This is a genomic window from Amycolatopsis sp. NPDC049691, from assembly GCF_040675005.1.
GTDB lineage: Bacteria > Actinomycetota > Actinomycetes > Mycobacteriales > Pseudonocardiaceae > Amycolatopsis.
The window spans coordinates 65,938-177,729 of the sequence record NZ_JBFANX010000009.1 but is presented as its reverse complement, the minus strand read 5'-3'; the positions used below and the strand labels follow the sequence as shown (position 1 = coordinate 177,729).

At 71.2% G+C, this 111,792-nt stretch carries 101 protein-coding genes, 2 tRNA genes and 2 pseudogenes (2 of these 105 cut by a window edge); 42 read left to right on the top strand and 63 right to left on the bottom strand.

Annotation, left to right across the window (positions count from 1 at the left end):
• A pseudogene (locus AB0J40_RS22090) lies at nt 1–820 on the bottom strand (alkaline phosphatase D family protein); its annotated part reaches 46 nt to the left of the window's first position; the annotation flags it as partial.
• 89 nt (nt 821–909) lie between these two features.
• Here AB0J40_RS22090 and AB0J40_RS22085 point away from each other — a divergent pair.
• Complete coding sequence (locus AB0J40_RS22085) at nt 910–3,267, top strand: penicillin acylase family protein (protein WP_364455944.1); 2,358 nt, start codon at nt 910–912, stop codon at nt 3,265–3,267.
• Between the two features lie 22 nt (nt 3,268–3,289).
• On the opposite strand, the gene AB0J40_RS22080 is transcribed toward AB0J40_RS22085, so the two are convergent.
• Nucleotides 3,290–3,859, bottom strand: a complete 570-nt coding sequence (locus AB0J40_RS22080; protein WP_364455943.1) for a TetR family transcriptional regulator — start codon at nt 3,857–3,859, stop codon at nt 3,290–3,292.
• Between the two features lie 86 nt (nt 3,860–3,945).
• On the opposite strand from AB0J40_RS22080, the gene AB0J40_RS22075 reads away from it, so the two are divergent.
• Nucleotides 3,946–4,842 (top strand): SDR family oxidoreductase, encoded by an 897-nt coding sequence (locus tag AB0J40_RS22075; protein ID WP_364455941.1) that lies wholly within the window; start codon nt 3,946–3,948, stop codon nt 4,840–4,842.
• A gap of 4 nt (nt 4,843–4,846) precedes the next feature.
• On the opposite strand, the gene AB0J40_RS22070 is transcribed toward AB0J40_RS22075, so the two are convergent.
• Both AB0J40_RS22070 and AB0J40_RS22065 read right to left on the bottom strand, forming a co-directional pair.
• Entirely contained in the window at nt 4,847–5,206 is a 360-nt protein-coding gene (locus AB0J40_RS22070; protein ID WP_364456287.1) for a DUF4233 domain-containing protein, read from the bottom strand.
• A gap of 50 nt (nt 5,207–5,256) precedes the next feature.
• Entirely contained in the window at nt 5,257–6,912 is a 1,656-nt protein-coding gene (locus tag AB0J40_RS22065) for a folylpolyglutamate synthase/dihydrofolate synthase family protein (RefSeq protein WP_364455939.1), read from the bottom strand.
• Nucleotides 6,913–6,984: 72 nt separating this feature from the next.
• Between AB0J40_RS22065 and AB0J40_RS22060 the strand changes: the two genes are divergently transcribed.
• Nucleotides 6,985–7,620 (top strand): class I SAM-dependent methyltransferase, encoded by a 636-nt coding sequence (locus AB0J40_RS22060; protein WP_364455937.1) that lies wholly within the window; start codon nt 6,985–6,987, stop codon nt 7,618–7,620.
• A gap of 76 nt (nt 7,621–7,696) precedes the next feature.
• Nucleotides 7,697–8,557, top strand: coding sequence for an SGNH/GDSL hydrolase family protein (locus AB0J40_RS22055; RefSeq protein WP_364456285.1), 861 nt, complete (start codon nt 7,697–7,699; stop codon nt 8,555–8,557).
• Here AB0J40_RS22055 and AB0J40_RS22050 read toward each other — a convergent pair.
• Nucleotides 8,541–9,317, bottom strand: coding sequence for an alpha/beta hydrolase (locus AB0J40_RS22050; RefSeq protein ID WP_364455936.1), 777 nt, complete (start codon nt 9,315–9,317; stop codon nt 8,541–8,543). The two genes, AB0J40_RS22055 and AB0J40_RS22050, sit on opposite strands and share 17 nt — an antisense overlap.
• A gap of 3 nt (nt 9,318–9,320) precedes the next feature.
• The gene (locus AB0J40_RS22045) at nt 9,321–10,082 is read right to left on the bottom strand and encodes an alpha/beta hydrolase (protein ID WP_364455934.1); all 762 of its coding nucleotides are present in this window, start codon (nt 10,080–10,082) and stop codon (nt 9,321–9,323) included.
• 88 nt (nt 10,083–10,170) lie between these two features.
• On the opposite strand from AB0J40_RS22045, the gene AB0J40_RS22040 reads away from it, so the two are divergent.
• Nucleotides 10,171–11,055: a LysR family transcriptional regulator gene (locus tag AB0J40_RS22040; protein ID WP_364455932.1), complete on the top strand. Its 885-nt coding sequence runs from the start codon at nt 10,171–10,173 to the stop codon at nt 11,053–11,055.
• 56 nt (nt 11,056–11,111) lie between these two features.
• Nucleotides 11,112–12,110: a hypothetical protein gene (locus AB0J40_RS22035; protein ID WP_364455930.1), complete on the top strand. Its 999-nt coding sequence runs from the start codon at nt 11,112–11,114 to the stop codon at nt 12,108–12,110.
• Nucleotides 12,111–12,393: 283 nt separating this feature from the next.
• On the opposite strand, the gene AB0J40_RS22030 is transcribed toward AB0J40_RS22035, so the two are convergent.
• Nucleotides 12,394–15,015: a valine--tRNA ligase gene (locus AB0J40_RS22030; protein ID WP_364455928.1), complete on the bottom strand. Its 2,622-nt coding sequence runs from the start codon at nt 15,013–15,015 to the stop codon at nt 12,394–12,396.
• 57 nt (nt 15,016–15,072) lie between these two features.
• Here AB0J40_RS22030 and AB0J40_RS22025 point away from each other — a divergent pair, with 57 nt between their 5' ends.
• From AB0J40_RS22025 to AB0J40_RS22005, 5 genes are all read left to right on the top strand, one after another.
• The gene (locus AB0J40_RS22025) at nt 15,073–15,375 is read left to right on the top strand and encodes a hypothetical protein (RefSeq protein WP_364455926.1); all 303 of its coding nucleotides are present in this window, start codon (nt 15,073–15,075) and stop codon (nt 15,373–15,375) included.
• 49 nt (nt 15,376–15,424) lie between these two features.
• Entirely contained in the window at nt 15,425–16,432 is a 1,008-nt protein-coding gene (locus tag AB0J40_RS22020) for a hypothetical protein (protein ID WP_364455925.1), read from the top strand.
• A 73-nt stretch (nt 16,433–16,505) separates the two neighbouring features.
• The gene (locus AB0J40_RS22015; protein ID WP_364455923.1) at nt 16,506–16,943 is read left to right on the top strand and encodes a MarR family transcriptional regulator; all 438 of its coding nucleotides are present in this window, start codon (nt 16,506–16,508) and stop codon (nt 16,941–16,943) included.
• Between the two features lie 65 nt (nt 16,944–17,008).
• Nucleotides 17,009–18,310, top strand: a complete 1,302-nt coding sequence (locus tag AB0J40_RS22010; protein WP_364455922.1) for an MFS transporter — start codon at nt 17,009–17,011, stop codon at nt 18,308–18,310.
• A gap of 43 nt (nt 18,311–18,353) precedes the next feature.
• Complete coding sequence (locus AB0J40_RS22005) at nt 18,354–20,660, top strand: FdhF/YdeP family oxidoreductase (protein ID WP_364455920.1); 2,307 nt, start codon at nt 18,354–18,356, stop codon at nt 20,658–20,660.
• On the opposite strand, the gene AB0J40_RS22000 is transcribed toward AB0J40_RS22005, so the two are convergent.
• From AB0J40_RS22000 to AB0J40_RS21980, 5 genes are all read right to left on the bottom strand, one after another.
• Nucleotides 20,651–21,913: an MFS transporter gene (locus AB0J40_RS22000; protein ID WP_364455918.1), complete on the bottom strand. Its 1,263-nt coding sequence runs from the start codon at nt 21,911–21,913 to the stop codon at nt 20,651–20,653. The genes AB0J40_RS22005 and AB0J40_RS22000 overlap by 10 nt on opposite strands.
• Nucleotides 21,914–22,000: 87 nt before the next feature.
• Entirely contained in the window at nt 22,001–22,576 is a 576-nt protein-coding gene (locus AB0J40_RS21995) for a hypothetical protein (protein WP_364455916.1), read from the bottom strand.
• A 273-nt stretch (nt 22,577–22,849) separates the two neighbouring features.
• Nucleotides 22,850–24,253: an LCP family protein gene (locus AB0J40_RS21990; RefSeq protein ID WP_364455915.1), complete on the bottom strand. Its 1,404-nt coding sequence runs from the start codon at nt 24,251–24,253 to the stop codon at nt 22,850–22,852.
• Nucleotides 24,254–24,311: 58 nt separating this feature from the next.
• Nucleotides 24,312–24,440 carry a hypothetical protein gene (locus AB0J40_RS21985; RefSeq protein ID WP_277875454.1) on the bottom strand — a complete coding sequence of 43 codons (129 nt, stop codon included), beginning with the start codon at nt 24,438–24,440 and terminating at the stop codon, nt 24,312–24,314.
• Nucleotides 24,437–25,792, bottom strand: coding sequence for an OFA family MFS transporter (locus AB0J40_RS21980; protein ID WP_364455913.1), 1,356 nt, complete (start codon nt 25,790–25,792; stop codon nt 24,437–24,439). The genes AB0J40_RS21985 and AB0J40_RS21980 overlap by 4 nt, the downstream gene beginning before the upstream one ends.
• Nucleotides 25,793–25,896: 104 nt before the next feature.
• Here AB0J40_RS21980 and fdhD point away from each other — a divergent pair, with 104 nt between their 5' ends.
• Complete coding sequence (gene fdhD / locus AB0J40_RS21975) at nt 25,897–26,721, top strand: formate dehydrogenase accessory sulfurtransferase FdhD (RefSeq protein WP_364455911.1); 825 nt, start codon at nt 25,897–25,899, stop codon at nt 26,719–26,721.
• Here the strand turns inward: fdhD and AB0J40_RS21970 are convergent.
• Nucleotides 26,718–28,154, bottom strand: coding sequence for a carotenoid oxygenase family protein (locus AB0J40_RS21970; protein ID WP_364455909.1), 1,437 nt, complete (start codon nt 28,152–28,154; stop codon nt 26,718–26,720). The genes fdhD and AB0J40_RS21970 overlap by 4 nt on opposite strands.
• A gap of 72 nt (nt 28,155–28,226) precedes the next feature.
• Here AB0J40_RS21970 and AB0J40_RS21965 point away from each other — a divergent pair, with 72 nt between their 5' ends.
• Nucleotides 28,227–28,934, top strand: coding sequence for a TetR/AcrR family transcriptional regulator (locus tag AB0J40_RS21965; RefSeq protein WP_364455907.1), 708 nt, complete (start codon nt 28,227–28,229; stop codon nt 28,932–28,934).
• Between the two features lie 118 nt (nt 28,935–29,052).
• On the top strand, nt 29,053–29,985 hold the full coding sequence (locus AB0J40_RS21960) for an alpha/beta hydrolase-fold protein (RefSeq protein ID WP_364456283.1): 933 nt from the start codon (nt 29,053–29,055) through the stop codon (nt 29,983–29,985).
• 9 nt (nt 29,986–29,994) lie between these two features.
• Here the strand turns inward: AB0J40_RS21960 and AB0J40_RS21955 are convergent, their stop codons facing one another.
• The 7 genes from AB0J40_RS21955 to AB0J40_RS21925 form a co-directional block, all read right to left on the bottom strand.
• On the bottom strand, nt 29,995–30,915 hold the full coding sequence (locus tag AB0J40_RS21955) for an anti-sigma factor RsbA family regulatory protein (protein WP_364455905.1): 921 nt from the start codon (nt 30,913–30,915) through the stop codon (nt 29,995–29,997).
• Nucleotides 30,916–30,957: 42 nt separating this feature from the next.
• Nucleotides 30,958–31,365, bottom strand: a complete 408-nt coding sequence (locus AB0J40_RS21950) for a hypothetical protein (protein ID WP_364455903.1) — start codon at nt 31,363–31,365, stop codon at nt 30,958–30,960.
• A gap of 50 nt (nt 31,366–31,415) precedes the next feature.
• Nucleotides 31,416–32,711: an ATP-dependent Clp protease ATP-binding subunit ClpX gene (gene clpX / locus AB0J40_RS21945; protein WP_364455901.1), complete on the bottom strand. Its 1,296-nt coding sequence runs from the start codon at nt 32,709–32,711 to the stop codon at nt 31,416–31,418.
• Nucleotides 32,712–32,942: 231 nt separating this feature from the next.
• Nucleotides 32,943–33,596 (bottom strand): ATP-dependent Clp protease proteolytic subunit, encoded by a 654-nt coding sequence (locus tag AB0J40_RS21940; RefSeq protein WP_364455899.1) that lies wholly within the window; start codon nt 33,594–33,596, stop codon nt 32,943–32,945.
• Between the two features lie 26 nt (nt 33,597–33,622).
• Nucleotides 33,623–34,228 carry an ATP-dependent Clp protease proteolytic subunit gene (locus AB0J40_RS21935; RefSeq protein WP_364455898.1) on the bottom strand — a complete coding sequence of 202 codons (606 nt, stop codon included), beginning with the start codon at nt 34,226–34,228 and terminating at the stop codon, nt 33,623–33,625.
• 138 nt (nt 34,229–34,366) lie between these two features.
• Nucleotides 34,367–35,758 carry a trigger factor gene (gene tig / locus AB0J40_RS21930; RefSeq protein ID WP_364455896.1) on the bottom strand — a complete coding sequence of 464 codons (1,392 nt, stop codon included), beginning with the start codon at nt 35,756–35,758 and terminating at the stop codon, nt 34,367–34,369.
• Nucleotides 35,759–35,890: 132 nt separating this feature from the next.
• A complete protein-coding gene (locus tag AB0J40_RS21925) occupies nt 35,891–36,478 on the bottom strand; it encodes a TetR family transcriptional regulator (protein WP_364455894.1) in 588 nt (195 codons plus the stop codon).
• A 138-nt stretch (nt 36,479–36,616) separates the two neighbouring features.
• Here AB0J40_RS21925 and AB0J40_RS21920 point away from each other — a divergent pair, with 138 nt between their 5' ends.
• Nucleotides 36,617–38,707, top strand: a complete 2,091-nt coding sequence (locus tag AB0J40_RS21920) for a fatty acid desaturase (protein WP_364455892.1) — start codon at nt 36,617–36,619, stop codon at nt 38,705–38,707.
• A 20-nt stretch (nt 38,708–38,727) separates the two neighbouring features.
• Here AB0J40_RS21920 and AB0J40_RS21915 read toward each other — a convergent pair whose 3' ends face one another.
• A complete protein-coding gene (locus tag AB0J40_RS21915) occupies nt 38,728–39,285 on the bottom strand; it encodes a hypothetical protein (RefSeq protein WP_364455890.1) in 558 nt (185 codons plus the stop codon).
• Between the two features lie 181 nt (nt 39,286–39,466).
• Between AB0J40_RS21915 and AB0J40_RS21910 the strand changes: the two genes are divergently transcribed.
• The 3 genes from AB0J40_RS21910 (at nt 39,467) to AB0J40_RS21900 (ending at nt 43,534) form a co-directional block, all read left to right on the top strand.
• Entirely contained in the window at nt 39,467–41,002 is a 1,536-nt protein-coding gene (locus tag AB0J40_RS21910) for an ATP-binding protein (RefSeq protein WP_364455888.1), read from the top strand.
• Between the two features lie 4 nt (nt 41,003–41,006).
• Nucleotides 41,007–42,878 carry a glycosyltransferase family 39 protein gene (locus tag AB0J40_RS21905; protein ID WP_364455886.1) on the top strand — a complete coding sequence of 624 codons (1,872 nt, stop codon included), beginning with the start codon at nt 41,007–41,009 and terminating at the stop codon, nt 42,876–42,878.
• Nucleotides 42,879–42,979: 101 nt separating this feature from the next.
• Nucleotides 42,980–43,534, top strand: a complete 555-nt coding sequence (locus AB0J40_RS21900) for a GNAT family N-acetyltransferase (RefSeq protein ID WP_364455884.1) — start codon at nt 42,980–42,982, stop codon at nt 43,532–43,534.
• Here the strand turns inward: AB0J40_RS21900 and AB0J40_RS21895 are convergent.
• Together AB0J40_RS21895 and AB0J40_RS21890 are read right to left on the bottom strand one after the other, a co-directional pair.
• Nucleotides 43,520–44,641, bottom strand: coding sequence for a hypothetical protein (locus tag AB0J40_RS21895; RefSeq protein ID WP_364455882.1), 1,122 nt, complete (start codon nt 44,639–44,641; stop codon nt 43,520–43,522). The genes AB0J40_RS21900 and AB0J40_RS21895 overlap by 15 nt on opposite strands.
• A complete protein-coding gene (locus AB0J40_RS21890) occupies nt 44,638–45,693 on the bottom strand; it encodes a helix-turn-helix transcriptional regulator (protein WP_364455880.1) in 1,056 nt (351 codons plus the stop codon). The genes AB0J40_RS21895 and AB0J40_RS21890 overlap by 4 nt, the downstream gene beginning before the upstream one ends.
• 235 nt (nt 45,694–45,928) lie before the next feature.
• Between AB0J40_RS21890 and AB0J40_RS21885 the strand changes: the two genes are divergently transcribed.
• The 4 genes from AB0J40_RS21885 (at nt 45,929) to AB0J40_RS21870 (ending at nt 48,200) form a co-directional block, all read left to right on the top strand.
• A complete protein-coding gene (locus AB0J40_RS21885; RefSeq protein WP_364455878.1) occupies nt 45,929–46,546 on the top strand; it encodes a hypothetical protein in 618 nt (205 codons plus the stop codon).
• A 22-nt stretch (nt 46,547–46,568) separates the two neighbouring features.
• Nucleotides 46,569–47,231 (top strand): Crp/Fnr family transcriptional regulator, encoded by a 663-nt coding sequence (locus AB0J40_RS21880; RefSeq protein WP_364455877.1) that lies wholly within the window; start codon nt 46,569–46,571, stop codon nt 47,229–47,231.
• An 82-nt stretch (nt 47,232–47,313) separates the two neighbouring features.
• Nucleotides 47,314–47,586 (top strand): hypothetical protein, encoded by a 273-nt coding sequence (locus tag AB0J40_RS21875; RefSeq protein ID WP_364455875.1) that lies wholly within the window; start codon nt 47,314–47,316, stop codon nt 47,584–47,586.
• The gene (locus tag AB0J40_RS21870; protein ID WP_364455873.1) at nt 47,583–48,200 is read left to right on the top strand and encodes a hypothetical protein; all 618 of its coding nucleotides are present in this window, start codon (nt 47,583–47,585) and stop codon (nt 48,198–48,200) included. Before AB0J40_RS21875 ends, AB0J40_RS21870 begins: the two co-directional genes overlap by 4 nt.
• On the opposite strand, the gene AB0J40_RS21865 is transcribed toward AB0J40_RS21870, so the two are convergent.
• The 4 genes from AB0J40_RS21865 to AB0J40_RS21850 are packed head-to-tail and all read right to left on the bottom strand — an operon-like array spanning nt 48,197 to nt 51,848.
• On the bottom strand, nt 48,197–49,234 hold the full coding sequence (locus AB0J40_RS21865; RefSeq protein ID WP_364455871.1) for a thiamine-phosphate kinase: 1,038 nt from the start codon (nt 49,232–49,234) through the stop codon (nt 48,197–48,199). The genes AB0J40_RS21870 and AB0J40_RS21865 overlap by 4 nt on opposite strands.
• Nucleotides 49,218–49,811, bottom strand: coding sequence for a dCTP deaminase (gene dcd / locus AB0J40_RS21860; RefSeq protein WP_364455870.1), 594 nt, complete (start codon nt 49,809–49,811; stop codon nt 49,218–49,220). The genes AB0J40_RS21865 and dcd overlap by 17 nt, the downstream gene beginning before the upstream one ends.
• Nucleotides 49,808–50,557: a hypothetical protein gene (locus AB0J40_RS21855; protein WP_364455868.1), complete on the bottom strand. Its 750-nt coding sequence runs from the start codon at nt 50,555–50,557 to the stop codon at nt 49,808–49,810. The genes dcd and AB0J40_RS21855 overlap by 4 nt, the downstream gene beginning before the upstream one ends.
• 13 nt (nt 50,558–50,570) lie before the next feature.
• Nucleotides 50,571–51,848 carry a helix-turn-helix domain-containing protein gene (locus AB0J40_RS21850; protein ID WP_364455866.1) on the bottom strand — a complete coding sequence of 426 codons (1,278 nt, stop codon included), beginning with the start codon at nt 51,846–51,848 and terminating at the stop codon, nt 50,571–50,573.
• Nucleotides 51,849–52,127: 279 nt separating this feature from the next.
• Between AB0J40_RS21850 and AB0J40_RS21845 the strand changes: the two genes are divergently transcribed.
• The gene (locus AB0J40_RS21845) at nt 52,128–52,451 is read left to right on the top strand and encodes a hypothetical protein (protein ID WP_364455864.1); all 324 of its coding nucleotides are present in this window, start codon (nt 52,128–52,130) and stop codon (nt 52,449–52,451) included.
• Nucleotides 52,448–53,014 (top strand): hypothetical protein, encoded by a 567-nt coding sequence (locus AB0J40_RS21840; RefSeq protein ID WP_364455862.1) that lies wholly within the window; start codon nt 52,448–52,450, stop codon nt 53,012–53,014. The genes AB0J40_RS21845 and AB0J40_RS21840 overlap by 4 nt, the downstream gene beginning before the upstream one ends.
• 45 nt (nt 53,015–53,059) lie before the next feature.
• Here the strand turns inward: AB0J40_RS21840 and AB0J40_RS21835 are convergent, their stop codons facing one another.
• The gene (locus AB0J40_RS21835; RefSeq protein ID WP_364455860.1) at nt 53,060–53,281 is read right to left on the bottom strand and encodes a hypothetical protein; all 222 of its coding nucleotides are present in this window, start codon (nt 53,279–53,281) and stop codon (nt 53,060–53,062) included.
• Nucleotides 53,282–53,364: 83 nt separating this feature from the next.
• Nucleotides 53,365–53,618 (bottom strand): annotated as a pseudogene (locus AB0J40_RS21830) (XRE family transcriptional regulator); the annotation flags it as partial.
• A gap of 79 nt (nt 53,619–53,697) precedes the next feature.
• On the opposite strand from AB0J40_RS21830, the gene AB0J40_RS21825 reads away from it, so the two are divergent.
• The gene (locus AB0J40_RS21825; RefSeq protein WP_364455858.1) at nt 53,698–54,954 is read left to right on the top strand and encodes a bifunctional glycosyltransferase family 2/GtrA family protein; all 1,257 of its coding nucleotides are present in this window, start codon (nt 53,698–53,700) and stop codon (nt 54,952–54,954) included.
• Nucleotides 54,954–56,795: a glycosyltransferase family 39 protein gene (locus tag AB0J40_RS21820; RefSeq protein WP_364455856.1), complete on the top strand. Its 1,842-nt coding sequence runs from the start codon at nt 54,954–54,956 to the stop codon at nt 56,793–56,795. Before AB0J40_RS21825 ends, AB0J40_RS21820 begins: the two co-directional genes overlap by 1 nt.
• 36 nt (nt 56,796–56,831) lie before the next feature.
• Here AB0J40_RS21820 and AB0J40_RS21815 read toward each other — a convergent pair whose 3' ends face one another.
• Both AB0J40_RS21815 and AB0J40_RS21810 read right to left on the bottom strand, forming a co-directional pair.
• Nucleotides 56,832–57,389, bottom strand: coding sequence for a hypothetical protein (locus AB0J40_RS21815; RefSeq protein WP_364455854.1), 558 nt, complete (start codon nt 57,387–57,389; stop codon nt 56,832–56,834).
• Between the two features lie 50 nt (nt 57,390–57,439).
• Nucleotides 57,440–57,862, bottom strand: a complete 423-nt coding sequence (locus tag AB0J40_RS21810; protein WP_364455852.1) for a nuclear transport factor 2 family protein — start codon at nt 57,860–57,862, stop codon at nt 57,440–57,442.
• Nucleotides 57,863–57,946: 84 nt separating this feature from the next.
• Here AB0J40_RS21810 and AB0J40_RS21805 point away from each other — a divergent pair, with 84 nt between their 5' ends.
• A complete protein-coding gene (locus AB0J40_RS21805) occupies nt 57,947–58,702 on the top strand; it encodes a hypothetical protein (RefSeq protein ID WP_364455851.1) in 756 nt (251 codons plus the stop codon).
• Here the strand turns inward: AB0J40_RS21805 and AB0J40_RS21800 are convergent.
• On the bottom strand, nt 58,681–59,406 hold the full coding sequence (locus AB0J40_RS21800) for an AfsR/SARP family transcriptional regulator (protein WP_364455849.1): 726 nt from the start codon (nt 59,404–59,406) through the stop codon (nt 58,681–58,683). The two genes, AB0J40_RS21805 and AB0J40_RS21800, sit on opposite strands and share 22 nt — an antisense overlap.
• A gap of 201 nt (nt 59,407–59,607) precedes the next feature.
• Between AB0J40_RS21800 and AB0J40_RS21795 the strand changes: the two genes are divergently transcribed.
• From AB0J40_RS21795 to AB0J40_RS21785, 3 genes are all read left to right on the top strand, one after another.
• The gene (locus AB0J40_RS21795; RefSeq protein WP_364455848.1) at nt 59,608–60,318 is read left to right on the top strand and encodes a serine/threonine protein phosphatase; all 711 of its coding nucleotides are present in this window, start codon (nt 59,608–59,610) and stop codon (nt 60,316–60,318) included.
• A gap of 108 nt (nt 60,319–60,426) precedes the next feature.
• A complete protein-coding gene (locus tag AB0J40_RS21790; protein ID WP_364455846.1) occupies nt 60,427–62,376 on the top strand; it encodes a hypothetical protein in 1,950 nt (649 codons plus the stop codon).
• Nucleotides 62,377–62,385: 9 nt separating this feature from the next.
• On the top strand, nt 62,386–63,921 hold the full coding sequence (locus tag AB0J40_RS21785; RefSeq protein WP_364455844.1) for an ABC transporter substrate-binding protein: 1,536 nt from the start codon (nt 62,386–62,388) through the stop codon (nt 63,919–63,921).
• Here the strand turns inward: AB0J40_RS21785 and AB0J40_RS21780 are convergent.
• Genes AB0J40_RS21780 through AB0J40_RS21770 form a run of 3 tightly spaced genes read right to left on the bottom strand, consistent with a single transcriptional unit; the run spans nt 63,918 to nt 65,031 of the window.
• A complete protein-coding gene (locus AB0J40_RS21780) occupies nt 63,918–64,400 on the bottom strand; it encodes a DUF2127 domain-containing protein (protein ID WP_364455842.1) in 483 nt (160 codons plus the stop codon). The two genes, AB0J40_RS21785 and AB0J40_RS21780, sit on opposite strands and share 4 nt — an antisense overlap.
• 26 nt (nt 64,401–64,426) lie before the next feature.
• A complete protein-coding gene (locus tag AB0J40_RS21775) occupies nt 64,427–64,843 on the bottom strand; it encodes a hypothetical protein (RefSeq protein WP_364455840.1) in 417 nt (138 codons plus the stop codon).
• The gene (locus AB0J40_RS21770) at nt 64,837–65,031 is read right to left on the bottom strand and encodes a zinc finger protein (RefSeq protein ID WP_364455838.1); all 195 of its coding nucleotides are present in this window, start codon (nt 65,029–65,031) and stop codon (nt 64,837–64,839) included. The genes AB0J40_RS21775 and AB0J40_RS21770 overlap by 7 nt, the downstream gene beginning before the upstream one ends.
• Nucleotides 65,032–65,109: 78 nt before the next feature.
• On the opposite strand from AB0J40_RS21770, the gene AB0J40_RS21765 reads away from it, so the two are divergent.
• Together AB0J40_RS21765 and AB0J40_RS21760 are read left to right on the top strand one after the other, a co-directional pair.
• Nucleotides 65,110–65,943, top strand: coding sequence for a helix-turn-helix transcriptional regulator (locus AB0J40_RS21765; RefSeq protein WP_364455836.1), 834 nt, complete (start codon nt 65,110–65,112; stop codon nt 65,941–65,943).
• A 13-nt stretch (nt 65,944–65,956) separates the two neighbouring features.
• A complete protein-coding gene (locus AB0J40_RS21760; RefSeq protein ID WP_364455834.1) occupies nt 65,957–66,121 on the top strand; it encodes a DUF397 domain-containing protein in 165 nt (54 codons plus the stop codon).
• Here AB0J40_RS21760 and AB0J40_RS21755 read toward each other — a convergent pair.
• Entirely contained in the window at nt 66,095–66,685 is a 591-nt protein-coding gene (locus AB0J40_RS21755) for a TetR/AcrR family transcriptional regulator (RefSeq protein ID WP_364455832.1), read from the bottom strand. The genes AB0J40_RS21760 and AB0J40_RS21755 overlap by 27 nt on opposite strands.
• A gap of 126 nt (nt 66,686–66,811) precedes the next feature.
• On the opposite strand from AB0J40_RS21755, the gene AB0J40_RS21750 reads away from it, so the two are divergent.
• A complete protein-coding gene (locus tag AB0J40_RS21750; protein WP_364455830.1) occupies nt 66,812–68,170 on the top strand; it encodes an MFS transporter in 1,359 nt (452 codons plus the stop codon).
• A gap of 48 nt (nt 68,171–68,218) precedes the next feature.
• Here AB0J40_RS21750 and AB0J40_RS21745 read toward each other — a convergent pair whose 3' ends face one another.
• The 5 genes from AB0J40_RS21745 to AB0J40_RS21725 all read right to left on the bottom strand — a co-directional run bounded on the left by AB0J40_RS21745 (nt 68,219) and on the right by AB0J40_RS21725 (nt 75,423).
• Nucleotides 68,219–70,549 carry a GH92 family glycosyl hydrolase gene (locus AB0J40_RS21745; RefSeq protein WP_364455828.1) on the bottom strand — a complete coding sequence of 777 codons (2,331 nt, stop codon included), beginning with the start codon at nt 70,547–70,549 and terminating at the stop codon, nt 68,219–68,221.
• A gap of 127 nt (nt 70,550–70,676) precedes the next feature.
• Nucleotides 70,677–72,125 (bottom strand): amidohydrolase family protein, encoded by a 1,449-nt coding sequence (locus AB0J40_RS21740; protein WP_364455827.1) that lies wholly within the window; start codon nt 72,123–72,125, stop codon nt 70,677–70,679.
• A gap of 222 nt (nt 72,126–72,347) precedes the next feature.
• The gene (locus AB0J40_RS21735; protein ID WP_364455825.1) at nt 72,348–73,901 is read right to left on the bottom strand and encodes an ABC transporter permease; all 1,554 of its coding nucleotides are present in this window, start codon (nt 73,899–73,901) and stop codon (nt 72,348–72,350) included.
• Entirely contained in the window at nt 73,898–74,806 is a 909-nt protein-coding gene (locus AB0J40_RS21730) for an ABC transporter ATP-binding protein (RefSeq protein WP_364455823.1), read from the bottom strand. Before AB0J40_RS21730 ends, AB0J40_RS21735 begins: the two co-directional genes overlap by 4 nt.
• A 2-nt stretch (nt 74,807–74,808) precedes the next feature.
• Entirely contained in the window at nt 74,809–75,423 is a 615-nt protein-coding gene (locus AB0J40_RS21725) for a TetR family transcriptional regulator (protein WP_364455821.1), read from the bottom strand.
• A 236-nt stretch (nt 75,424–75,659) separates the two neighbouring features.
• On the opposite strand from AB0J40_RS21725, the gene AB0J40_RS21720 reads away from it, so the two are divergent.
• Nucleotides 75,660–78,893: a S8 family serine peptidase gene (locus AB0J40_RS21720; protein ID WP_364455819.1), complete on the top strand. Its 3,234-nt coding sequence runs from the start codon at nt 75,660–75,662 to the stop codon at nt 78,891–78,893.
• 71 nt (nt 78,894–78,964) lie between these two features.
• On the opposite strand, the gene AB0J40_RS21715 is transcribed toward AB0J40_RS21720, so the two are convergent.
• Nucleotides 78,965–79,729, bottom strand: a complete 765-nt coding sequence (locus tag AB0J40_RS21715; protein ID WP_364455817.1) for a hypothetical protein — start codon at nt 79,727–79,729, stop codon at nt 78,965–78,967.
• Nucleotides 79,726–80,304 (bottom strand): hypothetical protein, encoded by a 579-nt coding sequence (locus AB0J40_RS21710; protein WP_364455816.1) that lies wholly within the window; start codon nt 80,302–80,304, stop codon nt 79,726–79,728. Before AB0J40_RS21710 ends, AB0J40_RS21715 begins: the two co-directional genes overlap by 4 nt.
• Before the next feature lie 349 nt (nt 80,305–80,653).
• On the opposite strand from AB0J40_RS21710, the gene AB0J40_RS21705 reads away from it, so the two are divergent.
• On the top strand, nt 80,654–82,048 hold the full coding sequence (locus tag AB0J40_RS21705) for a discoidin domain-containing protein (protein ID WP_364455814.1): 1,395 nt from the start codon (nt 80,654–80,656) through the stop codon (nt 82,046–82,048).
• Here AB0J40_RS21705 and AB0J40_RS21700 read toward each other — a convergent pair.
• Entirely contained in the window at nt 82,036–83,199 is a 1,164-nt protein-coding gene (locus tag AB0J40_RS21700) for an ROK family transcriptional regulator (protein ID WP_364455812.1), read from the bottom strand. The genes AB0J40_RS21705 and AB0J40_RS21700 overlap by 13 nt on opposite strands.
• A 97-nt stretch (nt 83,200–83,296) precedes the next feature.
• Between AB0J40_RS21700 and xylA the strand changes: the two genes are divergently transcribed.
• Together xylA and AB0J40_RS21690 are read left to right on the top strand one after the other, a co-directional pair.
• Complete coding sequence (xylA, locus tag AB0J40_RS21695) at nt 83,297–84,445, top strand: xylose isomerase (protein ID WP_364455810.1); 1,149 nt, start codon at nt 83,297–83,299, stop codon at nt 84,443–84,445.
• Nucleotides 84,446–84,461: 16 nt separating this feature from the next.
• On the top strand, nt 84,462–84,851 hold the full coding sequence (locus tag AB0J40_RS21690; RefSeq protein ID WP_364455809.1) for a VOC family protein: 390 nt from the start codon (nt 84,462–84,464) through the stop codon (nt 84,849–84,851).
• Nucleotides 84,852–84,892: 41 nt separating this feature from the next.
• Here the strand turns inward: AB0J40_RS21690 and AB0J40_RS21685 are convergent, their stop codons facing one another.
• The 11 genes from AB0J40_RS21685 to AB0J40_RS21635 form a co-directional block, all read right to left on the bottom strand.
• Nucleotides 84,893–88,765 carry a carbohydrate-binding protein gene (locus tag AB0J40_RS21685; protein ID WP_364455808.1) on the bottom strand — a complete coding sequence of 1,291 codons (3,873 nt, stop codon included), beginning with the start codon at nt 88,763–88,765 and terminating at the stop codon, nt 84,893–84,895.
• A 103-nt stretch (nt 88,766–88,868) separates the two neighbouring features.
• Nucleotides 88,869–89,870, bottom strand: coding sequence for a sugar phosphate isomerase/epimerase family protein (locus AB0J40_RS21680; protein ID WP_364455807.1), 1,002 nt, complete (start codon nt 89,868–89,870; stop codon nt 88,869–88,871).
• A 21-nt stretch (nt 89,871–89,891) separates the two neighbouring features.
• Nucleotides 89,892–91,259 carry a nucleotide pyrophosphatase/phosphodiesterase family protein gene (locus AB0J40_RS21675; RefSeq protein ID WP_364455806.1) on the bottom strand — a complete coding sequence of 456 codons (1,368 nt, stop codon included), beginning with the start codon at nt 91,257–91,259 and terminating at the stop codon, nt 89,892–89,894.
• Entirely contained in the window at nt 91,256–92,386 is a 1,131-nt protein-coding gene (gene eboE / locus AB0J40_RS21670; RefSeq protein WP_364455805.1) for a metabolite traffic protein EboE, read from the bottom strand. The genes AB0J40_RS21675 and eboE overlap by 4 nt, the downstream gene beginning before the upstream one ends.
• A complete protein-coding gene (locus AB0J40_RS21665) occupies nt 92,383–93,234 on the bottom strand; it encodes a TatD family hydrolase (RefSeq protein ID WP_364455804.1) in 852 nt (283 codons plus the stop codon). The genes eboE and AB0J40_RS21665 overlap by 4 nt, the downstream gene beginning before the upstream one ends.
• A complete protein-coding gene (locus AB0J40_RS21660) occupies nt 93,234–93,779 on the bottom strand; it encodes an EboA domain-containing protein (protein WP_364455803.1) in 546 nt (181 codons plus the stop codon). The genes AB0J40_RS21665 and AB0J40_RS21660 overlap by 1 nt, the downstream gene beginning before the upstream one ends.
• Nucleotides 93,776–94,597, bottom strand: a complete 822-nt coding sequence (locus AB0J40_RS21655) for a sugar phosphate isomerase/epimerase family protein (RefSeq protein ID WP_364455802.1) — start codon at nt 94,595–94,597, stop codon at nt 93,776–93,778. The genes AB0J40_RS21660 and AB0J40_RS21655 overlap by 4 nt, the downstream gene beginning before the upstream one ends.
• Entirely contained in the window at nt 94,594–95,421 is an 828-nt protein-coding gene (locus AB0J40_RS21650) for an SCO3242 family prenyltransferase (RefSeq protein WP_364456281.1), read from the bottom strand. Before AB0J40_RS21650 ends, AB0J40_RS21655 begins: the two co-directional genes overlap by 4 nt.
• Nucleotides 95,418–96,527: an inositol-3-phosphate synthase gene (locus tag AB0J40_RS21645; protein ID WP_364455801.1), complete on the bottom strand. Its 1,110-nt coding sequence runs from the start codon at nt 96,525–96,527 to the stop codon at nt 95,418–95,420. The genes AB0J40_RS21650 and AB0J40_RS21645 overlap by 4 nt, the downstream gene beginning before the upstream one ends.
• 141 nt (nt 96,528–96,668) lie before the next feature.
• Complete coding sequence (locus AB0J40_RS21640; RefSeq protein WP_364455800.1) at nt 96,669–97,940, bottom strand: ROK family transcriptional regulator; 1,272 nt, start codon at nt 97,938–97,940, stop codon at nt 96,669–96,671.
• A gap of 245 nt (nt 97,941–98,185) precedes the next feature.
• Nucleotides 98,186–98,647, bottom strand: a complete 462-nt coding sequence (locus AB0J40_RS21635; RefSeq protein ID WP_364455799.1) for a MarR family transcriptional regulator — start codon at nt 98,645–98,647, stop codon at nt 98,186–98,188.
• A gap of 136 nt (nt 98,648–98,783) precedes the next feature.
• Between AB0J40_RS21635 and AB0J40_RS21630 the strand changes: the two genes are divergently transcribed.
• Both AB0J40_RS21630 and AB0J40_RS21625 read left to right on the top strand, forming a co-directional pair.
• Nucleotides 98,784–99,968, top strand: coding sequence for an MFS transporter (locus tag AB0J40_RS21630; RefSeq protein ID WP_364455798.1), 1,185 nt, complete (start codon nt 98,784–98,786; stop codon nt 99,966–99,968).
• Between the two features lie 23 nt (nt 99,969–99,991).
• The gene (locus AB0J40_RS21625; RefSeq protein WP_364455797.1) at nt 99,992–100,825 is read left to right on the top strand and encodes an aldo/keto reductase; all 834 of its coding nucleotides are present in this window, start codon (nt 99,992–99,994) and stop codon (nt 100,823–100,825) included.
• A gap of 50 nt (nt 100,826–100,875) precedes the next feature.
• Here AB0J40_RS21625 and AB0J40_RS21620 read toward each other — a convergent pair whose 3' ends face one another.
• Both AB0J40_RS21620 and AB0J40_RS21615 read right to left on the bottom strand, forming a co-directional pair.
• Nucleotides 100,876–101,715: an SAM-dependent methyltransferase gene (locus tag AB0J40_RS21620; RefSeq protein ID WP_364455796.1), complete on the bottom strand. Its 840-nt coding sequence runs from the start codon at nt 101,713–101,715 to the stop codon at nt 100,876–100,878.
• A gap of 138 nt (nt 101,716–101,853) precedes the next feature.
• Nucleotides 101,854–102,948: a hypothetical protein gene (locus tag AB0J40_RS21615; RefSeq protein ID WP_364455795.1), complete on the bottom strand. Its 1,095-nt coding sequence runs from the start codon at nt 102,946–102,948 to the stop codon at nt 101,854–101,856.
• A gap of 214 nt (nt 102,949–103,162) precedes the next feature.
• On the opposite strand from AB0J40_RS21615, the gene AB0J40_RS21610 reads away from it, so the two are divergent.
• Nucleotides 103,163–103,513: a hypothetical protein gene (locus AB0J40_RS21610; RefSeq protein WP_364455793.1), complete on the top strand. Its 351-nt coding sequence runs from the start codon at nt 103,163–103,165 to the stop codon at nt 103,511–103,513.
• Between the two features lie 58 nt (nt 103,514–103,571).
• Here the strand turns inward: AB0J40_RS21610 and AB0J40_RS21605 are convergent, their stop codons facing one another.
• The 3 genes from AB0J40_RS21605 to AB0J40_RS21595 form a co-directional block, all read right to left on the bottom strand.
• On the bottom strand, nt 103,572–103,736 hold the full coding sequence (locus AB0J40_RS21605) for a hypothetical protein (protein WP_364455792.1): 165 nt from the start codon (nt 103,734–103,736) through the stop codon (nt 103,572–103,574).
• A 123-nt stretch (nt 103,737–103,859) separates the two neighbouring features.
• Nucleotides 103,860–104,402: a type 1 glutamine amidotransferase domain-containing protein gene (locus AB0J40_RS21600; protein WP_364455790.1), complete on the bottom strand. Its 543-nt coding sequence runs from the start codon at nt 104,400–104,402 to the stop codon at nt 103,860–103,862.
• Nucleotides 104,403–104,477: 75 nt separating this feature from the next.
• Nucleotides 104,478–106,094 (bottom strand): SpoIIE family protein phosphatase, encoded by a 1,617-nt coding sequence (locus tag AB0J40_RS21595; protein ID WP_364455788.1) that lies wholly within the window; start codon nt 106,092–106,094, stop codon nt 104,478–104,480.
• Nucleotides 106,095–106,233: 139 nt separating this feature from the next.
• On the opposite strand from AB0J40_RS21595, the gene AB0J40_RS21590 reads away from it, so the two are divergent.
• A complete protein-coding gene (locus AB0J40_RS21590) occupies nt 106,234–110,898 on the top strand; it encodes a HAMP domain-containing protein (protein ID WP_364456280.1) in 4,665 nt (1,554 codons plus the stop codon).
• Here the strand turns inward: AB0J40_RS21590 and AB0J40_RS21585 are convergent.
• Nucleotides 110,850–110,923: transfer RNA gene (locus AB0J40_RS21585), tRNA-Gly, on the bottom strand. The two genes, AB0J40_RS21590 and AB0J40_RS21585, sit on opposite strands and share 49 nt — an antisense overlap.
• 79 nt (nt 110,924–111,002) lie before the next feature.
• Here AB0J40_RS21585 and AB0J40_RS21580 point away from each other — a divergent pair.
• Nucleotides 111,003–111,076 (top strand) — tRNA-Pro (locus AB0J40_RS21580).
• A 169-nt stretch (nt 111,077–111,245) separates the two neighbouring features.
• On the opposite strand, the gene AB0J40_RS21575 is transcribed toward AB0J40_RS21580, so the two are convergent.
• Nucleotides 111,246–111,653: a hypothetical protein gene (locus AB0J40_RS21575; protein ID WP_364455787.1), complete on the bottom strand. Its 408-nt coding sequence runs from the start codon at nt 111,651–111,653 to the stop codon at nt 111,246–111,248.
• A 3-nt stretch (nt 111,654–111,656) separates the two neighbouring features.
• Nucleotides 111,657–111,792, bottom strand: partial view of a hypothetical protein gene (locus AB0J40_RS21570; protein ID WP_364455785.1) — the 3' portion only. It continues 296 nt past the right edge of the window; 136 of the gene's 432 nt are visible here — the last part of the coding sequence; its start codon lies off the right edge, out of view — the gene reads right to left on this strand; it ends in the stop codon at nt 111,657–111,659.

The window sequence follows — 111,792 nt, the reverse complement described above, 5'->3', positions numbered from 1 at the left end:
GTGGCGTCCCGCGGGTCCACCGTCAGGTCGCCGCTGCCGCCGTCGATGTTCAGCTCGCCGAAGTGCTGGAAGCCGTCGATCGGGGCCGTGTTCGCCGCCGGCGGGGCGTGGACGAACACCGCCTCCGGGCCGAACGTCGGGTCGAGGGCGTTCGGCCCGAACGCGCCCGCGTTCAGCGGCCCGGACACGAACTCCCAGAACGGGTCGAAGTCCTGGAACGCCGCCCGGTCTGGGGAATAGTGGTGCGCCGCCGTGTAGCGGTCAGCCAGACGACGTTGCGGACGCGGCGGCGCTGGATCTCCCGCAGCACCCACGCCAGCTCCGTCTCGCGGCCGCCCGGGGTGCCCGGCAGGTTGTTCGCCACCGCCTCGATCGCCGTGCCGTCCGGGACGACCAGGCCCAGCGGCATGTCCGCCTGGACGATCTTCCACGTCGCCGTGCTGCGGCCGAGCGCGTCGGCCAGCCGGCGGGCCTGCGCGTCGCCGAGGATGTAGCCCGGCTTCGTCTGGTCGGCTGTGTTGGCGTTGCGGTAGGTCCGCACGTCCAGCACGAAGTCGAGGGTCTCGGCGACCTTCGACTCCTCCGGCGTGACGACGTTGCGCCAGGTCCGGCCGCCGGGCAGGGGTGACCGTTTCCGTCAGGGGCCGTCGGAGTACACCGTGTCGCCGCTGTGCAGGAACAGGTCCGGGCGGCGGGCCGCCATCGCCGAGAAGATCGTCATGCCGCCCAGGTCCGGGTTGATGCCCCAGTTCTGGCCGACGACGTCGCCCGACCACACGATCCGGGTGTCGCGGCGGCCCACCGGCGCGGTGGCGCCGGTTTGCGCGCGGGTGAACGAATCCCCGGGTTTTCCCCCATGTCCGCGCGCCGTCGCCATCGGTAGCGTGGCGATCACGACAAGGGGGTCAGATGAGACCATTCAGGAAAACCCTGGCGGTTCTGACAGCGGCACTCACCATCACCACACTGGGGACCGGCATCGCGTCGGCGGCCGAGGAAAGCGGCGGGAAAGCCGTCCTCCGCTACACCGAGCACGGCATCCCGCACATCGTCGCGAAGGACTTCGCCGGCCTCGGCTACGGGTACGGCTACGCGGCGGCGACCGACAACATCTGCGAGCTCGCGAACATCTACCTCACGGTGAGCGCGCAGCGGTCGAAGTACCTCGGTCCGGACGGCGGCGGCTACCCGTCGCTGTCGGAAGCCGAGAGCAACCTGCACAGCGACCTGTTCTTCCAGCGGCTCAACGACTCGGGCGTCGTCGACCGGCTGGCCGCGCAGCCCGCGCCGCAGGGGCCGCGGCCGGAGGTCCGGCAGATCGTTTCGGGGTACGTCAACGGGTTCAACGCCTACCTCGCCCGCACCGGCCGGTCCGGGATCTCCGACCCGGCCTGCCGCGGCGCCGCGTGGGTCCGGCCGATCACCGAACAGGACTTCTACCGGCACTTCTACGCCATCGCGATCACCGGCGGCCAGGGCGTGGTGACCGAAAGCCTGTTCGCCGCACCGCCTTCCGGCGCGACACCGGCGCCGGGCACGGCCGGGCAGCTCTCCGACCAGGTCGAGAAGGCGCTGAGCGGCAGCGGGCTGGGCAGCAACGGCATCGCGATCGGAGCGGACTCCACCGCGGCCGGTCAGGGCAGTGTCCTGCTCGGCAACCCGCACTACCCGTGGCAGGCGGGCCGCCGGTTCTGGCAGAGCCAGCTGACCATCCCGGGCCGGTTCGACGTCGCCGGCGCGAGCCTGCTGGGCATGCCGTTCGTCCAGATCGGGCACACCGCCGACGCGGCCTGGACGCACACGGTGTCCACCCCGGTCACGTTCGGCCTCTTCGAGGTGCCGCTGACGCCGGGCGACCCCACGACGTACCTCGTCGACGGCAAGGCGGAGAAGATGACGTCCCGGGACGTCACGGTCCAGGTGCGCCAGGCCGACGGCTCGCTCAAGCCGGTCCGCCAGACCTTCTGGTCGACGCGGTACGGGCCCGTGATGAAGGACTTCCAGGGCGTGCCGCTGCCGTGGACGGCGAAGTCGGCGTACGCGGTGCGAGACGCCAACGCGACGAACCTGCGCGGCCTCAACACGTGGTTCGAGCTGGACCAGGCCCGCAGCACGGGCGACATCGTGCGGGCGCTGAGCCGCACGCAGGGCGTCCCGTGGGTCAACACCATCGCCACCGACCGGGCCGGCAACGCGCTCTACGCCGACATCCAGGTCGTCCCGCACGTCACCGACGAGCTGGCGAAGACGTGCAGCACCCCGCTGGGGCAGGGCACCTTCGAGCAGGTCGGACTGGCCATTTTGGACGGTTCGAAGTCGTCGTGCCGGTGGGGTTCCGACCCCGGCGCGATCGAGCCGGGCATCTTCGCGCCGTCGCGGCTGCCGCAGCAGCAAAGCCGTGACTACGAGCTGAACGCCAACGACAGCGCCTGGCTGGCGAACGCGAAAGCACCCATCACGGGGTACCCGCACATCGTCGGGGACATCGGCACCGAACGTTCGCCGCGCACGCGGGAAGCGTTGCTCACGGCCGAAAAGGGCGGTTTCACGACGGACTCGATGAAGAAGATGCTCTTCACCGACCACAGCCTGTTCGCCGACCTGACGGCCGCGGACCTGGCGAAGCTGTGCGCGTCCTTCCCGGGCGGGCAGGCACCGTCGTCCGCCGGCCCGGTGCCGGTCGGGCCCGCCTGCGACGCGCTGGCGAAGTGGGACCACACGTACTCGCTCGACAGCCGGGGTTCGCTGCTGTTCCAGCGGTTCGCGGCGCGGCTCGGGAACGTGGACCGGTTCACCGTGCCGTTCGACCCGAAGGCGCCGCTGACCACGCCGAACACGCTGAACGTCGGTTCTGCGGACGTGCAGAAGGCGTTCGGGGACGCGCTCGTGGAACTGCGCACGGCCGGGCTCGCCCCGGACGCGCGGCTGCGGAACGGCCAAGCGGTGACGCGGGGCGGCGAGCGCATCCCGATCCACGGAGCCCAGGGCTTCCTCGGCGTGCTCAACGTGATGACGCCGGTGTGGGACCCGGCGCACGGGAACGTCGAGGTGGCGCACGGGTCGAGCTACCTCCAGGTGGTCGGGTTCCGCGGCGGCGCGTGCCCGGACTCCTCGACGTTGCTGACGTATTCGCAGTCGGCGAACCCGGCGTCGCCGTACTTCAGCGACCAGACGAAGCTCTACAGCCGGGGTGAATGGGTGAAGGAACGCTTCTGCGAAGCCGACATCCTGCGCTCCCCCGCGCTGCGAGTGGTCGTCCTGCGCTGACGCTCCCGGCGGAGGCGGGCGCTCAGCCGCCCGTCTCCGCCGCCAACGCGCGCAGGTCGGCGAAGGCCTCGTCGAGGTGCTCGTCCAGGCTGCGGTCCGCTTCCTCGATCCAGGCTCCGGCCGCGTGGTGGAAGGTCGCCCAGCCGACGTGGGCGGCCAGCGCGGCGAGCCGGTCGGCGACACCCCGGGCGCGCAGTGCCGCCGCCAGCGCGTCGCTCATCGCCGCGGCCTTGGCCAGGTCGCGTTCGCGCAGCGCCGGGGTCGCCGCGATGACCGCGAGCCGCGGTTCGGCGAACGACCGGTTGCCCTCGACGATCCGCCCGGCTTTCCGGAACGCGCGGAGCAGGATTTCGAGCGGCGGCAGCCCGTCGGGCGCTTCAGCCACCGAAGCCGTCAGGTCCGCGCGCAGGGTGGCTTCACCGTCGAAGAGCACTTCGCGCTTGTCCGGGAAGTGCCGGAAGAACGTGCGTTCGGTGACGCCGGCGCGAGCCGCGATCTCGGCGGTGGTGGTCCGGTCGAAGCCCCGCTCGGCGTACAGCTCCAGCGCCGCCTGCTGAAGGCGGCGGCGCGCTTCTTCTCCGCTGCGTGGCACGCCGTCAGCTTACCCGTAGCGACAGTGACTGACACTACGAGGTACAGTTCGTAGCGTCAGTCACTGTCACTACGCGGGAGAGTCCCATGCACGTCTTCGTCACCGGCGGGTCCGGCCAGACCGGCCCCGCCGTCGTCACCGAGCTGATCACGGCCGGGCACACCGTCACCGGCCTGGCCCGGTCGGACGCGGCCGCCGCCCGGCTCCAGCAGCTCGGCGCCACCCCGCACCCCGGCTCGCTCGACGACCTCGACAGCCTGCGCACCGGCGCCGAAGCCGCCGACGCCGTCCTGCACATGGCGTTCGGCGGCGACTTCACCGATCTCGACGACATGACCCGCCGCGACCGGACGGCGATCGAGGCGCTCGGCGAAGTCCTGGCGGGTTCGGGCAAGCCGTTCGTCAGCACGTCCGGCACGCTGGTCATGCCCGCGGGCCGCGAGAGCACCGAGCGGGACGAACCCGACGCGGCCGGGCTCGCCGCGTTCCGGATCGCGGGCGAGCGGGCCTGCCTGGGCTTCGCCGAGCGCGGCGTGCGGGCGAGCGTCGTCCGGCTCGCGCCGACCGTCCACGGCCCCGGCGACCGCGGTTTCCTCGCCTGGCTCGTGGACACCGCACGCAAGACCGGGCAGTCCGCCTACGTCGGCGACGGCGGCAACCGGTGGCCCGCCGTGCACCGGCTCGACGCGGCGGTCGTGTTCCGCTCGGCCCTGGAGCAGGCGCCGGCCGGCAGCGTGCTGCACGCGACGGCCGAGAACGTCCGCTTCGGGGACATCGCGGAGACGATCGGGCGCGGTCTGGGTCTACCCGTCGTCTCCCTGACGCCGGAGGAAGCCGCCGGGCACTTCGTCAGCCCGTTCATCGCGAAGGCGTACGGCGTCGACGCGCCCGTCTCGAGTGCGGCCACGCGGGAACTGCTTGGCTGGTCACCCCGCCACCCGACGCTGCTGGAGGACGTGGCGGACGGCGACTACCTGGCGTAGGAGGTCAGGGCTGGGGCTGCTGCTGGCTCGCCAGGGTGCCGGCCGCCATGCGGCGGGCGACGTCCTTGCGCAGCCACAGCAGCCACAGCCAGACCGCGAGGAAGAGCACACCCAGCACGGCGATCGCGGGCAGCCAGAACACCAGCGCGATCAGCACCACCTGCAGGCCCAGGATGACCGGCACCGCCCACGGGCGCTTGACGAACCCGCAGGTCACGATAAGCAGGACGGCCACCGCGATGACCGTCCAGCCGGTGCCCGTGCTGATCCCGCCGCCGAGCTTGTCGACCACCGGCAAGGCGAGGGCGACCGTGATCGCCTCCATGATCAGGGTCCCCGACATCACGCCGCGGAAGCCCTTCATCGGGTCCTTCGGCTTGGGCGTCTCGTTCTCGTTCTCGTTCTCGTTCGAGGTCACGCCGGCTCCTTCCCGAACAGGGTGCGCGCCTCGCCGACGGTGACCACCGAGCCGGTGACGAGGACGCCGCCGCCGGACAGCGGCTCTTCGGGGTCGTCGCTGGTCTCCACCAGCGCGATCGCCGTCTCGATCGCCGTCTCCAGGTCGGTTTCGGCGACCACGCGCTCCTCGCCGAAGATCGAGATCGCCAGCTGGTTCAGCTCTTCCAGGGGCATCGCGCGCGGCGACGAGTTGCGCGTCACGACGATGTCGGACACCACCGGCTCCAGCGCGTCGAGGATGCCGTGCGCGTCCTTCTCGGCCATCACGCCGACCACCGCGACCAGGCGGCGGAAGGCGAACTCCTCGGCCACCGTCGCGGCCAGCGCGCGGGCGCCGTGCGGGTTGTGCGCCGCGTCGAGCATGACCGCCGGTGCGGCGCGGACCCGCTCGAGCCGTCCCGGCGTCTCGACCTCCGCGAACGCCTCGCGGACGGCCTCGACGACCAGCTGCTTGTCCTTGCCCGCGCCGAAGAACGCCTCGACCGCGGCCAGCGCCAGTGCCGCGTTCGCGGCCTGGTGGGCGCCGTGCAGCGGCAGGAAGATCTCGTCGTACACACCGCCGAGGCCCTGCAGCTTGAGCAGCTGCCCGCCGACGGCGATCTCGCGCTCCAGCACGCCGAACTCGCTGCCCGCGCGCGCGACCGCCGCGTCGACCTCGACGGCGCGGGCCAGCAGCACCTTCAGCACCTCGGGGTCCTGCTCGGCGATGACCGCGACCGAGCCGGGCTTGATGATGCCCGCCTTCTCCTTCGCCGCGCTGACCGCGTCGGGGCCCAGGTACTCGACGTGGTCGAGGCCGATCGGCGTGATGACCGCGACGTCGGCGTCCGCGACGTTCGTGGCGTCCCAGGCGCCGCCCAGGCCGGCTTCGAGCACGGCGGCCTCCACCGGCGCGTCGGCGAACGCGGCGAACGCCATCCCGGTGAGGATCTCGAACTTGCTCATTTCGACGCCGTCCGCCGCGGCACCGTCCACCATGGACACGTACGGCGCGATGTCGTGCCACAGCTCGGCGTAGCGCGCGGCGGAGATCGGCTGCCCGTCGAGCGCGATCCGCTCGGTGACCAGCTGCAGGTGCGGGCTCGTGTAGCGGCCGACGCGCAGGCCCATCCGGGTCAGCAGGGCGTCGATCATCCGGGCCGTGGAGCCCTTGCCGTTCGTGCCGGCGACGTGCAGCACCGGGTAGCCCTTGTTCGGCTCGCCCAGCAGCTGCGTCAGCGCGGAGATCCGGGTCAGCGACGGCTCGATCTTCGTCTCCGGCCAGCGCTGGTTCAGCTCGGCCTCGACGGCCAGCAGCTCGCGCCGCGCCTCGGGCCCGTCCGGGTCGCCGTACACCGCGGCTTCGCCCTGGTCGTCGAGTTCGTGCAGCTCGGCGTCCTCGGGCACGGTCAGGTCCGGCACCGGCCCGGTGGCGAGGTTGTCGCCGAGCTGGCCGACCCCGCCGATGCCGCCGCGCGCGCCGCCGCCCGCTTCGAACGCGGTGTCGCGGACGTCCAGCTCCGGGTCGTGGTCGTCGGACTCCTCGTACCCCGACGCCCCCAGTTCGTCGACGCCCGCGAAGCTGTCGAGATCCGACAGGTCCGGCTTGCGACCTGTCTCATCCTGCGGCACTGAATCTCCTCCGGCCTGGGGTTTCGGCTTGCCGTACGAGTCTACGTGCGGGCGCGGTGGCACTCTCGACGCATGCCGTTCAACCACAACGACCACTACCACCCGCTGCTGCTGGACCACCTGCCGCCGGGTCCGGGGATCGCGCTGGACGTCGGGTGCGGCACCGGCCGGTTCGCGCGGCGGCTGGCCGCGACCGGCATGGCGGTGGAGGCGGTCGACGTCTCCGCGGCGATGGTCGAGGCGGCGGCGGGGCTCGGTTCGCCGGGGCCGGGCGAGATCGTCTACCGGCGGGCCGACGTCACCACCGATCCGCTGCCCGAGGCGCACTACGACTACATCTCCTGCCTGGCGTCCCTGCACCACATGCCGTTCGAGACGCTCGCGAAGCTGCGTCGCGCGCTGGTGCCGGGCGGGGTGCTCGTGGTGCTCGCCCTGGCGCGGCCGAGCACGCCGGCGGACTGGGCACGGGCGATCGCGGCGGTGCCGGTCAACGCGCTCGCCCGGCTGGTCGTGTACGCGGGCGAGCGGCTGAACGGCGGCCCCGAGGACGGCCCGAAGGCCCCGGTGGTCGACGACTTCCCGACGCTGGCCGAGGTGCGCCGCGAGGCGGCCCGGCTGCTGCCCGGGAGCACCGTCCGTCCGCTGTTCTTCTGGCGCACGTTGATCACTTACCGTGAGCACGGCGACGGTGACCCGACTGCCGGGTGAAGTTCATCTTCGTCGCGGACCGGTACTCGCTAGATGTGGAGGCAGCGTGTCCACCAGCGAGAACGGGGTCTTCTTCATGCGCATCACCCGGCTGCTCACCGCCGTCGTCTCGGCAGCCATCCTGCTGCCCGCGTCGGCCACCGCCGCCTCCGCGGCGAGCATCGGCAGCTACGTCGCCCTCGGCGACTCCTACACCTCCGGGCCGTTCATCCCGACGCAGCGGCTCGATCCGCTGGGCTGCGGGCGGTCCACGGCGAACTACCCGTCGGTGCTGGCCGCGGCGCTGCACGCGGACCGGTTCACCGACGTGAGCTGCGCCGGCGCGGACACCACGAACATGACCCGGCCGCAGGGCGTGCCGTTCAACGGCACCAACGCGCCGCAGCTGGGCGCGCTGCGGATCGACACCGACCTGGTCACGCTCGGCATCGGCGGCAACGACTACGGCGTGTTCGGCAGCCTGACCTCGACGTGCCCGGGCCTGCGGGCGAGCGACCCGACGGGCAACCCCTGCGAAGAGCACTTCAAGGGCTCGGTCACCTCGGCGATCGACAACATCGGGCCGCGGGTGGAGGCGGTGCTCGCCGCGATCCACGAGCGTTCGCCGAAGGCGCGGGTCCTGCTGGTCGGCTACCCGCGGATCGCGCCGGACAAGGGCTACTGCCCGGACGTGCTGCCGTTCGCCGACGGCGACTACGCGTGGCTGAACGGCGTCGAGGAGAAGCTGAACTCGACGCTGTCCGACGCCGCGGACGCGGACGGCGCGACGGAGTTCGTCGACACGTTCGGCCCCTCCCGCGGCCACGACGCGTGCGCGCGCGGCGGCTCGGCGTGGATCAACGGGAAGGACCAGAACGTCTTCGAGGCGGCCGCCTACCACCCGCTGAAGGCGGGGATGGCGGGCGTGGCGGCGATCGTGCTCAAGGCGTTGCGCTGAGGAACTCCAGCACCAACCGGGCGAACTCGTCCGGCAGCTCGGCCGGGGCACCGTGCCCCGCGTCGATCTCGGCGGCGCGCGCGTCCGGGATCGCGGTGACCAGCTCGCGCTGCTGTTCCGCCGTGACCAGCCGGTCGTGCGCGCTGCCGAGAACCAGGACTTCCGCGGCGATCTTCCCCAGGACCGGGCGAAGGTCGACGGTCCGGTCGGTCTCGATCTGGCGGGCCGTCCCGGGCTGGATCGCCGCTTCGAGCGTCTTGACGAGCTGCTCGTTGCTTTCGGCGGTGGCCTGCTCCCAGTAGCGCGGGCCGAACGCCATCAGCGGGAGCATGCGGGCGAAGGTCCCGGTCTCGAGCAGGTCCAGCCAGTAGCGGAACTCGGCGTCCTGCCGGGTGTCGGTCGCGGGCCAGGCGGCGTGCAGGACGGCTTTCCGGACGCGGTCCGGGCGGGTGCCGGCGAGGTGCGCCGCGACCACGGCGCCGAGGGAGTGGCCGACGACGTCGGCCGCTTTCACACCGGCGTGGTCCAGCACGGCTTCGGCCTGGGCGGCGAGGGCTTCGACGGTGATCGGGCCGCCATCGTCGACGGTCAGGCCCGAGCCGGGGAAGTCGGGGGCCAGGACGGTTCGGCCTCGTGCTTCGGCGGTCAGCGGTCCCCACTGTTCGCGGGAGGCGGCGGTGCCGTGCAGCAGGAGCAGCGCGGGGCCGTCGCCGGTCCGGTCGTAGTGGACGACGGCGTCTTCGAGCGTCACTTCGGGCATGGTTCAGGCGATCTCTCGGAGGGCGGCGGTGAACGCGCGCGGGTCTTCCTGGTGCGGGATGTGGCCGCAGCCCTCGATGATCCGCACTCGCGCGCCGGGCGTCTCCGCCGCGCACTCGCGCGAAACTTCGACGGGGATCTGGGTGTCCAGTTCGCCGTGCAGGTAGGTGATCGGCACCTTCAGGTCCTTCAGCCGGGGCCGCGGGTCGTAGGTGGTGATCTCGGTGAAGTGCGCGTCGATGTAGACGCCGGAGTCGAGCAGCTGGCGGATGGTCCAGTCGACCAGCGCGGGCGAGGCCTTCGGGCCGAACCAGCCCGGCACCCAGCCGGAGACGGTGCCGAAGCGGTCGTCGACGAGCTTGGTCAGGAGGTCCCGCACGGTTTCGCGCATGCCGGTGCTGGGCCAGTACCCCGGGCTGTCGACGGCGACTGCGTGGTGCACGAGTTCGGGCCGGGCGAGGGCGAGTTCGGTGGCGAAGACGCCGCCGATGCTGGAGCCGACGACGGTCGGTGCCACTTCCAGCGTCTCGATCACCGCGGCGAGGTCTTTGACGACCCCGGCGATGGAGTTGCCCTCGAGGGGCCGGTCCGAGCGGCCGCAACCGCGCCAGTCGAGCGTGATGACGCGGTGGTCGCGCACCAGATCGGGCAGGCAGGCCTGCCAGACGCGGCCGCTGGCGCCCCAGCCGTGCAGGAGCAGCAGGGCCGGGCCGGTGCCGGCGTCCTCGTAGTAGAGCCGGGTGTCGTTCACTGTCGTGTAAGGCATGTCTCGAGCTTGGTGCGCTTCCGCGCGGTCATCGATGGGCAATCCGCTCGTACACTCATCACGAAAGCTGATGAATGGGGTGGGGCCGGTGGACCTGCGGCAGCTGAGGTACTTCGTGGCGGTGGCGGAGGAGCTGCACTTCGGCCGCGCGGCGGAGCGGCTGCACATCGTCCAGCCGGCGGTGAGCCAGCAGGTGCGCCGGCTGGAGCGTTCGCTGGGGGTGGCGCTGTTCCTCCGCACGACGCGGTCGGTGGTCCTGTCGGAGGCCGGGCAGCGGTTCCTGCCGCACGCGCGGGCGGTGCTGTCGGCGGCCGACCGGGCGGCGGACTCGGTGGCGGAGTTCCGCGACCTCCGGCTGCTGCGGCTCGGCACGAGCGAAGGTCTAGGTGATCGGCTGGACCTCTTGCTGGGTTCCTTCGCGCGGCTGGCTCCTTCGGTTTCCTTGGAGCTGGTGCACGCGCCCACTGCTCAGCGGCTCGAGCGGGTTCGTGACGGTTCTCTGGATGCCACGATCGTTCGGGGTTCTTGGCCTTCGTCCGGGCTCGACTTCACTCCTTTGTGGATGGATGAGGTTTGGGTGGCGTTGCCTGCTTCTCATCCCTTGGCTGCTTCCACCGAGGTTACTTTTGCTTCGCTGGCTTCGCTTCCGGTTCGGTTGAGCCCGCCTTCGCGGAACCGGCCGTTGTTCGACCTGGTGGTGTCGTGTTGCCGTTCGGCGGGGTTCGAGCCGGTACTGGGCCGCGATTTCACGACGGCTCAGGACACGCTGGGGACGCTGGGGTTCGGCCGTCCACACTGGACGGTGTTCTACCGGGCGCATGCCAATTTGCTGCCGGTGCCGGGGGTGGTGTTCCGGCCGCTGCGGGACCCGACGCCACGGATGCAGACGTATTTGGCGACGCCGTCGGAGCGGCGAGTGACACCGGAGGTGGTGTCGTTGATCGAAGCGGCGCGAACCATCGAGGCCGGCTGAGCAGTATCGCGGCGCGTTGTCCGGGTCCCGGGTCGTCGGTGCGCCATCATGTCCGGGTGGCCGACGCCGAGCCGAGCAGCAAGCCTGCCGAGAAAGAACAAAAGCCGCCCGAGGGCTTGTCCCAGTTCATCGGCAAGGTGCTCGACCAACTGAGCCTGAGCGCCTGGATGCCGGCCGCCATGCTCGTCGGCTGCGGCGCGGTGCTGCTCCAGCTCCGCAGCCAGGGGAACTTCGACTTGGGTGCCGCGGTGGTCGGGTTGACCGCGAAACCGCTGGGCATCCTCGTCGTCCTGCTGTTCGCACTCGTCTTGGCGGCCCTGGTCAGCCAGGCGTTCTCGTTCTCGGCGATCCGGTTCTTCGAGGGCTACTGGAAGGGCCCGCTCGTGTGGCTGGGCATCTACCGGCTGCTGGTCCGGCGCAAGAGAAAGAAGTGGGCGAAGGTCACGGAGAAGCTCAAGCGGCAGACCAATCTGGCGTTCGAGACAGCCAGGAAGGAAATGCTCGACACGGAAGCATATGATCTTGCGTTCGTCCGCTTGGTCGAAAACGCCTTCCGTATGGAGGACCCACCCGATACGCCCGAACAGCGGGCAGCGGAGTCGTTCGAGTGGCGACGGGTTCTGCCTCCTGATGTCGTGAGCAGGGAGTCCCGGCTCGCTCAGGCGCAGGCTGACTTCCCGGAGCCGCACCGGATCCTGCCCACCAGGCTCGGCAACATCCTGCGCGCGACCGAAGATCGCATCAACCGAGGTCAGGACGACACCCAGGACCTCGTGCTCCGGCGCGGCGACGACATCCCGGCCCGGCTCCGAACGCACCACGACCAGTTCCGCACCCGGCTCGACATGTACTGCACGCTGATCTTCGTCCACCTCGGGCTTGCGGGGCTCACCCTCGCGTTGCTGGTTCCCGCCCGGAACTCGTTGCTGGGCACCGCCGTGACCACCGCCGTTTTCCTGGCGCTGGCCGCCGCGAGTTATTCGGCCGCGGTCGCGAGTGCACGTGGCTACTGCACGACTCTCAAGGTGATCTTCTCAGCGCCCGCTTCCCGATGACGGCTCCATCGGCAGCCGGTGCTTGGGACAGACCGGGGTGCCGACCGAACGAGCCGTTTTGCCGCAGCCGGGCACCGTGCACCGATACCGCTTCATCCGCAGCTCGGAGTCCCCCGGGAGCCGGTCGTCGACCACCATCAGACTTTCCCCCGCGTACCGCGCGTGTCAACGAACCTGCGGGAGTCAACGGTTGTCGAGCGCTCTGCCACTCTTGGCAGCTTCCCACCTCGTTACGACAAAGCCCGGCACTCCGCGAGGGAGCACCGGGCCTTGGTCGTCGACCTCAGGAAGCCGGCAGGGCCGCCAGCCGGGCCGTGATGCGGTCGATGTCCGCCACCGCCGTCTCGCGGCGGGTCTTGATCTTGTCCACCACCTGCTCCGGGGCCTTCGCGATGAACGCCTCGTTGCCCAGCTTCCCCTCCGTCTGGGTCAGCTCCTTCCGCGCCGCCGCCAGGTCCTTCTCCAGCCGCTTGCGCTCGGCCGCCACGTCGACCGTGCCCGACAGGTCCAGCTCCACCGTCACCACGCCGTCGGCCAGGGCCACCTCCAGCGACGCGCTGGCCGCGAACTCGGGAGACGGCTCTGTCAACCGGACCAGCGAACGGACCGCCGATTCGTGGCCGCCGGTGTAGCCCGCCAAGCGGGCCGCCACCTTCTGGCCCGGCTTCAGGCCCTGGTCCGCGCGGAAGCGGCGGATCTCCGTCACCAGCTTCTGGACGTCCGCGATCCGGGCGTCGGCCACCGCATCGGCGTAACCCTCGAACGCGACCGGCCAGGAGGCGATCACCAGCGACTCACCGCCGGTCAGCGCCGTCCAGAGCTTCTCCGTGATGAACGGGATGAACGGGTGCAGCAGCCTCAGCACCGTGTCCAGCACGTGGCCCAGCACCGCCCGGGTGGCGGAGACCCGCGAGTCATCCCCTTGGTACAGCTGGACCTTCGCCAGCTCCAGGTACCAGTCGCACAGCTCGTTCCACGTGAACTGGTAGAGCGCGCCCGCCACCTTCGCGAACTGGAAGTCCTCGAACAGGCCGTCCACTTCGGACACCAGGGCGCCCAGGCGGCCGAGGATCCAGCGGTCGGCCTCGGTCAGCTCTGAAGAAGAAGGAAGCGGCGAAGCGACCGAAGCCCCGTTCATCATCGCGAACTTGGTGGCGTTCCAGAGCTTCGTGCAGAAGTTGCGGGAGCCCGCCGCCCACTCGTCGGCCAGTGCCATGTCCGCGCCCGGGTTCGCGCCGCGGGCCAGGGTGAACCTCGTCGCGTCCGCGCCGTACGCGTCCATCCACTCCAGCGGGTCGATCACGTTGCCGCGCGACTTCGACATCTTCTTGCCCTGAGCGTCGCGGATCAGGCCGTGCAGGTACACGTGGTCGAAGGGCTGCGACCCCTTCATCTGGTGGACGCCGAACATCATCATCCGGACGACCCAGAAGAACAGGATGTCGTAGCCGGTCGACAGGACGCTCGTCGGGTAGAACTTCGCCAGGTCTTCCGTGGCGGAAGGCCAGCCCAGCGTCGACATCGGCCACAGGCCCGACGAGAACCACGTGTCCAGCACGTCCGGGTCCTGCGTCCAGCCCTCACCGGACGGCGGCTGCTCGTCCGGGCCGACGCACACGACTTCGCCGTCCGGGCCGTACCAGACCGGGATGCGGTGACCCCACCACAGCTGGCGCGAAATCGTCCAGTCGTGCATGTTGTCGACCCAGTCGAAGTACCGCTTGCCCAGCTCCGGCGGGTGGATCTTGGTGCGGCCGTCGCGGACCGCGTCGCCGGCCAGCTTGGCCAGCTCCTCGACCTTGACCCACCACTGCAGCGACAGCCGCGGCTCGACGACCGTGTCACAGCGCGAGCAGTGCCCGACCGCGTGCACGTACGGCCGCTTCTCCGCGACGATCCGGCCCAGCTCCCGCAGCGCCGCGACCACCGCCGGCCGCGCCTCGAACCGGTCGAGCCCCTGGAACGGGCCGGAAACCGTGATCTCGGCGCGCTCGTTCATCACCGTGAGCATCGGCAGGTCGTGGCGGCGGCCGATCTCGAAGTCGTTCGGGTCGTGCGCCGGGGTGACCTTCACCGCACCGGTGCCGAACTCCGGGTCGACGTGCTTGTCCGCCACGATCGGGATGCGGCGGCCGGTCAGCGGCAGCTCGACCTCGGTGCCGACCAGGTGGGCGTACCGCTCGTCGTCCGGGTGGACGGCGACCGCGGTGTCGCCCAGCATCGTCTCCGCGCGGGTCGTCGCCACCACGATCGCGTTGTCGCCGTCGCCGTAGCGGATCGAGACGAGCTCACCGTCGTCGTCGTTGTGGTCGACCTCGATGTCCGACAGCGCGGTCTGGCAGCGCGGGCACCAGTTGATGATCCGCTCGGCGCGGTAGATCAGGCCTTCGTCGTAGAAGTTCTTGAACACCGTCTGGACGGCCTTGGACAGGTTCTCGTCCATGGTGAACCGCTCGCGCGACCAGTCGACGCCGTCGCCGAGGCGCTTCATCTGGCCGAGGATCTTGCCGCCGTACTCGGCCTTCCACTCCCAGACGCGCTCGACGAACTTCTCCCGGCCCAGGTCGTGGCGCGAAAGGCCCTCGCCGGCCAGCTGGCGCTCGACGACGTTCTGCGTCGCGATGCCCGCGTGGTCCATGCCCGGCAGCCACAGCACCTCGTAGCCCTGCATGCGACGGCGGCGGCTCATCGCGTCCATCAGGGTGTGGTTGAGCGCGTGGCCCATGTGCAGCGAACCGGTGACGTTCGGCGGCGGCAGTACGATCGAGAACGGCGGCTTCCCCGACGAGGCGTCGGCCGTGAAGTACCCGGCCGCTACCCAGCGGTCGTACATCGGTGCTTCCTCGGCGGCCGGGTCCCAGGCACCCGGAAGGTCGGTGGTCTGCTGCGGAGCGTTCTCGGTCACAATGGACAAGTCTACGAACCCGTCACGGCGGGTCACCCAGGGGGAAGGCACTCTCCGATGGCACAGCCTCAGCAGCCCCAGGATCCGGACGACCGGCGCCTGGAGACGCACCCCGACCTGATGAACCCGGACTGGCAGAAGTACGCCGAACGGGACGCCTGGCTGGGCGCGAAGAAGGACCTCAAGAAGCGCCGCAAACGCGAGCGCCGCGCGGGCGGCTTCCAGCAGCCCGGGCACAGCCGGTGGCCGGGCGTGCTCGCGCTGCTGCTGGTCGTGGCCCTGGTCGCGGCGGCCGTCATCGTGCACCAGATCCAGGGCGTCGGCGTCAACGAGGACCCGTTCCTGTTCTTCGGCTCGTAACGCCCGGCCCCCGCCGTCGATGATCAGGCATCGACCTTGGGGGAAGCACGTGGACGACGACAACCTGCTCGACTCGCACCCGGACCTGATGGACCCGGAGTGGCGCAAGCACGCGCAGACGGACGCCTGGCTCGGCGCCAAGAAGGACCGGAAGCAGTTCCGCAGGCAGCAGCAGCGCGGCGCGCGGAAACCCCGGCGCCGCTGGTGGATCTTCGCCGTGTTCGTGCTGATCCTCGCCGTGACCACGGCAGCGATCGTGTACGTCGGCCACCGGTCGGCCCCGGCCCGGGACGCCGTCCCGGAGATCCCCGACCCGACGAGCGTGCCGGACTACGCCCACGTCGACCTCGCCCGGCCGTACGCCGACACCCCGGCCCAGAACTGGCCGAAGGGCCTCGACGGCATCACCTCGCCCGCCGCGGCGCCGGTCGGCGCCTTCAAGGCCGAAGCGGTCTCGGACGCCTACGCGAAGGTCCGGCAGGCGATCACCGCCGCGCACTTCGACCCCGCGGTGCTGTTCTCGCACGACCCGAAGGCCTACCTCGCGCTCTTCGCCCCGGACCAGCGCGAACAGCTGGCGCCGCGGCTGGCCGAGAAGCCGGCGAAGGACAAGGCGGGCTTCGACTCCTACCTGACCGAGATCGCCGACGGCTACCACCTCCTCGACGCGGGCCCCCGCACGTTCGGCACGCTCACCGCGCGTGCCGGCGACAAGCCCGGCGAGCTGGCCGTCGACGCGAAGTACGTCGTCGCCTACGCCTTCGACAACGTCCACCCCGAGACGCTGATGAGCCCGAACGAGATCGTCAGCTTCCTGCGCGTCGACGAGACCTACGTCGTCGCCACCGGTTCGCGCGTCGCGAAGAGCAGCCAGGGACTGTGGATCGACGGCGGGCAGAGCGCGACCTCGTCGGTCGGCTGCGCGGCCGCCCGGGAGGGCTTCCTGGCGCCCGGCTACGCGAACCCGCCGACCGGGCCGTCGGCCGGCGAAGACCACAACGCGCCGGGCTACTACGACCCGAAGTACCCGGTCCCGACCATCGACGACTGCCACTGACCCACCCGCACTCCCGGCAGGGGGTGCGTCACATCCGGATGCACAGCCTGGACTGTACAGTTAACCTGTGTGCATGGGCGAAGTACCCGCACACGTGGCCGAAAGCGCCGGCTGGCTCCGCGGCGTCGTCGCGCAGCTGCACCGGCGGCTGCGGCAGGTCGACAACGCCGGGATCCTGACGCCGTCGCAGTCCGCCGTGCTCAACCGGCTGCACCGCGAAGGTCCGGCCACGCAGGGTGAGCTGGCCGCCGCCGAGCACGTGCGGCAGCAGTCGATGGCCGCCACCCTCGGGGTCCTCGACGAGCTCGGCTACCTCGCCCGCACCCCCGACCCGGCCGACCGGCGCCGCGTGGTGATCAGCCTGTCCGAGAGCGGCCGCGACACCGTGCGCGGCATCCTCCAGCACCGCGAGGAGTGGCTCGCCCAGGCGCTGGCCGACGCCCTGTCCCCCGCCGAGCTGGAGACCGTCACGCGCGCGCTGCCGCTCTTGCAACGCGTGGCCCAGCACTAGAAGGAGTCCTCACGACCACCCTCACCGCTCCCGCGAAGTTCGGCGCCCGCCTGGTTTCCCCGCTGGTGGCCGGCGCGGTGCTCAACCCCATCAACTCCACGCTCATCGCCGTCGCGCTCGTGCCGATCGGGCAGAGCTTCGGCGCCGGTCCCGGCCAGACCGCGTGGCTGATCTCGGCGCTCTACCTGGCCACCGCGGTCGGGCAGCCGGTGGTCGGCCTGCTCGTCGACCGCTACGGCGCCCGCCGCGTCCTGCTCGGCGGCGCGACACTGGTGATCATCGCCGGGATCGCCGGCCTGCTCCCGATCTCCGTCGGCTGGCTGACCGGGGTGCGGGTCGTGCTCGGCCTGGGCACGTGCGCCGGGTTCCCGGCCGCGATGGCCGTGCTGCGCCACCACGCGGAAGCCACCGGTCAGGGCGTACCCGCCCGCGTGCTGGCGCTGCTGTCGATGTCCGCGCAGACGGTGATGGTGATCGGCCCGACCCTCGGCGGCGTGCTGATCGCCCTGTTCGGCTGGCCGGCGATCTTCGCCGTGAACATCCCGCTCGCCGGGCTGTCGCTGGTGCTGGCGCTGCTGTGGGTGCCGAAGAGCGACCGCGGCGAGCGCACCGCGAAGCGGATCGACGTCCTGGGCATCGCGCTGTTCTCGGCGACGCTGCTGGCGCTGCTGTTCTTCCTGATGGACCCCGGCACCGACAGCTGGGTGCTCGCCCTCGTCGCGGCCTTCGGCACCGCGTTCGCGCTGGTCGAGCTGCGCCGCGACAACCCGTTCCTCGACCTGCGGATGCTCGCCGCCAATCGGGCGATCCTGCGCACCTACCTGCGCCAGGCGCTGAGCTTCATGGCCATCTACGCGATCATGTTCGGCTACGTCCAGTGGCTGGAGACGACGCGGCAGCTGTCCGAGGAGGCCGCCGGGCTGATGCTGCTGCCGATGTCGGGCACGGCCGTGTGCGCGGCGGCGTTTTCGGGACGCGCGTCCGGGATCCGCGGGCGGCTGATCACGGTCGCGGTGGCCCTGGTCGGCGGCTCGGCGCTGCTGCTGCTCGTCCACGACGGCACGTGGGTGGGCGCGCTGCTGGCGCTGGCGGCGTTGTTCGGGCTGGCCCAGGGCCTGACGAGCGTCGCGAACCAGACGACGCTCTACCGCGAAGCACCGGCCGAGCAGATGGGCACGGCGAGCGGCCTGTTCCGCACGGCGCAGTACTTCGGCGCGATCGTCGCCTCGACGCTCATCGCGCTTTGCTACGGGCCGCACGCGGACTCGGCCGGCCTGCACCGGCTGGCGTTCGCGCTCGTCGCCGTCAGCGTGCTCCTGCTCGTCGTCACCGTCGCCGACCGGGGTTTGCGCGCCGCCGAAGCGTGACCCCCGTTCGCGTTCGGCGATCATCGAGGCGCACGATGAACGCATGACCCGTGAAGCGCCGGTGCAGGACGTGGACGAGAACCGCCTCGAGGTGGGCAAGCCGAAGGGCTGGGCGGCCGGGATACCGGGCGTGGCCGTGTCGCTCGCGCGCAGCGTCGAGCAGATGGGCACCGGCCGGACGGTCAAGGCGCTGCGGCTGCTGAACCAGCGCGAAGGCTTCGACTGCCCCGGCTGCGCGTGGCCGGAGCCGCGCGAGGTCGACGGCGAGAAGCGCAAGCTGGCCGAGTTCTGCGAGAACGGCGCCAAGGCCGTCGCCGAGGAAGCCACGAAACGACGGGTGGACCGCGAGTTCTTCGCGCAGCACCCGATTCAGGAGCTTCGAGCCAAGACCGACTACTGGCTCGGCCAGCAGGGCCGGATCACCGAGCCGTTCGTGCTGCGCGAAGGCGCGACGCACTACGAGCCGATCTCTTGGGACGACGCCTTCGAGCTCGTCGCCGGCGAGCTGAAGGCGCTGACCGACCCGAACGAGGCGATCTTCTACACCTCGGGCCGCACCAGCAACGAGGCCGCGTTCCTCTACCAGCTGCTCGTGCGCTCCTTCGGCACCAACAACCTGCCGGACTGCTCCAACATGTGCCACGAGTCCTCGGGCGCGGCGCTGGCCGCGACGACCGGCGTCGGCAAGGGCTCGGTGAGCCTCGCCGACATCCACAAGGCCGACCTCATCGTCGTCGTCGGGCAGAACCCGGGCACCAACCACCCGCGGATGCTCTCGGCGCTCGAAGAGGCCAAGGGGAACGGCGCGAAGATCATCGCCGTCAACCCGCTGCCCGAAGCCGGGCTGATGCGGTTCAAGAACCCGCAGAACGTCCGCGGCGTCGTCGGCAAGGGCACCCCGCTGGCCGACGAGTTCGCGCAGATCCGCCTCGGCGGCGACCTCGCGCTGTTCCAGGCCGTCGGGCACCTGCTGCTGGCCTGGGACGAGGAAGCGCCGGGCGCGATCGTCGACCGCGACTTCGTCGAGCGGGTCACCGAGGGCTTCGACGACTACGCCAAGCACCTGCGCGAGATCGACTGGACCGCCGTCGAGCGCGCCACCGGGCTGCCGCGCGAGCAGATCGAGCGCGTCGCGCGGATGATCGCCTCCTCCGAGCGCACGATCTACTGCTGGGCGATGGGCCTGACGCAGCACAAGCACGCCGTCCCGACCATTTCGGAGATCGCGAACCTCGCGTTGATGCGCGGGATGATCGGCAAGCCGGGCGCGGGCCTGTGCCCGGTGCGCGGGCACTCGAACGTCCAGGGCGACCGGACCATGGGCATCTGGGAGAAGATGCCGCAGTCCTTCATGGACGCGTTGGCAACCGAGTTCGGCATCGACGTCCCGCGCGAGCACGGCTTCGACACCGTCGACGCGATCCGGGCGATGCGCGACGGCCGCGGCAAGGTGTTCTTCGCCGTGGGCGGCAACTTCGCGTCCGCGACACCCGACACCGAGGCGACCGAGAAGGCGCTGGAGTCGTGCTCGCTGACCGTGCACGTCTCGACGAAGCTGAACCGGTCGCACGTCGTGCACGGCCGCACCGCGCTGGTCCTGCCGACGCTCGGCCGCACCGAGCGGGACGTCCAGGCGAGCGGCGAGCAGTTCGTCACGGTCGAGGACTCGATGTCGCAGGTGCACCCCTCGCGCGGGCGCCTGAAGCCGGCGAGCGAGCACCTGCTGTCGGAGGTCGCCATCGTCTGCCGGCTGGGCGAGGCGCTGTTCGGGGCCGGGCACGCCGTGCCGTGGCGGACGTTCGAGACCGACTACGACCTGATCCGCGACCGCATCTCCCGGGTCGTGCCGGGCTGCCAGGACTACAACCGCCGCGTCCGCGAGCCGGACGGGTTCGTGCTGCCGCACGCGCCGCGCGATTCGCGGGAGTTCACCGGGACGGCCAACGGCAAGGCCAACTTCACGGTGTCGGCGCTGGAGTACCCGGCCGTGCCCGAGGGCCGGCTGCTGCTGCAGACCATGCGCAGCCACGACCAGTACAACACCACGATCTACGGCCTGTCCGACCGCTACCGCGGCATCGAGAACGCCCGCCGGGTGGTCCTGGTGAACCCGGCCGACATCGCGGCGCTCGGCCTGACCGACGGCGCGCTGGTGGACCTGGTCTCGGAGTGGCGCGACGGCGACCGCCGCGCGCCGTCGTTCCGCGTGGTGGCCTACCCGACGGCCCGCGGCTGCGCGGCGGCGTACTTCCCGGAGGCCAACGCGCTGGTGCCGCTGGACTCGGTCGCGGAGAAGTCGAACACGCCGGTGTCGAAGGCGATCGTGGTGCGCCTGGAAGCTCAGGCCTGACGAGCCGGCCGCGCCGCGGCCGCGGGAAGGTCCCGGCCCGCCCGCACCGGGCCGGCGACCACGATCACCGTCGCCGCCACGAGCACCGCCATCACCGCCCACACCGCCGTACGCGGTCCGGCCAGCGACCCCAGCGCACCGGCGAGCAGGGCACCGACGGCGCTCGAGCCGTTCGCCAGCAGGCTGCTCGTCGCGACGACCCGGCCGCGCACGCCCGACGGCGGGTACGTCTGCCGGAAGCCCGCGGCGAGCACGTTCGCGGCCACCACGGCCGCGCCGACGGCGACTCCGCCTGCCGCGGCGAAGGCCAGGCCAGGGCCGGGCTCGGTCAGGGGAATCAGCAAGCCGAACGGAGTCAACCCGAGCAGGCAGGCCAGCAGGCCGCGTGCGCTGCCCCAGCGCCGCGCGAGCCGGACGGCGAGGGCCGCCCCCAGCACCCCGCCCGCTCCCGGTGCCGCCACCAGCACGCCCACCGCGCCCGGCGGGACGCCCACCTCGTTCACGAAGAAGACGACCTGGATCGCCTGGTAGCCGGTCAGCGCGATGTTGGCGACCGCGCTGAACACCGCCAGCGAACGCAGGTACCGGTCGTGCGCCACCCACCGCAGCCCGTCGGCGATCTCCCGGCGCAGGGTGCCCGGCCGCCGCCGGGCCGGCCGGGGTGGTTCCCGCGCGGAGATCGCCGCCAGGCACCCCGCGGACACCAGGAACGTCACCGCGTCGACGACCAGGCCGGCCACCGCGCCCGCCCACTGGGCGAGCGCACCCGCCAGGCTCCGGCCGGCGAGCTGCGCGACCGACTCGCTGCCCTGCAGCTTCGCGTTCCCCTCCGGCAGGTCCGCCGGGGCGACGAGGACCGGGAGGTAAACCCGGTAGGCCGTGCTGAACAGCACACCGCTCGCCCCGGTCAGCAGCGCGACCACGACCAGCTGCGCCACGGTCAGCACGCCCAGCCCGGCCGCGACCGGCACGCTGACGAGCGCCGCGGCCGAAACGACGTCGCAACTCAGCAGCACGGGCCGGCGCGGGAGCCGGTCGACCCACGCCCCCGCCGGCAGGCCGAGCAGCAGCCACGGCACCCAGGACGCGGCCGCGAGCACGCCCACGGTGAACGGCCCGGCGTGCGTCACCAGCACCGCCACCAGAGGCAGCGCGACGGTCGTGACGTTGCTGCCCAGCTTGCTGGTCGTCTCGCCCGCCCACAGCAGGCGGAAGTCCCGGTGCCGCCACAGCCCGCCACGTCGTCCGGCCACCCGGCCCCCTCCCGATCTTCCGGGAGGATGCCTCGTGCCGCGCGGGCCTGTCAGCGAGTTTCGCGGCCGGCGCAACGCCGGCGGGGCTCAGCCCTTGTAGTCGCGCAGCAGGGTGTTGGTCATGTCGGTGACCACCGCCTGGACGTTGTCGAGGGTCGCCGGCGGGATCAGGGCCGCTTCCGTGCCGCCGTCGGCGATCGCCATGCTCAGCACGACGTTGCCGGTGCGGACCGCGGCCCACTGCTCGGAGACCCCCGCCTCGTCGCCGACGCCCGTGACCAGCCGGACGCCCGAGTGGTCGCCGAGCGCGTCGGTCAGCAGCTGGCTCGCCTTGGTCGCGCCGTCGTCGGCGTCCGGGTCGGTGAACCGCACGACGGCGATCGTCACGAGCCGGTAGTCCTGCATGTTGGGCTTGCCGCCGCCGAGATCGCGGGCGAAGAGGCGCTTGCAGCTGGTGAGGTCGTTGCCCTCGGTCGAGCGGTCCTGGGGGACGACCTTCGCGTCGGCGGTCTTCACCGAGGAGGCCGGGACTTCGACGGTTCCGGGGGCGAGCTGGTTGTGCGCGTTCGGCCCGGGCAGCTTGCAGGCGTCGATCGATTCGGGGTAGTGCGCCGCGGTGGATGCCGACTGGCACCCGGCACACAGAACGGCGGAAGCGAGCACCGGAAGGAGCCACCCTCCGCGGGCAACGCTGCTACGCATAGGTTCCGGACTTTCCGTATTTCTCGAAATTGACTTTCCGGGTCGTCACCGGTCCGGTGATCTTTTCCGGTCCGTCGCGCGGGACTGCCGCCGACGGTCATCGCACCCTGCCTCACCAGGCAGGGTGCGTCAAGACCAGTCACCCGCGTGGTCCGCCGTGGTCCGGTCGGCGGAAAACGCCTTCGCCTCGTTTCGCGGAAATCCTTCCCGATTTTTCGCCGTTCGTGGCGGAAATCAATTCACGCAGACGACGCCGTCGGACGTGATCGGCTCGTCGCCGCCGGCCGGGGCGCCGCCACCGCCGGTCGTGCCCGGTCCGGAGTAGACCGTCCCGAGCACGACCTCGATGTGGCCCGGCGGCACCGCCGCGGACTCCTGCGTCGCCAGCCCGCCCAGCAGCCGCGCGACCTCCGCACCCGGCTTCGCGAGGTCCGCGCCGAAGCGGACCAGGGACGTCCGGCGCGCGCCGGAGTTCCCGGTCGTGCCCTTGGCGAAGCCGTGGTCGCCCAGGAACCCGGACACGCGGGCCGCGAGCCCGCCCTTGGGGCTCGCGTTGGTGACGTCGACGGTGACCGGCGCGGCCGGCGTCGAAGCCGGCGGCGGGGACCCGACCAGGCTCGCCGCGAAGGCCTTCACGGCGGCCGGGTCGACCTGCACCGCCGTGGCGCGCGGGTTGTCGCTGTCGTACCGGTAGTCGCGGTTGACGACCGGGATCGTCTCGAACCGGATCCCGCCGCCGCTGACCCCGCGCATCTGCGCGACGAAGTCGAGCAGGTTCCACGAGTCGTCGAGCACCACCGACCGCTTGACGGCGTCGATGAGGTCGGACAGCTTCCCGGGGTTGGTCAGCGTCCCGGCCGACAGCACCTGCCGGGCCAGCCCGGCGAGGAACACCTGCTGCCGCCGGACGCGGGCGAAGTCGGTGCCCGGGAGCCCGTCGCGCTGCCGGACGAAGGCCAGCGCCTCGGCGCCCTGGACCCGCTGCGGCCCGGCCGGGAAGTCCGCGCCGGAGTTCTTGTCCTTCGTGGCTTCCTTGAGGCAGACGTCGACGCCGCCGACCGCCTTGCTGATCTCGTAGAAGCTGAACAGGTTGACCTCGGCGTAGTGGTCGATCTTGACGCCGGTGAGGTCCTCGACCGCCTGCCGCGTCCCGCGCCGGCCGGCGGTGAGCGCGGCCTTGTTGATCTTGGCCTTGTCGGTCTCCCCCGCGTCGCGCTGCCGCTTGGCTTCGGCGGCCTTCGCGCGCCCGAAGGCGGCGTTGATCTTGCCCTTCCCGCCCGGCATCGAGACGTAGCTGTCGCGCGGGATGGAGAACGCTTTCACGTCGTGGGTCCCGTTGGGGATCCGCAGCACGATCAGGGTGTCGGTGAGGTCGTCGCCGTTGGCACCGGCCCGCAGCTCGCGCAGGACTTCCGGGGGAAGCGGGTTCTCCTGCTGGTCGGTCCGGGAGTCCCGGCCGACGAGCAGGATGTCGAGCGACCCGTCGGCGGGCTGCTCGCCGGGCGCCGTGCCGTCGTCGCCGATCACGCTGTCACGCGTGACGTCGTCGAGGGCGTGGAGGTTCGCGTACCCGTACGCGGTCCCGCACAGGACCGTGAAGGCGAGCCCGGCGACGGCGATCTTCCCCAGTAGGTGCACGCCCTACCGACGCCGCCGGGCCGCCCTCCGCTGCACGGGTGAGGCAGGTCACACGGGCTCAGCCGAAGAGCTGCACCAGCTTCAGGAACAGTTGGTACACGCCGTAGGCGAAGGGCAGGACCACCCACGCCCACGCCAGCACGATCAGCGGCACCCGGTTGGGCTTGGTCGCCGGCTCGGTCATCACGCCTCACTCCTCACGGCCGTGCCCGCGGCGACGGGCTCGTGGTACTTCTCCTTGACCGGGCGGACCAGCTCGTTGGCCACGAAGCCGACCACGAGCAGGCCGATCATGATGTAGAACGACGTCGTGTAGAGGTCGGGGCCGGACTTGCCGGCCGCCTTCTCGCTGTCGGCGATCCGGTTGACGATCAGCGGGCCGAGCACGCCGGCCACCGACCACGCCGTGAGCAGCCTGCCGTGGATCGCGCCGACCTGGTAGGTGCCGAAGAGGTCCTTCAGGTACGCCGGGACGGTCGCGAACCCGCCGCCGTAGAAGGACAGGATCACCATGGCGCACAGGATGAACACGAGCTTCGACGAGTTCTGCGTCAGCGCGATCACCAGGTACAGCACCGCGCCGACGCCGAGGTAGGTGCGGTAGATGTTCTTGCGCCCCACCAGGTCCGAAGTGGACGACCAGACGAACCGGCCGAGCATGTTGCACAGCGACAGCAGCGCGACGAATCCGGCCGCCGCGGCCGTGCCGACCGGCGTCGACGTGCTCTTGAAGAAGTCCACGATCATCGGCGACGCCTTCTCCAGGATGCCGATGCCCGCGGTGACGTTGAAGCAGAGCACGACCCACAGGCACCAGAACTGCGGCGTCTTGATGGCGTTGGCCGCCGAGACGTTCGCCGTGCTGATCATCGCCCGGCCGTGGTCGGTCCTGGGCTCCCAGCCCGCCGGCTTCCAGTCGTCGGCGGGCACCCGCACGAGCAGCCAGCCCATCGACATGAACACCGCGTAGACGATGCCGTGGACCAGGAACGCCGTCGCGATGGTGCCCGCGGTGGGCGCGGTGCCGAGCATCGACGACGACCACGGCGAGGCGATCAGCGCGCCGCCGCCGAAGCCCATGATCGCGATGCCGGTGGCCATGCCCGGCCGGTCCGGGAACCACTTGATGAGCGTGGACACCGGCGAGATGTAGCCGATGCCGAGCCCGATGCCGCCGATTCCGCCGTAGCCGACGACCACCAGCCAGAACTGGCCGGTCGCGACGCCGAGGGCGGAGATGAGGAACCCGCTGGCGAAGCAGCACATCGACACGAACATCGCCCAGCGCGGGCCGTTCTTCTCGACGAGGGTCCCGCCGAACGCGGCGGACAGGCCGAGCATGACGATGCCCAGCTGGAACGGCAGCGAGCTCTGCGTCCCGTTGAGGTGCATCGTCTTCTCGAGCGGGGTCTTGAAGACGCTCCACGCGTAGGCCTGCCCGATCGACAGGTGTACCGAAAGGGCCGCCGGCGGCACCAGCCAGCGCGTCCAGCCTGGGGGTGCCACGATCCGGGAACGGTCCAGGAAGCCGAGAGCCATCGGAACCCTCTCCTAGAGTGGGGATGATGGTGGGAATGTATTACTAAATACCCGGTGTTGCACCATGCGGGTGTCAAACTTTCCGGCGGCGAAGGGTGTGGGTCATGGGCAGGGTGACCGTGCGCAGGCCGGTGCGGCGGATCTCCGCGACCGGCGACCGCCGGCGCCCCGACGCGCTGGCCGCCGAAGAACCCCTGGAGCTGCGCGTCGGCGGCAAAGCGCTGGCCGTCACGATGCGCACGCCGGGGCACGACGTCGAGCTGGCCCACGGCTTCCTGCTGTCCGAAGGGGTGATCGGCGGCCGGGAGGACATCGCCGTCGCCCGCTACTGCGACGGCGTCGACGACCAGGGCCGCAACACCTACAACGTCCTCGACATCGCGCTGGCCGACGGCGTGCCGCCGCCGGACACCGGGGTCGAGCGCAACTTTTACACGACGTCCTCGTGCGGGGTCTGCGGCAAGGCGGCGCTCGACGCCGTGAAGCTGCGCACCCGCTTCTCCCCCGCCTCGGCCGCCTTCGCGGTGAAGAGCGAAACGCTGTCCGCGCTGCCCGACGCGTTGCGCGCCCGCCAGAAGGTGTTCGCCAGCACCGGCGGCCTGCACGCGGCGGCGCTGTTCACCCCGGACGGCTCGCTCGCCGTCGTCCGCGAGGACGTCGGACGGCACAACGCAGTGGACAAGGTGCTGGGCTGGGCGGTGCTGGAAGGTCACGTGCCGGCGCCCGGACACGGCCTGCTCGTGTCCGGGCGCGCGTCGTTCGAACTGGTGCAGAAGGCCGCGATGGCGGGGATCGGGTTGCTGGCCGCGGTGTCCGCGCCGTCGTCGCTGGCGGTCGAGCTGGCGGAGGAGAACGGCATGACCCTGATCGGTTTCCTCCGCGGCGACTCGATGAACCTCTACACCGGCGACCACCGCCTGCTGACCTAGGCTTCGACCCAGTTGCCGTGGAAGCCGTTGGGCACGCGGTCCGGCAGGTGGATCGCCGCGACGGTCTCCAGGGTCTCCGCGTCCAGCAACGTCAGGTCGCTGCGCTGGGTCGCCGGGTCGAAGACGAAGCCCATCAGGACGCCGTCGTCCTCGGCCGCGTCCTCATGGGACGGTACGAACACGAACTCGCCCGGCTGCCGTCCCGCGCCGAACACGCGCTCCTGGCGCGAGCCGGTCACGAAGTCGTGCTTGAACAGTGAGCCACCCGGCTCCGCGCCGCCGTCGGCCGACATCGCGTAGCCGTAGCGGTGCCGCCGGCCGACGAGCCGTTCGTCCACGCGCGGGAACTCCTGGCCGCGGTCGTCGAGGCGCTCCTCGAGGACCTTGCCCGCGGTCAGGTCGACCGTCCAGCGGTCCAGCGTCGGGCCGCCCTCGTCCGGGCCGTGCAGCTCGCGGTCGAACATCCGGGGGTGGCGGACGACGTCGAGCACGATCGAGTCGCCGTCGTCGTAGGCGTTGAGCGGGTGGAAGACGTAGCACGGCTCGACCTCGAACCAGCGGACGTCGCCGTTGCCGCCCTCGCGCGGCATGACGCCGATCCGCGCCGGGTACTTCGGGTCCCAGCGGTACGGCAGGCCGCCGTTCGCGCCGATCTTGCGGGTCATCATCGCCGTCACCGGGTCCGGCACGCGGACCTTGCCGACCATGGCCGACACGACCAGCTTGGCCGGCGTCCGCAGCGCGCTCGGCACGCTGGCGGCCACCGCCATCTCGGCGTTGAACGTCACCGGCAGGTCGTAGAACACGACGTGCTTCTCGGTCAGGGAGAAGTCGTGCATCATCGGCGACCCGGTGACCTCGACGTCGACCGTGCGCCGCGCGCGGCCCTGCGCGTCGATTACCGAGTACTGGACCTTGTTGCCCATGCCGAAGAAGTACGAGACGGCGTGCAGCTCACCGGTGCGCGGGTCGCGCTTGGGGTGGGCGGTGTAGCCGCCGGGCAGGGTGCCGTCGAAGTCGCACCGACCGACGGTGTCGAGCTCGTCGGTCAGCTCGTAGATCGGCGCGCCCGCCTCGACCAGGGCGAGCGTCTTGCCCGCGTGGCCGATCACGTTGGTGTTGGCGCCCAGCGCGTCCAGCCCGCAGAAGCGGCTCGCGTCCGCGCCGTCCAGCGTCGCCGCGACGGCCGGGTTGCGCACCCACCGGTTGCGGTACCACTCGGCCCTGCCGTCGCGCAGGCGCACGCCGTGGACCATGCCGTCGCCCATGAACCAGTGGTAGGCCGCCGGGTCCACTTCGGACAGCGGGTTGGGCCCGTTGCGCAGGTAGCGGCCGTCGAGGAAGTCCGGGATCGCCCCCGTGACGGCCAGCTCGGTGATCGTGTGCTCCCGGCTCACCGGGGCGAAGTTGCCTTCGAGGAACTTGTTGCCCATGCCGACCCCTCCAGAGTTGCCATAACGCGGTTATGAGTCCATTTATAACAGGGTTATGAGATACTGGCAAGCATGAGCCCCAAACCGCGCGCGAACGACGTCAAGGAGCGGCTCGTCGCGGCCGCCATCCGGCTGCTCGACGAGGGCGGCCCCGAAGCCCTGCAGGCCCGCAAGCTGGCCGCGGAGGTCGGCGTCTCGACGATGGCCGTGTACACGCACTTCGGGGGCATGGCCGCGCTGGTCGACGAGGTCGCGCGCACGGGGTTCGTCCGGCTCAGCGCGTGGCTGGCCGAAGTCGGCGAGACCGACGACCCGGTGGCCGACATCTTCAGCCTCGCCCGCACCTACCGGCAGGCGGTCGCCGAGCAGCCGCAGCTGTTCGCGGTGACGTTCGGCCAGGCGGCACCCGGCGGCAAGCGCGCGACGCTGTCCGACCTCACCACCGAGGAGGGCCGCGAAGCCGCGCAGGAGGGCTTGGAGGCCTTCGACCACATCGTCCGGGCGACCGAGCGGGCCATCGAGGCCGGCCGGTTCCGGCCCGCGGACAAGTACCAGGCCGCCGCGCAGCTGTGGAGCGCACTGCACGGCTTCGTCACGCTGGAGGCTTCCGGCCACTTCGGAGCCGCCGAGCAGGGCATCGACCACATTTTGATACCCCTGGGGATCACCCTCGCGGTGGGTCTCGGGGACACTGTGGAGCAGGCGGAACGCTCGACCGAAGCCGCGAAGGCGGCTTGGCGCGCGAGAAACCGAAACGCCGGGCAGGGTGGAAACGACTAACCCGGCGAGCGGGGACGCGAGGGGAACGCGGAGCGGGTGCGCGGCGTCCCAAGGAACAGCAGGCGGGGGACGGAGACAGGTGAACGACGAAAACGGGGAGCGACCTCCGGGCGAGCCCTTGATCCCGGAGACGGTCGGCGCGGCCGCGGTCCGGGACGCGCGGCGGTGGCTGTCGCGCCGGTCCGTGCTGATCGCGGGGGCGTCCGGGCTGGCCGTCACCGGCCTGGCCGTCGGCACCGCCACCGGCAAGCTGCCGTTCAGCCAGGCCCTGCAGCGCACGCTGGGCGTGACGTCGTCGAACCCGACGACCCAGCTGGGCAGTACCCGCGTCGAGCGCGTCTACTCCCAGGCCCGGGGCCGGATGGTCGACCTGGTGTTCATCCTGCCGTCGAAGACCCCGCCGAAGGGGCTGCCGATGTCGCTGATGCTGCACGGGCTGCACGGCAACGCCCGCAGCGCGGCCCCCACCGGCACGCTCAAGCAGCTCGCCAGCGACGTCGCCCGCAAGGCGGTCCCGGCGTTCGGCTTCGTGGCCGTCGACGGCGGCGACAACTACTGGCACGAGGTGCACCCGGGCGACGACCCGATGGCAATGCTGCTGGAGGAGGTCCCGCAGTGGCTGCGCGCGCGGGGTTTCGGCGGCGACACCGGGCAGCCGTTCGCGTGCACGGGCGTCTCGATGGGCGGGTTCGGCGCACTGGTGTACACCCGCCGCCGGGTGGAGCGGCGCCAGCCGCCGGCCGCGGTCGCGACGCTGGCCCCGGCGCTGATCCTGTCCTGGCAGGAGATGGCCAAGCGGCACATCTTCACCGGCCTGAACGACTGGACGGCCCTGGACCCGCTGCGCCACATCGACGAGACGAAGAGCGTGCCGAACGCCATCTACTGCGGCACCGAGGACCCGTTCATCACGGGCGTCCGCCGCTACATCGACGCGGCCCACCCGGCGGTCGCCCACACGGCCCACGGCAAGCACGGCGACCCGTTCAACCGGACGGTCGTCCCCAGCATGATCAGCTTCCTCGGCAAGCACGTCCCCCGCAAGGACTGACCCCGGGGCTCAGCGGCCGAAGTGGACCCGGGTCGTCGTGCGGCCCGGGACCCAGTACGTGCGGACCAGGTCCGCCAGCCGGTTCACCAGCAGCAGGCCGCGGCCGCCCAGCGTGGTCGCCGACGGCGGGATGCGGCCGGCCAGCGGGTCGGTGATCGTGCCCGCGTCCGTCACCTCCGCGACCACCTGCGCCTCTTCCGGCCACAGCCGCAGGACGCCGGTGCCGCCGCCGTACAGCACGCTGTTCGTGATCAGCTCGGCGATCGCCAGCGCGAAGTCGTCGCGCCGGGGGCGGCGCAGGCCGTGGCGGGCGGCCCAGATCTCGGCGAACCCGCGCAGCGACGCCAGCTGCCCGATGTCGAACGCGCGCTCGACCACGCCCACCGGCGGTACCAGCGGCCGTCTGAACTCCGCGCGCACGCCGTCGGGGTCGAAGCGCGGACTGGTGAACGGTCCCGCCAGGCCCCACACCTCGGGGTGGGTGCGCTCGGCGTCGGCCAGCACCGACGCGGGCAGCGCCGCGACGTCGTACGGGCAGAGGACCGCCAGGTCGCGGCCCGCGAAAGCGTTGTTGATCAGCGCCTCGTGCTCCACGCAGGCCGGGTACTCGTCGTCGGTGCGGCCGGCCCAGATCGGCTCGCCCACGATCCGCACCGGGCCGTCGTGCCCCGCCGCGAAGGCGTGCAGCACCGACGGCAGGATGGCGCCGGGGTTGCGGCCCGCGCGGGTCATGTCGATCAGCCGGACTTCGCCCGCCCGGTCCTCCAGTGCCTTTTCGATGAGCAGCAGGTTGCGCCCGGGAACGGCGACGGCAACGGGTTCGCCCCGGTCGAGACCTTCGAGGAGGTACGGAACGACACCGTCCAGGTACTCGGTGTCACCGCGGTAGAAGAGTGCGGGATGCCGGAACGGTCTGAGGGCATCTACCACGGAACTGGCTTACCCAAGGACAGGCGAACTCAAACGCCGGTACTACTCGACCCAGCGGCCGACGACCGAGATCAGCCAGAAGCCGACCATGGCCGCGATGGCGAACAGCAGCACCCAGTTGCCCAGCGCGCGCCGGTCGGTCACGCCACGGGCCCGCCAGAGGCCGTAACCGGCCACGAGGAACAGGGGCACCGGGATCAGCGGCAAGGGCGACAGCCGGGACACCACGGCCACGACGCACGTGCCCGTGCACACGGCCAGCACGCCCATCAGCACCCGGTTCAGCCACGGGTACCGCTCGACCACGGACGCGATGACGCGTTCGCTCAGCTCGCGGAACCCGAGGACCGGGCCGGCGGCCGCCGGCGCGGGCTCCGGGGGCGGCGGTGCCTGCACGCCACCGGCGGGGGCGGCGCCCCCGCCGGTGACCGGCACAGAGTCTGCAGTCATTCAGCTTTCCTGTCGGGTCTCCGGGCCGGCCGGCCCGGAGACGCCCGGCCTCAGGCCGACTTCTCGCCGCGCTCGCTGCGCGTGCGCCGCGTCGGCTGCCGGGCGACGATCGTCGGGTTCACGTTCTCCCGGACGGTCTGCTCGGTGATCACGACCTTCGCCACGTCGTCGCGGCTCGGGATGTCGTACATCACCGGCTGGAGCACCTCTTCCATGATGGCGCGCAGCCCGCGGGCACCGGTCCCGCGCAGGACCGCCTGGTCGGCGATGGCCTCGAGCGCGGTCTTGGTGAACTCGAGCTCGACGTTGTCCATCTCGAAGAGCTTCTTGTACTGCTTCACCAGGGCGTTGCGCGGCTGGGTCAGGATGTTGACCAGCGAGTCCTTGTCCAGGTGGTTCACCGTCGCCACGACCGGGAGGCGGCCGATGAACTCCGGGATCAGCCCGAACTTGATCAGGTCCTCGGGCATGGTGTCGGAGAAGACGTCGCTCTCCTCGATCTCGGACTTGGTGCGGATCTCCGCGCCGAAGCCGAGCCCGCGCTTGCCGACCCGCTCGTTGATGATCTTCTCCAGCCCGGCGAACGCGCCGGCCACGATGAACAGCACGTTCGTCGTGTCGATCTGGATGAACTCCTGGTGCGGGTGCTTGCGGCCGCCCTGCGGCGGCACCGAGGCGGTGGTGCCCTCGAGGATCTTCAGCAGGGCCTGCTGCACGCCCTCACCGGAGACGTCCCGCGTGATCGACGGGTTTTCGCTCTTCCGGGCGATCTTGTCGACCTCGTCGATGTAGATGATCCCGGTCTCGGCCCGCTTGACGTCGTAGTCCGCCGCCTGGATGAGCTTGAGCAGGATGTTCTCGACGTCCTCGCCGACGTACCCGGCTTCGGTCAGCGCCGTGGCGTCCGCGATCGCGAACGGCACGTTCAGCAGCTTCGCCAGCGTCTGCGCGAGGTAGGTCTTGCCGCACCCGGTGGGGCCGAGCATCAGGATGTTCGACTTGGCGAGCTCGACCGACTCCTCCTTGGAGTCCTTCGGCCCGGCCTTGTCGTCCGCCTGAATCCGCTTGTAGTGGTTGTAGACCGCTACCGCGAGCGTCCGCTTGGCGTCGTCCTGGCCGATGATGTACTGCTCGAGGAACTCGTGAATGTCGGCGGGCTTGGGCAGCTCGTCGAGCTTGACGTCGCCGGCCTCGGCCAGCTCCTCCTCGATGATCTCATTGCAGAGGTCGATGCACTCATCGCAGATGTAGACCCCGGGGCCGGCAATGAGCTTCTTCACCTGCTTCTGGCTCTTCCCGCAGAAAGAACACTTCAGCAGGTCTCCGCCGTCACCGATCCGTGCCATGGCCGTTGACCTCGTCCCCTCCGGCGCGCGGTCGGCGCGCCTGACGTGTGTTGCGACGGTGCGACCCGGCGGTCACGGACGACCGAGCGGAGCCTCACGCATTGCCACTGACGGTACCCGTCCGATGCCGTGGGCGGGAACACCCACAGGCGCCGGGAGCACGTCAGAGGACGACCCTAAACCAGAGTGCCGGTGTATGTCGTCTCCTCGACACACACCGGCCTGGCGGATCTACAGAGCCGACGCCTTCCGGTACGGCAGCACCTCGTCGATGATGCCGTACGCTTTGGCCTCCTCGGCCGTCAGGATCTTGTCGCGCTCGATGTCGGCCCGGATCTGGTCCGGGTCCTTGTTCGTGTGCTTGGCCAGGATGACCTCCATCTGGCGCCGCACCCGCTGGATCTCGTTCGCCTGGATCTCCAGGTCGGAGACCTGGCCGTAGGTGCCCTCGGTGGCGGGCTGGTGGATCAGCACGCGCGAGTTCGGCAGCGCGTAGCGCTTGCCCGGCGTGCCGGCCGACAGCAGCACCGCGGCGGCCGAGGCGGCCTGGCCGAGGCAGTACGTCTGGATGTCCGGGCGGACGAACTGCATGGTGTCGTAGATCGCCATCAGCGAGGTGAAGGAGCCACCCGGCGAGTTGATGTAGACCAGGATGTCGCGGTCCGGGTCCTCGTGCTCGAGGTGCAGCAGCTGGGCCATCACGTCGTTGGCCGACGCGTCGTCCACCTGCACGCCGAGGAAGATGACCCGCTCTTCGTACAGCTTGTTGTACGGGTTCGACTCCTTGACGCCGTAGCTGGTCCGCTCCACGTACGACGGCAGGATGTACCGCGACTGGGGCGTGCTCGGGGCCTGGAAGTCACCCGGGAGCCGGAAGTTGCTCATGATCGAGTCTCCTGTGTGCTTCGCGCTCAGTTCGAGCCCGGACGGGCGATGTCGGCGGTGAGGACGTGGTCCACGAACCCGTAGTCCTTCGCCTCCTGCGCGGTGAACCAGCGGTCGCGGTCCCCGTCCTTGATGATCTGCTCGACCGTCTGGCCGGTCTGGTCCGCGGTGATCCGGGCCAGCTCCTGCTTCCACTTGTTGAACAGGTCGGCCTGGATCGCGATGTCCGACGCCGTGCCGCCGACACCCGCCGACGGCTGGTGCATCAGGATGCGCGCGTGCGGCAGCGCGTAGCGCTTGCCCGGCGTGCCCGAGGAGAGCAGGAACTGCCCCATCGAGGCCGCCATGCCCATCGCGTAGGTCGCGACGTCCGGGCGGATGAGCTGCATGGTGTCGTAGATCGCGAACCCGGCGGTGACCGAACCGCCCGGCGAGTTGATGTAGAAGCGGATGTCGGACTCGGCGTCGTCGGCGTCGAGCAGCAACAGCTGCGCGGTGATCCGGTTGGCGACCTCGTCGTTGACCTCGGAACCGAGGACGACGATGCGCTCCTGGAGCAACCGCTCGAACACCGAGTCGGTGAGGTTGAGCCCTGCGGTGCCGGTCCGCGCCTCGGGCGTGTGCTGCGTCACGTCTGCCTGCCTTTTCGCCGGCGGCGGCCCGGTGCTGACGGCCGCCGCTGTCGTTTCAGATGCTTGAGATCTTGTATCCGACCCTAACGAACTCGGGCGGTGCAGAATGCCTGACACCGCCCAAGTTCGCTCACAGCTTCACTCCGCCGGAGTCTTCGCCGCCTCCTCGGTGACCTGCGTCTCCTGGGTTGCCTCGTCGGCGGCCGGCTCGTCGGAGCCGAACAGCTCGGAGAGGTCCACCTCGGCGCCGGAGCCGTCGGTGACGGTCGCCTTCCGGACCACGGAGGCGAGGGCCTTGCCGCGCCGGACGTCGGCGTAGATCGCGGTCAGCTGGCCGGACTGCTGGGCGCGCTGGACGTACTCGTCCGGGCTGATCCCGAAGCGCTGGGCCTGGTAGATGATCCGCTCGGTCAGCTCGCCGTCGTTGACCGACACCTCTTCCTTGTCGGCGATGGTGTCCAGCAGCAGCTGCGTGCGGACGGCCTTCTCCGACTCGGTGCGGGTCTCGGCGTCGAACTCCTCGAGCGTGCGGCCTTCGGCCTCGAGGGCCTGCGCGAACTGGGCCTCGTCGTGGTCGAACGGGTGGATCGCGTCGTGCTTGCGGTTCTCGATCTCGGCGTCGAGGACCTTCTCCGGGATCGGCACCTCGGTGCGCTCCAGGAGCTCGTCGAGCACCTTGTCGCGGGCCTGGACGCCCTGCTGCATCTTCTTGACGCGGCCGAGGCGCTCGCGCAGGTCGTTCTTGAGCTCTTCGATCGTGTCGAACTCGCTGGCCATCTGGGCGAACTCGTCGTCGGCCTCGGGCAGCTCGCGCTGCTTGACCGACTGGATCGTGACGGTCACCTCGGCGTCCTTGCCGGCGTGCTCACCGGCGACGAGCTGGGTGGTGAAGGTCTTCGTGTCGCCGGCGTTCGCGCCGACGATCGCCTCGTCGATGCCGTCGACGAGCTGGCCGGAGCCGATCTCGTAGGACAGCCCGGTGGTGCTCGCCTCCTCGACGGCCTGGCCGTCGACGGTGGCGGACAGGTCGATCGAGACGAAGTCGCCGGTCTCGGCCGGGCGCTCGACGCCGGTCAGCGTGCCGAAGCGGGCGCGCAGCTCGTCGAGCTGCTCGTCGACCTCGGCGTCGGTCAGCTCGACGTCGTCGACGGTGACCGCGAAGCCGTCCAGGTCGGGCAGCTCGATCTCCGGGCGCACGTCGACCTCGGCGGTGAACTCGAGGACGTCGCGGTCCTCGAGCTTGGTCACGTCGAACTCGGGGTTGCCGAGCGTGCGGACCTCGTTCTCGCGAACGGCCTCGATGTACTTGGCCGGGATGGCCTCGTTGACGACCTCGTCGAGCACCGGGCCGCGCCCGATCCGGCTTTCCAGGACGCGAGCGGGCGCCTTGCCGGGCCGGAAGCCCGGGATGCGCACCTGCTGGGCGATCTTGCGGTAGGCGCGGTCGAAGTTCGGCTTGAGCTCGTCGAACGGCACCTCGACATTGATCTTGACTCGCGTCGGGCTGAGCTGCTCGACGGTGCTCTTCAAGGTCTTCTCCTCGAGCGGTAACGATTGTGTAGGACAATCCTGCGGAAATGGCCCCTGGTCACCTGCAGACCGGGACGTCCGAGTCTAGGCCAGTGGCCCGCGCCGCCGGGGCGGGGGCCACCTGCGGCGTCGCTAAGCGAGCATCCGGCCGATCACCCAGCGCATCTGACCCACCGCGTGCTCGGCCGAGCCGCTGGGCTGCACCAGGTGGGAGAGCAGCAGCCGCATCCACGCCTCGACCGCCACGGCCCACTCCGACGCCGTCAGCCGGACGCCCGGGTACCTGCGGGCGAAGACCGCGGCGACCGCGTCGACGGCCCGTTCGATGACGGCTTCGGGCTGGGAGGTGAGCAGCGGGAGAAAGTCGTCGCGGCCGCCCTGCTGGCCGCCGAGCGCGATCTCCAGCAGCGGGTTGGCGCGGGCCGCCTCGAGGGTGTGCCGGAACGCGGCCGTCACGCCGCCGACCGGGTCGCCCGGGTGCGCCGCGACGTCGTCGGTCACGCGGGCCACGAAGCGGTCGGTCTCGCGCAGCATCAGCGCCTTGGCGAGCTCGGCCTTCGAGCCCAGTTCGTTGTAGACGGTCTGCCTGCTCACGCCGACCCGTCCGGCCAGCTTGCCCATCGTCACGGCGGCCCAGCCGTCGGCTTCGATGACGTCGGCCGCCGCGGCCAGCAGCTTCTCCCGGGTCCGCGCCGGCGCCGGGTGGGTGACCGCGTTCACACGGCGAGCTTACCCGCGGGTTGCCTCCCGCTGGCCGACACCTTTTTTCGGGCTCTGCTGTAACGTTTACAAACCCCGCTGAGTTGTCTACGGTGACTCCCGCCTCGCCAGGAGCTTCTCGACCGAGGAGACCGCTCGATGCCCGTCGCCCTCACCCAGCAGCACGGCCCCGCCGTCGTGGCGACCGGTGAGACGACCACCCGTGGCGTGCCCGCCCCGCGGATCAGCCTGCCCGCCGTCTCGGTGCCGGCGCTCCTGCTCTTCGCCGGCGGCCTGGCGCTGGGGATCACCTCGACGTGGCTGCTGGTGGCGGGGCTCGTGCCGCCGGTGGTCACCGTGGTGCTGAACACCCTCGTCACCTTCGCCATGTACACGGTGGTGCACGAGTCGGCCCACCACTCGGCGGGGAAGCTGACCTGGGTCAACGAGGTGCTCGGCCGGCTGGCGGTCCCGTTCGTCGCGGCGTACGCGTCGTTCCCCTCGCTGCGGTTCGCCCACGGCGAGCACCACCGCCACACGAACGCCTCGGTGCCCGCCGACCCGGACGCCTGGACCTCGCGGGGCCCGCGCTGGCAGCTGCCGCTGCGCTGGCTGACCCTCGACTTCGCGTACGCGCGCTGCTATTTCTCCCGGCTGCGGTCCCGGCCCACCCACGAGCTGACCGAGACGCTCGTGGTGCTCACCGCGGCACTGTCGGCGGCGGTGGCGCTGGTCGCGGCCGGGCACGGCGTCGAGCTGCTGCTGGTCTACCTGCTGCCGCAGCGGCTCGGCATGGGCCTGCTGGCGTGGTCGTTCGCCTGGCTGCCGCACCACGGCCTGCCCGCCGCGGGGCCGGCGGGCCGGTTCGGCACCACCCGCGTGCGCGTCGGCCTCGACTGGCTGCTGACGCCGGTGCTGCTGGCCCAGAACCTGCACCTGGTGCACCACCTGCACCCCGCCGTCCCGTTCCACCGGTACCGCCGGGTCTGGCTGGAGAACCGCGAGGCCTACCTGGCCCGCGACGTCCCGATCCGCACCGCCGGCGGCCGGGACCTGACCGCGGCCGAGTACCGGGCGGCGGCCGGTCTCGACGGCGCTCCGGAGGTGTCCGTGCCCGCACCGGCCCCGCCGCCGCTCGGGCCGAGCCGGTTCCACCGGCTGCGGGTCCGCGAGATCCGGCCGCTGACCGCGGACGCCGTCGCGATCACCTTCTACGTCCCGCCGCAGCTGGCGGAGGAGTTCCGGTTCACGCCGGGCCAGCACGTCGCGGTCCGCGCGGTGCTCGACGGGCAGCCGGTGCGCCGGACGTACTCGATCTGCGCCCCGGCGGACGCGGGCGAGCTGCGGATCGCGGTGAAGCGGCGGCCGGGCGGCGCGTTCTCCGGCTTCGCGACCACGACGCTCGCCGTCGGCGACTTCCTGGACGTCCTGCCGCCGTCGGGAGGGTTCACGCTCACACCGGACCCGTCCCGGACCGCGCACTACGTCGCGCTGGCCGCGGGCAGCGGCATCACGCCGGTGCTGTCCATCGTGGTCAGCGCGCTGTCGGCGGAGCCGCACAGTCGCGCGACGTTGTTGTACGTCAACACTTCCGGCGCGACGACGCTGTTCGCGAAGGAGCTGAGCGCGCTCGCCGAGGGGTTCGGCGGGCGGCTGCACGTCGTCCACTACCGGACCGACGAGCGCGACCCGGACCTGCACGCGCACCGGCCCCGCCAGTTCGACACGCTCGGCGAGGCGCTGGCGATTTCCCACGAGCGCTACCAGCGCGGCCGCCTCGACGGGACGCGGCTGCGGGCGCTGCTGCAGAACCGCCTGCACCCGGCGAAGGTCGACGAGTGGTTCCTGTGCGGCCCGCGCGGCCTGATGGACCTGGTCCGCCGCACGCTGGCCGACGCGGACGTCCCGGAGGAGAACGTCCACTTCGAACTGTTCCGCGGCGCGGCACCCCCGCGCGACCCGGCGGGCATCGCGGCGAAGGTGGCGGTGACGCTGGGCGGGACGACGACGTGCGTCGACACCGACGCCGGCGAAACGGTGCTGGACGCGGCGATGCGCGCGGGGTTCGAGGTGCCGTACTCGTGCACGGGCGGCGCGTGCGGGACGTGCCGGGCGACGCTGCGGCACGGTCAGGTGGAGATGGACGTCCGCTACGCGCTGACGGAGGACGACGTCGCGGCGAATCGCATCCTGACGTGCCGGGCGCGGGCGACGACCCCGGAGGTGGCGGTCGACTACGACCGCCGCTGACCCCGGGGCCACCGCGCCGGTCAGCCGGTCGGGGTGGGGGCGCCCGACGGCGGGGTTCCCTGGCCGCCGCCCGGCAGCTGGCCCCCGGAGGCGCCGTCCGTCACCGACGTCGCCGTCGCCGACGAGCCCGATTCCGTGGCCACCACCGTCACCGTGTCGCCCGTTGCCAGGCCCGTCGCCTGGTCCGACGTGATCGTGTACGTCTTCGAGAACCCGTCCTCGCTCTTCGCCGTCAGCGACGTCGCGCTCAGCGCCGTCACCTCTCCGGTCTGGGTGATCTTCGTGACGTAGCCGCCGTTTCCGTCCGAGGCCACGTACTCCCCGTGCAGCGCCGAACCCAAGCCGGTCATCCCGCCCGGCCCGCCCGGCATGCCGCCCGGGCCGGTGGCCGAATCCGTCGACGCGGACGACGACGAAGCCGCCCAGATCGCCGCTCCCCCGCCGGCCACGATCGCCACCGCGACGGCGCCCGCCGCGATCTTCCTGCCCGGTGACCAGGCCGGCCGCCGCGGGGTGCCCGGTGCGGGCGCCGCGCCCCACGTCTGGTCCGGAGTGGACGGTGCCTGCGGTGTCGTCATTCGGTGCTCCTTAACGAGGTGTGCGATCCACGGTGGCGGCGCCCGCTGTGCGCGCACTGTGCCTGCCGTCAGCCGTTCCTGTGACCGGAGGAACCGGACTTCCGCGACGGGCCGGTCACCGCACAGCCGCCTCACAGGCAGCACACAACCCGCACACACGGCGCGGACGGACGCTCTACCCATGGCCGCGCGAACCGTTGCACCGCACCCCCGCCGGGGGCGCCTTTCGCTGCGCGCGAAGCTGACCGGCTCGATGGTCGTGCTGCTCACCGTGGTGTGCCTGATCGTCGGGGTGGTCAGCGAGTTCGCGCTCGACCTCTTCCTCACCCGGCAAATCGACCAGCAGCTTTCGGCCGCGGCGACACGATCCCTGGCCTTCGCGAGCAACGCCCGGCCCCGCGACGCCGGCCCGCAGCCCGACGACCAGGGCCAGCACCCGCTCGGGCAGAACGTCGGCACGGTGAGCGGCACCTTCGACGGGCAGCGGCTCGTCCACGACGACAGCATCTCCGAGCACGGCTCCCGGCTGGACCTCACCGCGGCCCAGCAGGCCGTGCTGCTTTCCGTGCCCGCCGACGGCAAGCCGCACACCGTGTCCTTCGACGACCTCGGCGAGTACCGGCTGATGGCGCTGCCGGTCACCGGCACGTCCGAGGTCGTGGTTACCGGCCTGCCGATGAAGCCGGTCAACGAAACGCTGCTCACCGTCGCGCTCATCCTCTTCGGCGTCGCCGCGGCCGGCGTGCTCGGCGCCGCCTTCCTCGGCGCGTTCGCGGTCCGCCGGACGCTGCGGCCGCTCGACCGCGTCGCCGCCACCGCCGGGCGCGTCACCGAGCTGCCGCTCGACCGCGGCCAGGTGGCGCTGTCGATCCGCGTGCCCGAGGCCGACACCGACCCGCGGACCGAAGTCGGCCAGGTCGGCTCGGCGCTGAACCTGATGCTCGGCCACGTCGCGCAGGCCCTCGAAGCGCGCCACGACAGCGAACTGCGCGTCCGCCAGTTCGTCGCCGACGCCAGCCACGAGCTGCGGACGCCGCTGGCCGCGATCCGCGGGTACGCCGAGCTGGCCGCCCGCGGCAGCTCGCTGGTGCCGCCCGACGTCGCGCACTCGATGCGCCGCATCCAGTCCGAGGCCGTCCGGATGAGCGCGCTCGTCGAAGACCTCCTGCTGCTCGCCCGGCTCGACGCCGGCCGCCCGCTCGACGTGCGCGACGTCGACCTCACCCGGCTGGTCGCCGACGCCGTCGGCGACGCCCAGGTCGCCGGGCGCGACCACCGGTGGCTGCTGGACCTGCCGGCCGGCCCGGTGCTCGCGCTCGGCGACGTCCAGCGGCTGCACCAGGTGCTGGCCAACCTGCTGGCCAACGCGCGCACGCACACCCCGCCCGGCACCACGGTCGCGACGTCGCTGGCCCGCTCGGCCGACGGCAGCGCCGTGATCACGGTGACCGACAACGGCCCCGGCATCGCCCCGGACCTGCTGCCGGACGTCTTCGAACGCTTCGCCCGCGGCGACTCCTCACGCTCGCGCACGGCGGGCAGCACCGGGCTCGGGCTGGCGATCGCGTGCGCCGTCGTGGTCGCCCACCACGGCACGATCGAGGTGCACAGCCGCCCCGGCCGGACGGAGTTCGCGGTGCGCCTGCCCGTGGCCGTGCCCGCACAGCGGGTGCACAGCATCGGCACAACGCTGCCCCAGCTGGAGACCGGAAGCTGAGCACATGACCGCTGTCGCGTCACGCGAAACCGTTGTGACCCCCTCACTTCCCGCAAGCCGGACCTGGCACCGGCCCGCGCTCGCCGCGCTGCTGCTCGGCACCGCCCTGCTCTATCTCTGGGGCCTCGGCGCCTCCGGCTGGGCCAACGCCTTCTACTCCGCCGCCGCGCAAGCCGGTTCGCAGAGCTGGAAGGCGCTGTTCTTCGGGTCGAGCGACGCGGCGAACGCGATCACCGTGGACAAGACCCCGGCGGCGCTCTGGGTGATGGGCCTGTCGGCCCGGCTGTTCGGCGTCAACGCGTGGAGCATCCTCGTGCCGCAGGCGCTGATGGGCGTCGGCTCGGTGTGGCTGCTGCACGCGGCGGTCAAGCGGACCTCCGGCCCGGCCGCCGGGCTCGTCGCGGGCCTGGTGCTCGCGCTGACCCCCGCCGCGGCGCTGATGTTCCGGTTCAACAACCCGGACGCGCTGCTCGTGCTGCTCCTGGTCGCCGGCGCGTACTGCGTGGTCCGCGCGCTCGAGAAGGCGAGCCCGAAGTGGCTCGCGCTGGCCGGCGTCGCCGTCGGGTTCGGCTTCCTGGCGAAGATGCTGCAGGCGTTCCTCGTGCTGCCCGCGTTCGCGGTGGCGTACCTCGTCGCGGCGCCGGTGCCGCTCGGCAGGCGGCTGCTGCACCTGCTCGGCGCGTTCGCGGCGACCGTCGCCGCGGCGGGCTGGTACCTCGTGGTCGTCGCGCTGTGGCCGGCCGCGGACCGGCCGTACATCGGCGGCTCGCAGACGAACTCGTTGTGGGAACTGGTCTTCGGCTACAACGGCTTCGGCCGCATCACCGGCGACGAGGTCGGCAGCGTCGGCGGCGGGGGTGGCCGCGGCTGGGGCTCGACCGGCCTGACGCGGCTCTTCGGCAGCGAGATGGCGGGCGGGATCGCGTGGCTGATCCCCGCGGCCCTGCTCGCCCTCGGCGCGGGCCTGTGGTTCACCCGCCGGGCCCCGCACACCGACCGCTCGCGCGCGGCGCTGCTGCTGTGGGGCGGCTGGCTGCTGGTGACGGCGCTGGTGTTCAGCTACATGGGCGGGATCATCCACCCGTACTACACGGTCGCGCTGGCCCCGGCGATCGCGGCGCTGGTCGGCACGGCCGCGGTCCAGCTGTGGCGGCTGCGCGCGCACCCGGCGGCGTCCGGGCTGCTCAGCGGCGGCGTGGCGCTGACCGCGCTGACGACGTACCTGCTGCTGTCCGGATCGTCGTGGCGGCCGTGGCTGGCCCCGGCGGTGCTGGTCGGCGGGCTGCTCGCGGCGGTGGCGCTGTTCTTCGCGACGCACCTGACGCGCTGGGCGGCTTCGCTCGTGGCCGTTTTCGCACTGGTCGTGCTGCTTTCCGGCAGCGGCGCGTACACGCTGGCGACGGCGGCGACGACGCATTCGGGCGCGATCCCGTCGGCGGGTCCTTCGGCGGGCTTCGGCTTTCGCGGCGGGCCGGGCGGCGGCTTCGGCGGCGGTCGCGGCGGCGGCCCGGGTGCCCTGCTGAGCACGACGTTGCCGGGCGCCCGGCTGACGGCGGTGCTGCGGCAGGACGCGGCGAAGTACACCTGGACGGCGGCGACGGTCCTGTCGAACGCGGCGGCCGGCTACCAGCTGGCCAGCGGCGCCCCGGTCCTGGCGGTCGGCGGTTTCAACGGGACGGACCCGTACCCGACGCTGGAACAGTTCCAGCGGTACGTCGCGAGCGGACGGATCCACTACTTCCTCGGCGACGGCATGACGATGCGGGGCGGCAGCGGCTCGGACGCGGCCCAGCAGATCGCCGATTGGGTGGCTTCGACGTACCGGTCGTCCACGGTGGACGGCGTGACCGTCTACGACCTCACCGCGGCCTCCTGAGGGAGGAACCGACGAAAGCAGGGTCAGTGCCGCACGACCTGGTCAACTCCGGGCCGCCTCCTGCACTATGGGAGTACCCGCCAGGACGGAGGCTTCTGCAGATGACCGAGCCCAACGTAGGGCGGGCCCGCTCCGCAGACCTGTTTCCGTTCGCCGCGGCCCTCGGTGACGGCGGATTCCTCATCGATCGCCTGATCCGCCAGCGGAACGGCCAGGGCGTGCTGTTCTTCGCCCGGCTCGGCTCCCGCCCGGCCGGCGCGGTGTACCTGTGGCTGGAAGAGGCCGAAGAACCCCCGATCCGGCGGCACCTGCCGGGCGTCGCCCTGCTCACCCACCTGCAGGTGCACCCCGAGCTGCGCAACCGCGGCGTCGGCGCGGCCCTGGTCGGCGCGGTGGAACAGCACCTCACCGATCGCGGCCACGAGCGGATAGCGCTGGCGGTCCGCACGGACAACCCGGCCGCGGCCCGGCTGTACGACCGCCTCGGTTACCGGGACTGGGGCCACGGGACCGTCACGTGCTACGCGCAGCTGACCCTGCCGAACGGTACCGTCCTGCAGGTGCCGGAACGGTGCTACGTGCTGGTCAAGGACCTCCGGGTGGTCACGCCGGAACCGCGCGGGGAGCCCAGGATCGGCGCTTCAAGCCGGTACTGACCGCCGGGACCCGGTAATCGATTCGAGCGCGGCGAGTGCGCCGTCGATCCCCAACCCGCCGCCGTGGTCTCGCCGGAGCTCGTAGACGTGGTCGCGCCAGCGCAAGCGGTCGTCCTGCCAAGCCCGCAGGTAGCGGACGCACAACTCCGGTGTGATCAGGTGACTGCGCCCGATCGAGGCCTTGAGCGCGGCGACCATCCGGGCCCGTTGCCCCGATTCGATGCCCGAGGCGAGCACCCGCTCGATCGTCGCGCCGATCATCCGGCGCCGTTCCGGCAGGAAAGCCGTCCAGTACCGCTTGTCGGCGTTCACCGGCCCCAGCCCGTTGTCCAACAGGCCGAACACCCCTTCGGCGAGGGTGTCCCCCAGCTCCTCGCCGCGGGCCCGGCGAGGGTCGTTGTAGGGGTCGTAGACGTCCTGCCACGCCGTCCCGACGACGGCCGACGGCCGCAGCCGCGATCCGTCCAGGAGGAAGAACCAGTCCTCGTTGTAGATGTTCGGGAAGAACGAGGTGAAGGTCGCTTCGCCGACGACCAGCGCGCCGCCGCCGATGAACACGTCCTGCGGGGAGCCGACCTCACGCAACGCGTGGCAGACCACCGAGTTGTCCGGCATCCCGGCGTTCGCCAACCCGACGACCGAGTGGTCGTCGAGCAGGCCGGCGGCGGCCCGGAGGTCACCGGGATGGGGCAGCTTGATGTCGTCGTCGAGGAAGAGGATCCGCTTCCAGCCCGCGAGACTCGACAGGAGCAGGCCGAGGTTGCGCTTGAGGCTGGTGTCGACGGGCCGGTGGAACCGGCTGAGCCGGAGGATCTCGTCGGTGGCGAACGCGGGCACGACCCCGTCCGGCAGGAGATCGAGGTCGATCGCCGTCACCTGGGCACCCGCCTTTTTGGCGGCCAGCGCCGCGCTCGACGCGCTGGCTCGCATGCTGCACAGGAGCACCAGGTGCGCGTCGAGGGACTTGGCCGCGCTGATGGCCTGCTTCAGGTAGGGCGCCGGACGCCCGTTGGGCACGATGATCGCGTCCAGGGTCGCGTTCGGGGCCGCGGCCGAGTCGAAGTGGGCCAGCAGATCCTGGTGTGACTCGTGGTGTCTCGCGTTCACCCGGCCGCCTCGGGCCATTCGTGCAGCCGGTTCTCCTCGAGTGTCCAATCCGGAGTCAGCCCCTGCCCGTTGATGACCGGGACCCGGCTGATGATGCTGAACGACTCTTCGCCGGCGAACCGCTCCCGTACGTAGGCGGTGTTCCGGTCCAGGAACCGGCCGTCCGTCAATGCGCGCACCGCGCCCAGCGTTCCTCGACCGTACATACCATTGCATACGGTCACAGTGCGCTTCCGGTTGAACGGAGATACGCCCCGGTAGAAGTGCGCGACGTCTTCCAGCAGGCGCTCCCGCTTGTCGAGCCGCGGCTCGATGAGCCTCGACCGGCCCGCCTCCTGGACGCGGAACCCGCCGTGTTCGGCGTCGTCCGCGCGGCCGACCTGCTCCACGGGGAGGTCGACCCGCTCGATGACGTCCCGGGTCACGGTGTTCCAGTCGACGCCGCCCAGGAGGACGAGGTGGCTGGTGTAATCGTCCGCCGTGAGCTCGTCGCTGGTGAGGAAGGTGACGGGGTTCTCGGGGTTGCGCGCCCTGATGTGGCCGAACAGCTCGATCAGCGCGTCGGGGTCCGCGTAGGTGTAGAGCGACACGAAGTCGGCGCTCTCGGGGTCGGCGTAGACGAGGTTCCGGCGGTACCGCTCCGGCAGTGGGGCGCACACGATCGTGATCCGCTGTTCCGGGTCGTCGAAGGTCCACAGGTCGCCCGCCCGGGTCTCCGCCGGGGCCACCTCCTTGCCTTCCCGCAGCCACAGCAGCTCTTCGAGCAGGTCCTTGCGCCCGTCCTGCTCCTCGTCCGTCAGTTCCCCGACGGGGAGCAGGTGCAGCCCGCCCTCCAGCGACCGGCGGGTGGCGAACAGCGTCGCGTACGCCTCGATCCGCCGGGTCGGCGGGCGGACGGGCTTGTCGACGTTCTCCCACGACGAGATGAGGGAGATGCTGACCCCGCCGAACGCCCGCGCGAGCTGAGCCTGGGTGAGCCCGGCGTCCGGCCACTGTTCCTCGCGCAACGCCTTCAGGCGGCGAGCGAGCGCACGCGGCGCGACTGAGGACACGACCTCCGCCACCCTTCAGTAAATTTCAGTAGAGCGGAAAGTGGCCTGATAGTACTCCTCGGACCTAAAGCGACGGTCGGCAACCCGCGGTTCCGAGGACTGAAACGTTACGTGTACCCAAATCTCCGCACAGCAATCGGATAACGCCGGTTCATCCAGGTTGTTCCAGGGTACTCCACCCGTTACAGTGAACTTGACTGAACTTCAGTTCACACCTGAAGGCAGGAGCGGGCCAATGAGTACTCCAGCGGACATACCCCGGCACCGGGCCATCGTGGCGGTCGACATCGAGGGATCGACCAAACACACGAACTCGGTGCGAGCCCTGCTCCGGAACGTCCTCTACCAGCTGCTCGAAGAGGCCTTCACGATCGCCGGGATCGGGCGCAAGCACCGGGACGCCTTCGTCGACCGCGGGGACGGTGCGCTGTGCCTCGTGCGGCCCTTCGACCAGGTGCCCAAGACGCTGCTGCTCGCGAGCTTCGTCCCGGCGCTCGCCGAGCTGCTGGACAAGCACGCCCGCAACCTCCCGGAGCTCGCCTTCCGGCTGCGCGTCGCCATCCACGCGGGTGAAGTGCACCGGGACAGCCGCGGGCTGTACGGCGAAGACGTCGACATCGCCTGCCGGCTGGTCGACGCCCCCGAGCTGAAGCGGCGGCTGCGCGAGACGAGCGCGCCGCTCGCGCTCGCCATCTCGCAGGAGATCCACCGCGCCGTCGTGCGACACGGCTACGCCGGCATCGACCACACGGCTTTCACCCAGACCGTCCACATCAAGCTCGGTGAAGAACGGCTTCGCGGCTGGCTCCACACGCCCGAAGCCGGCGCGCCGGAGGAAGGGCTGACCGCGTAAGGACCGGAAACGAGGTGGGGATGTGGAACCGACGGGATTCTGGGCCGACCTCGGTCCGGCCGATCGCCGGGTGCTGGCGGAGTCCGCCACGCGGCGCGCCTACCCGCGCGGTGGGACGCTCTGCCGGGAAGGCGACCGGTCCAGCGTCGTGCTGGTGCTGCTGGGCGGGCACGTGCGGATCGTGCACGGGACGCCGGACGGGCGCGAGGTCGTCGTCGGGGTGCGCGGCGCGGGGGACGTCATCGGCGAGCTGGCCGCGATCGACGCGCAGCCGCGTTCGGCGACCGTCGAAGCGCTCGACGCCGTCGAAGTCCTGGAAGTCCCCGGCGATCGGTTCGCCTCGCTGTGCCGGACGCGGTCGCGGATCTCGTGGGCGCTGCTGCTCGTGCTGTCGACGCGGCTGCGGTCGGTCGGCAAGCAGTGGCTCGAACTCGGGGGCGGCGCCGCGATCCGGCGGGTGGCCGCGCAGCTGATGCAGCTGGCCGTCCAGCACGGCGTGCCGCGCGGCGGGGACATCGAGATCGCGGTCCCGGCCACGCAGGCGGAACTGGCGATGACCGCCGCGATCTCGCGCGAGTCCTGGGCGCGCGTGACGCGCGACCTGCGGCGTCAAGGCGTCATCAGCACCGGCAGAAGACAGGTGACGATCCACCGCATGGCCGAACTTCGGCGGCTGGCGAGCTGAATCCCGCCTTCTGTGTCAGCTGACACAGAAGGCGCGGCGAGCCGGAGGTTTCCTGGATCCACGGGCAGAGGAGGGCATTGTCATGGACCCCTACACCACCCCACCGGGCCGCAGCCGCTGGCGCCGGGGCGTCTACGCGGCCGGGCTCGTCATCCCGTTCACCGCGTCCCAGCTGTGGGCACTGCTGGTGCTGCTGCGGCTGGCGCCGCTGGACGGGCTCGTCGGCCAGGCGTTCGTGCTGGTCCTGCTGGGTTCGGTCGTCGCGATCTGGGCGGCGTGGCGCTGGACCTGGCAGCTCGGCCGCGACCGCGACCGCAGGCCCGAGCCGGCCCCCAAGACGCGGATTCCGACATGACGTCCGGGCTCGCGATCGTCGCGGCCCTCGTGCTCGGCATCGCCGCCGGACGTCTCTCGCGCCACCTCGGCGGCCTCCTGCGCCGCCGGCTCACCGGAAGGAGCACGGAAATGACCAGCAGGCAAGCGTCGTTCCCCGCCCGGCTCTACCACTGGCGGTGGGAGATCCTGGCGGTGACGCTGCTGCCGTACGCCCTGGTGACGTTCGCGCTGTGGGCGGGCGCGCTGTGGACGTCGGTGGTCTTCGCCGTCGTGCTCGGCGTGGCCGTGCTGCGCCGCCGCCGGGTGCGCGACCGGATCAGCGCGATCCGCGTGCAGCACCGCCTGCGGGCGGCGTTCCCGTTGCTGCGCCTGCCGGGCGGCCGCCGTCCGGCGATCCTGTGGTCCCGCCCCCGCGGCGGCGACATCGTGGTGTCGCTGTTCGGCCGCGAGGCGTTCGAGCACCTGCACCGCCACCGCGCGGTCCTGGCGGCGGCGTGCGCGGTCCCGCAGGTGTACGTCGACCGCCACCCGAAGTACGCGAGCCTGGTGACGCTGACGATCAGCCCGACCGAGGCCCCGCGCGAGCGGACGGTCCTGCCGAGCAACGTGGTTCCCCTGCGGGCGCACAGCTAGCCGCCGAGCACCTCGGTGAGCAATGTGGACAGTTCACCGCCGTGCCACGAGGTGGCCGAGAACCGCTCCTGGGCGATCCCGTCCCACGGAGCGGTTCCCTTCGTGATCGCGGTGTCCTTGGTGAGCATCCCGATTTCCTGCACCGGGATGCCCTCCTCGCGCAGGGTCTTCTGGACCAGCCGGACGTCCGCCTCGCGGACGACCACGACCAGACCCCAGTCGCCCCACGTCTGCGCGAGGTCGAACGGGCGCAAACCGCACTGGGCGGCCACTTCGGCCACGGGCTCGTCGAGCGCGAACTCGCCGGTGACAACCGCGCCGAGGCCGTTCGCCTCACACAGCGTGCGGATCGTGGCGAACAGGCCGTCGGAAACGTCCATCGCCGCTCGCGCGTACCCCGTGGTGGCGAGTATCTGGCCCGCCTTCAGCTGGGCCATCGGGCGACAGGCCTGGTCCCAGATCGCGTCGTGGGCCTCGGCCGGGAGCGTCGCCCGCCCGGTCTCCAGCAGCGCCGCGGCCCACAGGTACCCGGCGGAACCGACCAGCAGCAGGCGATCCCCGGCCTGCGCACCCGACCGCCGGAGCCTGCTGCCCCGGCCACACCGCCCGACCGCCGTCGCGGTCAGCTGGACGGCGCCGTCCCGGATGTCCCCGCCGGCGACTTTCGTGCCGTGCGCCGCACAGCAGTCGTCGACGCCGTCGAGGAGTCGCTCGAAGTCGCGAACGGTGGTCGTCTTGGGCAGCGTGTAGTTGACGAGGAGCCCCAGCGGCTCGGCGCCGGCCGCCGCGAGGTCGGACAGGTTGATCGTCGCCAGCAGCCAGCCCGCGTGGTAGAGGTCGGGCTCGCGCAACAGGTTCACCACCGGCGCCGGGCAGCTGTCGGTGGTCGCGACCAGCTCGCTCGGCGTCGTCACCGTGCCGAGCAAGGCGCTGTCGTCGCCGAAGCCTTCCGTGCCGCGGTACCTCGGCTGCAGGATCCGCCGCTGGATCAGCTGCTCACCCAGGTCGCCGAGGGTTTCAGGGGTGCCGGACATGATCCGCCAATCGGGACGCGACGACCGCGTGGTCGCTCGAGTAGTTGTGCGGCATGGCGCCGTACGGCCGCTCGCTCCCGGTCGAAGCGAACAGCATCAAGTTGCAGATCCGGGCGCCGGGATACATCAGCACCGGGTGCCGCAGGTGGTTGACGATCTCCAGGGTCAGCACGGCACCGGTGTCGCGGCCGAACCCGGGACTGACCTGACCGCACAGGACCACGCTGATCCCGAGCCGCGCGTAGTCGCTCGTTCCGTCGACGAGCCCGGCCAGGTTTTCCGAGAGCCCGATCTTCTCCAGCGTCGGCGCGAGCACGACCTCGCCCGGCTCGACGGTCAGCCGCCCGCTCGCGTCCAGTGCCTTCGGGACCAGTTCGGGGTGGGTCGAGCGGTCGGCGACGTCGACCGGCCCGCGCGTCACGAGGGAGAACGCTTCGCGGCCGAGCCGGAGGCTGAGCGCGGCCGGCCGGACCAGCGCCGCGTCGAACGGGTCGACCCACAGCTGCCCGCTCTCGTACGCCCGCCGGATCGCCCGGTCGGTGAGGACGCCGGGCTGCTCGGGCCGCACGGGCTTCATGGTGCGACCCCGATGTCCAGCTTCGCCAGTACGGCGGTCACGAGCTCCTCGAAGTCCGCTGGGGTCAGGTCGAAGTTCGGCTGGTCGTCGCTTTCCCCCGGTTCGCAGTAGACGACGGTGGTGGACGTCCGGCGGGGCCCCTGGACCACGACGGTCGCGGTGAGCCCGGCGTCGACCGGCCGTACCGTGTGGACGATCGAGGTGTCGCAGCGGTAGACGTCGCCGCTCTGGACGTGCGGCGAAGCTCGGCGCCTGAGCCGGACCTCGCCGTCGGCGACCAGGGCCGCCGGGTTCGCGGGGTCGGCGCCGTAGCGGTACCGCCGGAACGGCTTGCCGCCGTCGGCCGTCTCGGCGAACTCGACCATGTGCATCCCGGTGCCGGTCAGCACGTGGGAGGCGAACTCCCAGCGGTGGCTGTGCGGGTTCGACTCGCCGCGGGAGACGGTGTCGCTGCTCGGCCAGACGTGCAGGCGGACGCGGAACTCCGGCTCGACGCCGGTGTGCAGGACGATCTTCGCGAAACCGTTGGGGTGCCAGTAAGAGCGTTTCGCGACTTCGGCGGCCGAGGCGGGGTCGCCGGCGAGGTCGCGCAGCCAGGCCGCGAACGCCGGGCGGTGGGCGCGGACGTACTCGGCCGCCGCTTCGAGCAGGTCGAGGCCAGGGCGGGAACCGTTGCCGCGCAACGCTTCCGCCAATCGCCGCGGGAAGGGGTGATCGCCGTTGACCACCCGGGGGGTCGTGCTCATGGGTGCGAGTTCTCTATTCTGCGGCTGACGGGGGTAGGAACTGCGGAGCCGGGAAAGCCAGTGCGACGGCGCGCAGAGCCGTCACGGCGTCGAGCGTCATCCAGATCGGGAGATCGCCACTGCCCCAAGCCCACAGGCCGCGCGAGGGTTCGTAGCGTTCCCACAGCGAATTCAGCGCGCGGCTCAACCTGGCCACCGGCACTTGTGGCGCCTCGGCCAGTGCCTGGAGGACCCAGGCGGAGGTGAAGTGCTTGATCGTGACCCGCACGTCCGGCCGCCCGTGCGGCTGCGGCAATGCGAGGTCCTCGGAGACACCGTCGTCGGGGTGGACCCGCTCGACGAGCCACCGGGTGGCGACGTCGACGGCGTCGGAGATTTCGTCGCTGCCGCGGCCGGCGCGCAGCAGCTCGCGCAGGGCCACCACCGCGCGAGCCGTGTGTGCGGTGGACGGCTCCGGTGAGACCAGCCCCTCTTCCTTCTTCTCGCCCCAGAGCGGGACGCCGTCGAAGTCGAGCCGGGCCGCGAGGAGGTCGTCCGTCAGGCGCCGGGTGAGCGGCGCGTCCGGCGCGAGCCGGACCGAAGTGCGCAATGCGGAAGAGAGCAGGAACGGCCGCGTCCGGGTGCGGTCGTCGAGCGAGCGCTCGAGGTAGGCCAACCCCTCCTCGGCGGTGAGGATGGTGCTGGCCTGGAAGAGGGCGCCGACGACCGCCGCCGTGACCTCGGGCCGCCGACCTTCCGAGCGGCCTTGCCAGCCGAACTCGGATCGTCGGTCGTAGAGGTCTTTCACGACGGAATGTAGGTCGAGGTAGGGCTCCCCTACCACGACCATCGCCGAGATGCCGTAGGCGGTGGCGAGCGTCGTGTGCGCGCCCCGCTTCTGGAGGTTGTGCCGCCAGCCGACGGCGCGGCCGTCGCCGTCGCGGATCAGCTCACCGGCGAGGCCGGCCCCGGCCCGGCGGAAGACCTCGAGCAGGGAGCCGCCGGTGGTCAGCGTCCCGGCGGCCGCCGGCGCGGGCGAGCGCGCGGCTTCGACCAGGTCCACCAGGGAATTTCCGGCTCGGAAGTGATCGTCGAGCAGGCGGGCGTTCTCCGCCGAAGGCAGGTACCGGCCCGCCTCCCACTGGGTCAGGTTCGCACGGGCGACGCCCACGATCCGGGCCACGTCCGCCTGGGTCTGCCGGGCAGCCTTGCGCAGCCGGCGCAGCTCGGCGCCGACGTGCTCGGTTGTTACCACATCATCACTACCTAACGGCCGCTGCGCGGCCGTAGAATGTAGGTAAGCACTCGACATCTACCTTACCTACCCAGGTAGGCATACGTAGGGGAGGTGACAATATGTGGACACAGAGCGCACCTTATCCCATCGGGAACTCTTTGTTGGTGCGGACTGGGGTCGACTCGCCCGAACGGGTTGGACGCCCAGCTCGCGGACCCCCTAGTTGTCGTAGGGAACGCGACCACGCGCAGCTGGGGCACTACGCAAAGTGCCCGGCGGCCTCCCCGAGCCGCCCGTGGGCGCCCGTGCCGGGCCGCCCGTTCGAGTCCGTGCGTTCTTTCCGGGGGTGCCACGATGCAAGACCACAACCTACCTACGTCCCGCCAACGTGGTTGGTTCGATCGGCTGCTGCTCCGCCTCGGCGAGTGGCTGTTCGCCGCCGACGAAGACGCCCGCGCGACCGCGCGCGGCTGGGAGGTCCGGCGCGGGGCCCGAGGCACCCGCGTGTACCGCGATCCCCGCTGGGACACCGTGCACGCCTGCGGCTCGTGCGGCGGCCACGGACTCAGCCCCTCCGACGGCACGGCTTGCCCGGGCTGCGCCGGAACCGGAGTCGTCCGCCGGGCACCCGCGACCGCCGTCCCGGTCGCCGACGGCTGCGAAGGAGCACGGTCATGACGCACGAAATCCCGGAACTGGCCCGGCAGCTGGCCCCCGTCAAGCGGCCCAACCCGCTGCTGTGGCTCTACCACTGGCGCTACGAGATCCTCGCCGTCACGCTGCTGCCGTACGCGCTGGTCAACCTCGTCCTGTGGCTGGGCCCGGTCTGGTCCGCGGTCGCTTTCGTGGTGGCGTTCAACTGGGTGTTCTACTGGCGCGCGGCCCGCCGGCACGTCCGCGGCCGGCTGCGCGCGATCGTGGTCCAGCACCGGCTGCGCACGGCGTTCGCGAGCGCCCGCATCTGCACGGTGGACGGCCGCCGCCCGGCGATCCTGTGGACCCGCCCGGTCGACGGGGACGTCGTGGTGTCGCTGTTCTGCCCGGCGGGCATCGGCTTCGACCAGATCCACTCCCGGCGCGACGTCCTGGCGGACGCGTGCTTCGCGACGGAGATCTACGTCGACCGCCACCCGAAGTACGGGGCGCTGGTGACGTTGACGATCTGCGCGAAGGCGGCTCGTCGCGAGCCCGGCCGCGCGGCGTCGCCGGGCGAGGTCGTCCCGCTGCGCGCGCACAGCTGACAGCCGCGCCCGGCGTCCAGCAAGTGGACGCCGGGCGCGGCTCGATCAGTCCTCGGTTTCCTCGGTATCGGCCGAGAACCGGAAAGCGACGACTGCGGCGATGGTCAGGAAAGCGGCGGCCACCAGCAGGACAGCGATGGCATAGATGGCCGCAGCGGGTGTCTCCAAGACCACACAGGCCAGCGCGACGATCAACACGGGGTTGATGACCCCCGCCGCGCCGCCGGCTCTCAGGGCCTGTGACAACGCCTGCAGCCAAGGCTTCATGATCGACCTCTTTCCATCGGGCGGAGCGCGGCACCACAGCTGCAGATGCTGCGAAAAGGTGTGGTTGTCATTTGGCGAGTTCTCTATTCTGCGGCTGACGGGGGCAGGAACTGCGGAGCCGGGAAAGCCAGTGCGACGGCGCGCAGAGCCGTCACCGCGTCGAGCGTCATCCAGATCGGGAGATCGCCACTGCCCCAAGCCCACAGGCCGCGCGAAGGTTCGTAGCGTTCCCACAACGAGTTCAGCGCGCGGCTCGACCTGGCCACCGGCACTTGTGGCACCTCGGCAGCGCCTGGAGGACCCAGGCGGAAGTAAAGTGCTTGATCGTCACCCGCACGTCCGGCCGAGCGCGGCGCACAGCAACCGCACAGGGCGATCACACGATCACCAAAGCGGGGGCCGCGACCGTGGTACGCATGACAGCCACCGCCTCCGCAGCACGGCCCGGGACCGTCCCGGTCGATCTGGCCGGTCCGCAGCCCGTTCTCGACGTCGTCATCCCGGTCTACAACGAAGAGACCGACCTCGAACCGTGCATCCGACGGCTGCACGCGCACCTGGCCGACCACGTCTCCTACCGCTACCGGATCACCATCGCCGACAACGCGAGCACCGATTCCACGCTGCGGGTGGCGGAACGACTCGCCCGCGAGTTCCCCGAGGTCGCCGTCCACCACCTCGACGAAAAGGGCCGCGGCCGCGCGCTCAACGCCGTCTGGCGCGCTTCCGACGCCGCCGTTCTCGCCTACATGGACGTCGACCTCTCCACCGATCTCGCCGCGCTCGGCCCGCTCGTCGCCCCGCTTCTCTCCGGGCACTCCGATCTCGCCATCGGCAGCAGGCTCGCCCGGGGCGCGCGAGTCGTGCGGGGGCCGAAGCGCGAGTTCATCTCCCGCGCCTACAACCTCATCCTCAAGTCCACGCTCGCCGCGAAGTTCAGCGACGCGCAGTGCGGCTTCAAGGCCATCCGCGCCGACGTCGCCCGCGAGCTGCTCCCCCACGTCGAGGACACCGGCTGGTTCTTCGACACCGAGCTGCTCGTCCTCGCCCAGCGCGCGGGGCTGCGGATCCACGAGGTGCCCGTCGACTGGGTCGACGACCCCGACTCCTCGGTCAACATCGTCAAGACCGCCACCGCGGACCTCAAGGGCATCGCCCGCGTCACGAAGGCGACCTTCACCGGCGAGATCCCGATCAGCAGGCTGCGCGAGCAGCTCGGCCGCCGGCCGATCGGGGTCGAGGCACCCGGGGTGCCGCCGCGGCTGGTGACGCAGCTCGTGCGGTTCGCCGCCATCGGCGTCAGCAGCACGCTCGCCTACCTCGTGCTGTTCCTGCTGCTGCGGACAGTCGTCGGCGCCCAGGCGGCCAACTTCACCGCGCTGCTGGTGACGGCGATCGGGAACACCGCCTTGAACCGGCGGCTCACGTTCGGCATCCGCGGCCGCACCGGCGCCGGGCGCCACCAGTTCGAAGGCCTGATCGTCTTCGGCCTCGGCCTCGCCCTGACCAGCGGGTCGCTCGCCCTGCTCAACGGATCCACCACCCCCGGCCTGGTCCTGGAGATCACCGTGCTCGTGCTGGCGAACCTCGCCGCGACGGTGCTCCGGTTCCTGCTCCTGCGCGGCTGGGTGTTCAACCCGCGCCGCCAGGCCGCCACCCAAGAGGAGCACTGATGACCGCCGTCCTGTCCGACCCCCTGACGCGGGAACCGCGCCACCGCAAGGAAGACGCCGCGCACGCGCCGCCGCGCTGGGTCCGCCCGGCCGTGTTCGGACTGCTGGCCGCGACCGCCGTGCTCTACTTCTGGGACCTCACCGCCTCCGGCTACGGCAACAGCTTCTACGCCGCCGCCGTGCAGTCCGGGACGCAGAGCTGGAAGGCCTGGCTGTTCGGGTCGCTCGACTCCGGCAACGTCCTGACCGTCGACAAGCCGCCCGCGGCGCTGTGGGTCGCCACGGCCTTCGCGCGGATCTTCGGCTTCTCCAGCTTCACCGTGCTGGCCCCGCAGGCAATGATGGGCGTCGCGTCCGTCGGCATCCTTTACCTGACAGTGAAACGGACTTCGGGCCCGGTCGCCGGGCTGCTGGCCGGCGCGATGCTGGCCGTGACACCGGTGGGCGCACTGATTTTCCGGTTCAACAACCCGGACGCGCTGCTCGTGCTCCTCATGGTCGCCGGCGCCTACTTCGTCGTCCGCGCGACGGAAAAGGCGTCGCCGAAGTGGCTCGCGCTGGCGGGTGTCGCGATCGGGTTCGGTTTCCTGACGAAGATGATGCAGGCGTTCCTGGTGCTGCCGGCGTTCGGGCTGGTGTACCTGATCGCGGCGCCGGCGTCGCTGCCCAAGCGGCTGCTGCACCTCGGCGGCGCGGTCGGCGCGCTGGTCGTCTCGGCGGGCTGGTACATCGCGCTGGTCGACCTCTGGCCGACGGCGTCGCGGCCCTACATCGGTGGGTCCGAAGGGGACAGTCTGCTCGAACTCGCCTTGGGCTACAACGGGTTGTCGCGCATCTTCGGCGGCGCCGACGGCGGTGGCCCCGGCGGCGGCATGGGCGGCGGGAACACCGGTTTCGGCGGCGCTTCGGGGCTGTTCCGGATGTTCGGCTTGAGCTTCGGCACGGAGATCTCGTGGCTGCTGCCGGCCGCGCTGATCGGGCTGGCCGCCGGCCTGTGGTTCACCCGCCGCGCGCCGCGCACCGACCGGACGCGCCTCGCGCTGGTCCTCTGGGGCGGCTGGCTTCTCGTCACCGCGCTGGTGTTCAGCTACATGAGCGGCATCGTGCACCCGTACTACTCGGTCGCGCTCGCCCCGGCGATCGCCGCGCTGGTCGCCATCTCGGGCCGCGCGCTGTGGCAGGGCCGGGCCAACCTGGGCCCGCGGGCGACGCTGGCCGGCATGGTCGTCGCGACGGCCGTGTGGTCGTTCATCCTGCTCGACCGCACGCCGGACTGGTTCCCGGCGCTGCGCTGGATCGTCGCGGTGCTCGGCGTCCTCGCCGGGACGGTGCTGGTGATGGGCGTGCCGACCGCCCGCAAGGCGGCCGCGGTCGTCGCGACGGCGGTGGTGCTGACCCTGGGCGTCTCCACGGCGGCCTACGGCGTCGAGACGGCGTCGGTCGCGCACAGCGGCTCGATCCCGACCTCGGGACCGACGTCGAGCGCGATGGGCGGTGGCTTCGGCGGCGACCCCGAGTCGTCCTCGAACGCGGTCGCCGAACTCCTGGCGAAGACGACGACGAAGTGGGCCGCGGCGACGACGGGCTCGCAGAACGCGGCATCACTGGAACTGGCCAGTGGCAAGGCCGTGATCGGCATCGGCGGCTGGAGCGGCTCCGACCCGGCACCGACGCTCGACGAGTTCAAGGCGTACGTCGCGGCCGGCGAGATCGAGTACTACATCGACGGCGGCCGCGGCGGCGGCCCGGGCGGCGGCTCGTCGGAGATCACCGCGTGGGTGACGGCGAACTTCACCGCCACGACGGTCGACGGCCAGACGGTCTACGACCTGCGGAAGTGACCACCGCCCGGGTTTCCCCGCGAAGCCCGGGCGGCTTCACGCGATCCCGCGGGCCTCGCGGACGAACGTGTCGCGGTGGGAGCCGCGGAAGACGGTCGTCTCGACGAGGGCCTCGAAGTGCCGGTACCCGCCGAGGGCTTCGGCCTCGTCGAACGCCTCGGCCGCGGCGGCGGTGCCGTGGCCCCCGCACCCGGCGACGACCACGACCTCCGACGTTTCCGGCGCGAAGGGGTTCGCCGCGCGGATGACCAGGCCGTAGTCGACGCGCGGCGCACCGGCGTCGTCGTAGCGCGGCGAGGCGGCGAAGCCGGACTTGCGGTCGTACACGGAGGATCCGTTCTCGGCGAACCCGAGCGACAGCACGCCGTCCAAGCGCTCGAGAACCCGTTCGGTGAGTGAATTGCCGCCGATCAGGATGAGATCGTCGCGGATCTCGTCTTCGGTGAGCGCCTCGGCTTCGACGAGCCGGACGGCCGACCCGAGCTGGGCCTGCAGCTCCACCACGGCGAGCAGATCGCCTTCGGCCACCACGGCGCCGGGGAAGCGCAGACCGTAGACCACCAGCGGCCGTGAGTCCTGCGACGCTGCGCCCATCGTCGGCTCCTTCGGTCGTGTAACCGAAGTCGTCGCAGGTCAGCGGCTCGTTACGGCCGGGGCCGCAGGTGGTGGCGGACGTCCCCGACGAGATCGACCGTCGCCCGGCGCTCGGTGAATCGCCACCCGTCGGCGGTGCGGGTGAACCGATCGGCGTACCGGCCCGCCGCGATCGTCTGCAACGGGAGCCCGGCGACCGCCTGCAGCACGGTGAAGTAGGCCCGGCCGGACGCCGTGTCGCCGTCCACCTCGAGGGCGAGGTTCGTCGTCACGTGCTTGGTGCGCGGGGTGCCGTCCTCGTACACGACGACCGAGTCACGCAGCATCCGCGCGACCTCGGCGCCGCGGAAGACCCCGCCGCTGCCGACGAACGCCCCGGCGGCGAACAGCGCGCCCACGCCGTCGAAATCCCCCGCGTCGACCAGCGACGCGTAGGAGTAGACCAGGTTTTCGAGCGCGCGGTGATCGTCCACGGGCCCGATCGTACAGAGAAAGTATAGAAACCTTCCGTACCGTGGCGGCGACGGCGGCAGGGGGCCGCCGACGGGGGTGAATCCATGACGCTCGATCGACGCAGCCTGCTCAAACTCGGTGCGGGAGCGGCCGTCGCGGTCGCGGGCACCGGACTGCTCACCGGGACCGCCGAAGCTTCGGCGCTACCGCCGGTGCCGGGCATGCTGGGCGACCGCACGGCCAACGAACTCTGGTACCAGCTCGACGAAATCGCGCTGTACCACCCGGCGCAGGAAGTCCGCGACGCCTACGCGGTGCTCTTTCCCTTCATCCAGCAGAACGCCCCGGACGGCCTGCCCGCGAAGTGGCGGGCCCTCAGCCTCGAACCGGGCTACCCGAAGAACTACGCGGAGTTCGTCAAGCCCGTCGAGCCGCAGCTGAGGACGCTTTCGGCCCTGCAGCTCGGCAACTTCGACCGCTTCTACCGCGGTGACGAAGAAGGTCTCGGCAGAGCTTTCGCCGCCTTCGGGCAAGGGATCCTGTACGACCCGCGGCGGGCCGACGTCGAGTCCGAAGTGCACACGATGGACGGAGATCCGCCGTCGGGCTACCACTTCTGGCACTGCATCCAGCGCGCGCAGATGCTGCTGGGCATCGACCGCCACCGGTGGGCGCGGATCGACCCGCTGCTCGGGTTCGCGTGGGCGCTGCAGTCGATCGCGAAGCCCGACCACCGGCACGTCAACCCGGGCCTGCCGCGCGAACAGGTGCGCGCGCTGGCGCGGTACTGGCTGCCGCGGTCGCCCGCCGAGCTCGACCACGACTTCCGCGCGACGCCCTACCCGGACAGCACCCGCTGATACGCGGCCCGCAGCACCGGGCCCGGCGCGATCCCCAGCCGTTCGGCGAGGATCCGCCGGCCCCGGTGGTACTCGGCGACGGCGTCCGCCTGCCGCCCGCTCGCGCAGAGCGCGGCCATGAGCAGCGCCCGCGCGCGTTCCCGCAGCGGGTGTTCGAGCACGAGACCGGTGGCGTCGGGCACCGCGCGCACGTGGTCGCCCGCCATCACGTCCGCTTCGATGCGGCCTTCCAGCACCGCCAGCCGCAGCTCCTCGAACCGCGCCGACTCCCCCGCGCGGAGCGGTTCGGCGACATCGGCGAGCACCGGACCCCGCCACAGGTCCAGCGCGGCGCCGAACAGGCACGCGGCCCGGGTGGCACGGCCCGCGCGCAGTTCGTCGTGCCCCGCGGAAGCCAGCCGCTCGAACTCCTCGGCGTCGACGGTCCCGCCGTGCGCCAGCAGGTACCCGCCACCGGTGCGGACGAGCCGAGAGGGCCGGCCGAGGCCCTTGCGCAGGCGAGAGACGTACGTGCACAGCTGCGCGTCGACCGTCGACGGCCGGTTGTCCGCCCACAGCAGCGAAATCAGCCGTTCGTCGGGCACCACCCGCCCCCGCGCGAGCAGCAGCGCGGCCAGCAGCGTGCGCGGTTTCCGCCCGCCGAGCACGGCCGGCCGCCCGTCCGCGCGCGCCACGGCGAGCGGGCCGAGAATCCGGAACTCCATGTCCCCCACCCCGTTCCCACGGTACGCGGATCGAGATCGCCGGCACAGGAGGCGACTCGCGGGGTTGGCGCGGGCAATCGCGGCCGCGGGCACAACCACTTCAGCCGGGCGCGCGGATCGACACCGCCGGTACAGGAAAGTCTCAGACGGCCCACAGGTTCGGCGCGGATCATGGGTTCCAGAGGTGATGAGGAGGCCGCGATGATCACGACACGTCCGGGTTACCCGCGCTGGCACACCGCGAGCGCCCAGGGGCCGCGCTCGCTCAATGCCGATGCCGTCGGGGCCTATGCCGCCGCCGGGGGGCCCGGTGTCGTCTTCGCCCTCGCCGATGGTGTCGGGGATGATCCCGCCGCCGCGCGGGCCGCCCGGATCGCCGCCGCGGCCGCCGCTCGCACGCCTGTCCACAAAGGACCCGTCGAGGCGGTTCTCGTGGCGCAGCAAGCGGTGCGCGCGCAGACGCTCGGGGATGCCGTGCTCGTCGTCGCCATGCCGGCCGAGCACGGCGGGTACCGCATCGCCTGGGTCGGCGACGCCCGCGCGTACGCCTGGGACGGCACCACCCTCGGCCTCCTGACCACCGACCACACGCTCGCCGAGTACTTCCGCGCCCGCCACCAGCCGGTGACCCCGCGGATGGAGCACGTCGTCACCACGAGCGTCCGCACCACGAAGCCGGCGGAGATCGGCACGGTGGAGACCACGAGCGCGGGCCTGCTCCTGACCAGCGACGGCGTCCACAAGCCGTTGACCGGCAGCGGCATCCGCGCGGTGCTGGCCCAGCCGGGCACGGGGGCCGCCGAGCTGGTCGAGGCCGCGCTGGCCCGCGGTGGCTCGGACAACGCGACCGCCGTCTACGTCGAACCCCTGGAGGCCGACGTCACGACGGTGCGATTTCCGGTCGCCGCCTGAGGTGAGTTGACAAAACCTGGCCAATCGGGCCGAACCGGTAGCTGATCGGTCACCTTCTGCTTACTCTCGTTACCCACTGTATCGAGGGGTCGCAGGGGAGTCAGCACGATGGCCGAACCAGACCGGACCGTCCTGTTCACCCGGCAGCTGCTGTGGCACGGCGCCGTCGGCGAACCACCGCGCAAGCCCCCGGTGGTCGTGCTGCTCGGCCCGGCCGGCTCCGGGAAAACCCATGCCCTGCACCAGATCGACGTCGATCTCGGCTGGGGTGTCGTGCACAGCCGGTTCGACTTCGGCGACGGCGCCCCGAGCCCGGCCGACGTGCTCACCCGCCTCGCCTACGGGTTCTCCCGCAGCTGGCGCCACCGCGCGAAACCGCGGTTCCTGCGGTTCGCGCTGGCGCTGATCGCGGCGCGGGCCGACCTCGGCACGACCGACTACACCCAGGACAAGGCCAAGCTGCGCCGGCTGCTCGAAGAGTTCCACCGCGACCGGGTGCCCCGGTGGGTCGACGCGACGACCGGCCTCGGCGTCCGGCTCGCCACCGCGACCGGAGCGGTCCCCGCCCCCGTCGCCGACGCCTTCTCCGCCGAGCTGCCGAAGCTGGTGCGAGCCGTCCGGCCACGGCTGACCCAGGCCCTGCGCTCGCTGCGGGACGTCGAGTGGTTCCAGGGCGGCGACGCCTACGACGCGCTCATCGACCTCAACCGGCTCGCCCGCGGCCGCGAAGCCGACCCGGAGCGGCTCACGGCCTGGCTGCTGGAAGCCTTCCTCGCCGACGTCCGCGAAAACCACCGCCGGATGTCCGGCCCCGAACGCCGGAGCCCCTGCGACTGCCCCGATTCCCGGCGGCAGCCCCACGTGCACACCTGGGTGGCGCTGCTGGACAACGTCGACCACCCCGGCGGACTGGCCTTCCTGCGGGCCCTGACCGCCGCGCGGGAACGCCACCACGGCACGCCCGACCCGCTGCTGGTCGTGGCGACCAGCGGGTCGTGGCACGGCGAATGGGACGACGAACTGGGCCGCACCTGGCGGCCGCCCTGGCAGCCGGGAAGCGGCGCGGGCCGGACCGTTCCCGTCTGCGGGCAGGCTTCCCACGAGCACTGGGCCGGCCAGGCGGAGGGCCGGGCCTCGGCGTACTACCCGGTACTGCTGGAACCGCTGTCCGTCGGCGCGGTCGCCGAGCTCCTCGGCCGCGACGTCCCGCGTGCCCACGCGGAGTTCGCACACCGGGCGACCGGCGGCCTGCCGGGTGCCGTGCGGCACGTCGCGAAGGTCCTGCGCGACAAGGAGATCGTGCCGGGCGCGCGCGACGTCCTCGGCGCCGGCGGCCCGGAACCCTGGCGGTCCTGGCTTTCCGGGCTCGGTCTCTCCACAGTGGACGTCGACGAGCTGGTCGCGGCCGCGCCGTTCGCCACCGCGCCCTGGCTGGTCCAGCCGCGGGCGGAAGGCGCCGTCGTCCAGCCGCGCGTCGGGCCGATCCTCACCGAGCTGCGGGCCTCCCTGTGGGTGCGGGCCGGCGAAGGCGACCAGGTCACGCTGCACCCGTGGCTCGCGGGCAACCTGGCCTCCGCGCTGGCCCGGCGCGACGACGGCGCCGCCTACCGGACGCAGTTCGCCGCCCTCCAGGCCACCGCCGGGACCGACGCCGTCCGGCGCGCCTACTGCCTGCTCGCCCTCGGCGAGTTCCCCGCGGTGGTCGACCTGTTCGAACGGGACTTCCCGGAGCTGCCGCACCTCGAGTGGCTCGACCGGCTCACGCTCGTCGTCCACGCACCGGACGACCAGCCGCTCGGCGCCGGCTACGACGAGCTGCGCGAACAGCTCGTCAAGGCCGACCGCGAGCACCGGCCGGACCGGACGCCGCTGCGCAGCGAGCTCGCCCGGCTGATCGCCGCGAGCTGGCTCGCCACGAACCCGTTCGCCGTGCGGGGCAGCGCCCAGAACCGCGACATCGAGCTGGCCCTGGCCAACCTCTCCCGGGCGTCCGAGCGCGCCGACACCACGCACCTCTACACCTTCGCCGACCGGGCCGCGCGCGGCCTCTGGCCGTGAGGAGCCACCTTGTCCCCCACCGCTTTGGCCCGCCGCGCGCCATCCCGCGGCCGCCGTCCCGTCCCGCCGGTGCGCCCGCGCGGCTGGGCGCACCGGCACTGGCTCGTCCTCTCCCTCGCCGTCCTGCTCGTGCTGGCCGGCGTGGTGGTCTTGAACCCGCCGTGGGAAAACTGCGGGCCCGGCCTGGACGACACCGCCGACGCCGGGTGCGTCGGCCTGAACCTGGCGTCCGGGCCGTTCCGGGACGACGACCCGCTCGCCGACCTCGAAGCCCTGATCGCCGACCGCAACGGCCAGGTCGCCGGCGACTACGAAACGATCGTGCTGCTGGAGAACATGACCTCGGACCCGGCCACCGACAGCACGCCGACCGAGTACGTCCGCCACGAGATCGAAGGGGCCATCGCCGCGGTGTGGCCCGGCCCCGAAACGCCGCACTTCAAGCTGCTGCTGGCCAACATCGGCGGGGACGCCGCCCACTGGAGCGGGGTGGTGGACCGGATCGTCGAGCACGCCGACAGCGAGCACATCGCCGCGGTGACCGGCCTCGGGATCAGCCTCGGCAACGTCCGCGACGCCGTGGCCGCCCTGTCCGAGCACGACATCGTGACGATCGGCGCCACGGTCACCGGCGACGACCTGAACTTCGACGCGGCGCACCGGCCGATCCGGAACTTCTTCCGGGTCGGGCCGACGAACAGCGACGAGGCCCGGGCGGCCGTGAACTACATCGCGGGCCTGCCGAAGCGCCGCACGATGCTCGTCGCGGACGTCAGCGACGCCGAAATCTACGCCGCGACCCTGGCCAGGGCCTTCCAGGAGCAGGACCGGATCCCGGTCGAGTTCACGAAGAAGTACCGGCTGCCGGCCAAGCTCACCGGCGCGAGCCGGCACGACTACCTGCTCAAGCTCTTCAGCGGCATGCACTCCGACATCTGCGCCGCCCAGCCGGACGTGATCTACTTCGCCGGCCGCGGCGTCGACCTGCGCTCGTTCACCACGGCGCTGGCGGAAGACGGCGCCTGCCGGCAACTGCCGTCGGTGACGGTGCTCACCGGCGACGACGCCGCGACGCTCGTCGGTTCGCCGCTCCCGCTCGACGGCGACATCGCCGTCCGGCCCCTGTACACCGCCCTCGCCCACCGGGACCAGTGGCAGAAGTTCGTCGGCGACCCGGCGTCGCTGACCTACCGGACGAACTACACCGACTTCGAAAACCGCTTCACCCGGCACAAGTTCGCCCCGGCCGACCTCCTGGACGGCGCCGCGATGATCGAGTACGACGCCGCGGCCACGGCGGTGAAGGCCGCGGAGGAGAACCCGGCGCGGGGGCACGAGGGCATGGCCAACTTCGTGGCCAACATCGACTGCAACTCGGCGCTGCCCGGTGCCACCGGCTTCGTCGCGTTCCGGCAGGACGACGGCAACCAGGTCGACAAGGCCCTGCCGATCCTGGAACTGCGGGCCGACGGCTCGACCGGCTCGGACGCCCTGGTCTGGTCGCAGGGACACCCGCTGGACACGTCCCCGACGTGTCGTTCCTAGGCGCGGTCGCGCTTGAGCTGCCGGTACTCGCGCAGGACGAGGATGATGATCACGACGTCGAGCGCGGCGAAGAACGGCAGCGCGATCGAGTGGGTGTGGACCGCCCGGAAGATCTCGTAGACGACGAACGCCGCGAGGACCAGCGCCGCGACCGGGTACGCGCGCACGATCTTGCGGGCCAGTGCCCAGACCAGGCCGAGCTTGATCAGGCCGTGGGCCAGCAGGTAGGCGACGGCGAACGTCTTCGTGTCGCCGTGGAGGAAGTTCTCGGTCGCCGACTGCAGGTGGCGGGCGAGGGTGCCGGACGGGTCGCCCAGCAGGTCGCGGGTGATGACCGCGTGGGTGAACCCGCTGACGGTCGAGGCGGGGATGAACGCGAGGATCAACGCCCCGACGACCTGCAACGCGCCGTCGAGGCCCTTGATCGCGATCGCGACGCGGAAGAACTTCTCGGTCGCGGTCGTCTTCGTCTCGGACATGCCCCCAGCTCAGCACGAACGGCGGATCAACGCACGTGGAGGCACCTTTCGCACCGTTCGTGCCGGGCTGTCCGGCCGGCGGGGTCGGTCCCGTAGAACGGGAAGCACGCCGCGCCGCAGACGGCCAGGAAGATCGGCCCGCACCGGAGGGGGTGCGGGCCGACCTGGTGGGCGACGGCCAGTGCGCGCCGCCGCGCGCCCGCTTCGGGGAGCCAGCCGTGGTCCGGGAGGGTGGCGCGGACCCGGGCGTCCAGCTCGTCGGCGCGGGCGACCAGGTCCGCGCCCAGGTCGGCGAGCCGTTCGCCGAGGTCGCGGAGGATGTCCGGGCGGGGTGCCTCGTCGTCGAGGGTGCGCGCCAGCCAGGAGACGTCCAGCGCGAGCGACGTGTGCAGGTCCCGGACGCGGTCGAGCAGCCGCAGGTCCCGGTCGGCTTCGGTCAGCACCGCGCCAGCCACGCGGCCCGGCATTCGGCGCAGGTCGGGTCGAACCAGTTCCCGCCGAGCTGCGGGACATCGCACACCGCGACGGTCACCTCCTCCCCGCACAGGGCCGTGAACCGTTCTTCGGGACGCGGCGGGAAAGCACCGTCGAGCGCGTGGCGCTTTCCCTCCGCTTGCTGCCACCTCAACATGGGACCATTCAATCTGTCCGATCCGGTAGACACCAACACGCTGATGGAGTGATGGACGGCGTTCGTATTATCGGCCCCATGAAAGCGACTTCTTCCACGCCGCGCGCACGCGCGTTGGCCGCCGGGTTGCGCGAAGTACGCGAAGCGCACGGAGTGGGGTTGCGCCAGCTGGCGCGGATACTCGGCTTCGCGCCACAAGTGTTGTCACTGTGGGAGAAGGGGCTGAGGCTGCCGTCCGTGGCGGACGTGGCCCTCATCCTCGGCTTCTTCAAAGTGCGCGGCGAAAAGCAAGAATATCTGCTGGAATTGGCCAGGACTGCACGGGAACGGGATTGGGTCACTCCGGGCTCCCCGGAAATCAGCCCCGAACTTTCCGGGTTGGTGGAATGCGAGCGGTCCGCCACCAAGATCACCGCGTGGGCCTGCTCGATCATTCCCGGAATCCTGCAGACTCCCGATTACGCACGAGCCGTCCTCGACAATTCCGACCTCACCCAGAGCCAGGCCGATGCCCACCTGGTCATGCGGCTCGACCGCCAGAAGATGCTCACCCGCCCGGACCCGGTCCACTACCGCGCGATCATCGGCGAGCGCGCTCTGCGCGAGCCGGTGGCCGGCGAGGACATCATGTCCGACCAGATGGACCACCTGCTCACGGTCGCCGAGCGGCCTCACGTCTCGCTGCGGGTGCTGCCGGCCGAGGCCGGCTACCACCCCGGCATGCTCGGTTCCTTCTTCATCTACGAATACGAGGACACGCCACCGATCGCACTGCTCGAACACGCCTACTCGAGCGCCTTCCTCCACGCGGACAATCACATTCGCGCATACCTCCGGCTTGCTAAAGTGTTGGCGGAGAGAGCTTTGAGCGAAGCTGCCTCACGCGAGCTGATCGCGGAGGCGGCCAGATAGCCCGAGGAGCCGAATGCAAGCCATCTGGCGCAAGTCGAGCCACAGCGGCGGCAACTCCGAGTGCGTCGAGGTGGCGATCGAGCGCACCGTCGGCGTGCGGGACAGCAAGGCTCCCGCCGCCGGTCAGCTCACCCTCTCGCGCCAGGCCTGGTCAGCGGCTCTTCGCCGGCTTCGCTGACGTCTCCGACTTCACCACGTCCTCGGCGAACGCGACCGCCGTCCGGGTGCCTTCCTCGCCGAAGATCGGGCCGTTCGTGTACAGGCCGTCGATGATGAACATGATGCGGTCGGCCAGTCGCTCCGGGTCGGCCGCCGCCGTCTCGGCCGCCAGCTCGCGAAGCTGCGTCCGCACCCGCACGAAGTGCTCCATCGATACCCGGTGGGCCGGGTGCTCGCGCTCCGGGAACTCCGCGAACGTGTTCCGCAGCGGGCAGCCGCGCGTGCCCGGCACGTTCACCCGCACGCCCACCTCGCGCACCAGCTCCACCAGCCGGCCTTCGGCATCCCCCGCGGCCGCGCGGGCGGCGGCGACGATCGTGTCCCAGTCGCCGCTGCAGCGCTTCAAATACGCCACGACCAGGTCGTCCTTGCCGGCGAACTGGGTGTAGAGCAGGTTCTTGCCGCAGCCGCACTCGTCGATGATCTGCTGCATCCCGACGGCGTGCACCCCGTGGCGGTTGAACAGCCGGGTGGCGGTCTCGAGGATCCGCTCACGGGCGTCCGGCGTCGGCTTGCGCGGCATGAGCGCCATCGTACCGGACCAAACGGTCCACATCGTGAATCCCCGCTTGACAACGGCTTCCGACCCTCGTCATGATTCGGACCGTTCGGTCCGGGACCGATCGGTCCGACTCATCTGGGGGTTCTCTTGACCATCTCGGCTGTCCATGACCGCCTCACCGCACGCGCCCGCGTCCTGCTGCTCGTCCTGTGCGGCGCGATGTTCCTCGACGCGCTCGACGTCTCGATGAAGGGCGTCGCCCTGCCCTCGATCGGCGCCGAGCTCGGCCTGTCCACCGGCTCCCTGCAGTGGGTGGTCAGCGGGTACGTCCTCGGCTTCGGCGGGTTCCTGCTGCTCGGCGGCCGCGCCGCCGACCTGCTCGGCCGGCGCCGGATGCTGGTCGGCGCGCTGGTGGTGTTCGCCGTCGCGACCGCGCTCGGCGGCTTCGCCACCAACGGCCCGCTGCTGGTCGCCGCGCGGTTCGTCACCGGCGTCAGCGCCGCCTTCAGCGCGCCCGCCGGCTTCTCGATCATCACGACGAGCTTCACCGAAGGGCCCGTCCGCAACAAGGCGCTGTCGATCTACACCGCGACCGGCGCCACCGGGTTCTCGCTCGGGCTCGTCGCGGGCGGGCTGCTCACCGAAATCAGCTGGCGGTGGGTGTTCCACGCGCCGGTGCTGGTCGCGCTCGCCACGCTGGCCGGCGCGCTCGCGGTCGTCCCGCGCTCGCCCGCCGCGCCGGGTCGCGGGTTCGATGTCGCGGGCTCGGCGACCGTCACGTCGGCGATGCTGCTCCTGGTGTTCACGCTGGTACAGGCACCGGACGCGGGCTGGGCTTCACTGCGGACGCTCGGCTCGCTGGTGGCCGTCGCGGCGCTGCTGACAGTGTTCGTCGCCATCGAACGGCGGGCCGCGAGCCCGCTCGTGCGGCTCGGCGTCCTGCGGTCCGGCGCGCTGGTGCGGGCGAACGTCGGCGCGATGTCGCTGCTGGGCGGCTGGGTCGGCGCGCTGTTCCTCGTCACGCTGTACCTGCAGGACGTCCGCGGCTGGTCGGCGCTGGAAACCGGTCTGGCGGTGTGCCCGAGCGGGCTGGTCGTCGCGGTCCTGGCGCCGCGGATCGCCGCGCCGCTGGTGGGCCGGTTCGGCTCGGGACGCGTCGCGTTGGCGGGACTGGCTTCGTCGGTGGCGGCGTACGCGCTGCTGCTGTTCCTGGACGCCTCCAGCGGGTACTGGACGCTGATGCTGCCCGCGTTCCTCCTGGTGGGCCTGGCATTCACGCTGACGTACGGCCCGCTGACGATGGCCGCGGCCGACAGCGTCCCGGCGGCCGACCAGGGCCTGGCGGGCGGCTTGGTGAACACGGCGTTCCAGGTCGGTCCGGCGCTGGCGCTGGGCGTGGTCTCGGCGGTCGCCGCCGCCGGCGGCCTGCGAGCGGCCTTGCCGGTCCCGCTGGTCGTGGCCGTCCTCGGCGTGGCCGCGCTGCTGCCGTCCCTGCGCCGGGCCTGAAAGGGCCGGTGGGGGCACCTTCACGGCCATGAAGGTGCCCCCACCGGATCACATCGCGGGCGGGGCCGACTTCGTGCCCCACGCCGTGGGAGTGTCACTCAGGGAGAAGCGGATCTTGCCCGCACGCAGCAGGTCCGCGTGCGAAATCCAGCTGCGGTCGTACGCCCGGTGTCCGATCTGGACGTCCTTTGTGTACTGCAGCTTCGCCGCGCTCGCGCCCGGCGCCTCGATCTCGATCTTGCGGCCGCCGGCCGGGCGGATCTCCACCTTCTCGAACATCGGCGTGCTGAGCAGGTACGTCCCGGAGCCGGGCTGGGCTTCGAAGACGCCCGTCATGCCGAAGACGAGCCACGACGAGATGGTGCCGAGATCGTCGTTGCCGGGCATGCCGTAGGGCGTGTCGGTGAACAGCGTCCGCGCCGCGCGCAGCACGGCCGACGTCTTCCACGGCGCACCCGTCCAGCTGTACATCCAGGGCGCGTGCAGGTCCGGCTCGTTGTTCGGGTTGAAGGCGAAGTTGTTGTGATAGTCGTACGCGCCGTGGACCCACGAGTCCTTGGCGGCCTTCGCCGGATCGGTGAGCAGCAGCGGCATGTCGAAGAACGTGTCGAGCCGCTTCTCCGCCTGCGCCGGGCCGCCCATCAGGCCGAACAGCTTCGCCGTGTCCTGCTGGGCCAGCCACTGGTACTGCCACGGCGTGCCCTCGTGGAAGCCGGTCGACTGGGCGGGATCCGGGTCGCCGACGCCGGTGCCGTCCGCCGCGCGAGTGCGCGGGAACCCGGTGAAGCCGTGGGATTCGACGCCGGTGTCCCACAGTTTCGCGAAGTTGCCGCAGCGAGCGGACAGCGTCGCGGCCTTGTCCCGGTAACCCAGCCCGGACGCCATGGTGGACAACGCGCAGTCGGCGAGGGCGTACTCGAGCGTCGCCGAGCCGGCCTGGCGCGTGTCGCCGTAGGTGTAGCCGGGCAGGTCCTGGTAACCGATCCAGCCGTTCTGCACGTACGTCGGGTTGCCGTCGCGGCCGCGGAAGATCGACTGGTCCGCCGGCACCTCGTTGGCGTTGCGCCACAACGCGGCGAAGAGCTGACGCGCGGTCTTGTCGTCCAGGAGGCCGCGGCGGTAGTTGTCGACGACCCACGGCGTTACGGGGTCGCCGCTCATCACGTTCGTCTCGCCGCCGGCCAACGCCCAGCGCGGGACCCAGCCGCCGTCCTGGTAGATCTTCAGGATCGACTTGGTCATGTCCGCGGCCTTGTCCGGGTGCAGCAAGGCGACCAGCTGGTTCTGCGACCGGTAGGTGTCCCACAGCGAGAACATCTGGTAGTAGGTGTCCCGGCTGCGGTGAACGGCGTCGTCGAAGCCGCGGTAGGAACCGTCCACATCGGACCCGACGGACGGGTGCAGCAGCGACCGGTACAGCGCGCTGTAGTAGGTCCGCTGGTCGGCGGTCGTCCCGCCGGCGACGCGCAGGCGGTTCAGCTCGTCCGCCCAGGTGTCGTGGGCGGCTTTGCGCGCCTTGTCGAACGACTTGGGCTGTTCGGCGGTGCGGTTCAGGCGAGCACCGTCGATCGAGGTGTAGGAGAGGCCGACGGACGCCCCGACCTGGCTGGAGTCGCTGCCGAACGTGAGCCACGCGCCGGTGCGCTGGGTGCCGAGCTTCGCGTCGCGCTGGTTCGGCGTCAGCTTGTTGTCGGTCCAGGTGCCGAAGCTGGTGAACTCGCGGTCGAACTTGGCGCTGAAGAAGACCTTGTAGCGCTCCTTCTGCGTCTCCCAGCAGAAGTTGCCACCCTGCAGCCAGCCTTCGACGGTGTCGTCCCCGACGACGTGGACGTCGCCGGCGTAGGTGTAGCCGTTGCTCTCGCCGACCTCGATGAGGACGTTCTCGCTCGCCCCGCCCGGGAAGGTGTAGCGGTGCTGGCCGGTGCGCTGGGTGGCGGTAAGTTCGGCGTCGATGCCGTTGTCGAGCTTCACGCCGTAGTACCCGGGCTGGCGGGTCTCGTTGGCGTGGCTGAACTTGGCGCCGTACTGCGCGGGGTCGCTGCTGGTGACGGCGCCGGTGGTCGGCATGAACCGGAAGTTGCCCATGGTCTGGCAGCCGACGCCGGAGAGGTGGGTGTGGCTGAAGCCGAGGGTGGTGTCCTGCGCGTAGTCGTAGGACGCGTACTTCTTGAGCTGGGTGTCCGGGGACAGCTGCACCATGCCGAAGGGGGTGGTGGCGCCCGGGAAGGTGGTGCCGTCCCCGTTGTTGCCGATCGAGGTGTCGACGAGGGTGGTGGGGTCGTCGGCGAACCTCGGCCCGGCGGCCTGAGCGGGGGTCGCGAGCGCCATGGTGGTGGCGCCGGCGAGCAAGGTGGCAAGGACGCGCGTCCGCGTTCTCATGATCCGTGTCCTCCTGACAACGTTGTCACATGCACGGTGGGATCTTTTCCGTTGTCCGGTGGACAAATCAAGCCCGGACGCGGCGAGGGGCCAGCCACGGCGACCGGCGGGGAAACGGCTCGCCGGGTCAGCTCTGGTGCGTGACGTGCCCGGCCAGGACCGTCGCCGTCACCGGGAGGGCTCGCAGATCCGCGGCCGACAGCGTCGAGGGGTCCGCCGCCGTCACCATCAAGTCCGCCACGTCCCCCACCGACACGCCCCGGCGGCCGCCCGAAGACGCCGCCAGCGCGTCGGTGAACGAGATGGCCTGCTCCGGGTGCCACGGCGGCCGGTCGTCGTCGGTCCGGAACACCGCCGCGGCGATGCCGTCCCACGGGTCCAGCGGTGCCACCGGCGCGTCCGACCCGAACTCCAGGCGGGCACCCGATTCCAGCAGCGAGCGGTACGGGAAAGCCCGGGAGGTCCGGCCGTGCCAATGGCGGTCGGCGACGTCGCGGTCGTCCGGCTGGTGCGCCGGCTGGACCGCCGCGATCACGCCCAGCTCGGCGAACCGCGCGACGTCGGCAGCCGAGAGCAGTTGCGCGTGCTCGATCCGCCCCGGGCAGCCGACCGCCTCGAACGCGTCCAGCGCGATCGTGTTCGCCCGGTCGCCGATCGCGTGGACCGCCGGGATCAGCCCGTGCGCGAAAGCCCGTTCCATCAACGGAACCAGCTCCGCCGGCGGGAGTTCGAGCAGCCCCGGGGAATCCCCGCCGGGATAGGGGTCGTGGCAATAGGCCGTGCGGGTGTTGAGGGACCCGTCCACGAAGAGCTTGAACGGGCCCACCGTCAGCAGCCCGTCCGAATCCGGGAGGACATCGCCCGTGCGGTGGCCACGCTCGATGGTCTGGTCCAGCAGGTGTTTCGCGATCACGCACGAGATCCGGGCCGCCGGGGCACCCCGCCGCGTCCAGTCCGCCACCGTGTCCGCGTACTCGTAGTCGACGATCTGCGTCACCCCGCGCGCGGCCGCCGCGGACACCGCTTCCGCCACCCACTCGTCCTGGACCTCGATCGCGGCCGTCGGCAGCTGGGCCGTCGCGCTCATGCAGTCGTTCTCCAGCAGCACACCCGTCGGGTGGTCGCGGCCGATCAGCTTCAGCGCCGCCGGGCTCAGCCACAGCGTGTGCAGATCCGCGCTGAACAACGCCACCGCCCGGCCCGGCAGCGCCCGCTGCAGCAGGTCCTTGTGCGGCTTGTCCGGCCAGAGCCCGTCGCGGAACCCCGCGCCCACGACCAGTTCCGACGGCCGCGACGGCGTCGCCAGCAGGTGCGCCAGCAACAGCTCGATCGCCTCCCCCGCCGACCGCGCCGCGTCCAGCGGGATCCGGCGCCGGAACGTCGCCCACTGCACCAGGTGGACGTGCGCGTCGACGAGCCCGGGCAGCAAGGTACCGCCGTGCCCGTCGACGACCCGCGCGGCGAACCCGGCCGAACCCGGCTCGGAGATCGCCGTGACGCGGCCGTCGTTCACCCGGACGTCCGAAAGCTCCCCGCCGAGCCCCGGCCGCACCCGGCGCAGCAGTAGATCATCCATGCGGACCACCCTGCCAGGCGGACCCGTCCGGGTGAAGCACGGAGTGAGATGGGAATGAGATGGGTATTAGCTACTGTTGTAAGAGATGGCAGCCGTCGCCCGCCGAAGGGTCAGGGCCGGTCAGGGGCGCCGCCTTCACAAGCCGCGCAGGGTTCGACTCCCTCGGTTGCCGCTCGATGATTGGTGAAGGCCACCTCCCCCTCGAGGTGGCCTTCACTGCTGTCAGCCCACCGGGATGTCACGCCTTCGCAACGCTGCCAGGCCACCGATCCCGGCCACCAGCGCGATCGCCACCAGCCAGAGCACCGGCGTCACCGAAAACGTTCCTCCTGGCAGCCTTGCCAGGTGCTGGAACGGCGAGATCCCCAGCACCACCTCGTTCCACCGCAACGCCGATCCCACCAGCGACAGCAGCAGGAACGCGCCCAGCAGACCCCAGGCCGCCGCCGCGAAACGGGGGACAAGGCCGACCAGCAACGTCGACAGCCCGGCCAGTACCCACACCGCCGGCAGCTGGGCCAGTGCCGCCGGGACCAGCGAAGCGCCGTACGCCAGCCCCGTCGCCAAACCCGTGACAGTCAGCAGGAACGCCGAGCCGGCCAACGCGAACGTCAGGTGCGCGAGCGCCCAGCCGATGCGCCCGACCGCCGTCGCCAGTACCGGTTCCGCCCGGCCCCCCGCTTCCTCCGCGCGCAGCTTCAGCGTCGCCTGGACCGCGTACCCCGCCGCCGCCAAGCCGAACAGCGTCATCGTGCCCGCCAGGTACGCGTCCATCACCCCGCCTCCGCCGCCCAACCGGGACAGCACGTCCGCGACCGCCTTGTTGTCCCGCATCGTCTCCGCGACGTTCTGCGCGACCCCGCCCATCAGCAGCCCGACCAGCGCCAGGCAGCCGGTCCAGACCAGCAGCGTCCCCCGCTGCAGCCGCCACGCCAAGGCCAGCGGCGACCGCAGCGACGCCCGCGCGCCGGACCGCCCCAGCCGGGCCGGGAGCAGCGCCGCGCCGAGGTCGCGCCGCGCCGACAACGCGACCGCCAGCACGACCAGCGAGCCCGTCGCGGACACCGCCAGGAGCAGCACCCACCACTGCTCCCCCGCGAACGGCCGCATCCGGTGCGCCCAGCCGATCGGCGACAGCCACGCGAGCCACCCCGCCGAGCCGCTGTCGCCCGCGGCCCGCAGCAGGAACGCGAGCACCAGCACGCCGATCCCGGCGCCCCGCGCGCCGCTCGCCCCCCACGTCAGCTGCGCCGCGACCGCCCCCACCGCGGCGAACACCCAGCCCGCCAACGAAAAGCCCAGTCCCAGGGCGAACGCCCCGGCGAACGGAACGCCCTGCGCCCCGACGCCGAGGCCCACCAAGATCCCGTACACCAGACATGCTCCACACGCGGCGAGCACCGCCGCCGCCAGGCCCGCGTGCCGCCCGACCACCGTCGCACCGGTCAGCTCCCGGCGTCCGGCCTCCTCCTCGGTCCGGGTGTGCCGGACCACCGTGAGCAGCGCGATCAGCCCGACGACGACCGGCACGAACCCGCACTGCCACGCCAGGAGGTTCCCCACCGACGAGCCGTACAGCGGCCCGTTGCGGACCAGGAACGTCGCACTGGACGCGTTCAGGTCGTAGAAGTGCTGGCGCGCCGCCGCGTCCGGGTAAGCGGCCTTGATCGACGACAGGTAGCCCATCGGCGCGATCGCCAGGCAGACGATCCACAGCGGCATCAGCAGCCGGTCGCGGCGCAGCACCAGCCGCAGCAGCGACCACGTCCCCGTCATCGCGCCGCTCCGACCGGCTCGTCGTGCCGGTAGTGGCGCAGGAACAGCTCTTCGAGCGTCGGCGGCCGGCTCACCAGGTTCCGCAGCCCGGCCTCGGCCAGGTGCCGCATGACGTCGTCCAGCGCCGGCTGGTCGACGGACAGGTGGACGTGCGAGCCGTACGAGCTCAGGTCGTGCACCCCCGGCAGCGCGGCGAGATCCGCGGGCACGTGCGCGAGCGACGCGTCGATCGTGATCCGGCCCAGGTGCCGCAGCTCGTCCAGCGTCCCCGATTCGACGGTCTTCCCCGCCCGGACGATCGTGACGCGGTCGCAGAGCGCCTCGACCTCGGACAGGATGTGCGAGGACAGCAGCACGGTCCGGTCGCCGCGGTCCCGCTCCTCTTCGACGACCTCGCGGAACACCTCCTCCATCAGCGGGTCGAGCCCGGACGTCGGCTCGTCGAAGATCAGCAGCTCCACATCGGACGCGAGCGCCGCGACCAGCGCGACCTTCTGCCGGTTGCCCTTCGAGTACGTCCGGCCCTTCTTGCGCGGGTCGAGGTCGAAGCGCTCGACGAGCTCCGCGCGCCGCTTGCCGTCGAGCCCGCCGCGCAGGCGCCCGAGCAGGTCGATGACCTCGCCGCCGGTGAGGTTGGGCCAGAGCGTGACGTCGCCGGGCACGTACGCGAGGCGGGGGTGCAGCTCGGTCGCGTCGGTCCAGGGGTCGCCGCCGAGCAGGGTGGCGCGGCCGCCGTCGGCCCGCATCAGTCCCAGCAGGACGCGGATCGTGGTGGTCTTGCCGGCGCCGTTGGGTCCGAGGAACCCGTGCACCTCGCCGGTGTGGACGGTCAGGTCGAGCCCGTCGAGGGCTTTCACCGGACCGAACGCCTTGGTGAGGCCGTCGGCGGTGATCGCTTCGGCCATCGTCATTCCTTCCGTTGGTAGGCGGCCAGCGCTTCGCGGGCCTTTTCGAGGACTTCGGTGGTGGCGAGCGGGTTCATGAACAGGTGCCCGGCGGCCGCCGACATCCGCAGCATCGCCTCGTTCGTGCCCGGCTCCTCGCCGAGCGCGCGGGCGACGTGGTCCTGCAGGATCATCAGCCCGCCGGTCATCGCGGCGAGCGCGGCGGCGACACCCCGCGGGTCGGGCAGGTCGATGCCCTGCTCGCGGAAGTAGCGTTCGGTCTCGTCGACGATCTCCACGAACTGCGCGGCCGCGGCTTCGGAGCCGTCGATCATCGCGCGGCCCAGGTACCGGCGGTAGAGCAGCTGACGGGCGTCGAACGTCGGGACGAACCCCGGGTTCGCAGCGCCCTTCGCCAGCACCTCCTCCTTGAACTTCACCAGCTCGTCGAAGACGTACGCGTCGCACGCCTCGCGCAGGCCGTCCTTGGAGCCGAAGTGGTGGCGGATCAGGCCACCCGAGACCCCGGCCTCCTTGGCGATGTCGAGGATCGACGTCTTCTCCATGCCGCGCTCGGTGAAGAGCTTGATGGCGGCCTCGCGGATCCGGGCCCGTGCGGTGAAGTCTTCGGTGCTCATGACGGTCCTATACGTACGTGTAGTCGACTACACGTGAATATAGCTCGCTGCACGCACGTATAGCAAGGCGTCCCTTTCACCGGAAATCGGCGTTTCCCGTGGCCGCCCAACCGGTGATCGCACTAGGCCGTTCGGCCCACAACCAATTGCGGTCGATGGGCTAACTGTCTGATTGCTGACGAAGATCTCACGTTGTGTACTTCTCGGACGCATCTCTTCACGAAGGGTCGTTCTCAGTGACACAGCTCAGATCGCGCTGGAGACGGCGGGCCGGGATCACCGTCCTCGCCACCGCACTCGGCGCCTCCGTCCTCGGCGTCGCCGTTCCCGTGGCCGCCGCCCAGCCCGCGCCACCGACCTCGGGCGCGGCCGACGGCAAGACCCTCGACGAGCACGACCGCGCGCTCGTCGCCGAAGCCGAGAAGGCCGGCAAGCCCGACGTCACGCTGCTGATCGCGGCCGAGAAGGGCCAGACCGGCGCGGCCGTCGACCAGCTCAAGGCGCTCGGTGGCGTCGTCCAGTCCACCGACCCCAAGCTCGACTACATCAAGGTCACCGTCCCGCCCGAGAAGGCGGAGAAGGCCGCGAAGCTCAAGGCGGTCAACGCCGTCGACGTCGACGGCCTCGTCTACCGCGACGACCCGAAGCCCGACGGCGCGACCACCCCGCTGCCGCAGCCGGCCCCCGGCAAGGACACCCCGCGCGTCAACCCGTACCTGCCGACCGGCGACACCTACGCGGCGCAGTTCGGCCAGGTCCTGCCCAACTGGGACGGCAAGGACACCACGGTCGCGGTGCTCGACTCCGGTGTCGACCTCGACTCGCCCGCGCTGGCGACCACCAGCCACGGCGAGCGCAAGATCGTCGACTGGTACAACGCCAACGCCACCAACTCCGGCGACGGGACCTGGGTCAAGCAGTCCACCCAGACCTACACCGGCACCTTCACCGCCAACGGCCGGAGCTGGACGGCTCCGGCGACCGGCGGTCCCTACACCTTCGGCGTGTTCGGCGAGACCGCGGGCGACCTGGGCGCGGCGGACAGCGAGACCGGCGGGGACATCAACCGCGACGGCGACCGCGCCGACTCCTGGGGCGTGCTGCTCGACCCGGCGACCAAGGAGGTCCGGGTCGACCTCAACGGCAACGGCGACTTCACCGACGAGAAGCCGATGACCGACTACAAGGTCAAGAACGACGTCGGCTTCTTCGGCACCGACAACCCGGCGACCGACATCGCCGAGCGGATGGCCTTCGTGGTCCAGACCGACAAGGCGGGCTACGTCGGGATCGGCATCGCCGGCGCCGAGCACGGCTCGCACGTCGCGGGCATCGCCACCGGCAACGACCTGTTCGGCGGCAAGATGGACGGCGCGGCCCCGGGCGCGAAGGTGCTCGCGGTCAAGGTCTGCCTCACCGGCAGCGCCTGCACCTCGTCCGGCCTGATCGACGGGGTCGTCTACGCCGCGAGCCACGGCGCCGACGTCATCAACATCTCGATCGGCGGCCTGCCGGCGCTCAACGACGGCAACAACGCCCGCGCGGAGCTCTACAACCGCACGATCGCCGAGTACAACGTCCAGATCTTCATCTCGGCCGGCAACAGCGGCGCCGGGGCGAACACCGTCGGCGACCCGTCGGTGGCGTCGGACGCGATCTCGGTCGGCTCGTACATCACCAAGGAGACCTGGCTCTCGAACTACGGCTCGAAGACCCAGAACGCCGAGTCGCTGCACCCGTTCTCCTCGCGCGGCCCGCGTGAGGACGGCGGCTTCAAGCCGGACATCATCGCGCCCGGCGCGGCGATCTCCACCACCCCGCGCTGGGAGGCACCGGGCCCGGTGGCCGGCACGTACAGCCTGCCCGCGGGCTACGCGATGCTGCAGGGCACGTCGATGGCGGCGCCGCAGGCGACCGGCGCGGCGGCACTGCTGGTGAGCGCGTACAAGGCGACGCACAACGGCCAGCGGCCGCCGGTGGCGCAGCTGCGTTCGGCGATCAAGTCGACCGCGCGGTTCGTGCCGGGCATCGGCGCGTACGCCCAGGGCGCCGGCCTGTTCAACGTCCCGGCCGCGTTCGTCGCGCTGTCGCTCAACCCGAAGCCGGACACCGTGTCGACCTCGGTCGAGGTGCACACCGCGCTGTCGGGCCTGCTGGCCACCCCGAACACCGGCGTGGGCATCCACGACCGCGAGGGCGTGACCACGGGCAAGGCCTACACCCGCACCTACACGATCACCCGCACGACCGGTTCGGCGCACCCCGTGCCGTACTTCGCGCGGTGGACCGGGAACGACGGGACGTTCTCCTCGGCGTCGACGGTGGTGCTGCCGCTGAACACGCCGGTGAAGTTCGACGTCAAGGTGAACCCGAAGAACGCGGGCGTCCACTCGGCGCTGCTGTACCTGGACAACCCGCTGACCATCGGCATCGACGTGCAGACCCTCAACACGGTCTTCGCGCCGCAGGAGTTCACCGCCGACAAGGGCTTCCAGGTCGACGTGACCGGCAAGATCGCCCGCAACCAGGCGACCAGCTACTTCGTGCGGGTGCCGCAGGGCGCCAGCGCGCTGAAGGTGGACCTGGACGCCGGCGCCGGCGCCCCGGGCAAGGGCCAGGTGCGGTTCCTGCGCTACGACCCGACCGGCGTGCCGGCCGAGGCGAGCACGTCGACGACGTACTGCTACCTCCCCGACGCGGGGGCCGGCTGCCCGGGCGGCACGCCGACCAGCCGGACGTTCGCGAACCCGCTGCCGGGTGTGTGGGAGATCGTCGTCGAAGCGCGCCGGACGTCCGATGTGGACAATGCGGCGTACAAGCTGAGCGCGTCGGTGCTGGGCACGGCGATCACGCCGAACCCGGACACGATCGCCTCGGCCACGCTGGGCCAGCCGGTCGCGCGGTCCTACACCGTGCAGAACACGCTCGGCGCGTTCACCGGCAAGCTCAACGGCGCCACGCTGGGCAGCGCGAAGGTCTCGCGGCCGTCGATCACCGAGGGCGCGCAGCAGCAGTACCAGATCGCGGTGACGCCGGGCTCGACGTCGCTGACCGCCACGATCGGCAAGACGTCCGACGTCGGCGCCGACCTGGACCTGGTGCTGTACAACTGCACGACCGGTTCCTGCGTGCAGGCGGCGGTGAGCGCGGACGGTGACTCCGAGGAGTCGGTGACCGTGCCCAACCCGGCGCCCGGCGTGTGGGTCGCGCTCGTCGACGGGTACGCGGTGCCCGCCGGCACCACCGAGTACGACTACCTCGACGTGTTCACCAACCCGGCGTTCGGTTCGGTCGCGGTGACCGACGCGAACGCGGCGCGGGCGTCGGGCACCTCGTGGACGGTGCCGGCGACGGTGACGGCCACGGCCGCCCCCGCGGCGGGCCGGATCCTGCGCGGTCAGCTGACCGTGCAGACCGACACGGGTGTCACGGTCGGCTCCTCGCTGGTGCTGGTCAACTCCGTCGGCTAGTCCCGCTCAACGGAAACCGCCCCGGGTGCGCCCGGGGCGGTTTTCGTTGAGCGGGAATAACCCCAAATAAACTATGCTATCAGAGAAAGATTCTCTTCAACGTAGCGAACCCCCAGTGGAGACAGTCTAACATTCTTTTCTAGTGCATTATACTCAATAAGCTTTGCCTTATGAGCTTTTTTCAGGACATCTCTTCGATAGCTACTTGAATTTGAAGCCTCAACCCAATCTCTTATTTGATCTTCGGGAATCGCGACACTTTCTCCATAGAGCAGCAACAAAGTTTTATCGCGAAGCGTAGCTTTTTCAATAAGGACACGCTTTCGTCCATCGACAGGCCATACGACCTGCAGTTCACGCTCAACAATTGCATCCACAGCTTCAGTCGCAACGACCGTGTCCACCTTGTGATAGAAGCGCACCAGCTCCGCAACCAGCCACTTTGACATATACAGAACAGCAATCGCATCCATGTGATTAGGGTTTACGTCCCCGCCAACATGACCGACTCCTCGGTTATTGCGAATCTCATAAAGAGCCATGAGCACTCGCGGCACTTGAATTCTCATGGATCGCGGCAGGGAAACCTCTTTTTCTAGGTCTCGACAAGCGTCCACCATATTCTTCGGCTTGACCGGTCGAGCAAGTATCTGACCATCCGCCTCACCTCGCACGATTGAGTAGACAATCTCGCACAGCTTCCCGCCATTAAGCTCTGACGGCTCCCAGCGTCGCTCACGAAAGTTTATTGCTATTCTTGTCAACGTATCAATAAGTTCGCTCCGAACAGAACTCGGAACTCCAGCAAGCAGGTTTACCTTGTCAATGGGTTTCATGACTCAGGGTCACCATTGTCCGCAAGAGCAGCAGGAACCGAAGATCCGAGACCAAGTTTATTGCGAACATAGGCAATTCCCGAAGTCGTCAGCTTGTAAGTCTTTCGCGCCTGCTGAGATTTCCCAGATTTTGCCATCTGACGAACCAAAGCCGGCTTTCGACTTTGCAAGGAAGTCAACGCCGTTGTGACATTCCCGATGCCATGGCCCGTGTCTTTCAGAAGGTTGTTGACGTTAAGCGCGCGCCATGAAGGGCTACGCTGGATAACTTGCAACCAGTACGCTCCAGCCAGAGCTTTTTCAACGTCACTTCCCGGATCGACAGCATCAAATAGATCGACGAAGTCTTCATAAACGGGATCTTCTCGCGGCACGTCGCGAGCATCAGGCACCCGATGTTGCCACTCAGGCTCCGGAGTGTCCACAGCTCCTCGACTGCCACCCGTTGCAGTCAGCGACACCCCATACCTTGCCCCAGCCCACTGCAGGACACGCTTCCGCGCATCATCGTCCAAGCCGTCGATCGCTGCGGCAACCTCGCCCATCGCCTTGACTTCAAGGTCCATTTCTACCATCCAGTTTCAACTACATTGCCAAGAGGATAGTCCTGCATGGAACGCATGGTCAACCATGATGGCATCTTACTACATGCGGCAGCGGCCTCAGGTTCTAACAAAACCGCAGGTCAGGCGCACTTTAAATGATCATGAACACGACGTCATATCACTCATACGAGTTACCGTCCGCATGCCTGTCAACGATGCCTCTTTCCCTGTCACATGCTGAAGCTTACGATCACCCGACGCGGCTTTCGTGTTCCTGGTCGCTTTCCGACGCAAGTTTGCGTATGTCCGGTGAACTATTGCCCTGACTCGTCGCGCGTCCGTATGGTCTGGAACACTCCGCATCCACCGAGGGGTCCCCATGCGACGGATTTCGACGTTCTTCGCCGCGCTTCTCCTGCTGGCGGCCACTTTGCCGGGCATCGCGCACGCGGCCGCGCTTTCCTCCCGGACCCAGTTGTTCTACTACCCTTGGTACGGAGGCAGTTCCACCGGCTACCGGCACTGGGTGCAGGGCGGCCACACGCCACCGGACGACGTCGGTGCGAACTTCTACCCGGTGCTGGGTCCGTACGACTCCGGCGACTTCTCCGGCGCGGTCGAGCAGCACATGCGGTGGATCGAGCAGTCCGGCGCCGGGGTGATCGTCTACAGCTGGTGGGGCCAGGGGTCCTATGAGGACGGTCTGGCACCCGGCGTGCTGGCAGCGGCGGCACGGCACGGGATTCGCGTCGCGTGGCACCTGGAGCCCTACAGCGGGCGGACGGCGGCGTCCACGGTCTCGGACGTCAACTACATCCTGGGGCGCTACGGGTCGAGTCCCGCCTTCTACCGCGAGGGCGGCCGCGGGGCGTTCTATGTCTTCGAAAGCCTGCGGATCACCGACTGGACCCCGCTCGACCAGGTGCGTTCGTCGGCGATCGTGCTGGCGCAGACGACGGACACGAGCAAGGTCGCGCACTTCGGCGGGATGTACACCTACGACGCGATCGCCGGGGCGACGGCGCCGGGCTGGCGCGAGGCGGGCGCGTACTGCGAGGCCAACGGTCTCGTGTGGGCGCCTTCGGTGGGCCCGGGCTACGACGACGACCGGGCGGTGCCGGGCAACACGACACCGACGCTGTCCCGCGACAACGGCGCCACCTACGACCGGGAGTGGCAGAACGCGCTTTCTTCGGGCGCCGACTGGGTTTCGGTGACGTCGTTCAACGAGTGGCACGAGGGATCGGTCATCGAACCGGCGCGGTCGTCACCGCCATCGCCGGCCTACGAGACGTTCGCCGGCGCCTACGGGACTTCCGGCGCGGCGTCGGAAACCGCGTACCTGGACCGGACGCGGTACTGGGCGGCCCAGCTGGGCGGCCCGCCGCCCGCCTCGGTCAACCTGGCGCGGGGCAAGGCGGTCACCGCGAGCGGGTCGCAGGGCGGCTATCCGGCGGGGAACGCCGTCGACGGGAACGCGTCGAGCTATTGGGAGAGCACGAACAACGCGTTCCCGCAGACGTTGACGGTGGACCTCGGCTCGGCGACGGCGGTGGGCCGGGTGGTGCTCAAACTGCCGCCGTCGTGGGGGCGCCGCACGCAGACGATCGCGGTCGGCGACGGGAGCCCGGCGGGTTACGTCTTCGACCCGGCGACGGGGAACACGGTGACGATCCCGGTGTCGTCGACGGACCGCCACCTGCGGCTGACGTTCACCGGCAACACCGGCTGGCCGGCCGGCCAGGCGGCCGAGGTGGAGGCCTACGCCTCCTGAGCCCGGCTCACGAACGGCGCCGGATCCGCCAGCACCCGGTGCACCACCCGGCCCGCCGCACCCAGCGTCGCCGCGTCGCCGCCCAGCCGTGACGCCGACAGCACCGGCGGCTCGCCGCGCAGGCCGCCAAGCCGGGTGGTCAGCACCTCCGACACCGGCCCGGACAACCACGGGTACAGCTGGGTGAACACCCCACCCAGCACGATCCGGTCGAGGTCCAGCAGGTTCACCGCCGACGTCAAGGCGATGCCGAGGGCTTGGCCCGCTGCCGCACACGCTTGCCGGGCCGTTGCGTCGCCGGCTTCGAGGGCGGCGAGGAACGCTGGGAGCGTCTGAGCGTTTCCGGCCGTCAGCAAGGCTTCCTGGCCGGCGAAGGTCTCCAGGCAGCCGTTGCCGCCGCACCGGCAGAGGGGGCCCCCGGGGGCGACCACGACGTGGCCCAGCTCGCCCGCCAGCCCGCGGGCGCCGGCGAACAGCGTGCCGTTCACGACCAGACCCGCGCCGATACCCACTTCGCCCGACACGTACAGGAAGTCGCGCTCGCCGTCGCCGTACCAAAGCTCGCCCAGGGCCGCGAGGTTCGCTTCGTTGTCCAGCTCCACCGGGACCGGCAGGCGGAGCAGGCCGGCCGGGCGGACGTCCTGCCAGCCGAGGTTGGGGGCGCTGAACAGCACGCCGTCGCCGACCGGGCCGGACACCGCCAGCACCGCGCCCGCCACCTCCAGCCCCAGCCGGTGGGCTTCGGCCAGCGCGTCGGTCGCCAGCGCCTGGAGTTCGGCGAGGACCTTCTTCGGCCGGGAACCGCGGTTGTCGCGGTCGCGGCGGGCGGCGAACCGGACGCCGCCGGTGAGGTCGAGCACGCGCACCGCGAGGTAGTCGACGTTGATCTCCAGCCCCAGCGACGCCACGCGCGCCCCGCTGAGCACGACCTCCACCCCCGGCCGGCCCCGCTCGCCCGCGCGCGCGGGCCCGGTCTCGGCCAGCAGTCCCGCGTCCACCAGATCGCCGACGAGCTTGGAGACCGTCGACTTCGTCAGCCCGGTCAGCTCGGCGAGCGCGGCGCGGGTCAGCGGGCCGCCGCGGCTGACGGCGCCCAGCACGACCTCGAGGTTGCGGGCGCGCATGGAGTCGTGCCGCACGGCCTGGGTCATCGGTCCCTCCTGCGAAGCACTCTAACCGGCCTATTGACGCCCGGGACCCCCGCGGCGCATATTTAGTCTACAACGTGAACTAAATGAAGGGACAGTCATGAGCGACTACGCTCCCCAGCCGGCCGACAAGTTCACCTTCGGCCTCTGGACCGTGGGCTGGCCCGCGAACGACCCGTTCGGGGTCGCGACGCGGCCGCCGCTGGACCCGGTGGAGAGCGTGCACCGGCTCGCGGAGCTGGGCGCCTACGGCGTGACGTTCCACGACGACGACCTGCTGGCGACCGAGCCCGACCGCGACAAGGCGATCGAGCGGTTCCGCAAGGCGCTCGCGGAGACCGGCCTGAAGGTCCCGATGGCGACGACCAACCTGTTCACCCACCCGGTGTTCAAGGACGGCGGCCTGACCAGCAACGACCGCGACGTCCGCCGGTACGCGCTGCGGAAGGTGCGCCGCAACCTCGACCTGGCGGCCGAGCTGGGCGCCGAGACCTACGTCGTCTGGGGCGGCCGCGAGGGCGCCGAGTCCGACGCCGCCAAGGACGTCCGGGCGGCGCTCGACCGCTACAAGGAGGGCCTCGACCTCCTCGCGGACTACGTCGTCGAGAAGGGCTACTCGCTGCGGTTCGCGCTCGAGCCGAAGCCGAACGAGCCGCGCGGCGACATCCTGCTGCCGACGATCGGGCACGCGCTGGGCTTCATTTCCCAGCTCGCGCGGCCGGAGATGTTCGGGCTGAACCCGGAGGTCGGGCACGAGCAGATGGCCGGCCTGAACTTCGTGCACGGCATCTCGCAGGCGCTGTGGCAGGGCAAGCTGTTCCACATCGACCTCAACGGCCAGCACGGCCCGAAGTACGACCAGGACCTGATCTTCGGCCACGGTGACACGAAGAGCGCGTTCTTCCTCGTCGACCTGCTGGAGAACGGCGGCTACGAGGGCCCGCGCCACTTCGACTACAAGCCGCTGCGCACGGAGGACCCGGCCGACGTGTGGGTCTCGGCGGCGGCGAACATGCGGACCTACCTGATCCTGAAGGAGAAGTCGGCCAAGTTCCGCTCCGACCCGGAGGTCGTCGAAGCCCTCGCCGCGTCCCGCGTCCCGGACCTGTCGACCCCGACGCTGGCGCCGGGCGAGACGTTCGACGACGTCCTGAACGACGACTTCGACCCGGACGTGGCAGCCCAGCGCGGGTACCACTTCACCCGGCTGAACCAGCTGGCGCTGGAGCACCTCCTCGGCGTCCGCTGACGGCTAGCCTGGGGGGATGCTGAGCGACGCGAAGTTCGAAGCCCGCATCCCCACGCAGGACCTTGCCCGAGCCCGCCGGTGGTACTCGGAGAAGCTCGGGCTCGAAGCGGCCGAAGAACGCGAAGGCGGCCTGCGGTACGAAGGCGCGTCGGGTGTGTTCTGCCTGTTCGCCTCGGCCGGCGCGTCCGATGGTTCGTTCACGCAGCTGGGCTTCTACGTCGACGACATCGAGGCGACGGTCGCCGAGCTGCGGGCGCGCGGAGTGGTGTTCGAGGAGTACGAGGGCTGTGTGAACGGGATCATGGAGATCCGCGGCAACTACCCGAGCAAGGGCCGCGGCGAACGCGCCGCGTGGTTCCGCGACAGCGAGGGCAACATGCTCGGCATCGCCGAAGTCACCCCCTGACGGGCCGGGGCCGCCGTACGACACGGCGGCCCCGGCTTCCGCTACGACACGGTCAGGGTGTCGATGTCGAACAGGGAACCCGAGCCGCCCCGGAACACCAGGTGGAGCGGACCCGAGCCCGGCGTGACGGCCGTCGAGACCGTCCGGAAGGTCTCCCAGCTCCCCGTGTTCGGGACCGTCACCGTGCCCAGCAGGGCCCCGGTGGCCGAGCCGTCGCGGACCTCGATCGTGCCGCCCGCTCCCGCCGACGACACCACCGCGCTGAACCGGGAAATCCCCGCCGTGCTCACCGAGGCGTACCCGGCCCAGTCGCCGTTCTCGATGTAGCCCAGGGTGTTGCCGCCGCTCGCCGGGGCGTGCGGGGCGATCTGCACGCCCGACCCCGACGTGAACGACTCACCCTCCACAGTGGACGATGAGGATGACCCGCACGACGCCGGGGCGACACCGGCGGCGTACCGGATCGCACCCAGCAACGAGGTCCGGAACAGGGCGTCCGAGTAGGACTCGATGGTGTGGCCGAGGCCGGTGTAGAACGCCCGGCCGCTCCCCTGCGGGTGGCACCAGGTGATCGGGTGGTCGGCACCCATCTCACCGCCCGTGTAGCTCGACTCGTCGAGCGTCTGGAGCACGTGGACGCTGCCGCGCGGGTTCGTGCGGTAGTTGTACAGCTCGTCCGTGCGGGTCCACACCGACGGCAGGCCGGCCGTCGCCGGGTGACCGCCGTCCTCCGTCACGAACCGGGCCTGCTGGATCGCGGGGTGACTCTTGAACCACGCCCCGACCAGCTGCCCGTACCACGGCCAGTCGTACTCGGTGTCGGCCGCCGCGTGGATCCCGAGGTAGCCGCCACCTCCCTCCACATAGGACTCGAACGCCGCCTGCTGCGTCGCGTCCAGGACATCGCCCGTCGTCGAGAGGAACACGACCGCTTCATAGGAAGCCAGCGAAGCGGCCGTGAACACCGACGCGTCCTCGGTCGCCGTCACGCCGAAGCCGTTCGCGGCGCCCAGTTCCCGGATCGCCTGGATCCCCGCCGGGATCGAGTCGTGGCGGAAGCCCGCCGTCTTGGAGAACACCAACACGTCGTACGACGGGTCCACCTGGGTCGGCATACCGCTCAGCGTAAAGGAATCCACGTCGAACAGGGAACCGGAACCGCCGCGGAACACCAGGAACAGCGGGCCCGAACCACCCGACACCGACGTCGTCACGTTCTGGAACGTCTCCCAGTCACCGGTCGACGGCACGGCCACCGACCCCAGCAATGTCCCGGTCGCCGAACCGGACCGGATCTCGATCGTCCCGCCCGCGCCGGCGGACGAGACCCGCGCCGTGAACGACCGCGCGCCTGCGGTGCTCACCGACGCGTAGCCGGCCCAATCGCCGTTTTCGATGTAGCCCAGGGTGTTGCCGCCGCTCGCCGCGGCGTGCGGCGCGATCTGCACGCCGGAGCCGGACGTGAACGACTCGCCCTCGATCGCCGCGGACGCCGTCGTGAAGGTGAACGCGTCGAGGTCGAACAGGTTCCCCTGCCCGGTCACGCCGGTGAACACCAGGTACAGCGACGTCGTCCCGGCCGGCCGGTTCGCCAGGTTCGCCGTGACGTCGACGAACGTGTCCCAGTCCCCGGTGTTCGCGACGGCCGCCGAGCCGAGGAGGGTGCCGGTCGGCGAGCCCGCCCGGACCTCCAGGGTGCCGCCGGGCCCGCCGGACGACACCCGCGCGGTGATCGCCGTGGCGTTGCCCAGCGCGTACGGCGTGAACGAGATCCAGTCGCCGTTGTCGGTGTACCCGACGGTCCGGCCGCCCTCCGCCGCGCCGTGACTGGCGAGCTGGATGCCGGACTGCGCCGCGAAGTGCTCGGCCTGCCGGTGCCGCGGCTGCAGCTTCCGGACGCTGTGCGACGTCAGCCCGCCCCGGTCGGTGTACTGCGCGTCGAAGACGCCGTAGATGTTCGCCGCGGCGTCGTGCTCACCGTCGACCGGGACCGCGATCGAGCCGGAACACCCGGTGGCTTGGGTGATCTGGTGCTCGTGGCTGTCGTGGCCCAGCAGGTAGGTGACCTTGACCTTCGAGCAGTCCAGCGGCCCGTCCTCCGGATCGCTGCCCGTCACCTGGAAGGGCACGGTGTCACCGAAGGAGAACAGCTGCCCGTCCACCGGGGAGGCGAGCGTGACGGACGGCGCGGTGTTCCCCACCGTCACCACGAGGCTCGCGGTGCCGGTCAGTCCTTCCGGGTCGGACACGGTGAGCGTCGGCGAGTAGGTGCCGTTGGTGGTGTAGGTGTGCGCCGGGTTGGCCGCGGTCGACGTCTGACCGTCGCCGAAGTCCCAGCGGTACGTCAGCGCCCCGCCTTCGGGATCGCTGCTGCCCGCCGAGGAGAAGTTCACGGTCAGCGGGTTCGGCCCGGACGTCCTGTCGGCCGCCGCCTTCGCGACCGGGTTGCGGTTCGTGCCCGCCAGGTACTCGATGCGGTAGAGCGCCTGGTTGTCGTCGCCGGTGCCGTAGTCGAGGACGTACAGGGCGCCGTCCGGGCCGAAGGCCATGTCCATCACCTGCGTGCCGGTCCACGGGAAGTCCTCGATCGGGCCGCGGCTGCCGTCGGCGTTGACGGTCACGGCCTTGATCCACTTGCGCCCGTACTCACCCGCGAAGAACTTGCCGTCCAGGGACTGCGGGAACTTGACCGTCGACGTCGACGCGGCGTCGTACCGGTAGACCGGCCCGCCCATCGGCGACTCGGAGCCGCTGCCGAACTCGGGCGGCGAGCCCTCGTCGCCGGCGTACTTGATCCACGCCGGCTTCGGCACCGGCAGCTTGGCGAGACCGGTGTTGCGGAACGAGGAGTTGGCCGGCCCGCCGGCGCAGTCGTACTTCGCGCCGGACGGACCGCTCGGGAACGTGTAGTGGTTGTAGGTCTCCGTCACCGTGTTGGAGCCGGTGCAGTACGGCCAGCCGAAGTTGCCCGGCCCGGTGATCCGGTCGAATTCGACCTGCCCCTGCGGCCCGCGGTTCGGGTCGGTCGTGCCGGCGTCCGGGCCGTAGTCGCCGAGGTAGACGACGCCGGTCGGTTTGTCGACACTCATCCGGAACGGGTTGCGGAAGCCCATCGCGTAGATCTCCGGCCGCGTGTTCGCGGTGCCCGGCGCGAAGAGGTTGCCCGACGGGATCGTGTACGTCCCGTCGGCCTGCGGGTGGATCCGCAGCAGCTTGCCGCGCAGGTCGTTCGTGTTGCCGGACGAGCGCTGGGCGTCGAACTGCGGGTTGCGCGTGGTCCGCTCGTCGAGCGGCGAGTAGCTGTCGGAGGAGAACGGGTTGGTGTCGTCGCCGGTGGTGAGGTACAGGTTGCCGGCGGCGTCGAAGTCGATGTCGCCGCCGACGTGGCAGCACTGGCCGCGGTCGTTGGCGACCTTCAGCACGACCTTTTCGCTGGCGAGGTCGAGGGTGTTGTCGGTCTTGAGGACGAACCGCGACAGGTGCAGCTCGCCCTTGAACGGCGCGAAGTCCGCGTCGGTGCCCTCGGTGGGCGCGTCACCGTCCGGTGTGGACAGTCGTGGAGAGTAGTACAGCCAGACGAACCGGTTCGTCGCGAACCCGGGGTCGGCGGCGACGCCTTGGAGGCCTTCCTCGTCGTGGGTGTAGACGTTCAGCTTGGCCGCGACCGACGTCGCGCCGGCCGCGGTCGTGACGCGGACGGTGCCGTCGCGCGAGGTGTGCACGACCGAACGGTCCGGGAGCACGGCGAGCGACATCGCCTCGCCGAGTTCGGCCGCGCCCGTGGCGAGGGCGACCTGCTGGTAGTCCGCGGGCGGGATGTCCGCGCGGGCCGGGGTGTCGAGGGTGAGCAGGAGGCCGGCGCCCAGCAGCGCGGTGCCGAACAGCCTCGCCCACTTCGGTGGGGACGGAGACATGCGGGATCCTTCCTGATTTTGCGCGTGCTTCGCCCCGGTGTGGCGCGAAGCCGGTTTCGATCACCTTCCGACGGGGCTGGCGGTCACCCGTTGAACAGAAGCGCTACTTCGTGGAGAAAGCGGCGTCGAACGCCGCGGTGGGTGGGGTGAAGTTGAGCTTGCGGACGAACTCCAGGGCTTCGGGCGCGCCGATGAGCCGGTCCATGCCCGCGTCTTCCCACTCGATGGAGATCGGGCCGTCGTAGCCGATGGCGTTGAGCATGCGGAAGACGTCCTCCCAGGGGACGTCACCGTGGCCGGTCGAGACGAAGTCCCAGCCGCGGCGGGGATCCGCCCACGGCAGGTGCGAACCCATCCGCCCGTTGCGGCCGTTGAGCTGTTTGCGGGCCTCCTTGCAGTCGACGTGGTAGATCCGGTCCTTGAAGTCCCACAGGAACCCGGCCGGGTCGAGGTCCTGCCAGACGAAGTGCGACGGGTCGAAGTTCAGCCCGAACGCTTCGCGGTGCCCGATCGCCTCCAAGGCCGCGACGGTGCTCCAGTAGTCGTAGGCGATCTCGCTCGGGTGCACCTCGTGGGCGAACCGGACGCCGACTTCGTCGAAGACGTCCAGGATCGGGTTCCACCGCGCGGCGAAGTCGGCGTACCCGCGCTCGATCATCGACGGCGGCACCGGCGGGAACATCGCCACCGTGTGCCAGATCGACGAGCCCGTGAAACCGACCACAGTGGACACCCCGAGCTTCGCCGCGGCGCGGGCGGTGGCCTGCATTTCGGCCGCCGCCCGCTGCCGGACGCCTTCGGGTTCGCCGTCGCCCCAGATCCGCGCGGGCAGGATGGCTTCGTGCCGCTCGTCGATCGGGTGGTCGCAGACGGCCTGGCCCACCAGGTGGTTCGAGATGGCCCACACCTTGAGGTCGTACTTGGCCAGCGTCGCCAGTTTCGCCGGGACGTAGGCGTCGTCGGCGAGCGCCTTGTCCACTTCGAAGTGGTCGCCCCAGCAGGCGATCTCGAGGCCTTCGTAGCCCCAGCCGCTCGCCAGCTCGCACACCTCCTCGAACGGCAGGTCGGCCCATTGCCCGGTGAACAGGGTCAACGGTCGTGCCATGTCTGACCTCCTGGGTGCGTCCTACTCGGTGCGGATAGCCGTGAGCAGCAGATCCTTGACTTCGGTGGCGTGGATCTTTTCGCGCGCGAGCGAAGGATCCGAGCACAGCAGCACGGGTCCGTCCTCGGGTGCGTCGGGCAGCCGGCCGTGGCTGCCCTTGACCGGCGCCGGGTCGAGCGGGACGACCTGCATCGAGTACCGCAGGCCGAGCTTCTTGCGGGCCAGCGCCGACGCCGCCTTCAGCTTCACCGCCGGGTCGTTCGGGTCGAAGAACAGCTCGGCCGGGTCGTAGCCGGGCTTGCGGTGGATCTCGACGGTCTTCGCGAAGTCCGGCGCGCGGTCGTCGCTCAGCCAGTAGTAGTACGTGAACCAGGCGTCCGGGTCGGCGATCGCGACCAGTTCCCCGGCCCGTTCGTGGTTGATCCCGATCCCCGCCTGGCCTGCGCGATCCAGCACGACGTCCACACCGGACAGTCCCGCGACGATGTCCCGCACCCGCGGGACGTCGGCGGGGTCGGCGACGTAGACGTGGGCGACCTGGTGGTCGGCCACCGCGAACGCGCGCGACGTCCACGGGTCCAGGTACTCCATGCCCGCTTGGACGTACACGTTGAGCAGGCCCTCGCGGCGCAGTGCCCGGTTGATGTCCACCGGCCGGCTCGCGTTGGTGATGCCGTATTCCGAGAGCGCGACGACGGTGTGCCCGCCCGCGGCCGCGAAGTCCAGCAGCGGCTTCAGCGCCGTGTCGATCTCGCGCGCGGCCGCCGCGGCCTGGGGTGCGTCCGGGCCGAACCGCTGGAGGTCGTAGTCCAGGTGCGGGATGTAGACGAGCGTCGTGTCGGGCCTGTCCTCGGCCATGATCTTCTGCGCCGCGGCGATGATCCACTTCGACGACGTGATCGCGGCCGTCGGACCCCAGTACGTGAACAGCGGGAACTCGCCGAGGTCGCCGACCAGGCGGTCGTGCAGCTGCGGCGGGTAGGTGTAGGCGTCGGGGGACTTCTTGCCGTCGGCGTGGTAGATCGGCCGCGGGGTGACGGTCAGGTCGACGTCCATGCCCATCGCGTACCACCAGCAGACGTTGGCGACCTTGTGCCCCGAGTCCGCTCTACGCGCCGCGTCCCAGAACTTGTCGCCCCGCACGAGCTTGTTGTGCTGGCGCCAGAGGAAGATCTCGCCGAGGTCGCGGAAGTACCAGCCGTTGCCGACGATGCCGTGTTCGGCCGGCTGCAGACCGGTGAGGAACGTCGACTGCACCGAGCACGTGACCGCCGGGAACACGGTGTCCAGCTGCGCGGTGAAGCCGGGCTCGGCCATCTTGCGCAGGTTGGGCATGTGCGGCAGCAGCCGCGGGGTCAGCCCGACGACGTCGAGGACGAGCAAACTCATTCGGAAACCTCTTCTTCCAAGCCCAGTGCGATCAGTTCCCGCCGGGTCCAGTCCAGCTCGGCCGCGATGCCCGCGACCAGCCCGGCGTCGTCGGCGGGTGCGTCCGGGAGCACCTGCCAGGTGTAGGTCTCGACCTCGACGTGGTCGGTGCGCGCGGCCGCCCCGCCGAACAGCTCGGCGAGGGTGCCGGCCAGCACCGGCCGGGTCGAGGTCAGCGGCGGCGCCGGGTCGGCGTGCAGCGGGACGTGGAAGTGCACGCGCCACGGCGCCTCTCCCGGCAACCCACCCGCCAGAGCGAGATCGAGGTCGTCGGCGCCCGGTGGGGCAGCTTCGTTGCTCTGGTGCAGGAACCTGGGCTCCACGAAGGACTCCAGCGCCTTCCGGGTCGCGGGGTCCTTCGGCGCGGCGGCTTCCAGCGCCGCCGACGCCTGCAGCTTGACGACGTCGAGGCCGGCCGCTTCGAGCCGGCGCAAAGCGGCGGCCGGTTCCTCGAAGCCCACGGCGAGGTGGCACGTGTCCAGGCAGACACCGAGCCAGTCCTTGTCCACATCGGACAGCAGGGTCGCCGCCTGCGCGGTCGTCTCGATGACGCACCCGGGTTCGGGCTCGAACGCCACCCGCACCGGACGGCCGACCTTCGCCAGCCCCTCGGCGAGCAGGCCGAGCTGCCCGCGGTCGTCCCGCCATTCGGTGCGCCAGCCGAGCGGCAACGTCGAGACGCTGCCGCGCACGGCGTCGTCCGGCATCAGCTCGGCGAGCAGCCGCGCGAGGTCGAGGGTGTAGGCGGTCCGCTCGGGCGTCGACCAGTCCGGCCGGTACACCTTGTGCTTGACGACCGGGTCGTGAAACCCCTGGTACGGGAACCCGTTGAGCGTGACGACCTCGAGGCCGCGCGCGGCGAGCTCGGCGCGCAGCTTGCCGACGGCCCCCGGGTCGGCGATCAGCTCGGCGGCCACCGGCCGGGCCAGCCACAGGCCGAGCCCGAGCCGGTCGACGCCCAGGCGGTCCCGCACCGGCTCGCCGAATCGGGCCAGCTGGGCGAGCACGCCGCCGAGGTCCTCGGCCTGGTGCACGTTGGTGCAGTAGGCGAGGTGGACGAGCGTGCCGTCGCGGTGCCGGAACCTCACTTGCGCGCACCCCGCAGGATGGAGTTGCCCGCGAACTCGGCGGTCGCGGTGCCGGATTCCAGCGACAGCCGCCCGCTCTGGCCGTAGAACTCGACCGGGTTGCGCCACAGCACCCGGTCGACGTCGTCCTCGGTGAACCCGGCGGCCAGCATCGCGTCGCCGGTCTTGCGGGTCTTCAGCGGGTCGCTCTTGCCCCAGTCCGCGGCGGAGTTCACCAGCACCCGTTCGGTGCCGTATTCGCGCAGGATCGCGACCATCCGCTCCTCGTCCATCTTCGTGTCCGGGTAGATCGAGAAGCCCATCCAGCAGCCGGACTCCTTGACCATCGCGACGGTCATCTCGTTGAGGTGGTCCAGCACCACGCGTCCGGGCGCGATGCCGGACTCGCGGACGACGGCGATGCTGCGTTCGGTGCCGACGGCCTTGTCCCGGTGCGGGGTGTGCACCATCGCCGGGAGGTCGTGGTCGATCGCCAGCGCCAGCTGCGCGGCGAACGCCTTGTCCTCCTCGGCGGTCATCGAGTCGTAGCCGATCTCGCCGACCGCGACGACGCCGTCCTTCTCCAGGTAGCGCGGCAGGAGGTCGAGCACCGGCGTGCAGCGCGGGTCGTTGGCCTCCTTGGGATTCAGCGCGATCGTGCAGTGGTGCGCGATGCCGTACTGGCTCGCGCGGAACGGCTCCCAGCCGACGAGCGCGTCGAAGTAGTCGGTGAAGCTGCCGACGTTCGTGCGGGGCTGGCCCAGCCAGAACGCCGGCTCGACGAGCGCCCGGACACCGGCGGCGTGCATGGCCGCGTAGTCGTCGGTGGTCCGGGAGCTCATGTGGACGTGCGGGTCGAAGATGCGCATCAGGCGTCCTGTTCGGTCAGCAGCGGGCGGAGGTCGGCGGGGACGTCGCGGCCCGCGGCGGTGCGCTCGGCGGCGAAGGACCGCATCATGCGCAGCAGTTCTTCGTCGGTCCGGCGGTCGAGCCCGGCGACTTCGGCGAGGGGGATGCCCATGAAGACGCACTTGAGGACACCGTGGCGGTACGCGGCGTCGTCGAGGTGCTCGGCGGCGTACTCCCCCATCGCGGCGGTCACCAGGCGGGTGTCGTTGGTGCGCAGGGCGTCCGCGACCAGCTCCAGCCCGGCGTCGCCGATGTCCACAACGGACAGTCCACGCAGGACCGCCCGCTTCTCGGCGGCGTCGCCGTACCGGTAGAGGTCCGGCATCTCGGCCGCGGCCCCGGGAGCCGCCTTGAGCAGCTCCACGCGGGCCACGTCGTCGACGGTCCACCCCGGCGTGTCCGACGGACCCCGGCCGACCCGCCTGCCGACGCCCGGGAACACCGTGCGCAGCGCGGTCGCGTCGGCCGCGACCTTGGTCAGGGCTTCGTCGAGCCAGGCGTTCACGCCGTCACCGCCTTCCGGAGGAATTCAAGGGATTCGCGGGCGATCCGCGGGGCCGCGTGACTGTCCCGCGGCAGCTCGACGGCGACCAGCCCGGTGTACGGCGACAGCGCTTCCAGCACCGGCGGGAAGTCGATCTCGCCCTGCCCGAACTCCAGGTGCTCGTGCGTGCCGCGGCGCATGTCGTCGATCTGGACGTTGACCAGCCGCGGCAGCGCTCGCCGGACGCAGTCGGGCACGGACGCGGACTCGTTGCACCGGCAGTGCCCGATGTCCAGCGTCAGCCCGAACCGCTCGGGGTCACCCAGGCGCCGGGCCAGCTCGAAGTACCCGTCGAGGTCCTCGACCAGCATGCCCGGCTCCGGTTCGAAACCCAGCTTGACGTCGTGTTCGTCGGCCGCCTTGAGCACGTCGGCGCACCCGTCGACCAGGTGCGCCCAAGCGTCCTCAGTGGACAGATCGGCCGGCTTGTTGCCGCTCCAGAACGATACGGCTTCGGCACCCAGGTCCGCGGCGATCTCGACGGCCCTCGTCAGGAACTCGACGCGGCGCGCGCGGTCGGGGTCGAGGAACGTCGGCGAGTGCTTGCGCCACGGGTCCAGCAGGAACCGCGCGCCGGTCTCGATCACGACGGCGAGCCCGAGCCGGTCCAGCTCGGCGGCCAGCGACGCGACGCGGCTCGCGAGGTCCGGCCCGAACGGGTCGAGGTGCTGGTGGTCGAGCGTCAGCGCGACGCCGTCGTAGCCCAGGTCGGCCAGGACGCGCAGGGCGTCGCCGAGGCGGTGGTTGGCGAAGCCGTTGGTGCCGTACCCGAACCTCATGTCGGCGACACCTTCCGGCTCAGCGCCCGCGCGATCGGGAACGCGGCGGCGACGGCCAGCGCCGAGCGCCACGCCCCGGTCCGCGCGATCAGCCCGGCCTGCAGCGGGATCATGCCGTGGATCCCGGCGCCGACCGCGCGGCGGATCTTCGGCGCGGCCGGGTCGCGGACGGCGTCGTACTGCGCCCGCCCGGTCGTCGCCAGGTACGTTCCGAGCAGGGCCGAGGCCAGCGGCCCGACGCGGCCCGCGGCGACGCGCACCCCGGCCGTGGCGGCGAGGGTGGCCGCCGGCAGCGCGGGTCTGGCACCATCCACTTCGGACCGCGACAACTGCGTCACGGCGTACGTGTGCGCCCCGACGGTCAGCGCCGCCGGCACGGCCGCCCGGGCCCCGCCCCCGCCGAGCAGGACGTCGAGAGTGCGGGCCGCGGCCATCGCGGCCGGGCCGAACACGGTCTCCTTGAGCACGAAGTCGTACGCCCAGACGGTCGCGGCCAGCGGCAGTGCGACGCGCAGGGCCCGCTTCCCGCCGGCCGCCGCGGCGATGCCGAGCCCACCCGCGGTCAGCCCGGTCGCGACGCCGAGCGCGGCGCCCGGCGAAACGCGGCCCGACGGGATCGGCCGCTCGGGCCGTTCCATCGCGTCGAGGTGGCGGTCGGCGTAGTCGTTGAGCGCCATGCCCGCCCAGTAGATGCAGACGGACGCGCCGGTCAGGGCCAGCGTGCGGCGGCCGAACGGCCAGCCCGACGCGGCGGCCCCGGCGACGGCGTCCCCGGGCACGGTCAGCGCGGCGGGCGCGCGGACGAGTTCGACGAGCGCCTTCACCGGTTCGCCCACTCACGCAGCGCGGCGTACTGCGACGCGAGGTCGTGCGGGCCGTCGCCGACGGGATCCTTGAAGAAGAACCCGAACTCGGCCACCGGCCCGGCGACGCCGTCGCGGCAGGCCTTGCCGGTCAGCCGGGCCAGGTCGAGCACCAGCGGCGCGGCGAGCGCGGAGTCGCAGCCCTGCCAGGTGAGCTGCAGGGTCATCCGCGTACCGAGGAAGCCTTCGAACAGCACGTGGTCCCAGGCGGTCTTCCAGTCGCCGAGGGCCGGGACGTAGTCGATGTGCACCTCGCCGTCGACCGCGTGGCCGAGGTTCTGCTCGAGGACCTGCTGCTTCGAGGCGTTCTTGCTCGACGCGGCGCCGGGGTCGGCGAGCGTGGCGCCGTCGCCGCCGCCGAGCAGGTTGGTGCCCGACCACGCCAGGACGTTCAGCCCGCGCTGGGCGAACATCGGCGCGAGCACCGCCCGCAGCAGCGTCTCGCCGGTCTTGCCGTCCCGGCCCGCGTACGGCTGCCCGGCCGTGCGGGCGAGTTCGTCGAGCGCGGGCAGCCGCGCGCCCGTGGAGGGGGTGAAGTCGACAAAGCCACATCCGGCGCGGAACGCGGCGTAGGCGTACAGCGCGCTCGGCGGCAGCGTGTCCAGCGCATCCTCCAGCGCCGCCAGGGACGCGTGCGCCGGGTGCGGCGCGCACGGCGGCTCGGTCGAGGAGACGTTCACCACGACGACGTGGTCCAGACCTGCGCGGAACTCGGTGAGGTCGGCGGCGATCTGCTCGACCGCCGCGCGGCCACCCCCGGACGGCGCCGGCCGCAGCCGGGCCTCCGCCGCTTCCAGCTCCGCACTCACCGCGGCGGGCAGCGCCGCCGGGAGCACCCCGGCCGCCGCGAGCTGCTCGGCCCGCTTGACCAGCGGCGTGTCAACGACGTCGTGGCCTCCGAAGACCAGGTCCCCCAGCCCGGGCAGGTCCGCCCCGGCGAAGTCCGACAGCTCGGTCACGCACCCCGTGCGCGCGGCGAGTCCCGCGCGCATGGCGGCCGCCCCGGCGACGGCGGTCGTGGCCACCGATCCCCGGGCACCGATCAGCCAGACACCGATCTTCCTCATGATTCCTCCACCTGTTCTCGGGTCAGCCCCGGCCCGCCGCCCCCGGCGTGCCACGGCTGGAGACCCCGCTCCCCGAGCGCGGGTCCACCTGATCTACATCGCGGTACCCGATCGGGTGTTTCCGTTCGGTCGGCCGGAGCATCATCCGCTGTCCCTTTCCGCTCGCACCGGCACCAGCGCCGGGTCGTCGAACACCGCCTGCAGCGCGACGTGCGCCCCACCGCGCGAAGCCGCGGAGAACCCGAGCCAGGACAGCTCGACGCGACAGCCGCCGATGCCGGGGGCGACCACGCGGGCTTCGAGCTCGGTCAGCATCGGGCCGAGCAGGTACGGCCCGAGCTGGGCGAAGTAGCCCCCGAGCAGCACGACCCGGGGGTTGAAGACGTTGACCAGCACGGCCGCGCCGACACCGAGCCCGGTGCCCACGCGCGCGAGCGCGTCGAGCGTCCGCCGGTCCTTCCGCTCGGCGCGGCGGCGGATGATGTCGAGCCGCTGTTCGAGGTCGAGCGACGGGTCGTGCACCGGATCGGCGGGCGAGGCGGCCAGGCGCAGCATCCCGGCGAGCCCGACGAGCGTCTCCCAGCAGCCGCGGCGCCCGCAGCCGCAGAGCCGGCCGCCCGGGTCGACCTGGATGTGCCCGATCTCACCGGCGAACCCCTCGGCGCCGCCGAGCAGCCTGCCACCGGAGATCACCCCGCCGCCGACGCCGATCTCGCCGGTCAGGTAGACCAGATCGGCGGTGCCGGCGACGCTGCCCATGGCGTACTCGCCGAGCGCGCCGAGGTTGGCGTCGTTGGCCGTGCGGATGGGGAACGACGGCGGGCCGAGCCGCCGGGTCAGCCGGTCGGTGATGCCGCGGACCACCGGGACGTCGGTCCAGTGCAGGTTGGGCGCGAAGGCGACCGTGCCGCTCGCGACGTCGACCAGCGCCGGGATGCCGACGGTCACCCCGGCCGGCACGACCCCGAGGCGCCGGCACTCCCGCAGCGCCCGCGCGGTCAGCTCCGCGCCGGCGTCGAGGACCTTCGCGACGGGAAGCGCTTGGACGTCGAGCGCGACGCGCTGCTCGAACAGGACGGTGCCGGTGAGGTCGAGGGCGAGCGCGGTCAGGTAGTCGACGTTGAGCTCGACGCCGATGCCGCCGACCCCGCGGCCGTCCAGTTCGACGATCGTGCCGGGCCGCCCGACGGCGCCGGCGCGTTCCCGCTCGCCTTCCCGCGCGAGCCCCCGGCCGACGAGTTCCGAAACGAGGCTCGACACGGTGCCTTTGTTGAGCCCGGTGTCCGCGGCGATCGCGGCGCGCGACCGAGGACCGGCGTCCCGCAGGTGCCGCAGCACCAGCGCCAGGTTGCTCCGGCGGACGGCGGCCTGGTCGGCCGGGCGCACCGGCTTGAGGGAGAAGGAGGAGTCCACGCCGACACCGCCCCGGTTCGTCTGGTGGACCAACAAATTAGGACGGGCGAAACGATCCGGTCAACGAGGCGGCACGGGGGACGAAAGCCGGACAAACGGTGCTGACCAGCGAAACTATCGCACGCGGCAAGCGAAAGTGTCCCACGGATGGAGCAGGAGTTAGGGCGCGCGGACGCCGTAATCCGACCGCCGATCAGGGCTGTACCGCTCAGCGGGAGTGTCGGCGGATCTTGCGCAAGTTTGCGTCAGGCCGACGGCACCGCCGGGAAAGAAAGCTTGCCCAGCGCGGCGACCAGCGGTGAAAGTTCCGGCAAGGATTCGGCGTCGGCGAGGGCTTCCGCCAGCGCCGCATCGTGCGTGGGACGCGCCGCCGTCAGCAACGCCTGGCCCGCCGGCGTCACCTCCGTGTAGATCCCCCGGCGGTCGTCGGCGCACAGGTAGCGGGCCAGCAGCCCCCGCCCCTCCAGCCGCGTCACCAGCCGGGTCGTCGCCGACTGGCTCAGCACCACCGCGTTCGCCAGCTGGTTCATCCGGAGGTGGAAGCCGTCCTGGCGGGCCAGTGCGTCCAGCACGCTGTACTCGCTCACCGAAAGCTCGTGGTCGCGCTCCAGCGCGCGTTGCAGCCTGTCCTCGATCCGCGCGTGCAGCGCGGCCAGCGTGCGCCAGCCCTGTGCGCGCGCTTCGACGGCGTCGTCGTCCAGTGACACGGTTCACCTCTCCCCGGCTTGCGCGTGCTCCCTTGCACGCTGCACTATCAAGCCTGTGCAATATACGGCGTCTGCAACTATCTCGGACGCTTGTAGTTGCCAACGCCCTCAGTCTACCTCCGGAAGAAGGAAGTCCATGCCCGCCGCTCTGCTCGCACTGGCGATCAGCGCTTTCGGGATCGGCACCACCGAGTTCGTGATCATGGGCCTGCTGCCCGAGGTCGCGACCGACTTCGGTGTCTCGATCCCGGCCGCAGGCCTGCTCATCTCGGGCTACGCGCTCGGCGTCGTCGTCGGCGCGCCCGTGCTCACCGCCCTCGCTTCGCGGGTCCCGCGCAAGACCGTGCTCGTCGCCCTGATGGGCCTGTTCATCGCGGGCAACGTGCTCTCGGCACTCGCCCCGAGCTACGGCCTGCTGATGACCGGCCGGGTCGTCGCGGCGCTGTCGCACGGCGCGTTCTTCGGCGTCGGCTCGGTCGTCGCCGCGTCGCTGGTCGCCCCGGCCAAGCAGGCCGGCGCGATCGCGCTGATGTTCACCGGCCTGACCGTGGCCAACGTCCTCGGCGTGCCCGCGGGCACCGCGCTCGGCCAGGCCTTCGGCTGGCGCTCGACGTTCTGGGTGGTCAGCGCGCTGGGCGTGGCCGGCGCGATCGGCATCCTCGCGCTGGTGCCGCACCAGGAGCCCGAGCCCGGCGCGGGCCTGCGCGGCGAACTCGCCGTGTTCCGCCGCCCGCAGGTGTGGCTCGCCCTGGTCATGACGGCCCTCGGCTTCGCCGGCGTGTTCGCGTCCTTCACCTACATCGCGCCGATGATGACCGAGGTCGCCGGCTTCTCCGGCGGCGCCGTCACCTGGCTGCTCGTGCTGTTCGGCGGTGGCCTCTTCGCGGGCAACCTGCTCGGCGGGAAGGCCGCGGACCGCAAGCTCATGCCGAGCCTCTACGTCATCCTCGCCGCCTTGGCGATCGTGCTGGTCGCGTTCGTCTTCACCGCGCACGCGAAGGTGCCGGCCGCGATCACCATCGCGCTGTTCGGCGCGGCCGGCTTCGCGACCGTGCCGCCGCTGCAGGCCCGCGTCCTGGCCAAGGCCGAGGGCGCTCCGGCGCTGGCCTCGGCGGCGAACATCGCCGCGTTCAACCTCGGCAACGCCGGCGGCGCGTGGCTCGGCGGCCAGGCCATCGAGGCCGGCCTCGGCTACACCGCCCCCAACTGGATCGGCGCTGCGCTCGCCGCGGCGGGCCTCGCCGTGGCGCTCGTCTCCGGCCTGCTCGACCGCAAGACCCCGGCTAGTTTCGAAGCCGGGGAACGGGTACCCGCCCGATGAACCACCCACCGAAAGGAACCCTCGTGACCAGCGTGCCCGTGATCGAACTCAACAACGGCGTGCGGATGCCGCAGCTCGGCTACGGCGTGTTCCAGGTCCCGGACGACGAGACCACCGCCGCCGTGAAGGCCGCCCTCGACGCGGGCTACCGCAGCATCGACACCGCCGCCGTCTACGGCAACGAGAAGGGCGTCGGCCGGGCCATCGCCGAAGCCGGCGTCGCCCGCGACGAGCTGTTCGTCACCACCAAGCTGTGGAACTCCGCCCAGGGCTACGACTCGACGCTCAAGGCGTTCGACGAAAGCATGAAGAAGCTCGGCCTGGAGCAGCTGGACCTCTACCTGATCCACTGGCCGACGCCCGAGCGCGGCAAGTACCTCGACACCTGGAAGGCGTTCGAGAAGCTGTACGCCGACGGCCGCGTCCGCGCGATCGGCGTGTCCAACTTCCAGCCGGCGCACCTCGAGCGGCTGATGGACGCCTCCGACGTCGTCCCGGCGGTCAACCAGATCGAGCTGCACCCGTACCTGCAGCAGCAGGAGGTCCGCGAGTTCGACGCGAAGCACGGCATCGCGACGGAGGCGTGGAGCCCGCTGGCCAAGGGCGGCTCGCTGCTGGGCGACCCGGTGGTCGCCGAGCTGGCGGTCAAGCACAGCCGGACGCCCGCGCAGATCGTGCTGCGCTGGCACCTGCAGCTGGGCAACGTGGTGATCCCGAAGTCCGTGACGCCGTCGCGGATCGCGGAGAACTTCGACCTGTTCGGGTTCACCCTGTCGGATGACGAGCTGGAGTCGCTGTCGCCGCTGGACCGCGGCGAGCGCACCGGCCCGGACCCGGACACCTTCAACGCCGCCTGACCCGTCGTGAGTGAGAAACAGTGTTCTAACGCTGTTTCTCACTCACGGGGTCACTGCTTGCGGCCGACCCCGCCGAGGGTGAGGAAGTTCAGCTCGCTCAGCGGGTGCAGGCGCGGGCCGTCCGGCCACCACTCGTGCAGGTAGACCAGCCCGGGCCGGAGCAGTTCCGTGCCGTCGAAGAACGCCGTGATCTGCTCCCGCGTGCGGTGCACGCTGCCCAGCCCGGTGCCCTGGAAGCTCGTCTCCAGCAGCCGCGCCAGCTCCTGGCGCGGGGAGTCCTCTTCCGGGTCGAAGTGGTGCGTGAGCAGCAGGTACGAGCCGGGCGCGAGCGCCGCCACGTACTCCGCGACGATCGACTTCGCGCGCTCGTAGTCGTCGATGTGGTGGATGATCGACGTCAGGATCAGCGCGACCGGCCGGGTGAAGTCCAGGTACTCCTTCACGACCTCGTCGTTCAGCGTCTCGGCCGGCTTGGTGAGGTCGGCGCCCGTGACGTGGGTCAGGTAGTTCTCTTCGAGCAGCGCCCGGCCGTGCACCTGCACGACCGGGTCGTTGTCGACGTACACCACCTGCGCGTCCGGGTTGTACCGCTGCGCCACCTCGTGGGTGTTTTCCGCCGTGGGCATGCCGGAACCGAGGTCGAGGAACTGGTCGATGCCGCGCTTGCCGGCGAGGAACCGGACCGCGCGCACCAGCCAGTCGCGGTGCTCCTTGGCCATCGTGCGCGCGCCGGGCGCGATCGCCAGCAGGCGCCGCATCGCTTCGCGGTCGACCTCGTAGTGGTCGTGCCCGCCCAGCAATGCGTCCGACAACCGGGCCAGGCTCGCCTTGGAGAAATCGAGGGACGCCGAGCCCCCCTCGGTTCCGGACCGCAGGTCGCCAGGCGTCATCGGCTGTTCTCCCTCGTCGTGCGGCGCCGGCCCCTGCCCCGGGTCCGGCCTCCGGTGTCCGGCAACGGACAGTGCTCAGACTACGACATGCCGTTCACCAAGTGAACCGGGCCGAAGGGCCTTCCCTGCCAGGCACAACTACCCGATCGCCAGCTCGCGCCACCGGTGTCCGCCGTCGGTGGTGCGGTACAGGGCCGAGCCGCCGTCGGCGTCCGGCTGGCCGTCGACGACCACGCCGGTGCCGCCGCCCGGGAAGTCCAGATCGGTCAGGCTGAACCCGCGGTCCGGCAGCTCGGTCGTGGTCCAGGTGCGGCCGCCGTCGGTCGTGCTGTGCAGGAACCCGGTGCCGCCGCCCTCGGCCGCGACGGTCGCGGACGTCGGCGACGCGGCCGCGAAGCCCTGGTTGATCCCCAGGTAGGGCACCGAGTCGTCGCCGCTGAACGGCCCGCCGAGCCGCCCCGCGTGCCGCAGCCGCCGCTCGGTCGAACCGGGCTGCGGGGTGCCGGGGCTGCCGCTGCACAGCGCCACGACCCGCCGGTCGCGCACCCCGGCGAGCGAGGCGACCGTCCCGGCCGGGCACGGCGGCTCGGCCGGGGTGAAGCGGACGCCGTCGCGCGAGGTCCAGTACCGCTCGGTGCCGTAGTCCGAGCCGAGCGCGACCTGCAGGCCGCCGCCGACGGCCAGGTCGCCGTAGGTGAGGCCGCCGGTGACCGCGAACCCGGGCACCGGCACCAGCACGGGCGAGCCGGCGGCGCCGGCGTACAGCCGTGTCGACCCTCGGCCTTCGCCGTAGGTGGTGAGCATGGCGAAGACGCGCCCGCCGGTTTCGGTGATCTTCGAGAGGTAGTACGGCTCGCGCGCGCCGACCAGGCCGACCGGGTGCCAGCTCGCGCCGCCGTCGCGGGTGGTGCGGACGTGGACGCCGTCGCTGACGTAGGCGACGCGGTCGCCGGTGACGGTGAGCGCGACGTGGTCGTGGTTGTCGGGCAACGCCATCGGCGGCGCGCCCAGCCGCCGCCAGTGCGTCCCGCCGTCGGTGGTGCCGAGCAGCGCCGGGCACCACGTCCCGCCGCACGGCGAGTAGCCGAGGACGTACCCGGTGGCGGGGCCGGTCCAGCTCGTCGACGCGGGGCGGAACCCTTGCGGGACCGCGGTTTCCGCCGTCGCGGGCGACGCGGAGAGGGACAGGAGGGTGAGGACGGACGCCAGCAGCGCCGGGATTCTCATGATCACCTGGACGTGTCGCCCCGGCCGGGGTTGCGCCGTCCCGGGGGAACTTCGCGGAACCGGGGGTTCGGCCACCCGGATGGCGGGTATCCACCAGTGTTGCTTCCGCTCGCCAGACACGTCCACTCGGACAGTCGAAAGGACGGCGCCGACGATGCCGTATCCCCCTCCCCCAGAGCCGTACGAACCGCGGTACGAAGAGGCTCAGGCCGAAGAAGTCGTGGAACGCACGCATCCGCGCATCCGGATCGTGCGCACGGTCAACGCACTCATCCACCTCGTGTGCGCGTTGTTCGCGCTGGTGCTCGCCGTCCACATCGTGCTCGTGCTGGGCGACGCGAACATGGCGAACGGCTTCGCCCACATGATCAACGAGTGGTCGGCGGGCGTCTCGCTCGGCCTGCGCAACCTGTTCACGCCGGACTCGGAGAAGCTGGCGACGTTCCTGAACGACGGCCTCGCGGCGGTGCTCTGGCTGGTCATCGGCGCGATCCTGACGGACGTCATCACGCGGATCGGGGTGCCGGGCCCCAAGCGGGTCTGGTACCGCCGCGGCTACCGCTACCACTGACCGGCCACGAAGAAGGCCTCCCCGGGACTCCCGGGGAGGCCTTCTTCACGCCGGAGAACTAGCTCTGCGGCTGTTCGACAACGGGTTCGTCGGGCTGCGGCTCGGGCTCCGGCGGAACCTCCGCGGAGTCGGCGCCCCGGGGTGCGGGAACGCCCTGGGCGGCGGCGACCACGTCGAAGTGCTCCCGGCACCAGCGGCCGTACCGGCGGGCCTGCACTGTCATCGCGTCCACCTCCTCTCCACGGGCGATCCTGGTCACACCCTCAGCGTGCTCCGCCGGGGCGCCGAAAGCCAACAGATTTAAGCGGGACTTAACACACGGCCGGGTGAATGTCTACAAAGGACTTCAGCCCGCGAACTCCCGCACGACCGTCCGGCAGAACGCCGGCAGGTCGTCCGGATTGCGGCTGGACACCAAGCCGTTGTCGACCACTACCTCTTCGTCGACGACGGTCGCGCCGGCGTTACGCAGGTCGGTCCGGATACTCGGGTACGACGTCAGCGTGCGGCCACGGACGACATCCGCTTCGACGAGCGTCCACGGACCGTGGCAGATCACCCCGACCGGCTTGCCCGCGCGCACGAAGTCGCCGACGAACTTGACCGCCGCCCCGTCCGTGCGCAGATTGTCCGGGTTCATCGTGCCGCCCGGGAGCAGCAGCGCGTCGAAGTCGCCGACCTCGACGTCGGCCACCTTCCGGTCGACCGGGAACCGGTCGCCCTTGTCGATGTCGCCGTTCATCGCCTGGATCTCGCCGGTGTCCAGGGACACCAGCTCCACCGTCGCGCCCTCGTCGAGCACGGCCTGGCGCGGTTTCTCCAGTTCGACCTGTTCGACGCCGTCCGCGGCCAGGATCGCGACGCGGCGTCCTTGCAGTGCGTTCGCCATGGGAACCCTCCGTCGGGATCAATGCACGAAGGAATTACCCGCTCGAAAACCGGTCAAACCAGGTCCACAATGGACTCAGTCGGTGCACTCCACAGCCAGCACCGCGATGTCGTCGTGGGCCGAGCTCCCCAGCCAGTCGCGCACCGCCTGACGCAGCCGCCGCACCACCTCGCGGGCCGGCTGCCCCGCCGCGGCGGCCAGCACCCCGCGCAGCCGGTCGTCGCCGAACAGCTCCGTCGGGTCGTGGCGGTTGCGGGCCTCGGTGATGCCGTCGGTGTACAGGAGGCAGACGTCGCCACGCTCGAGCCGCACCTGTGCTTCGGCGAACCGGGCCTGCGGCGAGATGCCGACCAGCGTCCCCGGGACGGTGACCTCTTCGACGTGCCCGGCCCCGCGCACGATCAGCGGCGCCGGGTGGCCGCCGGAGGCCAGCGTCAGGTCGACACCGCCTTCGGACGGCCGGGCCGAGCCCAGCACCAGCGTCGCGAACCGGCTGCTGCCGCCGGCGATGAGCAGCTCGTTGAGCAGCCGCAGCAGCGTCCGGCCGTCGCGCTCGACCATGGCGAGCGCGGTCAGCGCGTGCCGGACCCGCCCGGTCAGCGCGGCGGCTTCGGCGCCCTTGCCGCAGATGTCGCCGAGGACGAGGAACGCGCTGCCGTCGTCGTGGGCGAGGACGTCGAAGAAGTCGCCGCCGACCGCGAGCACCCCGCCGGCCGGCTCGTACCAGGTCTCGAAGCGGGCGCCGTCCAGCTCGGGCGGGTCGACCGGGCGCAGCGTGGTCTCCAGGCCGCGCGTGGCCTCCTCCTGGCGGGCGTAGCGCTGCGCGTTGACCAGCGCCGTCCCGGCGGCCTTGGCGAACTCCACCACGGCGCGGTCCTGTTCGGCGCCGAAGTCCGGGTCGGCGCGGCGGCCCAGCAGCAGCGCGCCGGTGACGCCGGCGCCGGCGCTCGGGCCCAGCGACACGACCGCGACCTCGGCGTGCCCGGCGAACCGGTCGGCCACGACCGGGGGCAGGGTCGCGACCTCCGGCGCGGGGACCGGCGCGAGCTCCGGCCGGCCGGTGGCGGCGAACGTCGCCGCCAGCACCGGGGCGACCTGCGCCGGGACGCGGCGGATCCGGCCGTGGCCGTGCGCCGACGGGCGCTCGCAGCTCCACCACTCCCACCGGCCGCGGGTGGTCGGCAGCAGCACGAAGACGGTCTCGGCCAGCGCGGACGCGGCCAGTTCGGCGATCACCCGCGCGGTGCCGTGCCGCCCGCGGGCGGCGGCCAGCCGGGGACCGGCCTCGGCGAGGAAGTCGCCGACGTGCCGCTGCGGGACGTCCTCGGCGGGCACGGTCCAGGAGTGCCAGCCGCCGGGCAGGGCCCGGATCCGGGCGGGACGACGATTACCCGCCACTTCGACGTGGCCCACCACAGTCTTTCCGGGGGTCCGGGTGGCGGAGCCCCCGGCTTGGGGCGAAGCCCCGGATGTCGCAGTCTCCGCAACGGGGTGCAGCCGCGGCTCGGCGCCGCCGGTCAGCGTCCGCGCGGCCGGGTTCGCCCAGCGCAGCGCGCCCTCGGCGTCGGTGAGGAACACCGCGTCCCGCACGTCTTCGAGCACGGCGCGCCCGAAGGCGTCGAAGCCCGGCGGCGCGTCCTCACCGGTCATCGGTGGCAGGGCCGCCGACGCCGGGGCCGGACGTGACACCATGCACGGACCTCCTGCCTCCGGACTGCTATCGCACGGCTACCGCGTGAGCGGGCGGACTGGCTCGAAGTGTAGGGCGAATCATGACACGCTGGGTCGTGGACCATGGCTGGCGCATGCGTGGTGGAGAGGGTCGGCACACATGACAACGGAATCCCAGAGCGAGGCGGCGGCGCTGGAGCGGCTGCTCGTGGCGGTGCGGGATCTCGGGGACGGCAACTTCCGCCGGCGGCTCGTCCCGCACGGCGACGGCATCTCGGCGCAGCTCGCGGTCGCGTTCAACGACATCGCCGAACGCAACCAGCGGCTGGTCAGCGAGCTGCTGCGGGTGCGCGCGGCCGTCGGCCAGGACGGCAGGCTCAGCGAACGGCTGGAAACCGAGGTCGGTCCCGGTGGCTGGAACACGGCCGTCGAGAGCGTGAACGGCCTGATCGAGGACCTCACCCGGCCCACCATCGAACTGGACCGGGTGCTCGGCGCGGTCGCCGAGGGCGATCTCTCCCAGCCCATGACCCTGACCCTGGACGGCCGTCCGCTTCAAGGCGCGTACGCGACACTGGCCAAGACGGTCAACGGCCTCATCGCGCAGCTGTCGCGCTTCGCCGCCGAAGTGACGAGGCTCTCCCGCGAAATCGCGGGTGAGGGACGTCTCGGCGGTCAGGCGGTCGTCCCGGGCGTGTCCGGTACCTGGCGCGACCTGACCGACTCGGTCAACTTCATGGCCGACAACCTGACCGAGCAGGTCCGCAACATCGCGCAGGTGACCACCGCCGTCGCGCGCGGCGACCTGACCCAGAAGATCAACGTCGACGCCCGCGGCGAGATCCTCGAGCTCAAGAACACCATCAACACGATGGTCGACCAGCTCTCGGCGTTCGCCGACGAGGTCACCCGCGTCTCCCGCGAGGTCGGCTCCGACGGCAAGCTCGGCGGCCAGGCCCAGGTCCCCGGCGTCGCCGGCACCTGGCGCGACCTCACCGACTCGGTCAACCTGATGGCCGACAACCTCACCGACCAGGTCCGCGGGATCTCGCAGGTGGCGACCGCGGTGGCCAACGGCGACCTGACGAAGAAGATCGACGTCGACGCCCGCGGCGAGATCCTGCAGCTGAAGAACACGCTGAACACGATGGTCGACCAGCTCTCGGCGTTCGCCGGCGAAGTGACCCGCGTGGCGCGCGAGGTCGGCAGCGAGGGCAAGCTGGGCGGGCAGGCCGAGGTGGCCGGCGCGGCCGGGACGTGGCGCAGCCTCACCGACTCGGTCAACCAGATGGCCGACAACCTCACCGACCAGGTCCGCAACATCTCGCACGTGACCACGGCCGTGGCGAAGGGCGACCTGACGCAGAAGATCACCGTCGACGCGCGCGGCGAGTTCTTCGAGCTCAAGACGACGATGAACACGATGGTGGATCAGCTGTCCGCGTTCGCGGACGAGGTCACCCGAGTGGCGCGCGAAGTCGGCACCGAGGGTCAGCTCGGCGGCCAGGCGCAGGTCCCGGGCGTCGCCGGCACCTGGCGCGACCTCACCGGGTCCGTGAACTTCATGGCGAACAACCTGACCACCCAGGTCCGCAACATCGCCCAGGTCGCGACCGCCGTCGCGCGCGGCGACCTGACCCAGAAGATCGCGGTGGACGCGCGCGGCGAGATCCTGGAGCTGAAGGACACCCTCAACACGATGGTGGATCAGCTGTCCGCGTTCGCGGACGAGGTCACCCGAGTGGCGCGCGAAGTCGGTACCGAGGGCAAGCTCGGCGGCCAGGCCACCGTGCCCGGCGTCGCCGGGACCTGGAAGGACCTCACCGACAACGTCAACTCGATGGCGAACAACCTGACCGACCAGGTCCGGAACATCGCCCAGGTCACGGCGGCGGTCGCGCAGGGCGACCTGACGCAGAAGATCACCGTCGACGCGCGCGGCGAGATCCTGGAGCTCAAGACCACGCTGAACACGATGGTGGATCAGCTGTCCGCGTTCGCGGACGAAGTCACCCGAGTGGCGCGCGAGGTCGGCACCGAAGGCATCCTCGGCGGCCAGGCGCGCGTCCGCGGCGTCGCGGGCACGTGGAAGGACCTGACCGACAACGTCAACGTCATGGCCGACAACCTGACCGACCAGGTGCGCAACATCGCCACCGTGGCGAGCGCGGTGGCCAACGGCGACCTGTCGAAGAAGATCCGGATCGAGGCCCAGGGCGAGGTCGCGGCGCTGGCCGAGACGCTGAACGGGATGGTCGAGACGCTGCGCGCGTTCGCCGACGAGGTCACCCGTGTCGCCCGCGAGGTCGGCACCGAAGGCATCCTCGGCGGCCAGGCCCGGGTGCCGGGTGTCGCCGGGACCTGGAAGGACCTGACCGAGAACGTCAACTTCATGGCGCACAACCTGACCAGCCAGGTGCGCAACATCTCGCAGGTCACCACCGCCGTCGCGAAGGGCGATCTGACCAAGAAGATCGACGTCGACGCCCGCGGCGAGATCCTCGAGCTCAAGACGACGATGAACACGATGGTCGACCAGCTCTCGGCGTTCGCCTCCGAGGTCACGCGCGTCGCACGCGAGGTCGGTACCGAGGGCAAGCTGGGCGGCCAGGCCGAGGTCGACGGCGTGTCGGGCACCTGGCAGCGGCTCACCGAGAGCGTGAACCAGCTGGCCGGGAACCTGACCACCCAGGTCCGCGCGATCGCCCAGGTCGCGACCGCGGTGACGGCGGGCGACCTGACCCGGCACATCACGGTCGACGCGTCCGGCGAGGTCGCCGACCTCAAGGACAACATCAACCAGATGATCGCGAACCTCAAGGAGACGACGAGGACCAACCGCGAGCAGGACTGGCTGAAGACGAACCTCGCGCAGCTGTCGGGCCGGATGCAGGGGCACCGCGACCTGGCGTCGGTCGCGGCGCTGATCCTGTCCGAGCTGGCACCGCTGGTCCGGGCGCAGCAGGGCGCGTTCTTCCTGGCCCGCGACGACGACCGCGACGGCACGGTGCTCGAGTGCATCGCCGCGTACGGGCTCGCCCAGTCCCGCGCCGGCCTGCGGTTCGCGCTCGGCGAGTCGCTGATCGGGCAGGCCGCGGTCGACCACCGCACGATCCTGGTCCGGGACGCGCCGCCGGAGTACGCGCTGGTGTCGTCCGGGCTCGGCTCGGCCGCGCCGGTGAACCTCATCGTGCTGCCGGTGCTGTTCCAGGGCGAGGTGCTCGGCGTGCTGGAGCTGGCCTCGGTCAACGAGTTCAGCACGGTCCACCAGGACCTGCTGGAGCAGCTGCGGCACACCATCGGCGTCAACGTGAACACGATCCTGTCGAACTCCCGGACCGAAGCGCTGCTGACGGAGTCGCAGCGGCTGGCCCAGGAGCTGCGGGCGCGGTCGGAGCAGTTGCAGGCCCAGCAGGGCGAGCTGCGGCGGTCCAACACCGAGCTGGCCGAGAAGGCGGCGCTGCTGGCGCAGCAGAACCGCGACATCGAGGTCAAGAACAGCGAGATCGAGCAGGCGCGCCAGGAGCTGGAGGAGCGCGCCGGGCAGCTGACGGTGGCGTCGCAGTACAAGACCGAGTTCATGGCGAACATGTCGCACGAGCTGCGGACGCCGTTGAACAGCGCGTTGATCCTGGCGAAGCTGCTGTCGGAGAACCCGGAAGGGAACCTGACCGAGAAGCAGATCCAGTTCGCGAAGACGATCTACGCGGCCGGGTCGGACCTGCAGCAGCTGATCAACGACATCCTCGACCTGGCGAAGGTCGAAGCGGGCCGGCTCGACCTGCAGATGTCCGACATCACGCTGCCGGAGCTGGTGGACTACGTCGAGTCGCTGTGCCGCCCGCTGACGGCGGACAAGGGCCTGGAGTTCGCGGTCCACATCGACCCGCCGGTGCCGGGCAGCGTCCACACCGACGAGCACCGGCTCCAGCAGATCCTGCGGAACCTGCTGTCGAACGCGGCGAAGTTCACCGACGAGGGCGGGGTGCGGCTCCACATCCGGGCGGCGGACCCGGCGGAGGTGGAGCAGGAGGCGCTGAAGAACGCGCCGGGCATCATCGCGTTCGCGGTCGAGGACACCGGCATCGGCATCCCCGAGGAGAAGCTGGCGGTCATCTTCGAGGCGTTCCGCCAGGCGGACGGCACGACGAGCCGCAAGTACGGCGGCACGGGCCTGGGCCTCAACATCAGCCAGCAGCTGACGGAGCTGCTCGGGGGCGAGCTGCGCGTGGTCAGCGAACCGGGCGTGGGCTCGACGTTCACGCTGTACCTCCCGGTGGCGGCGGCCAACCTGGTCGACCCGGCGGTGACGGCGCTGTCGTCACCCCGCTTGCCGGCGGTGCCCAGCACGGTCCTGGTGGCGGCACCGGACGTGACGCCGAAGCGCTTCCACGGCGAGAAGGTCCTGATCGTCGACGACGACCTGCGCAACGTGTTCGCGCTGGCCGCGGTCCTGGAGCAGGCGGGCCTGGAGGTGATCTACGCGGAGACGGGCGTGGACGGAATCCGGGCCCTGGAACGGCACGAGGACACGGCCCTGGTGTTGATGGACGTGATGATGCCGGAGCTCGACGGCAACGCGACGATCGCGGCGATCAGGGCGGAAGCGACCAACGCGGACCTGCCGGTGATCGCGGTCACAGCGAAGGCAACCCCGGAGGACCGCGCCCGGACACTGGCCAGCGGAGCGGACGACTACATCACGAAGCCGGTCGACACGGACAAGCTACTGGACGTGATCGCGGCGTCCTTGGAGGCGGACGCCGCGTCCTACGGTGGAGCGGGTGACGGGAATCGAACCCGCGTAGCTAGTTTGGAAGACTAGGGCTCTACCATTGAGCTACACCCGCGTGCCCCCGAGGTACCCCGGGTGCATGGCTAGTTTAGCGGGACCCGCTAGGCTGATCACACACCCCCCTGGGGGTGTCACGGGATGTGGCGCAGCTTGGTAGCGCATCCGCTTTGGGAGCGGAGGGTCGCAGGTTCAAATCCTGTCATCCCGACCGGACGGGCTGGGCCTGCGGGTTCAGCCCCTTTCGTGCCGTCCGATGGGGATTCCCCGCGCACACCACGGACGGTCCGGAATGCAAGGTGCCGGCAGCCAACCGATACCTGATCAGTCGCCTCGCCCGCAAGCAAGCCTCCAGGCCTCGCCAGTTCCGGGCGCAGCCGTTATCGCTCGCCGCCGGACCGCGGACCGTAGGAGACCCGCATCCGCACGTCGCGTTCCAGCTGTCGGAGCGCAGCTTCGAGCCCGGGTGCCACGGGCAGCCGGCCACGGCCGAGCAGCACCACGCCGTCGTTCTCGACGCGCCTGGCGACGGCGAACAGGCCGAACCCGCGCTCCATCGAGCTAGGCACCGGCATCACGGACACCAACACGGCGTCGTCACTCCGCTCGAGCACCCGCACGCCGGCCAGAGCACCGAGCGCGACCACGAAGTCGGCGTGCGCGCCCGGCCCGGCCAGCTGGCTGACCACCGAGGCGCCGGGCACGAATCCGGTGAGTGAACAGGTGGTCATCGCCGACCACAGGTAGACACCCGCCACGGCCACGAGCACGACGATCAGCACGGTCACGGCTCAGCCCGCCACACACGCGGTCGCGTCCAGCCGCTGGACGTGCGTCAGGAAGGCGTTCATCCGCCAACGCAGGGTGTAGGCCTTGGTCGCGCCGCCCAGTACTTTCTTGGAATAGCGCGTGACCATGAGGTTCGCG

Excerpts from the sequence above, each read along its gene's own strand:
- AB0J40_RS22085 (WP_364455944.1), top strand. The coding sequence starts at position 910 with ATGAGACCATTCAGGAAAACCCTGGCGGTTCTGACAGCGGCACTCACC.
- AB0J40_RS22075 (WP_364455941.1), top strand. The coding sequence starts at position 3,946 with ATGCACGTCTTCGTCACCGGCGGGTCCGGCCAGACCGGCCCCGCCGTC.
- AB0J40_RS22070 (WP_364456287.1), bottom strand. The coding sequence starts at position 5,206 with ATGAAGGGCTTCCGCGGCGTGATGTCGGGGACCCTGATCATGGAGGCG.
- AB0J40_RS22060 (WP_364455937.1), top strand. The coding sequence starts at position 6,985 with ATGCCGTTCAACCACAACGACCACTACCACCCGCTGCTGCTGGACCAC.
- AB0J40_RS22055 (WP_364456285.1), top strand. The coding sequence starts at position 7,697 with ATGCGCATCACCCGGCTGCTCACCGCCGTCGTCTCGGCAGCCATCCTG.
- AB0J40_RS22050 (WP_364455936.1), bottom strand. The coding sequence starts at position 9,317 with ATGCCCGAAGTGACGCTCGAAGACGCCGTCGTCCACTACGACCGGACC.
- AB0J40_RS22045 (WP_364455934.1), bottom strand. The coding sequence starts at position 10,082 with ATGCCTTACACGACAGTGAACGACACCCGGCTCTACTACGAGGACGCC.
- AB0J40_RS22025 (WP_364455926.1), top strand. The coding sequence starts at position 15,073 with ATGGCACAGCCTCAGCAGCCCCAGGATCCGGACGACCGGCGCCTGGAG.
- AB0J40_RS22015 (WP_364455923.1), top strand. The coding sequence starts at position 16,506 with ATGGGCGAAGTACCCGCACACGTGGCCGAAAGCGCCGGCTGGCTCCGC.
- AB0J40_RS22005 (WP_364455920.1), top strand. The coding sequence starts at position 18,354 with ATGACCCGTGAAGCGCCGGTGCAGGACGTGGACGAGAACCGCCTCGAG.
- AB0J40_RS21980 (WP_364455913.1), bottom strand. The coding sequence starts at position 25,792 with ATGGCTCTCGGCTTCCTGGACCGTTCCCGGATCGTGGCACCCCCAGGC.
- fdhD (WP_364455911.1), top strand. The coding sequence starts at position 25,897 with ATGGGCAGGGTGACCGTGCGCAGGCCGGTGCGGCGGATCTCCGCGACC.
- AB0J40_RS21970 (WP_364455909.1), bottom strand. The coding sequence starts at position 28,154 with ATGGGCAACAAGTTCCTCGAAGGCAACTTCGCCCCGGTGAGCCGGGAG.
- AB0J40_RS21965 (WP_364455907.1), top strand. The coding sequence starts at position 28,227 with ATGAGCCCCAAACCGCGCGCGAACGACGTCAAGGAGCGGCTCGTCGCG.
- AB0J40_RS21950 (WP_364455903.1), bottom strand. The coding sequence starts at position 31,365 with ATGACTGCAGACTCTGTGCCGGTCACCGGCGGGGGCGCCGCCCCCGCC.
- clpX (WP_364455901.1), bottom strand. The coding sequence starts at position 32,711 with ATGGCACGGATCGGTGACGGCGGAGACCTGCTGAAGTGTTCTTTCTGC.
- AB0J40_RS21940 (WP_364455899.1), bottom strand. The coding sequence starts at position 33,596 with ATGAGCAACTTCCGGCTCCCGGGTGACTTCCAGGCCCCGAGCACGCCC.
- AB0J40_RS21920 (WP_364455892.1), top strand. The coding sequence starts at position 36,617 with ATGCCCGTCGCCCTCACCCAGCAGCACGGCCCCGCCGTCGTGGCGACC.
- AB0J40_RS21915 (WP_364455890.1), bottom strand. The coding sequence starts at position 39,285 with ATGACGACACCGCAGGCACCGTCCACTCCGGACCAGACGTGGGGCGCG.
- AB0J40_RS21910 (WP_364455888.1), top strand. The coding sequence starts at position 39,467 with ATGGCCGCGCGAACCGTTGCACCGCACCCCCGCCGGGGGCGCCTTTCG.
- AB0J40_RS21905 (WP_364455886.1), top strand. The coding sequence starts at position 41,007 with ATGACCGCTGTCGCGTCACGCGAAACCGTTGTGACCCCCTCACTTCCC.
- AB0J40_RS21900 (WP_364455884.1), top strand. The coding sequence starts at position 42,980 with ATGACCGAGCCCAACGTAGGGCGGGCCCGCTCCGCAGACCTGTTTCCG.
- AB0J40_RS21885 (WP_364455878.1), top strand. The coding sequence starts at position 45,929 with ATGAGTACTCCAGCGGACATACCCCGGCACCGGGCCATCGTGGCGGTC.
- AB0J40_RS21875 (WP_364455875.1), top strand. The coding sequence starts at position 47,314 with ATGGACCCCTACACCACCCCACCGGGCCGCAGCCGCTGGCGCCGGGGC.
- AB0J40_RS21870 (WP_364455873.1), top strand. The coding sequence starts at position 47,583 with ATGACGTCCGGGCTCGCGATCGTCGCGGCCCTCGTGCTCGGCATCGCC.
- AB0J40_RS21865 (WP_364455871.1), bottom strand. The coding sequence starts at position 49,234 with ATGTCCGGCACCCCTGAAACCCTCGGCGACCTGGGTGAGCAGCTGATC.
- dcd (WP_364455870.1), bottom strand. The coding sequence starts at position 49,811 with ATGAAGCCCGTGCGGCCCGAGCAGCCCGGCGTCCTCACCGACCGGGCG.
- AB0J40_RS21855 (WP_364455868.1), bottom strand. The coding sequence starts at position 50,557 with ATGAGCACGACCCCCCGGGTGGTCAACGGCGATCACCCCTTCCCGCGG.
- AB0J40_RS21850 (WP_364455866.1), bottom strand. The coding sequence starts at position 51,848 with ATGTCGAGTGCTTACCTACATTCTACGGCCGCGCAGCGGCCGTTAGGT.
- AB0J40_RS21845 (WP_364455864.1), top strand. The coding sequence starts at position 52,128 with ATGCAAGACCACAACCTACCTACGTCCCGCCAACGTGGTTGGTTCGAT.
- AB0J40_RS21840 (WP_364455862.1), top strand. The coding sequence starts at position 52,448 with ATGACGCACGAAATCCCGGAACTGGCCCGGCAGCTGGCCCCCGTCAAG.
- AB0J40_RS21835 (WP_364455860.1), bottom strand. The coding sequence starts at position 53,281 with ATGAAGCCTTGGCTGCAGGCGTTGTCACAGGCCCTGAGAGCCGGCGGC.
- AB0J40_RS21825 (WP_364455858.1), top strand. The coding sequence starts at position 53,698 with ATGACAGCCACCGCCTCCGCAGCACGGCCCGGGACCGTCCCGGTCGAT.
- AB0J40_RS21820 (WP_364455856.1), top strand. The coding sequence starts at position 54,954 with ATGACCGCCGTCCTGTCCGACCCCCTGACGCGGGAACCGCGCCACCGC.
- AB0J40_RS21815 (WP_364455854.1), bottom strand. The coding sequence starts at position 57,389 with ATGGGCGCAGCGTCGCAGGACTCACGGCCGCTGGTGGTCTACGGTCTG.
- AB0J40_RS21805 (WP_364455851.1), top strand. The coding sequence starts at position 57,947 with ATGACGCTCGATCGACGCAGCCTGCTCAAACTCGGTGCGGGAGCGGCC.
- AB0J40_RS21800 (WP_364455849.1), bottom strand. The coding sequence starts at position 59,406 with ATGGAGTTCCGGATTCTCGGCCCGCTCGCCGTGGCGCGCGCGGACGGG.
- AB0J40_RS21795 (WP_364455848.1), top strand. The coding sequence starts at position 59,608 with ATGATCACGACACGTCCGGGTTACCCGCGCTGGCACACCGCGAGCGCC.
- AB0J40_RS21790 (WP_364455846.1), top strand. The coding sequence starts at position 60,427 with ATGGCCGAACCAGACCGGACCGTCCTGTTCACCCGGCAGCTGCTGTGG.
- AB0J40_RS21780 (WP_364455842.1), bottom strand. The coding sequence starts at position 64,400 with ATGTCCGAGACGAAGACGACCGCGACCGAGAAGTTCTTCCGCGTCGCG.
- AB0J40_RS21770 (WP_364455838.1), bottom strand. The coding sequence starts at position 65,031 with ATGTTGAGGTGGCAGCAAGCGGAGGGAAAGCGCCACGCGCTCGACGGT.
- AB0J40_RS21765 (WP_364455836.1), top strand. The coding sequence starts at position 65,110 with ATGAAAGCGACTTCTTCCACGCCGCGCGCACGCGCGTTGGCCGCCGGG.
- AB0J40_RS21760 (WP_364455834.1), top strand. The coding sequence starts at position 65,957 with ATGCAAGCCATCTGGCGCAAGTCGAGCCACAGCGGCGGCAACTCCGAG.
- AB0J40_RS21755 (WP_364455832.1), bottom strand. The coding sequence starts at position 66,685 with ATGCCGCGCAAGCCGACGCCGGACGCCCGTGAGCGGATCCTCGAGACC.
- AB0J40_RS21745 (WP_364455828.1), bottom strand. The coding sequence starts at position 70,549 with ATGAGAACGCGGACGCGCGTCCTTGCCACCTTGCTCGCCGGCGCCACC.
- AB0J40_RS21740 (WP_364455827.1), bottom strand. The coding sequence starts at position 72,125 with ATGGATGATCTACTGCTGCGCCGGGTGCGGCCGGGGCTCGGCGGGGAG.
- AB0J40_RS21735 (WP_364455825.1), bottom strand. The coding sequence starts at position 73,901 with ATGACGGGGACGTGGTCGCTGCTGCGGCTGGTGCTGCGCCGCGACCGG.
- AB0J40_RS21730 (WP_364455823.1), bottom strand. The coding sequence starts at position 74,806 with ATGGCCGAAGCGATCACCGCCGACGGCCTCACCAAGGCGTTCGGTCCG.
- AB0J40_RS21725 (WP_364455821.1), bottom strand. The coding sequence starts at position 75,423 with ATGAGCACCGAAGACTTCACCGCACGGGCCCGGATCCGCGAGGCCGCC.
- AB0J40_RS21715 (WP_364455817.1), bottom strand. The coding sequence starts at position 79,729 with ATGAAACCCATTGACAAGGTAAACCTGCTTGCTGGAGTTCCGAGTTCT.
- AB0J40_RS21710 (WP_364455816.1), bottom strand. The coding sequence starts at position 80,304 with ATGGTAGAAATGGACCTTGAAGTCAAGGCGATGGGCGAGGTTGCCGCA.
- AB0J40_RS21705 (WP_364455814.1), top strand. The coding sequence starts at position 80,654 with ATGCGACGGATTTCGACGTTCTTCGCCGCGCTTCTCCTGCTGGCGGCC.
- AB0J40_RS21700 (WP_364455812.1), bottom strand. The coding sequence starts at position 83,199 with ATGACCCAGGCCGTGCGGCACGACTCCATGCGCGCCCGCAACCTCGAG.
- xylA (WP_364455810.1), top strand. The coding sequence starts at position 83,297 with ATGAGCGACTACGCTCCCCAGCCGGCCGACAAGTTCACCTTCGGCCTC.
- AB0J40_RS21690 (WP_364455809.1), top strand. The coding sequence starts at position 84,462 with ATGCTGAGCGACGCGAAGTTCGAAGCCCGCATCCCCACGCAGGACCTT.
- AB0J40_RS21685 (WP_364455808.1), bottom strand. The coding sequence starts at position 88,765 with ATGTCTCCGTCCCCACCGAAGTGGGCGAGGCTGTTCGGCACCGCGCTG.
- AB0J40_RS21680 (WP_364455807.1), bottom strand. The coding sequence starts at position 89,870 with ATGGCACGACCGTTGACCCTGTTCACCGGGCAATGGGCCGACCTGCCG.
- AB0J40_RS21675 (WP_364455806.1), bottom strand. The coding sequence starts at position 91,259 with ATGAGTTTGCTCGTCCTCGACGTCGTCGGGCTGACCCCGCGGCTGCTG.
- AB0J40_RS21665 (WP_364455804.1), bottom strand. The coding sequence starts at position 93,234 with ATGCGCATCTTCGACCCGCACGTCCACATGAGCTCCCGGACCACCGAC.
- AB0J40_RS21655 (WP_364455802.1), bottom strand. The coding sequence starts at position 94,597 with ATGAGGTTCGGGTACGGCACCAACGGCTTCGCCAACCACCGCCTCGGC.
- AB0J40_RS21645 (WP_364455801.1), bottom strand. The coding sequence starts at position 96,527 with ATGAGGAAGATCGGTGTCTGGCTGATCGGTGCCCGGGGATCGGTGGCC.
- AB0J40_RS21630 (WP_364455798.1), top strand. The coding sequence starts at position 98,784 with ATGCCCGCCGCTCTGCTCGCACTGGCGATCAGCGCTTTCGGGATCGGC.
- AB0J40_RS21620 (WP_364455796.1), bottom strand. The coding sequence starts at position 101,715 with ATGACGCCTGGCGACCTGCGGTCCGGAACCGAGGGGGGCTCGGCGTCC.
- AB0J40_RS21605 (WP_364455792.1), bottom strand. The coding sequence starts at position 103,736 with ATGACAGTGCAGGCCCGCCGGTACGGCCGCTGGTGCCGGGAGCACTTC.
- AB0J40_RS21600 (WP_364455790.1), bottom strand. The coding sequence starts at position 104,402 with ATGGCGAACGCACTGCAAGGACGCCGCGTCGCGATCCTGGCCGCGGAC.
- AB0J40_RS21595 (WP_364455788.1), bottom strand. The coding sequence starts at position 106,094 with ATGGTGTCACGTCCGGCCCCGGCGTCGGCGGCCCTGCCACCGATGACC.
- AB0J40_RS21590 (WP_364456280.1), top strand. The coding sequence starts at position 106,234 with ATGACAACGGAATCCCAGAGCGAGGCGGCGGCGCTGGAGCGGCTGCTC.